General features: G+C 67.8%; 101 protein-coding genes, 2 tRNA genes and 7 pseudogenes (2 of these 110 cut by a window edge). 62 read left to right on the plus strand and 48 right to left on the minus strand.

The window, feature by feature from the left end:
- The 4 genes from sucC to ACWGJ2_RS00735 all read left to right on the plus strand — a co-directional run.
- Positions 1-245 carry the end of an ADP-forming succinate--CoA ligase subunit beta gene (gene sucC / locus ACWGJ2_RS00720; protein ID WP_453343719.1) on the plus strand. It extends 910 nt beyond the left edge of the window, so 245 of the gene's 1,155 nt are visible here — the last part of the coding sequence; its start codon lies off the left edge, out of view; its stop codon occupies positions 243-245.
- 14 nt (positions 246-259) lie between these two features.
- A complete protein-coding gene (gene sucD / locus ACWGJ2_RS00725; RefSeq protein WP_453343720.1) occupies positions 260-1,138 on the plus strand; it encodes a succinate--CoA ligase subunit alpha in 879 nt (292 codons plus the stop codon).
- 260 nt (positions 1,139-1,398) lie between these two features.
- On the plus strand, positions 1,399-3,057 hold the full coding sequence (locus tag ACWGJ2_RS00730; RefSeq protein ID WP_453343721.1) for an aldehyde dehydrogenase family protein: 1,659 nt from the start codon (positions 1,399-1,401) through the stop codon (positions 3,055-3,057).
- A gap of 219 nt (positions 3,058-3,276) precedes the next feature.
- Positions 3,277-3,361: transfer RNA gene (locus ACWGJ2_RS00735), tRNA-Leu, on the plus strand.
- 745 nt (positions 3,362-4,106) lie between these two features.
- Here the strand turns inward: ACWGJ2_RS00735 and ACWGJ2_RS00740 are convergent.
- Both ACWGJ2_RS00740 and ACWGJ2_RS00745 read right to left on the minus strand, forming a co-directional pair.
- Positions 4,107-5,237: pseudogene (locus ACWGJ2_RS00740) on the minus strand (recombinase family protein); the annotation flags it as partial.
- Positions 5,238-5,391: 154 nt separating this feature from the next.
- Positions 5,392-6,069, minus strand: a complete 678-nt coding sequence (locus ACWGJ2_RS00745; protein WP_453343722.1) for a TerD family protein — start codon at positions 6,067-6,069, stop codon at positions 5,392-5,394.
- 423 nt (positions 6,070-6,492) lie between these two features.
- Between ACWGJ2_RS00745 and ACWGJ2_RS00750 the strand changes: the two genes are divergently transcribed.
- Positions 6,493-6,717, plus strand: coding sequence for a hypothetical protein (locus tag ACWGJ2_RS00750; RefSeq protein ID WP_453343723.1), 225 nt, complete (start codon positions 6,493-6,495; stop codon positions 6,715-6,717).
- On the opposite strand, the pseudogene ACWGJ2_RS00755 reads toward ACWGJ2_RS00750, so the two are convergent.
- The 5 genes and pseudogenes from ACWGJ2_RS00755 to ACWGJ2_RS00775 form a co-directional block, all read right to left on the minus strand.
- Positions 6,676-7,200, minus strand: a pseudogene (locus tag ACWGJ2_RS00755) (transposase family protein); the annotation flags it as partial. The gene ACWGJ2_RS00750 and the pseudogene ACWGJ2_RS00755 sit on opposite strands and share 42 nt — an antisense overlap.
- Positions 7,201-7,402: 202 nt before the next feature.
- Positions 7,403-7,966 (minus strand): carboxymuconolactone decarboxylase family protein, encoded by a 564-nt coding sequence (locus ACWGJ2_RS00760; RefSeq protein ID WP_453343724.1) that lies wholly within the window; start codon positions 7,964-7,966, stop codon positions 7,403-7,405.
- A gap of 12 nt (positions 7,967-7,978) precedes the next feature.
- Complete coding sequence (locus ACWGJ2_RS00765) at positions 7,979-9,190, minus strand: amidohydrolase family protein (protein WP_453343725.1); 1,212 nt, start codon at positions 9,188-9,190, stop codon at positions 7,979-7,981.
- A gap of 63 nt (positions 9,191-9,253) precedes the next feature.
- Positions 9,254-10,601, minus strand: a pseudogene (locus ACWGJ2_RS00770) (L-serine ammonia-lyase).
- Positions 10,602-10,652: 51 nt separating this feature from the next.
- Positions 10,653-11,708: an Lrp/AsnC family transcriptional regulator gene (locus ACWGJ2_RS00775; RefSeq protein ID WP_453343726.1), complete on the minus strand. Its 1,056-nt coding sequence runs from the start codon at positions 11,706-11,708 to the stop codon at positions 10,653-10,655.
- A 332-nt stretch (positions 11,709-12,040) separates the two neighbouring features.
- On the opposite strand from ACWGJ2_RS00775, the gene ACWGJ2_RS00780 reads away from it, so the two are divergent.
- The gene (locus ACWGJ2_RS00780; RefSeq protein ID WP_453343947.1) at positions 12,041-12,886 is read left to right on the plus strand and encodes an enoyl-CoA hydratase/isomerase family protein; all 846 of its coding nucleotides are present in this window, start codon (positions 12,041-12,043) and stop codon (positions 12,884-12,886) included.
- 247 nt (positions 12,887-13,133) lie between these two features.
- On the opposite strand, the pseudogene ACWGJ2_RS00785 reads toward ACWGJ2_RS00780, so the two are convergent.
- A pseudogene (locus tag ACWGJ2_RS00785) lies at positions 13,134-13,535 on the minus strand (TetR-like C-terminal domain-containing protein); the annotation flags it as partial.
- A 40-nt stretch (positions 13,536-13,575) separates the two neighbouring features.
- On the opposite strand from ACWGJ2_RS00785, the gene ACWGJ2_RS00790 reads away from it, so the two are divergent.
- Positions 13,576-13,833 (plus strand): Thoeris anti-defense Tad2 family protein, encoded by a 258-nt coding sequence (locus ACWGJ2_RS00790; RefSeq protein WP_453343727.1) that lies wholly within the window; start codon positions 13,576-13,578, stop codon positions 13,831-13,833.
- A gap of 147 nt (positions 13,834-13,980) precedes the next feature.
- On the opposite strand, the gene ACWGJ2_RS00795 is transcribed toward ACWGJ2_RS00790, so the two are convergent.
- The gene (locus ACWGJ2_RS00795) at positions 13,981-15,219 is read right to left on the minus strand and encodes a helix-turn-helix domain-containing protein (protein WP_453343728.1); all 1,239 of its coding nucleotides are present in this window, start codon (positions 15,217-15,219) and stop codon (positions 13,981-13,983) included.
- A gap of 380 nt (positions 15,220-15,599) precedes the next feature.
- Between ACWGJ2_RS00795 and ACWGJ2_RS00800 the strand changes: the two genes are divergently transcribed.
- The 5 genes from ACWGJ2_RS00800 to ACWGJ2_RS00820 all read left to right on the plus strand — a co-directional run bounded on the left by ACWGJ2_RS00800 (position 15,600) and on the right by ACWGJ2_RS00820 (position 17,891).
- Complete coding sequence (locus tag ACWGJ2_RS00800) at positions 15,600-15,878, plus strand: hypothetical protein (protein WP_453343729.1); 279 nt, start codon at positions 15,600-15,602, stop codon at positions 15,876-15,878.
- A gap of 286 nt (positions 15,879-16,164) precedes the next feature.
- Positions 16,165-16,515, plus strand: a complete 351-nt coding sequence (locus ACWGJ2_RS00805; protein WP_453343730.1) for a hypothetical protein — start codon at positions 16,165-16,167, stop codon at positions 16,513-16,515.
- Positions 16,512-16,727 carry a hypothetical protein gene (locus tag ACWGJ2_RS00810; RefSeq protein WP_453343731.1) on the plus strand — a complete coding sequence of 72 codons (216 nt, stop codon included), beginning with the start codon at positions 16,512-16,514 and terminating at the stop codon, positions 16,725-16,727. Before ACWGJ2_RS00805 ends, ACWGJ2_RS00810 begins: the two co-directional genes overlap by 4 nt.
- 221 nt (positions 16,728-16,948) lie before the next feature.
- Complete coding sequence (locus ACWGJ2_RS00815; protein WP_453343732.1) at positions 16,949-17,149, plus strand: hypothetical protein; 201 nt, start codon at positions 16,949-16,951, stop codon at positions 17,147-17,149.
- A gap of 58 nt (positions 17,150-17,207) precedes the next feature.
- Positions 17,208-17,891: a hypothetical protein gene (locus tag ACWGJ2_RS00820; RefSeq protein WP_453343733.1), complete on the plus strand. Its 684-nt coding sequence runs from the start codon at positions 17,208-17,210 to the stop codon at positions 17,889-17,891.
- On the opposite strand, the gene ACWGJ2_RS00825 is transcribed toward ACWGJ2_RS00820, so the two are convergent.
- Complete coding sequence (locus ACWGJ2_RS00825; protein WP_453343734.1) at positions 17,863-19,302, minus strand: NF041680 family putative transposase; 1,440 nt, start codon at positions 19,300-19,302, stop codon at positions 17,863-17,865. The two genes, ACWGJ2_RS00820 and ACWGJ2_RS00825, sit on opposite strands and share 29 nt — an antisense overlap.
- Positions 19,303-19,595: 293 nt before the next feature.
- Here ACWGJ2_RS00825 and ACWGJ2_RS00830 point away from each other — a divergent pair, with 293 nt between their 5' ends.
- The 5 genes from ACWGJ2_RS00830 to ACWGJ2_RS00850 all read left to right on the plus strand — a co-directional run bounded on the left by ACWGJ2_RS00830 (position 19,596) and on the right by ACWGJ2_RS00850 (position 22,631).
- On the plus strand, positions 19,596-20,228 hold the full coding sequence (locus ACWGJ2_RS00830) for a hypothetical protein (RefSeq protein WP_453343735.1): 633 nt from the start codon (positions 19,596-19,598) through the stop codon (positions 20,226-20,228).
- A gap of 47 nt (positions 20,229-20,275) precedes the next feature.
- Complete coding sequence (locus tag ACWGJ2_RS00835; RefSeq protein ID WP_453343736.1) at positions 20,276-20,680, plus strand: peptidase inhibitor family I36 protein; 405 nt, start codon at positions 20,276-20,278, stop codon at positions 20,678-20,680.
- 40 nt (positions 20,681-20,720) lie between these two features.
- A complete protein-coding gene (locus ACWGJ2_RS00840; protein WP_453343737.1) occupies positions 20,721-20,942 on the plus strand; it encodes a hypothetical protein in 222 nt (73 codons plus the stop codon).
- A gap of 56 nt (positions 20,943-20,998) precedes the next feature.
- Entirely contained in the window at positions 20,999-21,373 is a 375-nt protein-coding gene (locus ACWGJ2_RS00845; protein WP_453343738.1) for a CPBP family glutamic-type intramembrane protease, read from the plus strand.
- Between the two features lie 190 nt (positions 21,374-21,563).
- Complete coding sequence (locus ACWGJ2_RS00850) at positions 21,564-22,631, plus strand: phosphotransferase (RefSeq protein ID WP_453343739.1); 1,068 nt, start codon at positions 21,564-21,566, stop codon at positions 22,629-22,631.
- 4 nt (positions 22,632-22,635) lie between these two features.
- On the opposite strand, the gene ACWGJ2_RS00855 is transcribed toward ACWGJ2_RS00850, so the two are convergent.
- The 5 genes from ACWGJ2_RS00855 to ACWGJ2_RS00875 form a co-directional block, all read right to left on the minus strand.
- Entirely contained in the window at positions 22,636-23,997 is a 1,362-nt protein-coding gene (locus ACWGJ2_RS00855; RefSeq protein ID WP_453343740.1) for a TfuA-like protein, read from the minus strand.
- Positions 23,994-25,169: a YcaO-like family protein gene (locus tag ACWGJ2_RS00860; RefSeq protein WP_453343741.1), complete on the minus strand. Its 1,176-nt coding sequence runs from the start codon at positions 25,167-25,169 to the stop codon at positions 23,994-23,996. The genes ACWGJ2_RS00855 and ACWGJ2_RS00860 overlap by 4 nt, the downstream gene beginning before the upstream one ends.
- 104 nt (positions 25,170-25,273) lie before the next feature.
- Positions 25,274-25,435, minus strand: coding sequence for a hypothetical protein (locus ACWGJ2_RS00865; RefSeq protein ID WP_453343742.1), 162 nt, complete (start codon positions 25,433-25,435; stop codon positions 25,274-25,276).
- Between the two features lie 25 nt (positions 25,436-25,460).
- Positions 25,461-26,093, minus strand: a complete 633-nt coding sequence (locus tag ACWGJ2_RS00870) for a hypothetical protein (RefSeq protein WP_453343743.1) — start codon at positions 26,091-26,093, stop codon at positions 25,461-25,463.
- Positions 26,094-26,103: 10 nt separating this feature from the next.
- The gene (locus tag ACWGJ2_RS00875) at positions 26,104-26,736 is read right to left on the minus strand and encodes a hypothetical protein (protein WP_453343744.1); all 633 of its coding nucleotides are present in this window, start codon (positions 26,734-26,736) and stop codon (positions 26,104-26,106) included.
- Positions 26,737-26,915: 179 nt separating this feature from the next.
- On the opposite strand from ACWGJ2_RS00875, the gene ACWGJ2_RS00880 reads away from it, so the two are divergent.
- On the plus strand, positions 26,916-28,277 hold the full coding sequence (locus tag ACWGJ2_RS00880; RefSeq protein WP_453343745.1) for a transcriptional regulator: 1,362 nt from the start codon (positions 26,916-26,918) through the stop codon (positions 28,275-28,277).
- 252 nt (positions 28,278-28,529) lie between these two features.
- On the opposite strand, the gene ACWGJ2_RS00885 is transcribed toward ACWGJ2_RS00880, so the two are convergent.
- Positions 28,530-29,318, minus strand: coding sequence for a calcium-binding protein (locus ACWGJ2_RS00885; RefSeq protein WP_453343746.1), 789 nt, complete (start codon positions 29,316-29,318; stop codon positions 28,530-28,532).
- A gap of 929 nt (positions 29,319-30,247) precedes the next feature.
- Here ACWGJ2_RS00885 and ACWGJ2_RS00890 point away from each other — a divergent pair.
- From ACWGJ2_RS00890 to ACWGJ2_RS00945, 12 genes are all read left to right on the plus strand, one after another.
- Entirely contained in the window at positions 30,248-30,628 is a 381-nt protein-coding gene (locus ACWGJ2_RS00890) for a hypothetical protein (protein WP_453343747.1), read from the plus strand.
- 449 nt (positions 30,629-31,077) lie between these two features.
- Complete coding sequence (locus ACWGJ2_RS00895) at positions 31,078-31,674, plus strand: hypothetical protein (RefSeq protein ID WP_453343748.1); 597 nt, start codon at positions 31,078-31,080, stop codon at positions 31,672-31,674.
- A gap of 227 nt (positions 31,675-31,901) precedes the next feature.
- Complete coding sequence (locus ACWGJ2_RS00900) at positions 31,902-32,507, plus strand: SAF domain-containing protein (protein ID WP_453343749.1); 606 nt, start codon at positions 31,902-31,904, stop codon at positions 32,505-32,507.
- Entirely contained in the window at positions 32,504-33,352 is an 849-nt protein-coding gene (locus tag ACWGJ2_RS00905) for a hypothetical protein (RefSeq protein ID WP_453343750.1), read from the plus strand. The genes ACWGJ2_RS00900 and ACWGJ2_RS00905 overlap by 4 nt, the downstream gene beginning before the upstream one ends.
- Entirely contained in the window at positions 33,349-34,803 is a 1,455-nt protein-coding gene (locus ACWGJ2_RS00910) for a CpaF family protein (protein WP_453343751.1), read from the plus strand. The genes ACWGJ2_RS00905 and ACWGJ2_RS00910 overlap by 4 nt, the downstream gene beginning before the upstream one ends.
- Positions 34,800-35,702 carry a type II secretion system F family protein gene (locus tag ACWGJ2_RS00915; RefSeq protein WP_453343752.1) on the plus strand — a complete coding sequence of 301 codons (903 nt, stop codon included), beginning with the start codon at positions 34,800-34,802 and terminating at the stop codon, positions 35,700-35,702. Before ACWGJ2_RS00910 ends, ACWGJ2_RS00915 begins: the two co-directional genes overlap by 4 nt.
- Positions 35,703-35,706: 4 nt before the next feature.
- Positions 35,707-36,600, plus strand: a complete 894-nt coding sequence (locus ACWGJ2_RS00920; RefSeq protein WP_453343753.1) for a type II secretion system F family protein — start codon at positions 35,707-35,709, stop codon at positions 36,598-36,600.
- 32 nt (positions 36,601-36,632) lie between these two features.
- Positions 36,633-36,827, plus strand: a complete 195-nt coding sequence (locus tag ACWGJ2_RS00925; RefSeq protein WP_453343754.1) for a hypothetical protein — start codon at positions 36,633-36,635, stop codon at positions 36,825-36,827.
- A gap of 8 nt (positions 36,828-36,835) precedes the next feature.
- On the plus strand, positions 36,836-37,315 hold the full coding sequence (locus tag ACWGJ2_RS00930; protein ID WP_453343755.1) for a TadE/TadG family type IV pilus assembly protein: 480 nt from the start codon (positions 36,836-36,838) through the stop codon (positions 37,313-37,315).
- A 74-nt stretch (positions 37,316-37,389) separates the two neighbouring features.
- A complete protein-coding gene (locus ACWGJ2_RS00935; protein WP_453343756.1) occupies positions 37,390-37,824 on the plus strand; it encodes a hypothetical protein in 435 nt (144 codons plus the stop codon).
- Complete coding sequence (locus ACWGJ2_RS00940) at positions 37,821-38,264, plus strand: TadE/TadG family type IV pilus assembly protein (protein ID WP_453343757.1); 444 nt, start codon at positions 37,821-37,823, stop codon at positions 38,262-38,264. Before ACWGJ2_RS00935 ends, ACWGJ2_RS00940 begins: the two co-directional genes overlap by 4 nt.
- Before the next feature lie 146 nt (positions 38,265-38,410).
- Complete coding sequence (locus ACWGJ2_RS00945; protein WP_453343758.1) at positions 38,411-41,158, plus strand: hypothetical protein; 2,748 nt, start codon at positions 38,411-38,413, stop codon at positions 41,156-41,158.
- Positions 41,159-41,298: 140 nt separating this feature from the next.
- Here the strand turns inward: ACWGJ2_RS00945 and ACWGJ2_RS00950 are convergent, their stop codons facing one another.
- On the minus strand, positions 41,299-41,790 hold the full coding sequence (locus ACWGJ2_RS00950) for a winged helix-turn-helix transcriptional regulator (protein WP_453343759.1): 492 nt from the start codon (positions 41,788-41,790) through the stop codon (positions 41,299-41,301).
- Positions 41,791-41,952: 162 nt separating this feature from the next.
- The gene (locus ACWGJ2_RS00955; RefSeq protein ID WP_453343760.1) at positions 41,953-42,720 is read right to left on the minus strand and encodes a GGDEF domain-containing protein; all 768 of its coding nucleotides are present in this window, start codon (positions 42,718-42,720) and stop codon (positions 41,953-41,955) included.
- A gap of 757 nt (positions 42,721-43,477) precedes the next feature.
- On the opposite strand from ACWGJ2_RS00955, the gene ACWGJ2_RS00960 reads away from it, so the two are divergent.
- The 14 genes from ACWGJ2_RS00960 (at position 43,478) to ACWGJ2_RS01025 (ending at position 53,530) form a co-directional block, all read left to right on the plus strand.
- The gene (locus tag ACWGJ2_RS00960) at positions 43,478-44,281 is read left to right on the plus strand and encodes a winged helix-turn-helix transcriptional regulator (protein WP_453343761.1); all 804 of its coding nucleotides are present in this window, start codon (positions 43,478-43,480) and stop codon (positions 44,279-44,281) included.
- 184 nt (positions 44,282-44,465) lie between these two features.
- Positions 44,466-45,566, plus strand: a complete 1,101-nt coding sequence (locus ACWGJ2_RS00965) for a cytochrome P450 (protein WP_453343762.1) — start codon at positions 44,466-44,468, stop codon at positions 45,564-45,566.
- A 573-nt stretch (positions 45,567-46,139) separates the two neighbouring features.
- The gene (locus ACWGJ2_RS00970; protein ID WP_453343763.1) at positions 46,140-46,940 is read left to right on the plus strand and encodes a hypothetical protein; all 801 of its coding nucleotides are present in this window, start codon (positions 46,140-46,142) and stop codon (positions 46,938-46,940) included.
- A gap of 384 nt (positions 46,941-47,324) precedes the next feature.
- Positions 47,325-47,543: a hypothetical protein gene (locus ACWGJ2_RS00975; RefSeq protein WP_453343764.1), complete on the plus strand. Its 219-nt coding sequence runs from the start codon at positions 47,325-47,327 to the stop codon at positions 47,541-47,543.
- A 121-nt stretch (positions 47,544-47,664) separates the two neighbouring features.
- A complete protein-coding gene (locus ACWGJ2_RS00980; protein WP_453343765.1) occupies positions 47,665-48,075 on the plus strand; it encodes a hypothetical protein in 411 nt (136 codons plus the stop codon).
- Between the two features lie 173 nt (positions 48,076-48,248).
- Positions 48,249-48,635, plus strand: coding sequence for a hypothetical protein (locus ACWGJ2_RS00985; RefSeq protein WP_453343766.1), 387 nt, complete (start codon positions 48,249-48,251; stop codon positions 48,633-48,635).
- A 111-nt stretch (positions 48,636-48,746) separates the two neighbouring features.
- The gene (locus tag ACWGJ2_RS00990) at positions 48,747-49,115 is read left to right on the plus strand and encodes a hypothetical protein (RefSeq protein ID WP_453343767.1); all 369 of its coding nucleotides are present in this window, start codon (positions 48,747-48,749) and stop codon (positions 49,113-49,115) included.
- Between the two features lie 464 nt (positions 49,116-49,579).
- Complete coding sequence (locus ACWGJ2_RS00995) at positions 49,580-50,194, plus strand: DUF7178 family protein (RefSeq protein ID WP_453343768.1); 615 nt, start codon at positions 49,580-49,582, stop codon at positions 50,192-50,194.
- A 302-nt stretch (positions 50,195-50,496) separates the two neighbouring features.
- Positions 50,497-50,571 (plus strand) — tRNA-Ile (locus ACWGJ2_RS01000).
- Positions 50,572-50,634: 63 nt separating this feature from the next.
- Positions 50,635-50,850 carry a hypothetical protein gene (locus ACWGJ2_RS01005; protein ID WP_453343769.1) on the plus strand — a complete coding sequence of 72 codons (216 nt, stop codon included), beginning with the start codon at positions 50,635-50,637 and terminating at the stop codon, positions 50,848-50,850.
- A gap of 91 nt (positions 50,851-50,941) precedes the next feature.
- The gene (locus ACWGJ2_RS01010; protein WP_453343770.1) at positions 50,942-52,126 is read left to right on the plus strand and encodes a DUF932 domain-containing protein; all 1,185 of its coding nucleotides are present in this window, start codon (positions 50,942-50,944) and stop codon (positions 52,124-52,126) included.
- Between the two features lie 26 nt (positions 52,127-52,152).
- Positions 52,153-52,587, plus strand: a complete 435-nt coding sequence (locus ACWGJ2_RS01015; RefSeq protein ID WP_453343771.1) for a DUF4262 domain-containing protein — start codon at positions 52,153-52,155, stop codon at positions 52,585-52,587.
- Between the two features lie 216 nt (positions 52,588-52,803).
- On the plus strand, positions 52,804-53,034 hold the full coding sequence (locus tag ACWGJ2_RS01020) for a hypothetical protein (RefSeq protein WP_453343772.1): 231 nt from the start codon (positions 52,804-52,806) through the stop codon (positions 53,032-53,034).
- Between the two features lie 7 nt (positions 53,035-53,041).
- The gene (locus ACWGJ2_RS01025) at positions 53,042-53,530 is read left to right on the plus strand and encodes a hypothetical protein (RefSeq protein WP_453343773.1); all 489 of its coding nucleotides are present in this window, start codon (positions 53,042-53,044) and stop codon (positions 53,528-53,530) included.
- A 12-nt stretch (positions 53,531-53,542) separates the two neighbouring features.
- Here the strand turns inward: ACWGJ2_RS01025 and ACWGJ2_RS01030 are convergent, their stop codons facing one another.
- The 3 genes from ACWGJ2_RS01030 to ACWGJ2_RS01040 all read right to left on the minus strand — a co-directional run bounded on the left by ACWGJ2_RS01030 (position 53,543) and on the right by ACWGJ2_RS01040 (position 57,974).
- Positions 53,543-54,463 (minus strand): C40 family peptidase, encoded by a 921-nt coding sequence (locus ACWGJ2_RS01030; protein WP_453343774.1) that lies wholly within the window; start codon positions 54,461-54,463, stop codon positions 53,543-53,545.
- A gap of 24 nt (positions 54,464-54,487) precedes the next feature.
- Complete coding sequence (locus tag ACWGJ2_RS01035; protein WP_453343775.1) at positions 54,488-55,525, minus strand: replication-relaxation family protein; 1,038 nt, start codon at positions 55,523-55,525, stop codon at positions 54,488-54,490.
- A 91-nt stretch (positions 55,526-55,616) separates the two neighbouring features.
- Complete coding sequence (locus ACWGJ2_RS01040; RefSeq protein ID WP_453343776.1) at positions 55,617-57,974, minus strand: type IV secretory system conjugative DNA transfer family protein; 2,358 nt, start codon at positions 57,972-57,974, stop codon at positions 55,617-55,619.
- A 1,067-nt stretch (positions 57,975-59,041) separates the two neighbouring features.
- Here ACWGJ2_RS01040 and ACWGJ2_RS01045 point away from each other — a divergent pair.
- Complete coding sequence (locus ACWGJ2_RS01045; protein ID WP_453343777.1) at positions 59,042-60,355, plus strand: DUF4365 domain-containing protein; 1,314 nt, start codon at positions 59,042-59,044, stop codon at positions 60,353-60,355.
- Positions 60,352-61,803, plus strand: a complete 1,452-nt coding sequence (locus ACWGJ2_RS01050) for an argonaute/piwi family protein (RefSeq protein ID WP_453343778.1) — start codon at positions 60,352-60,354, stop codon at positions 61,801-61,803. Before ACWGJ2_RS01045 ends, ACWGJ2_RS01050 begins: the two co-directional genes overlap by 4 nt.
- On the opposite strand, the gene ACWGJ2_RS01055 is transcribed toward ACWGJ2_RS01050, so the two are convergent.
- The 7 genes from ACWGJ2_RS01055 to ACWGJ2_RS01085 form a co-directional block, all read right to left on the minus strand.
- The gene (locus tag ACWGJ2_RS01055; protein ID WP_453343779.1) at positions 61,794-61,955 is read right to left on the minus strand and encodes a hypothetical protein; all 162 of its coding nucleotides are present in this window, start codon (positions 61,953-61,955) and stop codon (positions 61,794-61,796) included. The two genes, ACWGJ2_RS01050 and ACWGJ2_RS01055, sit on opposite strands and share 10 nt — an antisense overlap.
- Positions 61,956-62,235: 280 nt before the next feature.
- On the minus strand, positions 62,236-62,385 hold the full coding sequence (locus ACWGJ2_RS01060) for a transposase (protein ID WP_453343780.1): 150 nt from the start codon (positions 62,383-62,385) through the stop codon (positions 62,236-62,238).
- 260 nt (positions 62,386-62,645) lie between these two features.
- Complete coding sequence (locus ACWGJ2_RS01065; protein ID WP_453343781.1) at positions 62,646-63,809, minus strand: extracellular solute-binding protein; 1,164 nt, start codon at positions 63,807-63,809, stop codon at positions 62,646-62,648.
- A 41-nt stretch (positions 63,810-63,850) separates the two neighbouring features.
- Positions 63,851-64,786, minus strand: a complete 936-nt coding sequence (locus ACWGJ2_RS01070) for a hypothetical protein (protein ID WP_453343782.1) — start codon at positions 64,784-64,786, stop codon at positions 63,851-63,853.
- A complete protein-coding gene (locus tag ACWGJ2_RS01075) occupies positions 64,783-66,228 on the minus strand; it encodes a VWA domain-containing protein (RefSeq protein ID WP_453343783.1) in 1,446 nt (481 codons plus the stop codon). The genes ACWGJ2_RS01070 and ACWGJ2_RS01075 overlap by 4 nt, the downstream gene beginning before the upstream one ends.
- Entirely contained in the window at positions 66,228-68,567 is a 2,340-nt protein-coding gene (locus ACWGJ2_RS01080; protein ID WP_453343784.1) for a tetratricopeptide repeat protein, read from the minus strand. The genes ACWGJ2_RS01075 and ACWGJ2_RS01080 overlap by 1 nt, the downstream gene beginning before the upstream one ends.
- Before the next feature lie 2 nt (positions 68,568-68,569).
- Positions 68,570-70,252 (minus strand): trypsin-like serine peptidase, encoded by a 1,683-nt coding sequence (locus ACWGJ2_RS01085; RefSeq protein WP_453343785.1) that lies wholly within the window; start codon positions 70,250-70,252, stop codon positions 68,570-68,572.
- Positions 70,253-70,323: 71 nt separating this feature from the next.
- On the opposite strand from ACWGJ2_RS01085, the gene ACWGJ2_RS01090 reads away from it, so the two are divergent.
- From ACWGJ2_RS01090 to ACWGJ2_RS01100, 3 genes and pseudogenes are all read left to right on the plus strand, one after another.
- Entirely contained in the window at positions 70,324-70,644 is a 321-nt protein-coding gene (locus tag ACWGJ2_RS01090; RefSeq protein WP_453343786.1) for a trypco2 family protein, read from the plus strand.
- Between the two features lie 22 nt (positions 70,645-70,666).
- Positions 70,667-70,819 (plus strand): annotated as a pseudogene (locus ACWGJ2_RS01095) (transposase); the annotation flags it as partial.
- A gap of 56 nt (positions 70,820-70,875) precedes the next feature.
- Positions 70,876-71,037: pseudogene (locus ACWGJ2_RS01100) on the plus strand (transposase); the annotation flags it as partial.
- 217 nt (positions 71,038-71,254) lie between these two features.
- On the opposite strand, the gene ACWGJ2_RS01105 reads toward ACWGJ2_RS01100, so the two are convergent.
- The 5 genes from ACWGJ2_RS01105 to ACWGJ2_RS01125 all read right to left on the minus strand — a co-directional run bounded on the left by ACWGJ2_RS01105 (position 71,255) and on the right by ACWGJ2_RS01125 (position 77,558).
- Positions 71,255-73,147 (minus strand): VirB4 family type IV secretion system protein, encoded by a 1,893-nt coding sequence (locus ACWGJ2_RS01105; RefSeq protein WP_453343787.1) that lies wholly within the window; start codon positions 73,145-73,147, stop codon positions 71,255-71,257.
- 58 nt (positions 73,148-73,205) lie between these two features.
- Positions 73,206-74,267: a PrgI family protein gene (locus ACWGJ2_RS01110; RefSeq protein WP_453343788.1), complete on the minus strand. Its 1,062-nt coding sequence runs from the start codon at positions 74,265-74,267 to the stop codon at positions 73,206-73,208.
- Entirely contained in the window at positions 74,264-75,760 is a 1,497-nt protein-coding gene (locus ACWGJ2_RS01115) for a hypothetical protein (RefSeq protein WP_453343789.1), read from the minus strand. Before ACWGJ2_RS01115 ends, ACWGJ2_RS01110 begins: the two co-directional genes overlap by 4 nt.
- A 494-nt stretch (positions 75,761-76,254) precedes the next feature.
- On the minus strand, positions 76,255-76,557 hold the full coding sequence (locus tag ACWGJ2_RS01120) for a pilin (RefSeq protein WP_453343790.1): 303 nt from the start codon (positions 76,555-76,557) through the stop codon (positions 76,255-76,257).
- A 134-nt stretch (positions 76,558-76,691) separates the two neighbouring features.
- Positions 76,692-77,558 carry a hypothetical protein gene (locus tag ACWGJ2_RS01125; RefSeq protein WP_453343791.1) on the minus strand — a complete coding sequence of 289 codons (867 nt, stop codon included), beginning with the start codon at positions 77,556-77,558 and terminating at the stop codon, positions 76,692-76,694.
- Positions 77,559-78,578: 1,020 nt separating this feature from the next.
- Between ACWGJ2_RS01125 and ACWGJ2_RS01130 the strand changes: the two genes are divergently transcribed.
- Positions 78,579-78,824: a hypothetical protein gene (locus ACWGJ2_RS01130; RefSeq protein WP_453343792.1), complete on the plus strand. Its 246-nt coding sequence runs from the start codon at positions 78,579-78,581 to the stop codon at positions 78,822-78,824.
- A 407-nt stretch (positions 78,825-79,231) separates the two neighbouring features.
- Here ACWGJ2_RS01130 and ACWGJ2_RS01135 read toward each other — a convergent pair whose 3' ends face one another.
- From ACWGJ2_RS01135 to ACWGJ2_RS01190, 12 genes and pseudogenes are all read right to left on the minus strand, one after another.
- Positions 79,232-81,001: a hypothetical protein gene (locus tag ACWGJ2_RS01135; protein ID WP_453343793.1), complete on the minus strand. Its 1,770-nt coding sequence runs from the start codon at positions 80,999-81,001 to the stop codon at positions 79,232-79,234.
- Positions 81,002-81,130: 129 nt separating this feature from the next.
- Entirely contained in the window at positions 81,131-81,550 is a 420-nt protein-coding gene (locus ACWGJ2_RS01140) for a DUF2637 domain-containing protein (RefSeq protein WP_453343794.1), read from the minus strand.
- 235 nt (positions 81,551-81,785) lie between these two features.
- Positions 81,786-82,274, minus strand: a pseudogene (locus ACWGJ2_RS01145) (IS110 family transposase); the annotation flags it as partial.
- Positions 82,275-82,769: 495 nt separating this feature from the next.
- A complete protein-coding gene (locus ACWGJ2_RS01150; protein WP_453343795.1) occupies positions 82,770-83,669 on the minus strand; it encodes a TauD/TfdA family dioxygenase in 900 nt (299 codons plus the stop codon).
- 186 nt (positions 83,670-83,855) lie between these two features.
- Complete coding sequence (locus tag ACWGJ2_RS01155) at positions 83,856-85,526, minus strand: carbamoyltransferase N-terminal domain-containing protein (protein WP_453343796.1); 1,671 nt, start codon at positions 85,524-85,526, stop codon at positions 83,856-83,858.
- 70 nt (positions 85,527-85,596) lie between these two features.
- Positions 85,597-86,547: a Gfo/Idh/MocA family protein gene (locus ACWGJ2_RS01160; protein ID WP_453343797.1), complete on the minus strand. Its 951-nt coding sequence runs from the start codon at positions 86,545-86,547 to the stop codon at positions 85,597-85,599.
- A 12-nt stretch (positions 86,548-86,559) separates the two neighbouring features.
- The gene (cs1, locus tag ACWGJ2_RS01165; protein ID WP_453343798.1) at positions 86,560-87,549 is read right to left on the minus strand and encodes a clavaminate synthase Cs1; all 990 of its coding nucleotides are present in this window, start codon (positions 87,547-87,549) and stop codon (positions 86,560-86,562) included.
- 26 nt (positions 87,550-87,575) lie between these two features.
- Entirely contained in the window at positions 87,576-88,961 is a 1,386-nt protein-coding gene (locus ACWGJ2_RS01170) for an NDP-hexose 2,3-dehydratase family protein (protein WP_453343799.1), read from the minus strand.
- Between the two features lie 45 nt (positions 88,962-89,006).
- Positions 89,007-89,948, minus strand: coding sequence for an NAD-dependent epimerase/dehydratase family protein (locus ACWGJ2_RS01175; RefSeq protein ID WP_453343800.1), 942 nt, complete (start codon positions 89,946-89,948; stop codon positions 89,007-89,009).
- Complete coding sequence (locus tag ACWGJ2_RS01180; protein ID WP_453343801.1) at positions 89,945-91,090, minus strand: hypothetical protein; 1,146 nt, start codon at positions 91,088-91,090, stop codon at positions 89,945-89,947. Before ACWGJ2_RS01180 ends, ACWGJ2_RS01175 begins: the two co-directional genes overlap by 4 nt.
- Positions 91,091-91,136: 46 nt before the next feature.
- Complete coding sequence (locus ACWGJ2_RS01185; RefSeq protein ID WP_453343802.1) at positions 91,137-92,291, minus strand: hypothetical protein; 1,155 nt, start codon at positions 92,289-92,291, stop codon at positions 91,137-91,139.
- 40 nt (positions 92,292-92,331) lie between these two features.
- The gene (locus tag ACWGJ2_RS01190; RefSeq protein ID WP_453343803.1) at positions 92,332-93,570 is read right to left on the minus strand and encodes a hypothetical protein; all 1,239 of its coding nucleotides are present in this window, start codon (positions 93,568-93,570) and stop codon (positions 92,332-92,334) included.
- Positions 93,571-94,003: 433 nt separating this feature from the next.
- On the opposite strand from ACWGJ2_RS01190, the gene ACWGJ2_RS01195 reads away from it, so the two are divergent.
- The 7 genes from ACWGJ2_RS01195 (at position 94,004) to ACWGJ2_RS01225 (ending at position 103,016) form a co-directional block, all read left to right on the plus strand.
- A complete protein-coding gene (locus ACWGJ2_RS01195; protein ID WP_453343804.1) occupies positions 94,004-94,297 on the plus strand; it encodes a hypothetical protein in 294 nt (97 codons plus the stop codon).
- A gap of 27 nt (positions 94,298-94,324) precedes the next feature.
- Positions 94,325-96,658, plus strand: coding sequence for a xanthine dehydrogenase family protein molybdopterin-binding subunit (locus ACWGJ2_RS01200; RefSeq protein ID WP_453343805.1), 2,334 nt, complete (start codon positions 94,325-94,327; stop codon positions 96,656-96,658).
- 231 nt (positions 96,659-96,889) lie between these two features.
- Positions 96,890-97,513, plus strand: coding sequence for an FkbM family methyltransferase (locus ACWGJ2_RS01205; RefSeq protein ID WP_453343806.1), 624 nt, complete (start codon positions 96,890-96,892; stop codon positions 97,511-97,513).
- A 69-nt stretch (positions 97,514-97,582) separates the two neighbouring features.
- Positions 97,583-98,089 carry a (2Fe-2S)-binding protein gene (locus ACWGJ2_RS01210; RefSeq protein ID WP_453343807.1) on the plus strand — a complete coding sequence of 169 codons (507 nt, stop codon included), beginning with the start codon at positions 97,583-97,585 and terminating at the stop codon, positions 98,087-98,089.
- Between the two features lie 81 nt (positions 98,090-98,170).
- Positions 98,171-99,040, plus strand: coding sequence for an FAD binding domain-containing protein (locus ACWGJ2_RS01215; protein ID WP_453343808.1), 870 nt, complete (start codon positions 98,171-98,173; stop codon positions 99,038-99,040).
- Positions 99,040-101,049: an ABC transporter ATP-binding protein gene (locus tag ACWGJ2_RS01220; protein ID WP_453343809.1), complete on the plus strand. Its 2,010-nt coding sequence runs from the start codon at positions 99,040-99,042 to the stop codon at positions 101,047-101,049. Before ACWGJ2_RS01215 ends, ACWGJ2_RS01220 begins: the two co-directional genes overlap by 1 nt.
- Positions 101,046-103,016, plus strand: a complete 1,971-nt coding sequence (locus ACWGJ2_RS01225; protein WP_453343810.1) for an ABC transporter ATP-binding protein — start codon at positions 101,046-101,048, stop codon at positions 103,014-103,016. The genes ACWGJ2_RS01220 and ACWGJ2_RS01225 overlap by 4 nt, the downstream gene beginning before the upstream one ends.
- Before the next feature lie 101 nt (positions 103,017-103,117).
- Here ACWGJ2_RS01225 and ACWGJ2_RS01230 read toward each other — a convergent pair whose 3' ends face one another.
- From ACWGJ2_RS01230 to ACWGJ2_RS01240, 3 genes are all read right to left on the minus strand, one after another.
- Positions 103,118-104,029, minus strand: coding sequence for an aminoglycoside phosphotransferase family protein (locus ACWGJ2_RS01230; RefSeq protein ID WP_453343811.1), 912 nt, complete (start codon positions 104,027-104,029; stop codon positions 103,118-103,120).
- An 87-nt stretch (positions 104,030-104,116) separates the two neighbouring features.
- Positions 104,117-105,082 (minus strand): dTDP-glucose 4,6-dehydratase, encoded by a 966-nt coding sequence (rfbB, locus tag ACWGJ2_RS01235; RefSeq protein ID WP_453343812.1) that lies wholly within the window; start codon positions 105,080-105,082, stop codon positions 104,117-104,119.
- On the minus strand, positions 105,067-106,137 hold the full coding sequence (locus ACWGJ2_RS01240; RefSeq protein WP_453343813.1) for a glucose-1-phosphate thymidylyltransferase: 1,071 nt from the start codon (positions 106,135-106,137) through the stop codon (positions 105,067-105,069). The genes rfbB and ACWGJ2_RS01240 overlap by 16 nt, the downstream gene beginning before the upstream one ends.
- Before the next feature lie 593 nt (positions 106,138-106,730).
- Between ACWGJ2_RS01240 and ACWGJ2_RS01245 the strand changes: the two genes are divergently transcribed.
- From ACWGJ2_RS01245 to ACWGJ2_RS01265, 5 genes are all read left to right on the plus strand, one after another.
- Positions 106,731-107,510 carry a class I SAM-dependent methyltransferase gene (locus ACWGJ2_RS01245; protein ID WP_453343814.1) on the plus strand — a complete coding sequence of 260 codons (780 nt, stop codon included), beginning with the start codon at positions 106,731-106,733 and terminating at the stop codon, positions 107,508-107,510.
- A gap of 99 nt (positions 107,511-107,609) precedes the next feature.
- A complete protein-coding gene (locus ACWGJ2_RS01250; protein ID WP_453343815.1) occupies positions 107,610-109,547 on the plus strand; it encodes a KedN5 family methylcobalamin-dependent radical SAM C-methyltransferase in 1,938 nt (645 codons plus the stop codon).
- An 819-nt stretch (positions 109,548-110,366) separates the two neighbouring features.
- Positions 110,367-111,038 (plus strand): transposase, encoded by a 672-nt coding sequence (locus ACWGJ2_RS01255; protein ID WP_453343816.1) that lies wholly within the window; start codon positions 110,367-110,369, stop codon positions 111,036-111,038.
- A gap of 202 nt (positions 111,039-111,240) precedes the next feature.
- Positions 111,241-114,495: a non-ribosomal peptide synthetase gene (locus ACWGJ2_RS01260; RefSeq protein ID WP_453343817.1), complete on the plus strand. Its 3,255-nt coding sequence runs from the start codon at positions 111,241-111,243 to the stop codon at positions 114,493-114,495.
- Between the two features lie 14 nt (positions 114,496-114,509).
- Positions 114,510-114,832, plus strand: partial view of a condensation domain-containing protein gene (locus ACWGJ2_RS01265; protein WP_453343818.1) — the beginning only. It continues 1,087 nt past the right edge of the window; the window shows 323 of its 1,410 coding nt (coding positions 1-323); the start codon lies at positions 114,510-114,512; the stop codon falls past the right edge of the window.

Raw genomic sequence — 114,832 nt, forward strand, 5'->3', positions numbered from 1 at the left:
CCGTCCTGGTCAACGTCTTCGGCGGCATCACCGCCTGCGACGCCGTCGCCGAGGGCATCGTCCGCGCGCTGGACCAGGTGCGGCTGACGAAACCCCTCGTGGTGCGGCTCGACGGCAACAACGCGGCCCTCGGCCGCGCCGTCCTCGACGCGCACCCCCACCCGCTGCTCGACCAGCGGACCACCATGGACGGCGCCGCGCGCCGCGCCGCCGAACTGGCGGCCTCGGCCGCCGTCGTCGCGTAAGGGAGGCGGAGACCATGGCGGTCTACCTCACCAAGGAGAGCAGGATCCTCGTCCAGGGCATGACCGGCGCCGAGGGCATGAAGCACACCCGCAGGATGCTCGCGTCGGGCACGAACATCGTCGGCGGCGTCAACCCCCGCAAGGCGGGGCGCGAGGTGGACGTGGACGGGCGCTCCGTGCCTGTCTTCGGCACGGTCGCCGACGGCATGAAGGCCACGGGCGCCGACGTGTCCGTCCTCTTCGTCCCGCCGCCCTTCGCCCGCGCGGCGGTCGAGGAGGCGGCGGACGCGGGCATCGGCCTCGCGGTCGTCATCACCGAGGGCATCCCCGTCCACGACGCGGTCGCCTTCCACGCCCACGCGAAGGCGCGCGGCACCCGCGTCATCGGCCCCAACTGCCCGGGGCTCATCACCCCGGGCCACTGCGGCGCGGGCATCATCCCCGCCGACATCGCCCCCGGCCCCGGCCGCATCGGACTCGTCTCCAAGTCGGGCACGCTCACCTACCAGCTCATGTACGAGCTGCGCGACACCGGCTTCTCGACGTGCGTGGGCATCGGCGGCGACCCGGTCATCGGCACGACGCACATCGACTGCCTCGCCGCGTTCGAGGCGGACCCGGACACCGATCTGATCGTGCTGATCGGCGAGATCGGCGGCGACGCGGAGGAGCGGGCCGCGGACTTCATCAGGGAGAACGTGACGAAGCCGGTGGTCGGCTACGTCGCGGGCTTCACCGCTCCCGAGGGCAGGACGATGGGCCACGCGGGCGCCATCGTCTCCGGCTCGTCCGGTACGGCGCAGGCGAAGAAGGAGGCGCTGGAGGCCGCGGGCGTGGAGGTCGGCACGACGCCGACGGGGACGGCGGAGCTGGTGCTGGCGCGCCTGAAGTGAGCGCGGCGGGGGCTACGGGAGGGAGGGGGCCTTCCCGCGTCCCGTCCCGTCGGGAAGGGGGCCCGCCCTTCGGAAGGTCCTCCCGCCCCCCGCCTCGGCACGTGATCCTGCGCATATCCGTGCCAAGGCCCGTGCCAATACGTACCCGACTCACTACCGTCCGGTAGGAGTTCACGACCGGACGGGCCCGGACACGCCTCCCGTGCCTGGCCCCGCCCGCGCACCCGCCCCGTACGTGCAACGAGAGCGGAGAACCCCCGATGGCATCCACCACTCACACCCCCGCACCCACCCTCACCCTCAAGCCGGGCACGGCCTGGGCCGACGCGTGGCAGCGGTGCCGCGAGGTCGCCCCCGAGGCATTCGGCGACGCGGACACCGGCACCGACCACGGCATTGGCACCGGCGCTCACGGCACCGGCACGGCCGACCGTGCTCATGCCCGCGGCCGCGTCCGCAACCTGTGGCGCGGCACCTGGCACGCCGACGGCACCCCACTCCCCGCGACCAGCCCCGTGGACGGCACCCCCATCGCCGGACCGCCCCGGCTCGAAGCGCCCGCCGCCAGGGACGCGGTCCGCGCGTCGCTGGACCAGCACAGGGCGTGGCGCCACATCCCCCTCGCGGAGCGCAAGGCACGGGTGGCCGCCGCGCTCGACGCGCTGACCGAGCACCGCGAACTGCTCGCGCTGCTGCTCGTCTGGGAGATCGGCAAGCCGTGGAAGCTCGCGCAGGCCGACGTGGACCGGGCGATCGACGGCGTCCGCTGGTACGTGGAGCACGTCGACGGCATGATCGAGGGCCGCGGCCCGCTGCCGGGCCCGGTCAGCAACATCGCGAGCTGGAACTACCCCATGAGCGTCCTCGTCCACGCCATGCTCGTCCAGGCGCTCGCGGGCAACGCCGTGATCGCCAAGACCCCGACCGACGGCGGCCTCGCCTGCCTCACCCTCGCCTGCGCCCTCTCCGTACGGGAGGGGCTGCCGCTCACGCTGGTCAGCGGCAGCGGCGGCGAACTGAGCGAGGTGCTGGTCCGCTCCCCGGAGATCGGCTGCGTCTCCTTCGTCGGCGGCCGGGACACCGGGGCCCGCGTGGCCACGGCCGTCGCCGACCTCGGCAAGCGGCACATCCTGGAACAGGAGGGCCTGAACTGCTGGGGCGTGTGGAACTACTCCGACTGGGACTCCCTCGCGCCCCTCATCCGCAAGACCTTCGACTACGCGAAGCAGCGCTGCACGGCCTACCCCCGGTTCGTCGTCCAGCGCTCCCGCTTCGCCGACTTCCTCGCCACCTACCTTCCCGCCGTCGGCTCCCTGCGCTACGGCCACCCGCTGGCCGTGGCCGCGCCAGGGGACCCGCTGCCCGAGCTGGACTTCGGGCCGCTGATCAACGCGGCCAAGGCGAGGGAGCTGTCCGGGCTGACGGAGGAGGCCATCGACAGGGGAGCGGTTCCCCTGCACCGGGGCTCACTGTCCGACGGACTCTTCCTCCCCGGCCAGGACACCTCGGCCTACCTTCCGCCGACGACCCTGCTCTCGCCGCCCCCGTCCTCACCGCTGCACCACGCGGAGCCGTTCGGGCCCGTGGACAGCATCGTCCTCGTCGACACGGAGGCGGAGCTGCTGGCCGCGATGAACGCCAGCAACGGCGCGCTGGTCGCCACCCTCTCCACCGACGACCAGGAGGTCTACGACCGGCTGTCCCCGCAGATCCGCGCGTTCAAGGTCGGCCACGGCAAGCCGCGCTCGCGCGGCGACCGCGACGAGCTGTTCGGCGGCTTCGGCGCCTCGTGGCGCGGGGCCTTCGTGGGCGGTGAGCTGCTGGTCCGCGCGGTCACGGAGGGCCCGGCTGACGAGCGGCTGCCAGGAAACTTCCCCGACTACCGCCTCCAGCCGGAAGCCCAGCCCACGGCGGCCTGACCCGCCGCCCGCCCCACGCGCCCACCCCGGCCGGGGCGCCCTCGCAGCCCCGGCCGGACGGGGGCCGATGCCATTCGCCGCCGAATAACCGTCTGACATTCCCGGCAAATCGTCCATACCTGGACCTTGCACCGGATTATGCAGGTGAAGAGCACTCCCGGAAGTTGGTATGGTTGTCCACGTCGCCGCGGCCAAGAGCCACGAGCGACATCACACCTGGTCCGGGTGGCGGAATGGCAGACGCGCTAGCTTGAGGTGCTAGTGCCCTTTATCGGGCGTGGGGGTTCAAGTCCCCCCTCGGACACAAACACTATGCCCTCGGGTGGTTCTGGCCGTACTTCGGTCAGGGCCACCCGTTTTTCGTGGTCGAAGGTGACGCGGAGCCCGAGTTGCCGATAGACCTCTGTTTTGTCGTGGGGATCCGCTGCGCGGAGGGCGCTGAGCAGCCCGCCGAGTCCTTCGACGAGTGATCGGATCGCTTCGCGGTTCATCCGTATGCCGTCCCGCTGGGATGCGGAAGCGAGGCGGTCCAGGTTGTCCTGGGCGATGGCGCGTGTGGCTTGGGCCTCCCGGCTCCACTCGGCAATGAGTCGGGGGTCGGCCCCGGCCTCCAGCGCCGCACGGTGCCGGGCGAGCTTGTGGTTGCACTCCTGGATGACTCGTCGGGCGTGATCCGCTTGCGGGCTGGAATCCGGCTGGGCCGCCTCCAGCGCCAGCAGGGACTGCTCGATCTGGTCCGGGGCGAAGGCGCGGGCAAGCCAGGCGTCGAGAGGGCCTACGAGGTCGTCCTCGTTGAGGGAGACACTCAGCGGGTGGTCGAGTTTGTTGGCCAGCGCGTACTCCTCGGGGTAGCGGCAGCGGTAACGGGCTCGATCGCGTACCCAGTTGCCCTGCATGCGCCGACTGCAGGTCTGGTGGAGGACCATTCCTCTGAAGACGTAGGGGTGCCGCGTGCGTACGACTTGTCTGCCGGTGGAGGCGGGGGAGCGGGCGGCCATGCGATCTTGTACGCGCCGAAATGTGTCGCTGCTGGTCAACGCGGCGTGAGCGGGCTCGTCAGAGTGGATCCAGGCGTCTTCCAGATTCCAGGCGAGCTTCGTCTGGTGGCCGAGGGCGACGTTGTCGACGTCGATGAGGGATTCGTGCTTGCGCTGGCGGTTCCATACCTGGTGGCCGGTGTAGCGGGGGTTGGTGAGGATGGCGCGTACGGCGCTCTTGGACCAGGCGATGCCGCTGCGGTGCGGGTTGCGGGAGCGGTCGGCGGCTGAGGGGCACAGGACGCCGTCGGCGGTCAGGCGCTGGGCGATGGCGAAGATGCCGAATCCGGCCAGGTACTCGCGGAAGATCCGCTGTACCACCGGTGCGGTGGCCGGGTCGGGCTCCAGGCGGTGCAGGCGTTTGCCGTCGGCGGCCTTGCCGGGGTTGGGGTGCGGCCCGGCGTCGGCGAGCAGGTAGCCGTAGGGAGGGCGACCGCCCAGGAAGCGGCCCTCGATCTTGGCCTGGGCGCTCATGGCGGAGCGGACGCGGATCTTGATGCGGTTGCGTTCGGCCTTGCTCATGCCGCCGAAGACGGACATCACCAGGTCATGGGCTTCGGAGTCGGGGTCGATGCGTCCGCCGACCTCGGGGACCCAGAGCTGGACGCCGTAGTGGACGAAGACGGGGAAGGTGAGGCCGAACTGGTTGCCGTAGAAGGCGCGCTGCGGTTCCCCGATCACCACGGCGTCGAAGCCGCGGTCCGGTTGCTTGAGTGCGGAGAGCAGGGCGGCTGCTCGTGGTCTGCGGGGCCAGGGGAGGGAGCGCGAGCTGCCGATGTCGAAGTATTCGGCGACGATCTCGTCATCCGGGGCGAGGAGAGAGCGGGCCCGGCTCATCTGCCAGTTGTAGGAGGCGACGGGGTCTTGTTGGTCTTCCGTGGACACACGTCCTGCGAAGGCAAAGGACGTCATCACAGTGCCTTTCTGCCGCTGCTTGCGCATGCGCGGTGTGGAGTTGTGGGCCCGGCTCTGTCGCTGAGGCGGGCCTTCGGGGCTGTCGAGCGTACTCCTGCGCGGTTGCGATTCTCGATCCTTGAGAAGCCTCGTCGGAGGAAATGCTTCAGGCCAGTGGCTGCTGAGGTGGCTGATGGGCCGGAGGCGCCGCTTGCGTCCTCGGTGTGTGGGATCAGGATGACGCGGCATGCGCGAAGGCTGTGGACGAGATGGCGCGTGGTCTCGAAGGCGCCAGGCTAGCGGGCAGCCAACTCGATGGTTTCGTGACAGGTTGTTCGGCAACCTCACGTTGGGGGCGTTCGGGGCGAACTGATTGACGCGCTCGCCGTGCCGGGTTGCCGGTTCAGTCGGTGATGGCGACGCCGTAGCCGCGTGCGAGGTCGGCGAGGCCGTGGTCGTATCCCTGGCCGACGGCGCGGAAGCGCCATGCGGGGCCGCGTCGGTAGAGCTCGGCGAGCAGCAGGGTGCGTTCGCTGGTGGCCGCGTCGAGGGGCGCCTGTGTGAGCGCCGCGGCGCTGCTGCCTGGGGCGGTGGCCACCTGGACCGCGCCGATGTCTCCGAAGGCCGCGGTTCCGTCGATGGTGGCTGCGACGACGATCTTGTGCGTGGATGGCGGGAGCGAGGCGAGGTCGATGGCGATGGTCTGTTCGCCGGGGCCGCCGGTGAGGAGGCAGACCGTGCCGCTGGGGTTCTCGGGGGCTCCGTAGAACACGAAGTCCTCGTCGAAAACCACCTGTTCGTCCTCGTCGAGCACGAAGGCGACGACGTCGACCTCGCAGTGTTCCTCCGGCGCCCAGTTCGCCGTGACGTACCACTGGGGCATGGGCACACCGGACGCCGGTGCGGGGAGGTCGGCCACTTCGCCGCGCGGCAGCACTTGGGGAGCGTGGGAGCGGACGGCTGTGGCCGGCTCGTCGGGCTGCGCCATCGCTGCCGGGGTGGCCGGACCGGCGGGTGTCGCCGGGTCGGCGAGCCACTTCTCGTCGCGTACGAGGAGCCCCAGCTTGGCGAAGCGGGGCATCCGGCGGTCGTGCTCTCCACTGAAGAGGACGACGACGCCGGTGACGCTGCGCGACAGGTTGACGGCGGCTGAGCCGCCCAGTTCGACGATGCGGGTACGGGGGGCGACCGCCTCGGCGTGCGTGCCTCCCAGGACGAGGAGCCGCTGCCCTGCCAGGGGGCTGTTCGCCGGTCCGGCCGTCGTCCTGGCTGCTTGCCTGTCTGTCGGCCTGTTCGCCGGCTCGGCGGCCGATCCGGTGGGCCGGTTCCTGGTCGCGCCGCGTGCATGGTTCCTATATGCGCTTTCCCGGCGACTTGCCGGTGGTCGGCAGGCCCGTGGTGCTGGCTTTGCGGGTGCGGCGGTTTCTCTGTGCGGCCACCGAGTGTCCGCGTCGGACGTTCGTGGAACAGCTTGCGGGGCTGGCGCGTCGGCATGGCCGTTGGAGTGAGCGCCCTACGGTCGTTCCTCGGCACCCTGGGCGCGGACGTTGCCCAACTCGACGCCGACCAGCTCTCCTTCACTCGCAGCATCCGCCTCGCCCGCCGCCAGGTCACCACACAGGCGACCTTTTCCCTGGCCACCTGGCCACCTGGCCATCTGGCCACAGCCCCCGCCGAAGGAGATCTTTCAGCGTTGCCGCTCCAGGGCGAGGACGGCTGCGGCGATTGACGTCATTCGATTCGGGCTGCACCGGGATCGGCGGAAGATACGCCAGGACTTCAGGCGTGCGATGCCGCGCTCGACCGGGGCCCGTGCTCTCGACAGCGCGCGGTTGACGGTCTGTTGGGTGAGCGTCAGTTCGCCTCCTGCAGGCCGTCTGGCCGGTGTGGTCACCCATGGGCTGGCACCGATGTAAGCGCGATCGGCGAGGACCGGTACTCCTTGGCGCTCGCAGATCCTGATGATTCGGTGGGCGCGGGCCGCGGTCAGGTCGTGGCAGCGTCCCGGCAGGGCCGGAGACAGCCACAGCATCTCGCCATGGAGGTCGGTGACCACCTGCACGTTCACCCCGTGCCGGCGGTGCTTGGCCGAGTAGTCGGCGCGGCCGTCACCGTGGCGGTCGTACTCGGCCAGGGTGCCGTCCAGCAGGACGAACTCGGGGTCCGCCTCGCGCGGAGCGCGCAGCAGACCGGGCGCGCGGGCGGCCAGCAGGTTCCCGCCTCATCCGCCGCGATCCTGACGAAAGCACCAAACACGGCGGGCGCTTGAAGATCGCCGACGGCGTACAAGTCAGACGAAAAGCCCGGTGTGGCTGACACACTCCGGCGGAAATAGCGCCGGGGTGTGTCAGCCGCACCGGGCCAGGGAAGCGGCGGACACCCAGTCTGCCGTCCCAGGGCTCACTGACGCAGAGTCAGTCGGCGTCGGGCGGCAGTGGCACGTCGTATGCATTGAGGATCGCCGAGATGGCGGCATACTGCGCGAGGAGGAAGACGAGTTCAGCCACACCGGCGTCCCCGAAGGCGCGGACCCCGGCTCGGTAGAGTGCCCCCGGCAAGGGAGCGCCGCTGTGCAGCCGGGCAGCCACATCGTGAGCGACCGTCTCCTCGGCGGTCATACCTGCCGGGCGCTGCCCCGCGACCAGGCCCTCGATGACGTCCTCCGGCAGACCGACGGCGAGCGCAACCCGAGAGTGTGAGTACAGCTCGTAGGCCGCGGCATATCGCGACCCTGTGGTGAGAATCGCGACCTCGCGCACCCGTGCGGGCAGGGCAGAGGTGCCGGTGCCGGCCGTGAACCACTCCAGCAGCGGGCGGGCGAGCCCGGGGTTGCGGAGCATCACCGGGAACGGGCCGATCAGCGCGCCGTCGGGATCCGTCGAGGTGAACGGCACGGGTAACCCGGTCATGAGCTGCCGGACTTGACCGTCGAGCCGGCGCTGCTCGTCAGACAGTTCGCTGGGCTTGATTGAGGGCATTCGCACCACGCGTCACCGCACCTGCGTGCCGTCGAGCCACACCTGACGAACCCGGCCGCGAAGGTCGTCAAGGTCGGACAGACTGCCCGCGATGACGACCACATCCGCGAGCTTGCCGGGTGCCAACTTTCCGGCAGTATCGAATCGAAGCAGTTCGGCCGGGCTCGACGTCGTGGCGCGCCAGGCATCCAGCGCGGACATCGACGAGGAGTCCACCATCAGAGCGAGTTCTCTGAGGTTGCTCGCTGCCGGGCTCCAGTAGGGCGGGCTGTCGGTCCCCATGGCGAGCTTCACCCCCGCCTGCACGGCGAGTGCGAAGCTCGCCTGGTGAGCTTCGACGGCCTCACGGGCAAGGTTGGCGTTTTCTTCCGGGATCGGTATGCCGCTGTCAGCGGCGTCAATGATCGCGCGTGTCGCTGACAGCGTGGGAACGAGCCAGGCGTCACGCTCGAGCATGAGGTCGACTGCTTCGTCGTCCAGGTAGTAGCCGTGTTCGATGGAACGGACGCCGGCCCGCAAGGCTGCCTTGATTCCCTCGGTCCCCTGCGCGTGGGCGAATACGTAGGTGTCGGCCGCGGCGGCCTCGGCGACGATCACCGCTAGCTCGTCGGGGCGAAACTGGGCGTGGCGGGGATTGTCGCCTGGAGACATGACTCCGCCGGTGGTGGCGATCTTGATTGCGTCGGCGCCCGCGCGCAGTACTTCACGAACTCCTCGCCGTACTCCGTCCGGACCGTCGACGACCGGGTTGGGTCGTCCGGGGTGTGCCGTCATCATGGGGATCGATCGACTACCTCCCGAGGGGAGATGGACATCGCCGTGCCCGCCCGTCTGGGACAGCATCGAGATCGCGATCTGCAGCCGCGGTCCCTCGATGAGTTCCTGTGCGATCGCTTGCTTCACCCCCAGGTCCGCGCCTGCGGCATCTCGGGCTGAGGTGATGCCTTGGTCGAGCAGGAGCGAGAGGTTGCGCTTTGCTTCGTAGTATTGCAGGGAGAAGGCTTGTTGTTCGGCACGAGCGAGGTTGAAGTCTCTGGTCATCACGTGCACGTGGCAGTCGAACAGCCCGGGAAGGACCGACTTCCCTGAGCAGTCCACAGCATGATCACCGTCCAGATCGGTTCCGACATCGACGACGTGGCGGCCTTCGATGACGAGGTCGGCCATGCCTGCTGCGGTTCCGTCGAAGACGGTCCCATTCTTGAAGACCGTGCGGATTGCCATTGCTCCTCATTTCGTGATTGATCGACCGCTCCAGGTCGAGCGCGGGGCATGTTTGACGCGGCTTCAGCACTCGACAACGTTGACGGCCAATCCGCCCAGCGCCGTCTCCTTGTATTTATGGCTCATGTCCGCGCCGGTCTCACGCATGGTGGCGATGACCTGGTCCAGTGACACGTGATGGTTGCCGTCACCCCAGAGCGCCATTCGCGCGGCGTTGATCGCTTTTCACTGCAGCGATCACGTTGCGTTCGATGCAAGGCACCTGTACGAGGCCGGCAACGGGATCACAGGTCAGCCCGAGATTGTGCTCCAGCGCGATCTCGACGGCGTTCTCCACCTGACGTGGTGTACCGCCGAGGATCGCGGTCAGTCCGGCCGCAGCCATCGCCGATGCAGAGCCGACCTCGCCTTGACAACCCACCTTGGCACCGGAGATCGAGGCGTTGGCCTTGCAGAGGCTGCCCACCGCCGTGGCGGTGAGCAGAAACCTCTCGACGATGTCGTTGCGTGAGTCCTCGTCGGCGCCCTTGCCGGCAGCCGTGTAGTCCAATGCGTAATACAGCACGGCCGGGATGATGCCGGCGGCACCGTTGGTCGGTGCGGTCACGGCGCGACCACCGCTGGCGTTCTCCTCATTCACCGCCAACGCGATGAAGTTGACACGCTCTTGCCAGTACCGCTCACTGTGCTCGGGGTCCTCGCGGTCCAATCGTGACGCCCATGCACCGGCTCGCCGACGGACATCGAGGCCGTCCCACAGTTCGCGCAATCCCTGGCTGAGGTCGACGTGCGAGCGCTCTGCGAGTTCGTTGTCGCGTATCACGTCGCAGATGCGGGAACCTGTCTGGTCGCAGACAGCGAGCAGCTCCGCCGCCGTGCGGAATGGGTGTGGAATCGACGTCGATTGCGCGCCGCCGGGGCGCTCCTCGTCGCCGTCGCGGACAACGAACCCGCCCCCGACGGAGTAGTACGTATCCGATCGAACAGCAGCGTCGGCATGGTCGTATGCCGTGAACGTCAAGGCGTTCGGGTGGCGCGGACGGACGGTCAACGGTCGCAGTACGAAGTCCTCGATCCGGCAGGGGATTCGTTGCCCTGCGTCCAGGCTCACCGTGCCGGATGCCGTGATGTCTGCCAGCCTTCGTTCAACTTCGCCGGAGTCGATCCTGGCTGATTGCGCACCATCCAAGCCCAGAAGAACTGCGGTGAACGTGCCGTGTCCGTGCCCGGTCGCGGCGAGCGAGCCGAAGATCTCCACTCGCACTGACTCGACGCTGTCCGCCGCGCCCGATCGCCGCAGGTCCTTCGCAAAGGCGGCTGCCTTCATCGGCCCGACTGTGTGCGAACTCGAGGGCCCAATCCCAATAGTGAACAGATCGAAGACACCGACAGGAGCTGTCGAAGTGGTCATGGGGCAGGACGGTAGTCCGCACACGTAATGGTCCCGGCCTGGTGCAGGATTTCACTCGAAACGCGGGGTTGGCTGAGGCATATTGGTCAGCAGAGGGCTGAATTCGCCGGTGGCGTGCCCACGGGCATCGAGGCGGTGTCCTTCCTTCTTGACCGTGCGCAGCACGACGGAACGGTCGGCGATACTGACGCCGGGAAGTTTCTCCTCCAGGATGACCTCGAGCCGCTGCACGTCACCCAGCGTGGGCAACCACACGGCGAGGATGAGGTTGTACTGTCCAACAGTTGAAACCGCGAGGCGGATCTCGCCGATACGCGTGAGCACAGCCCCGACGCGTTGTACGAGCGCGGCAGGGACCCGGAGGAAGTACCACGCATGGACCGGCCGGCCTGATTGCGCTTTTGCCATATCCAGGCGGGTGTCCAATCGGTCTTGTGCCGTCATGGCGGCAACCGCATCCCGCACTCGACGCTGGCCCACGCCGAGGGTCCTCGCCAGGAAAGCCACTGTCGCCCTGCCATCCGGTCCCAGCAGGCGAAGGAGTTGGTCCTCCAGCTGAGAGTCGACGCGGCTGCTCGGGGATCGCGAGACCTCGACGCTCCGCTCCACCGCAGCGATCTCCTCGGCAGACAGGGAGCGAAGGCGCCACTGTCCTCCGTCCACGAACGGCGACGAGAACAAGTGGGCCCGGGTCGCCCGAATCCCGTCGAGTGCCGGTACGCGCATCATCAAATATTCGGTCAGCGCATTCATGCTGGATGTGGCCACCAGCACGAGCATCTCGCGTCCTCCGGCAGTGAGGTCCACCGTGAATGCTTCACTGTCCGCCGCGATCTCCTGTGCGAGACGGAGCGTGGCGGCAGGGTGGGCTTCAATCTCCAGTATTGCCGACGGCCCTCTCATCTCCGGGCCGGGATGTCCGGACACCCAGGCGATGCCGGCCTCGACGATCCGTTCCCAGCGCCGGGCGAGGGTGACCGCGTCGACCCCGATAATCGGCGCCAGCGCAGCCCAGCGTGCTCGCGGGTTGATCTGGAGGGCATGGATGAGCCGCCGATCAAGCTCATCGAGGTCGTAGTCCTGCCGACTCTCGTCCGAATCACTCATAAAAATTGACTCTATGGTAAGAGAAAGCTCGCTGTTTCAGCGGGCATGCGGCTGTTCACGTGCCGTGCGCCGAAACATCCTGCCGTGGCACCGTACGACGGCTCCAGGCGACGCAACTCACGATGCCCTTTGAGTGCCAGTGCGGAGCTCGTGACACCCGGCCGAATTGCGGCAAAAGGGCATGACTGCTGGACGTAAAACTTCACCGCGGCCGGCTTCTGGGGATTTTTCCTGCGTTGCCGATCATGACGCTTCCTCGCGGAGTAATGATCTTCACGTCAGCGAGAGCGCCGGTATCCCGGCGCTGACGAAGGAGGACGACCTTGGCGACCATGTCAGACCCCCGGTGGGAAGGCCACGTTCCACCGACCGCATTTGAGGAGTACTCCGAGAAGTACGCCGCCTTCTTCAAGATGCGCAGGGAGAACGGGATCATCGAGCTTCGGCTCCACACCGACGGCGGTCCGTACATCCACAACTGGGCTGCCCACAACGCGTGGAACCGGGTGTGGCAGGACGTGGGCAACGACCCCGACAACCATGTCCTCATCCTGACCGGCACCGGCGAGACCTGGTTCCGAGGCGACCCGGGGGAGACGTGGCCGCGGCCCGTCGTCGAGGAGGACCCCGATTACATCTTCCAGCAGACCATCGATGCGTGGAAGCTGATCGAGAACTTCGTCAACAACCTCGACATCCCGACGATCGCAGCGGTAAACGGTCCCGGAATTCACACCGAGTTCGCACTACTGTGCGACATCACTCTGGCCGCCGAAGACGCAGACTTCATGGATCCGCACTTCATGGCGGGCACCGCGCCGGGAGACGGACTCTCGCTCGCCCTGCAGCACCTGATGGGCACGAAGCGGGCGGCCTACGACATCTACAGTGGCCGCTCCATCCCTGCGCGGAAAGCACTCGACTACGGACTCGTCAGCGACGTACTTCCGCGTGAGGAACTCCTGCCGAAGGCATGGGCGATCGCGGGCGACATCATGAAGCGCCCGCGGTTCGCTCGCTGGGCAACCCACAACATCGTGTCTCGCCCCTGGCGCAAGCTCGTTGCCGAAGACTTCGGTTTCCACTTCTCGCAACAGATGCTCGCCACCGTCGCTGCCAAGCGACAGGTTCCCGACCCCGACCTGGTCGTCGAGGCACGCTCACGCAAAGTGTGGTGAGAACCTGAGGGACGAAGCAGGTTGCCGGCCGCCGCCGTCACGGGCGGCGGCCGACACTTGTCTAGAGGTGTCTAGGGCGCGTATCGGATCGCGATCAATGAGCACCGAAGCTTCTGGGGCGAGTGCCCGCGCCGGGGTACACCGGCGATCTGCGGCTGTGCCGTGTGGGCGCGAGTGACCGGAAGCGATGCCGCGGGCAGGCAGCGGGGCCCGAGGACCCCGGCTGCCTGCCATCCGAGACGGTGCGTCAGAGCATGGCGAGACGGTCCACCAGGAGCTCTACCCTCTGCTCGACGTACTCCGGCGGCAGCCTTCCCGCCCGGGTCAGGGTCGCGATCCCGTGCAGGGCCGCCCAGAACAGCTCGGTGAACAGCCCCGGGTGGACGTCGTCCCCGGCGACCTCGCTGAGGCTTTCCAGCAGGGCGGCGAAGGCGTCCTTCAGCGGCTCCGGGGTGTCCTCCTGCGCGAAGGCCAGGCCGCCGTCGAGCTGGAACATGGCGTCGTAGAGCGCCGGGTTGCGTTCGGCGAAGTCGAGGTAGGCGCGGACGAGGGCCGTGACCCGGGCGCGCGGACCGGTCGCGGCGGAGGTCGCGGCCCGCACCGCCGCGGCCATCTCGGCGGCGCCCTCGAGAGCGACGGCGCCGATGACCGCTCCGTTCGTTGAAGCGAGGGGAGTTACGGTGATGGTCATGGACTACTCGGACGCTCTGCGAGTAATCAAGGCCGGTGGCCGGGTCGCTCGGCGAAGCTGGGTCGAGCCCGGCAAGTACATCTTCTGGACCCCAGCGGCGACTGTGGAAACCCCGGACGGCAAGTGCGTTGAGCGCGTTGGGCACGCTCTGTTCTTCCGCCCCTTTAAAGGCGAGAACGGGCAGGTCGAACCCTGGCTGCCCAGTTTTGACGCGCAGGCAGGCGAGGACTGGTACGACGTGAGCACGGAAGGCTGAGTCGTCGACCATGACGTGGGCCGCCGGTATTTCACCACCGTGAGGCTTGAAGACACGAAGGCGCGAAGCTGCGAAGGACGGCCGATCGGGGCCTGGAGGAGCAGGACACGGGTGGTTCCGCTTTCAGCCCCGCCCCTCCACGGTCCGTCAGGCTGCACCGATGTGGAGGGCGAAGGGCCGTAGGCCCGGAAGGGCAGGGCTCGTGGCGAGCAGTTCAGAGATCATGCGGCGGACGCTGGAGCGTCGGACATCTTGCGGCGTGATCGTTTCCTGCTTGCGCAGCAGCCGTAGCGCTGACTGAAGGTCTCCGAGGTCCCGGTAGAGCTTGGCGCTGTCGTGCCGTACGCGGGCTGCGCGTTCGGCGGTGGGTACGGCGTCCGGATCGATCGCGGTCATGTGGTTGATCGCGCGGCGGGTGTTGCCCAGCAGGTGCTGGATGCACAGTCCGTACCGTTCGACTTGGTCTGTCGTCATCGGCCCGGGGTGGTCGATCCAGGCGGCTACGGCGGGGCCCCGGGCCACGAGTGAACGAGCGTGCTCCCACAGCGTGATGGCGTCAGCCTGCTGGTTGGTCTGAGCGGCTCCGTACGCGGTCTCCAGGAGCAGGTGAGCGACGACGGGCCGGGCCCTTTCCTCTCCTTCGAGCTCTGCCACGGTCCGGTCCGCGAGCTGTCGGGCCCAGCGATGATGGCCACGTTGCCGGAAGACGCCGACCTGTGCTCGTGCGGCCATGGCGTGTGCGAGAGGGTGCTGTGCACGCCGGGCTGCTTGGACCGCGCGGTCCGCCGTGATCCAGGACTCGTCGCGCCGCTCCTTGACGCTGACGGCTGTGCTGAGGACGTACGTGCGGGTGAGCAGTTCGAGACTGCGTCGCCCACCGTTGCGGGCATTCGCCTCGGCGGCGGCTATCAAGCGCGGAACGGAAGCTTCTGCCTCGGCGTAGTGTGCAGCGCTGATCTGTCGAGCAAGCCCGTCGAGACCAGCCTGCAACTGCGATGTGTTCATCGTCGGCTTGGCTTCTTGGAAAAGGGCGGTTTCCCATCCTGGTGCCGTGGACTTCTGTGCTGCCGCTGGTGCGGCGGGTATCACCGCTGCACCAACACCGAACCCCGCTGCCGTCAGCAGTTGCCGCCTGCGCATCTCGTCCTCGCTCTCACCACCGGTCCGCAGGACGACACCTGTTGTCGCCCTGCTCACTCCCAAGTCAGCGGGTTCCATTCCCAACTCGTGTGCAATCGCCTCACGTTCGGAAGCAGTGGGAACGTCAATGCCGCACTCGATCCGCGAAATCCGAGCACGGCTCATGTTGCAAGCCGTTCCCAGCTCCGCCTGTTTCATCCCCGCAAGGGCGCGACCTGCCTTGATCCGCTGGCCCAGGGTTGTCATAACCACGACGGTACGCCGCTCGGTGAGCATGCTGCTCGGATTCTGAGCACGGTGCTCGGAACTGATGCTTCTGCGTATCCGACTGCTTACGGCGGATGTTCACTGCTCGTCAGTGGTGCTGTCTCGTCCCGCAGTTCACGGTGGCACCGAATCGCTGCACGGGAGTGCGTCCGATGGCAATTGACCAAGCTGATTGTGCAGGCAGGCGGTATACGGAGTCGTTGACGATCACGGGTAATGCCCCTTGGGCTGATATCGCTCCCTGGGTTCCGTCCGATCGTCCGGAGTTGCTTGCCGCTGGGGTGTGGTGGGATGCCGTGCGGATGCCCGCATATCTCGGGGACCGTGTGCTCCCCCGGCTTGGGGAAGCGACGGGGGCGGTGATCCGTGACCCGTACGCGCACCGCCTGTACTGGCTCGTCATGCCGGGGACGGCGGATGCCTGGGTCGCGGCGGTCCCGGACACCAGCTTCGTCCAGGTCCTCGGCAAGGGCTGTTGGCTCACGGTTCCGCCCCGCGACCGGTCACGGGGCGCGGGCCCGTACTGGCAGGTGCCCCTCACCGACGGGCACGCGCTGACGGCCGTGGACCTGCTGCACGGCGCGTTGGAGCTGGTTCTCGCTCAAGCGCCCGGTCCGAAGCGGAAGCCGGTGTCATGAAGAGCCGCTGCACCGAGGCGCGCTGCGGGCGGGAATCCGAGTGCGCCGACACGGTGATCGTCACCCTCGCGGACCGGCCGGAAGCGACCCCGACCGGTGACGGGTACGGCGAGGTGGTCATGTGCCCCGAGTGCCGCCACGCCTACACCACCGCTCCGTTTCTGACTCTCGACCACCGTGCCCGCATCCGAGCCTCAGCCACCGGAGAACCCGTCGCCCAGGCTGCTGCCGCGCTTGAGCGAGGGTGGGCTCGGAAGGGCCGAGCATGATGTCCCTCGCAGGAGGCTTGTACCCCGAATACCAGCGGACCGGCTGGGAGTGGGACGTGATCCGCATGCGTGCCCCCCTCGGATATCGCGTGCTCGACCAGCTCGGGGACGCGACGGGACGCGTATGCCGCGACGAGGAAGGGCTGTACCTGTTCTTCGTCCCCGTCGACCAGGCGCCCGAGGTGGGGGTAGGGGGAGCCGAGATCCTCCGCGGCGGGACGTGGCTCTGCCTGCCTCCACCCGAGCGGGAACGCGGGGAGGGGCCCCGCTGGCTTCGCCCGTACGGCCGCGGACTGTGCGACCCGGAGCGGCTCGCCGCAGCGCTGGAGGCGGCTCTCACCGACGAGTGCAGCCGGAGATCGTCATGACGATCACCCGCTGCTTCCGCTGCCGAACCCCCGGCGAGTGCATTCTCGTGCGCACCCTCGAAGTGGCCTCGGGCCCGGGGTACCCGGTGTACGCCTGTACGTCCCACGCCCGCTCCGAGGCCGCGAAGGCAGGCGCGCCCGGCTGGCTGCGCCGCGCCGTGTACGAGCGGGTCGTGCAGGCGCCCGTGCCACGGGCGGTGACCGAGTCATGAGGGATCGCACCGGTGCGGGAGCGGGGGAGTACATGGTGACCTCGCTCGTCCCCCAGCTATGCCCACGGTGCATGGACGCCGACTGCGCCCGCTGCGATGCCCCCGACCCGGTACTCGCCCGCGAGGCGGGTCTCCCACCATGCCCGTGTTCCCACGCACTCGCGCCACCCCGGCAGGCCCGTGCACTGCTCACCGCAAGCCCCGGCACCATCCTGGCCCCGGTGTACCTGACCGCCCGCAGCATCCTCTGCCGCGATCTCATCCTCCACGACGGGCTCGCCCGCGTCGTACGGGACATGCGCGTCGTGAAGCCCGGTGTGCGCCGACTGCTCCTTCCGCGTGGCCGGACCTGCGACATCGGCATGACGCCCCGGCCCGGCTACCGGCCCCGTGCCATTCCCGGCATTCAGAGCAACCGCTGAACTCACCTGGTCACCGCTCACTGATTCCGCGGTTCTCCCTGTCGACCCAAGGACCAAGATGACCAAGCGCCGCCTGATCCGCCCCGAAGAGAAGAAGGCACTGCTCCGCCTGACGGTGCCCTTCTCTTCTCCTCGGCCGTCGTTCCCGCCTCGCCATCGCTGCTTGAACTACGCGTCCGTGGCCGGGCTCTGGCTGGTCACCGCAGGTGGGCAGACCTGGGCCGGTGTCGCCGCAGCTGAACACCGGTCCGCCGTGAGCGAGTCCTCAGCCGCCGAAAGCATCGGTCAGGCGCTGACGGTGACGGCGGTGATCGCCGCATGGGTGTGGCTCGCGGTTCTCCTGCGCTCCGCGACCGGGCCCGCGCGATGGTGGCCGCTGACGGTCACCACCCTCTGCTTCGCCCTCTACCTCGCCGACGCTGGGGGACTCGTCGTAGGCGGGCCGAGCCCGGTCGTACGGGACCTGTCCAGCGGCGTGGTGCTGGTGGGTCTCACGCTTGCTGTCACCGCGCGCTGCGGCACTTCCCTGTGCTCGGCACCGCGTGGTGCGAAGACGGGGAGCGGGCTGCTGACTGGCCTGATCGCCTTCCTGGCGCTGCTCCTGGTGCCCGTGTTCGCCGACGGGGCCGCGCTGCTGCCCGGCCCTCACCTCACCGGCAGTCAGACGAGCGCCCTTGCCCCGCATACTCCGGCACAGGCCCTCATCTTGTTCCTTATCGTCGGCTGTCACGCAGAGCGATGAGTGTCTCGGGGCGTTTGACGGTCTTGCCGACGTCGTAGCGGGTGGCTGGGTGCCGGTTCCTCACTCCGGGTGGTCGTCCTGGCCCCGGCCGTGTGGGTTTGGGTGCACGGGCCGGACTACCCAGGTGCGGGCGTATGTGCCGGAACCCGCGGCGGACGCGAGTTGGTGTGAGTAGTTCGCCGGGGCGAGTCCTCTTCTCCCAGGGCTTGTGCTGGTCGACGGCGAGCGGGATGGCGAGGCGGAGTTGGGTGTACGCGGCGATCACCAGCCACGTCCAACGATCTGCTGCCAGCGGGCTCCGCAGTCGCGGCCGTGTCCAGCCCAGTGACTGCTTGAACAGGCGAAACGTGTGCTCCAGATCGAATCTGCGCAGGTAGCACGACCAGACGAAGTCGACGTCGGCCGGGGCGGCGCCGGTGGCCGAGGACCACAGCCAAACCGGCGGTGCGTCACGGTCGCCGGGCAGGTGATCCACGTTGAGGCGGATCAACGTGCCCTCGATGAGAGGCAGTTCGCTGTCGTGCTCGATCCATGCGGAACGCTGCTGCAGTCTGGGGTGTAGTCGGTCCCAGGCGCGGGCTTCGGCCTTGCCGTAGCGGGGTGTGTCGTTCACCGTGACCACGCACGGCTCCGGCCACGACTCGGGCCTGGCCAAGCTGAACTCCTTGCCGTGCTTGGGCGGCCGGCCGCCCTTGGGGTCGTAGACGCGCGGCGGCTTCGGCAGCCGCAGGACACGGTCCGAGCGCAGACGGCCGACCAGATCGACGGGAAGATCGCGCAGCACCCAGGCCAGGCGCATCACGTCGTAGCCCGCGTCCATCACCACCAGAATGTCTCTGTCGCCGTCGTGCCACTGGCTGGCCGCGATCAGCCGCTCGACCACCTGACGGATCTGATGGGAGGTGACGGCCGCGGCATCGTCGGTGGGCCCGAGCCGGACCGCGTCCAGGACCTGTGTCCATGAAGTGCGGTCCGGCGTCAGCGCGGCGACGAAGGAGTACGGCCAGCCCGGGATGATCTGCGCGGCCTCACGAGAACGGCCATGGACGTGGCAGAACAGACGCTCCGGCGAACAGGCCGCGTCCGAGCGCAGCCACGGGGAGACGTCCACGGTCAGCACGATCCGCCCCTCGAAGCGCGGAAGCGGCAGCGATACCAGTAGGTCACGCAGGGCCTCCGTGTCGAGCCGACCGTGGTTCAAGGCGCCGTACAGCGAGCCGTAGCCGCGCTGGTGCTCGGCGAGCAGCGACAACTCGACCGGCGTCTTCACTGGCCCGTCCGCGCACAGCAGCGCGTCGGTGAGCTCGAAGAACGCATCGGCCCGCGCGGAAAGGCACCCGTAGAAGGCCGTCCGAAAGCGTGACAGCTCCGCGAACGCATCCTGTTCGCTGGCCCGTTGCAGCACCCTCATCCCCACGGCCTTCCTGGTGAACTCCTGTGTCTCGTCGCAGAGTTCAGGATCACGAGGAAGGCCGCCCTCATGTCCTGCGATCACTCCAAAGAGTGACCAAAGGTACAAGCTTACGAGCGAACCGCCAGCCCGCTCAACGACCCCACCGCGCTGAAGAATCGAGGTCAGTCAAGGAATTCGGGCCTGCCCGAAACATGTGGACCGGGTCCGCGACGCGCGATGCAATGAAGACGTCACACCGCAGGACGTCGCTTCGCATCGGAGCGTATCGGCCGCAGAGGAGAAATCGAGAAATGAGCGACCACAGGGGGTACGCCCGATCGGCAGGAGTGGCCACCGGATTGATCATCCTGCTTTCCGGCTGTACGGCGCATACGGCACAGCACACGCAGTTGTCCGACGCGGAATTGGTCGAGCACGCCCAAGAGGTACTGACCGCACGGTGTATGCGAGAGCAGGGGTTCGAGTACCACGTCGCGCCGCCTTCCGGTGACGGATCGGCGCAAGCCACGTCGGATCGGAACACCCAGTACGCAAGAGGGCTGCCCGCGGCCGAGCAGCGGCGGTACACCGCCACGTACTCGGGTGATCCACGTAAGCACAACATCGAGACCCAGGTGGAAGGCATCACGGTGGGAATGTCCACCACTGGATGTCTGGCAGCGGCGAAGAAGGAACTCTTCGGCAGCCTGGGTGCGTGGTTCCGCCCTCATGTCATCGAGCGAAATCTGGGCGCCTTGGCACATCGCCGAGTGGTGCGGGACAGTCGATTTTCGCGCGCGAGCAAGAGTGCCGGTGCCACACGTGAGTTGACGGCGGAACACACATCCGCGGTGCGTGAGAAATACCGGAGAGAACTCGATGCGCTCAAGGCCATCGATGCCAGAGCGGTGCAGCGGGCACGGGAGATCGCGCGTTCCACATAGCCAAGAAAAAGAAACAGAGATAAACACAGAGAAGGGTGAAACACATCATGAGCCGAAAGCTCAAGTCCATCGCGGGCCTACTCGCGGCCGCCGGGGTCGCCCTCGGCGCCGCCACCCTCACCATGCCGACCGCCCAGGCCGACGGTGCGGGGGTCAGCGGCTTCTACGACTGCCCGACCAGTCAGGTCTGCGCATGGAAACACCCGGACTACCGGGGATACATGGGCCACGCCGAGGGCAACGACAGGAACTGGAACAACAAGATCGAGAACGAAGACTCCTCCTGGTACAACAACGGCACCGGCACCGGAAACACATCCGTGCGGATCTTCACCAAGCACAACTACAAGGGCGGCTGGTTCTGCCTGGACAAGGGCGAGTACGACAACTACGACCTCGGCCCGAACGACAAGGGCTCCTCACACAAGTGGGTCAACCCCAGCGATTGCTGACAGCCCCATAGGCAAGGGTGTGCCGCACCACGCTTCAGTGGTGCGGCACACCCTTGCCCACCGCCACCGCCACGAAGCCTGTGGCCGCCCGTTGCCCGACACCAGGATCGGCTGGTCGCATCACGACGAACTCCAACTGCTCCTCTCCTACGAGGAACTCGTCGAACTGGCCGACGCCGCCGCGTACGCGTGGCAGGAGTGCCTGCAGGACGCCGAAACCGCGCCGATGCCTGCCTCATCTCGGTCGTCATCGCAGCCGTGACCACATGACCCAGCCAGACGTTAAGGATCAAGCTCATCCATGCCGGGTGGGTCGCCGTGGCGGAGGAACTGATTCTCACTGCGGCCCCACTGGCGTTGCTGCGGGCCGCGCGGTGCCCGGTGTGGCAGTGCGTGACGGTGGTCGCGCTGTTACGGCTGGCTCCGCACACCTACATGGGCGTGGCCGCGCTGCCTGAACTGTGGGCCGCGGGCGCCTGCGCCGCCCTCTACCTGGCCTCGCGCCGGGTCCTGCCACTGATCTGCGCGCACGCCGTCTACGACCTGCTCGCACCCTGGCTGCCCTCACCTCGTGCCATGACGCTGTCCTACCTGGCCATCGTGTTCCTCGTCGGCTTCGTCGCGGTCACCACGCTGGTCATGACCGCGGAGTGGTCACGGCGCCCGGACGTGCGCGAGAGGGGGGTTGTGTGACCGCTGCCCCGGATCGGGTCGGCCTTCGCTCGGGTGAGCGCGGCGACGTCGGGTGCGGTGACACGCCAGATCGTGGTGACGGTCGGGCTCCTCTCGCTGGATGAGGTGGAAGGTTCCCGGATGCCTCCGGAGGTGGCTGCGGCGCCGGTAGGGTGGCGGGCCTGTTGTGGCCGTCGTGCAGGGAGTGGCCGTGTCCGATACACCGTCGTCGCCGTCGCCCGGCGAGGTCTCCGCTGAGCAGATCGCCGAGGTGCTCGCCGCCCGCTATAGGCTGCCCGGTGCCCGGGTGGAGATCATTCCGCTGGGGGTGGAGACGGACAACGCCGTCGCCGATACCTCGCGGGGCCGGGTGTTCGTCAAGGCGTACCCGGTCCGTGCGGACCTTGAGGTGATGGCGGGCCGGATCGAGCTGATGCGGCGCGGCCGGGCGGCGGGCAGCCCCATCCCGGCAGCGCACCCGGACGTTGACGGCGCGCTGATCACCCGACACGAGGGGGTGGCGCTGTCGGTGTGGGACTGGGTGGACGCCGCCTCGCTGGAGAAGCCGTTCACCGCCGCGCACGGCCGCCAGATCGGCACCGCGCTCGGCCGACTGCACACCGCGCTGGCCGACTGCCCCACCGGCCGCTACAAGGCGAACAAGAACCGCTGGTGGGAGGCGTCGGGGGAAGCTCTGGCCGCGCGCGGGCACGAGCTGCTGGCGCTGATCGAGCAGGTCGCGGAACCCACCGAGGAGGATCTGCGGCGGCGCGAGCAGGTCGTGACGCGCATCGCCCAGGTCAAGGACGTCGCCGCCCTTCAGGCGCCGCTGCCGCCCGCGCCGCGCGAGCAGGTGGTCCACTTCGACTTCACCGGCGCCAATCTCTTGTGGGACGCGAAGGGGGACGGGGAGGTCCTGGCTGCCGTCATCGACCTCCAGGCCCGGACCGCGTTCCCCACGTGGGAACTGGGCCGCATCCTGTACGAGCCGCACACCGTCGTCGAGTCGGACGCCTGGCGCCGGACGGCCGTCGAGGGAGTGCTGGCGTACGCGGCCGAGGTGCCGCGCGAGGCCCGTGCGGAGCTTCCGTTCGCGGCACGGATGGCGCTGCTGCACAACCTCACCTCTTTCTTCGGCATCGACGCCCTGTACGAGAAGCACTGGCCGGGTGCCGGGATCTACGCCCGGTTCTGGGACCTGCGCGCGCGGGCGGCCGAGCGCATGCTGCCGGTGCTGGAGGAGATCGAGGCGGAGCTGGCCGAAGCTCTGGGCGGGTAGCCGTTCAGCGGGCAGCGGTGGCCGTGGGCTCGGGGCGCTCGGTCAGGTAGAAGGTGCGGGCCACCTCGACGGCCGCGGCGAACGAGCGCAGGCCCCGGTCCCGCGCCGCCGCATCACGCACCTGCTCGTCGGCGCCTGCGGGCAGGCTCCAGCGCGCGGCAAGGTGCTGGCCGATGCGGGCGGGGTCGAGACGGTCGACGGTGTGGCGGGGATCGGCCTCTGCCACGGCGGCGTTGCGCCGCAGGCAGGTGGTGACCGCCTCGACACATTCGTCAGTGTCGTCCAGCAGGCCGGTGGCTTCGCCAGGAGTAGTTGGCCACACGTCCCAGGCGCCGTCCCAGCAGGCCGAGCGCACCAGGATGCGTACCGTCTGCTCGCGTTCGTCTAACGTGCGCACCTCGGTGTCGGTGAGCCAGAAGACGCGCTGAGCGTCAGTGAGTGCCTCGGTGCGCAGGCCCCGCACGACGGCGGCCGTGACGGCGGCCTCCTCCAGGCCGACGGTGTGCCCGGGGGCGTCACCGGGCACGTCGGCGATGGCCGCCAGCACCCGGGCCTGCCAGTGGGCGGGGAAGCGGTCGTCGTAGAGCTGCTGGTGCTGGAGCAGCGCGAGCAGCGGCGGCTGCCCGCAGCCGGTGGGGGTGAAAGCGCTGGCCCAGTACCGGGTGAAGCTGGTCCGCCACGTCTCGCCCAGCCACGCGCCCGTTCCCGGCCGGTGAGCGGCCAAGGCGGTGGCCCAGTGCAGGGCGCGTTCGGCGTCCTCGCGCTTCAGGTCCCAGGGGTTCACGCGGCGCCAGGCGTCCAGCCGGGCGAAGGCGTCCTCCAGCCCCGCGGCGCGGGCGGCGCGAGCGAGAGCGGGCCAGGTGCGGCGGGTGTAGGGAAGATCGGCGGCGATCGCTTCCAGCCCGACGGCTTCCTGCCCGGATAGCCGCCCGTCGCCGTGGGCGCGGCGGGCAGCGGTGCGCAGGTTGACCAGCGCCTCCGTGACCCCCTCGCCCTCGGGAGTATGGAGCACGGCGACTTCGTCGTCCCGCTCCAGACTGCCGTCGAGGAAGGCGTGGTAGACGGTGCCAGCGCCGAGCATCCCGTACGCGGTCAGCTCGGCGGCGCGCAGCGCGCCCATGCTGGCGGCGCCGAGCACTGTGACGCCGTCGGCGAGCAGCATCAGGATCTCCTTGTGCCGCACCGGGGCGGCCTGGTGCCACAGCCCGTCGAGGAGCACGACCACGTCCCCCTCGGCGGCGTCGAGCCGCAGCAGGTCCCCGTGCCGCACGGGCGGATGGACCACGGCCTGCGGCACAAGGCCGCGGGCACGGGCGGCGGGGAGGGTGGGGCCGGTGAAGACGTGCAGTGTTCGGGTTGCCGTCATGCCGCTGACTCCCTTGCGGCGGTGCGCGGGTGGGGGATGACGTGCCGGGCGGCGTAGCGCAGGTGCGGGGCGAGCACCTTGACCACGGCCAGGTTCTCGCGCTGCCATGGCCCGTGGGTCAGCTCGACCGTCAGCGGGGCCGCGCCGATGCGGGCGGCCACGACGCGCGCCAGATGCCGGGCCTCCTGTTCGTCGCTGGGGAAGCCGTCGCGGTAGCGGGCGGTGGCCTGTGCCCAGGTGACGGCCTCGGCGTCGGTGTGCCGGGGGCGCACGGCGCCCGCGACGGGCCGGTACGCGGCCGGGTGGATGTCCTCGCGGCTACCGGTGATGTGGGTCAGCCGCGTCTGCGCGGCCTCGGTGACCGCGCGGGCGAGCGCCACGCCCGCGTCCAGGTGCGCGCCGGACCCGGCGACTTGCAGCGCGGGCTGATCCTCCCGCCACAGGTAGCAGCACATCACCGGCACGCCGAAGCGGTTCGGTAGGTGCCACAGCTCGTACCAGCAGCCCGCGCGCTCCAGCCGCTCGATCAGCCAGGCCAGTGACGGTTCGTCGATGCTCGCGGGATCGAGCCGCTGTGCGGCCCCTCCGGCGGCCAGGTCGCTGACGGTCTCGCGCTCGATCAGCTCGCACAGGGCGTGCACCATGGCCTCGGCACGGGTGTTGCCGGAGGCGAGCCCGTTGGTGGAGGCGGAAGGCAGGTGCAGGCGCCAGGCGGAGTGTTCCCCGCGGCCGAGCCGGACCGAGGCGGCGGGGACCGGCACCCGGCGGCCGTCGGCGAGCGAGGTGGCGGTGATCCACTCCAGCACCGTGTGGTCGGTGACCAGGCTGCCCGGGTGCGGCTCCAGTGCCGCCACCGGATACGGCAAGTCCAGGTCGGACGCGGGCGCGTGGGCGACCGGCGCGGGAAGCGCCTGTTCGGCGTGCCAGACCTCGATGGCCTCCATCGCGCCGGAGACCCGCGCCGCGTCCAGGGTCAGCCCCTTGCCCTGGGCGACCGACAGCGTACGGCTCAGGGGGCGGACGGCCATGGTCACCGGGATGCCGAGGTCGTCCAGACCGGTCACGTCCGCGACGCGGGTGATGCCGTACGAGGGCAGCAGTGAGCGGATCACCTCCCAGGTCTCAGCCGGGGTGCGGGTGCGGTGGGTGCCGGTGAAGTACGTCTTGCGCAACGCGCTCTCCTTCCTCCCTCGCGGCGACGGCCCGGTCACCCGCGGCCCGTACGGGAATTCGCGGGTGGCCGGGCCGTCAGGGCACGACCGGCAGGCTCCGCGGATCAGGCGGCGGGCTGCTGGTAGACGTGGTGGGTCGGGAAGGCGGAGTCCGGCACCGACGGGTCGCCGCCGGCGTTCTGCGGCAGGTTGCCTGCCTGGTGCAGGTCGGTGACGAAGTCGGCCGGGTCGACGGACGCCGGAGCAGTGTGCTCGATGGTGGGCATGAGTGCCTCCTCTTGAAGGGTTGGGTTACGGCTTCACCGACAGGTCGGAGAAGCAGATGGTGATCAGTACCTCGCGCGACTCGGCGTCGAGCGGGGCACGCCAGTGGGGGATGCGACGCCCGTCGAACCCCGACAGGTGCTTCGCGAGGATCGGGAAGTCCTCGCCGTCGTCCGGGTACGGGGTCCGACCGAGCCGGGCTGCGACCTCGACGGTGGACAGGTGGCGCATCCGCGGCAGCCACCTCATCGGACCCAGGGCCGGTGTCAGCCCGCAGGAGAAGGTGAGGTCGCACTTCCCGTCGTCCCGGTGGACGTGCATGAAGTCGCCCGGGGAGTAGAACTTGTAGCCGTAGCGGACCGGCGTCATCCGCCCCGCCCCGGTGGCCTCCGCGGCGATGTCCGCCAGCGCCTTGGAGCGGGCGAGTGCGTTGAGCGCCTCGCCGCCGGGGTGCACACGGCACCGCTGCGGGGAGGTGATCGACCCGTCCCGCATCACCAGCAGTCCCAGCCGCTGGTTGTGCCGCACCACGGCAACCGGCTCACACCGATCGGCCTCGGCCTCGATCTCCTCCCACAGGCCCGCCCCCACCGCGTCCGCCGGGACGTCCGCGCGGCCCTCGGCCAGCCACCGCTGCCGCAGTGTCATCTCGCCACTCATCGCGCGCTCCCTACAGGTCCATGTAGGAGAAGGTGGCCAGCAGCCCCAGCTCGCCGGGGAACGGGCTGCGCCAGTGCGGGATGCGGTATCCGGCGAACGCCCGAACACCGCCGTCGTGCGGGTGCGCGAGCTGCTCGAACTCCTCGCCCTCGGGGAAGATCCCCCGCTCGGCGATGACCTTGGCCTGCTCGTTGGGGAAGGCGTCGCGCAGGTGCGGCGCCCAGCCCATGGGCGGCAGGTCGTCGCTCAGCGCGACAGCGGCGGTGACGGTGGCCTTGACCGTGTCGGTGTGCAGGCCCTGGAAGTCGCCGCGACGGTAGACGACCACCACCCCGCCGCGCGGCACCAGCCGCGGCAGCCCCGTCGCCTCCCGCAGCGCGTGCAGCAGGCCCTTGTCGAACGCCAGCTCCTCCAGCCGCGGGGTGGCCGGCAGGAACGCGCAGTGCACCGCGGAGGCCAGAGAGCCGTCCCGGCGGGAGCTGACCTCGTCCCGGCTGTACGGCGAGGCCATCTCCAGACGGTCGTGGACCTCGTCTCCCACCGCCCGGACCCGGGCGGGAGTGAGGACGTCCGGCAGCACCACGGTGCCCTTCTCCTGCCAGCCGGGGTGCGCGGGAGGCCGGTCGACGTGAGGGATCTCCATGAAGTCCTCCTCAGCAAGGGCGCGTTGGCCGATGTCGCTACCGTCCCCGCTCGCCCGATGGTGGAGAACCGTGTGCGCGTGCCCAGGCGTGCCCACGGCGTACCCAGGCGTACCCACCGCCGGTGCTCGCCGCGCCGCGCCCGTATTCACCGCGCCCGGCGGCGGGCAGCATGACGAGTGTGGAGATTGACGAGCACCCGCTGGCCTACCTGCTCCACCACCACGGCTGGACGGCCACCACCTACCTCGCGCGGCTGAGCGCCGCGCACCAGCAGCTCGGCCACGGCCCGCTCGATGTGCACCAGCGCAAGCGGGTCTCCCGCTGGATCTGCGAACGCGTCACCCCCGAGGTCACCGTCCAGCAGGCCATGGCCCGGCTCCACGGCATCGCCCCGCGTGAGATCACCGCCCGTCCCTGGCCGGAGTGGCTGAAACTGGCCTGCATTCGCGAGCAGCGGCTTGTTGACGCCGAGTGGAGTGCTGCCACCACCATCGAGTTACTGGACCACGTCGCCTCCACGGGAGGGCCTATGGACCGCAGGGGATTCCTCGCCGTGACGGGGGTCGCCCCCGTCCTCGCCGGGGCGGCCACCGCCCAGCCTGCCGCTGCCAGCGACAGCGGCAGACGGGTCGGCGCCGCCACCCCGCGCCTGTTCGAGCAGGCCCTCGCCGTCCTGCGCCGCCAGGACGACCAGCTCGGGTCCGGTCAAGTACACGCTTCCGCCCGCGCCCAACTCCGTCTGATCAGCCAGACCCTCAAGACTGCCTCCTACAACGAGGAAACCGGCCGCGAGCTGTACGCCGCGGCGGCCGAGGCCGCCCGCATCTGCGCGTGGACCGCATACGACAGTGGCTACCTCGGCCTCGCGGAGGACTACTACATCGCGGCCCTCCGCTCGGCGGCCTCCGCGAACGAGGACACCGTGGCCGCGAACACCCTCTCCTTCTGGGCGATCCTGCGTTACTCGAACGGCGACCCGACGGGGGCGGCGGACCTGGCCACTGACGCGCTCGGCCGCGCCCGTCGTATCGGCTCACCCCGAATGGAGGCCATGCTGCACGCCCGCCTCTCGCGCGCCCACGCCCGCGCCGGCGACGAACGCGCCTGCCACCGCGCCCAAGGCGCCGCCTTCGACGCCTACGACCGCGCCCGCGACCGCTCCCCGGACCAGGACCCGCCGTGCGTGTACTGGGTGGACCTGGGCGAGCTGCACAGTTGGGCGGCCAGCAACGCCATGAACCTGAACCACCCCCGCAAGGCCCTGACCCACTACGAGTCCATCCCCGCTGCCCACCGCTCCGAGGGCTACGACAGCCAGGCGTACCCGCGCGCCGCCGCCCTCCGCCTCACCCGCACCGCCGAAGCCCACATCGCCGTGGGCGACCTCGACGGCGCGCTGGAGAGCGCCCACCAGGCCGTGGACCACCTCGGCGGAGTCACCTCAGCCCGGGGCACCTCCACCCTCACCGGTCTGCGTACCCAACTCGCCGCCCACCGGTCGGTGCCCACCGTTCGCGAGTTCCTGGCCCGCACAGCATGAGCGTGCTGGTGCTGGTGTTGCGGACGCCGCGACGGAGGTGGACGTCCCGGGGCCTGCTTTCGGATGGCTGCGGTGCCGCTAGCGGTCTCGGGGAACGCCGAGATCGTCGATCAACTTGCAGTGCGCGAAGGGATGCGGCGGCTGACGGCATGGTGGCCGGGAGACAGCCTGGGGCTCAGGAGAGCCCAGGCCGATGGGTCTTTCGGCCTGGGCCTTCTGCGCTGGTTGGAGGATTGATGACCCTCCCGGGGGTTACTTCACGTCGACGTGGTCCGCCGTGGAGGCGACCGCTGGGGTGGTGGACGTGCCTGCGAAGGAGTACCGGAAGTAGCCGTCCGCCGTGGCCTTCGTCATCGTTCTCAGATTGCCCTTGCTGTCCGTCGTGGCGGTCTTGAGGGTCTTGTAGGTGCTGGTGCCCTTCTTCTTGAACTGGAGCTTCACCGGCTGCTTGGTGTAGCCCGCGTACTTGTAGGTCTCCCAGTTGGCGCGGGTCAGGGCGCCCGTGACGGTGACCGTCTTGTTCTTCTTCACCGGTTCCGGCGAGGCGTTGACCGTCAGCCTGGAGTTGCGCAGGACCCTCGCCTTGGCGGCGGCATCCTTGGTGAAGTAGTCACCGTCGTTGGCCAGGACGTGGGCCCTCACGGTCCAGGTTCCGGCCGTGGTGTTGTCCTGGGGGTGGATGCGCGGGTTCATTCTCAGCGTGTGGGTGCAGGTGGTCGTGGTGTTGCTCTGCCGCACGCACTTGCCCGCGATGTCGTCGGGGAGCGCGAGACCGTAGTAGTCGCCGTTCGGGAGGGGCGTGTGCCACATGACCGGGAAGGTGTTTCCGGTCTCGATACCCGAGTCGTCCGTGGCGGTCACCGCGATGGTGAATGTCTTCACGTCCGTGGTCCCCAGGACGATGTCCTTGCCTCCGTTGACGACCACCTTCGTGATCCTGATGTCGCCCGAGAAGTCATCCGCCTGGGCGGTCGCCGGAATCGTGAGCGCGGACAGGGCGAGGGCCCCGGCGAAGCCTGCCACGGCGGTGCGGTGATGCATGAAGACGTTTCCCCTGTGTTCCCGAGCCGCGGGGACGTCCCGAGGCGGAGTTGACCATGCCCACCCGGTACGCGGGTGGCACGGACATGACCATCAGGTCGCAGGGATGGTTGCCCACCGATCACACGGCTGCCAGGACGAGCGCGGGGCTCACACCATCTTCCGGCTCTGGAGCGTCCGGCCCCGGTTGGAGCATCGGTACAGCAATTGGTGCTGAGGGAGGTCTTGTCCGGCCGGTTACCGGGCGGTGGTCCTCGTCGCGAGCGCCGACGAGATTGTCCGGTGCTTCCCTCTTCGTGGGCGTCGGGCCAGCGGTCGAACGGCCCAGTGCTGCCGGGCCCGGGGACCTCAGTACGTCGGCCTTTTGTACGGTGCGGCGACGGGATCGCTCGCCGTCCCCTCGGCTGCGGGCCTGCATCAGCAGATCCGTCACGATGTCCTTCGTCGCGTCCTCGGCCTGTCGGGCAAGCGTGCAAGCACTTCGTCGTCGGCCGAGTCGAGGACCCGCCGGAGGAGGCGTTCTCACAGGCCCTGCGAGGCTGAGACCTCGGAACTGATTCGGGGCAATCTGCATGGGCTGTCGTCCGCACTTTGAAGTTCCTCCCGGAGGTGGCGCGTGTGCACCTTGCAGTGGGAGCGGGTGGGCGCGGTACACGTGGTCTGTCCGTGTGCTGGCAGTGAGTTCTGTTCGTGGGCGGGGTGGTGTGGCGGTGACGCGTGAAGTGACATACAGACCCAGTGGATGCCGGTCCGGTGCAGCGGTCTGCGCGGCCGTGGGGGTGTTGCTCCTGGCCGCGTGTGATTCGGGTGAGGCAACCGGCGGTGGCTCGTCGAAGATGTCGTCCGCGACGTCCACCGCGTCGGCCTCGTCTCCGCCGTCGCGCGGGTCGCTGCTGGAGGTGGCACGTCAGCGGGCCACGGAGGCGTACTTGGGGATGTGGCGGGATACCGCCGAGGCGGGCAGGACCTCGGACTGGCGCTCTCCGAAGTTGTCACGGCATGCGAAGGGCGACGCGCTCGCGGCGATATCCCGTGGGATGTATGCGGACCACCGTAACGGGCTCGTCTCCAAAGGGAAGCCGAAGAACTCGCCGGAAGTGACCTCCGTCGCCCCGAAGAGCGATCCCACCACGGTGATGATCTCTGACTGCGGCGATTCCACACACTGGCTGAAGTACCGGACCGACAACGGTGAGCTCGCGGACGATGAGTCCGGCGGGCGACGCGCGATCACCGCGGAGGTCAAGAAGCAGCCTGATGGCAGGTGGAAGGTCACCCGCTTCGCTGTCGAGGGGGTCGGCTCATGCTGAAGCGCGAGGCGGTCCTGGCAGGTCTCGTACTGATCGCCGTTATCGGGAGCGCGGGACCCGCCCTGGCTGACGACGGGTGGGGCTCGGTCGACTGCACCCAGAATCCGCACCCGGGATGCGAGTTGGGCGCTGGGAAGAAGGGGGACCAGGGTGCTGGCCCGTCCGCCGGAGGAAGCGGCGGTTCCCAGGGAGGAGGGGGCGGAAGCCGCAGTGGTGGCGGACAGCGCGGTGGTGAGGACTCGGAGAGCTCCAACCCTGATGCGCGCCGGGCGAACTGTTCCTACCAGCGCAGTGACTACGAGCCACCTTCGGATCTGCAACCCGCCGCTTACGGCGTACCACGAGGGCCACGATTCCCGACGGCGCAGGCTGCGGTTGCCCACTCGAAGGGGCAGGGATCGGCAGCACTGCCTGCTGCTCCCGAGCCGAGCACGGAGGGGGCCTGGTACGTGTACAAGTGCGAGGTGAACGGGGTGCGCGACGCGTACTACCGGCCGCCGATCTGGCTCCCCGACGCTCCGCAGGGCGACGGGGCCGGTCCCCAGGTCTCTCCCGCAGCGCTGGCGGAGCAGGCGCGCGATCAGTTGAGGTTGCCGTCGCCGACTATCAAGGCGAGCCCTGCCGAGGAGCAGTTGGTGAGCCTTCCGACGTGGCTGTGGCTGGGACGGGACGCCTGGCACTCGCAGTCGTCGACGGCATCGGTGCCGGGGGTGTCGGTGACCGCCGTGGCCCGGCCCACGTCCGTGGAGTGGTCGATGGGCGACGGCAGCACGATCACCTGCAAGGGCCCGGGCACGCCCTACCGGCCGGCCACGAAGACCAAGAATGCGGCGAACCCGAAGAGCGCGTCACCGGACTGCGGCCACACATACCGCTCCTCCTCCGCCGGGCAGCCGCACGACGCCTACCGAGTGTCGGCAACGGTGCACTGGTCGGTCACCTGGTCCGGAGCCGGCGAGTCGGGGGCCTTTCCGGGGCTGACGACGGACACGACGACCGCCTTCCGCGTCGCGGAGAGCCAGGCGCTCAACACCGGCGGCAGTTGAGCACCGTCTCTCTCCCGACGACGGAAGAGAGACGACAACCCGACCTTGATTCTGACCACCGCGCCTTCGCGCACGGTGGCGAGAACTCCTGCGCCAGGAGGTGGCTGTTGAAGAGAACCCGTGCCTCCACGCACGCCGACCCCACCCCGTTATCGAGCGGATTGCCGCCGCCGAGGGGCCGTCGGACGGGGCGTGGGGAAGACGAGCCGCCCTCGCGGTTGACGGCGATGCGTCGACGCCGACAACTGCCCTACTTGGCGCTCGGAGCCATGCTGGTGCTGAGCTGTGCGACTGCCGGAGTGGTGGTCGGAGCGCACTTGGACGACCGGGAAGCGGTCCTGGTGGTGGCGCGCGCTGTCAGCGTCGGCCAGGAGGTGACCGCGCGGGACGTGCGCCAGGTGAGCGTCTCGACCGACAGCGGTCTGGAGCCGATCGTCGCCAGTTCCCTTCCGGAAGTGGAGGGGCGTCGATTCGCCTACTCCCTCCCGGCAGGTGCGGTCCTGACCAAGGGCGCCGTCGGTGACGCCCGTATACCTCCCGCAGGGCGGGCGGTGGCTGCCGTGGGGCTGAAGCCGGGGCAGTTCCCCTCCGGCCTGGAGCGGGGAAGCCGGGTGGTGGTCGTGGTCGCCGCGAGCGAGGGCTCGTCGACGGGTGACTCCTCCACCGCCTCGTCCTCCCTGTCGTGGAGCGCGACCGTCAGCGACATCCAGTTGAAGGACAATGGACAGACCACGGTGGTCTCCTTGCAGACGGGGACCGACGACGCCAGGCACATAGCGGCTGTGCCCGAGGGGCAGCTCCGCGTGGTCACGGTCTCCGGTGGTGGGGCATGACGCTGGTGGCGGTGTGCAGCGTGAAGGGCTCGCCGGGAGTGACCACCGCGTGCGTGGCACTGGGCGCGCGCTGGCCCGAGGCAGAGCATCCCGTCGTGGTCGAGGTCGACCCGGCCGGGGGCGACCTCCTGGCCCGCTGGCGACTGGCCATGTCCCCGGGGCTGGTGAGCCTGGCGGCTGCGTCGCGGCGCACGACAGAGCCGGGCCTGGTGTGGCAGCACACGCAGCGGCTTCCCGGGGGACTGCCGGTGGTCGCGGGGCCGGTCGGCGCCGCCCAGGCGCGAGCGGCGCTGGGCACACTGGCCGGGGCTCAGGTGCCGGTGCTTCGCGAGGCCGCGAACCGGGTCGGCACGGTGGTGATCGCGGACTGTGGCCGAGCCGACCCGGACTCGGCGGCACTGCCGGTGATGCGGGCAGCGGACGTCACGCTGCTCCTGGCTCGTGCGTGTGACGACTCCTTGTCGCATATCGCTGTCCGGCTGGAGGAAGCCGCGCGCTGGTCCCGGAGAACACGCTTCGTCCTGGTCGGCGACGGCTACCCGACAGCGGAGGTGGCCCGGGAACTGGGCACCGAGGTGCTGGGGCGCATTCCCGAGGATGCCAAGGGGGCCGCGGCGTGCAACGGGCGGCCCGGCCGGAGCACGGCTCCGGTGCGCTCGTCCGTGGGGCGGGCGATGGCCGACCTGGCCGCTCTCGTGAGTTGGCATGCTCGGGGTGAGCCCGACGCTCATCGTGGGCCGCACGCGTACCGGCTCGCACCTCCCGCCACCGGCATCGACCCGCCGGTGTGGTGGAGAGATGCACCCGCCTCAGCGCCGACGTCCCGGAGCGGGGTGGAGCGGTGAGCCACCCCAAGAAGTACACGCCACTGCCCGCCTTCGGCGTCATCGGCGAACAGGATCACGACACCGCGCGGCGGCAAAGACCGCAGCCGGGGCTGCCCGGACCCGCCGACCTGACCGGTGCCGGCTTGCCGACGGACTCCCCGGCAGAGCAACTGCGGCGTCGGCTACGGCAGATGCTCTCGACCCGCCTGGCGGAGATGGCCCGGGCGGATGACGCAGCAGGACGGCCACCCGCGACGGCAGGTGAGCGCCGCACCCGAGCCGAAGCGGTCTTGATGGAGGCCGCCGAGGACCATGCCCGGTCCCAGATGACCCACGGCGGAGGAGTCGTCGCTCCCGAGACCGAGCAGCACGTCATCACCCAGGTCCTGGACGAGCTGTTCGGTATGGCAGGGCTGGAGCCGCTGCTGCGCAACCCGCAGATCGAGAACATCAATGTGAACGGCACAGCGGTCTTCGTCCGCTACGCGGACGGCCGCCGTGAGCAGCTTCCCGCGGTGACCGCCTCGGACGCCGAACTCATCGAGCTCATCCGCGGCCTGGCCGCCCGCTCCGGGATGGAGGAGCGCCGCTTCGACCGGGGCACCCCCGGGGTGTCCTTCCACCTACCCGGCGGGGAGCGGGCCTTCGCCGTGATGGCGGTCACCGCCCGCCCATCGCTCTCGATTCGCCGGCACCGTTTCGAGAAGGTCCGCCTCGCCGAACTGCGCCAGATGGAAACGATCGACCAAGGGCTGGAAACCTTCCTCCGGGCTGCGGTCCGCGCGCGGAAGAACATCCTGATCACCGGCGGGACAGCTATCGGGAAGACCACGATGCTCCGTGCCCTGGCCAGCGAGATCCCTCCGTGGGAACGGCTGGTCACCATCGAGGACACCTTCGAACTCGGGCTCGACGCCGACCGGGCGGCACACCCCGACGCGGTGGCGATGCAGGCCCGCGAGGCCAACGTCGAGGGCCGAGGAGCCGTCAGCCAGGCAGAGCTGGTGCGCTGGGCGCTGCGGATGTCCCCGGACCGGGTGATCGTCGGCGAGGTGCGCGGGCCCGAGGTGATCCCGATGTGCAACGCCATGAGCCAGGGCAACGACGGCTCGATGGGCACCCTGCACAGCAGCAGTAGCCGCAGCGCGTTCACCAAGCTGGCCGCGTACGCCGTCCAGGGCGTGGAGCGACTTCCGCTGGAAGCCACCAACCTCCTGGTCGCCTCCGCACTGGACTTCGTCGTGCACCTCGACACGAGGCGAGGGGGCGAGGGCCGGGTCGTCTCCTCGATCCGCGAGGTGATCGACGCAGACGACAAACAGGTCGTCTCCAACGAGGTCTTCCGACCCGGCCCGGACGCCCGCGCGGTACCCGGCGTCCCGTTGCGCACCCAGACCGCGGAGGACCTCGTCGACGCGGGCTTCGACCCCGAGGCCCTGACGCCCCCGGGATGGCGGTGGGCCACGTGAACGGCTACGCGGCCGTACTGGGATTGTGCGGGCTCGGCGTGGGCACCGGGCTTGCCGTACTAGTGCGAGCCTGGCGCGGCAGGTTCACCGCCGTGCCGGGACCGATGCGCCGACTGATCCGTCGCACCGCACATCGTCCGCCGTACGCACGGCGCCGACTGGCCGCGTCCGTCACCGCCGGGGTCCTGATGGGGGTCGTCACCGGCTGGGTGACCGGGGCCTTACTGGCGGCCATGGCGACCTGGAGCCTGCCACGCGTGCTGGAAGCGGCCACTGCCGATCAGCAGGAGACGGCCCGGATCGAAGGAATCGCGGGATGGACCGAAACGCTCCGGGACACGCTGGCCGCCGCAGCCGGTCTTGAGCAGGCCATCATGGCCACCGCGCACACGGCGCCGAAAGCGGTCCGCCCCTACACGTTGGGCCTGGCCGCGCGCATGGCCGGGGGCGAGCGTTTGTCGGCCGGTCTGCGGCGGTTGCAGGCCGACCTCGCCGACCCGACGGCGGACCTGGTGATCGCCGCTCTGACGCTGGCTGCACAGTACGAAGCGCGTCACCTCGGCCCGTTGCTCGGGGAACTCGCCGCGACCGCACGGGCCCAGGTGCAGATGCGCCAACGCGTCGAGGCCGGCCGCGCTCGCATGCGGACGACCGTGCGCGTGGTCGTGGCCACGACCCTCACGTTCGCCGGGGGCCTGATGGTGCTCAACCCGGACTTCCTGAGCCCGTACGACTCCGCCGTCGGACAACTGATGCTGCTGGGCATCGGGGCCATCTTCACGGCCGCCTTCACGTGGATCCGCCGGATCGCCCGGATCGAGAGCCCCCAACGGTTCTTCGGCGACGACACCTTCAGCAGCGCCCCGCCGACATCCACGACACCGCGACCGGAGGGGTGAGCCCGTGATCGCGCTTCTGCTGCTCGCGGCCGGTGTGGGGCTGGGGCTGTGGGCTCTGGTGGTCTGGCTGGTGCCGCCCCCACCGCCCTTGACCACGCTCATCGCCCGCCTGCGCAGCGAATCGGCCCCGCCCCCGCTCGTCCCCACCAGCGACGCGGGGTGGGCGCAGCACCTGGGACGGCCCTTCGTCGGTATCCAGCGAGCCCTGGGACTCCCGAGCCGGGCTCTGGCCCGGGACCTGGCGATCACCGAGCGGTCAGCCGAGGTCCATCTGGCCGAGAAGGCAGCGCTGGCGCTCACCGGGCTGCTGCTGCCTGCCGCGTTCGAGCTGGTGCTCGCCCTCGACGACCGGCCGCTGCCCTGGATGATGCCCCTGGCCGGGTCGCTGCTCCTCGCCACGGGCGGCTTTCTCCTGCCGGACGCCACGGTGCGGACCAAAGCCGCCAAGCGCCGGAGAGCCTTCCGCCACGCCCTGGGCGCCTACCTCAACCTGGTCCACCTCCTCCTCGCTGGGGGCGCGGGCGTGGACGGGGCACTGAACGACGCGGCCCGTGTCGGGCACGGCTGGGCCTTCCAGCAGATCAGCCACGCCCTGGACATCGCCCGGCTCACCCGCACTTCCCCCTGGGAGACCCTGGGACGGCTCGGCGACGAACTGGAGATCAGCGAGCTGTCCGAACTCGCCGCCGCGCTGTCCCTGGCCGGCACCGAAGGCGCACGGATACGCGCCTCCCTTGCCGCGAAGGCCGTGGCGCTACGACATCAAGACGGCAGCGAAGCCGAAGCGGAAGCGAACGCGGCGACCGAGCGGATGGCGGTGCCGGCCGCGCTGATGGCCGTCGGATTCCTCCTCTTCGTCTTCTATCCCGCTCTGACCCACGTCACCACCTCCCTATGAACCGGTCACCAACACCCGTGAGGAGGCCCGCCGTGCCTTCACTGTCACTGTTCGCTTCGATCATTCCGCGTGCCGTTTCCTGGCTGCGTACCTCGGCCCGCGAGGACCGCGGGTATACCTCCGAGGTCGTGATCTGGACCGCGACCCTGACGGGCCTCGCGATGTCCATCGTGGCCATATGGGGCCCAGAGATCCTGGACGCGGCTCGCAGCGCCCTGTGGAAGTAGGCAACGTGATGACGTCCACCGCGACCGCTGCATCTGCTCGGCCCTGCCCCGCCGGCGCAGGACGCGCCCGCCTGCCGTGGGTCCGCCGAACCGACGGGCGCTCCCGTGAAGACCGCGGGGCGGCCACCACGGAAATCGTGATCATCTTTCCGCCGCTGTTCGCACTGATCCTGACGATCGCCCAGGTTGCTGTGTGGGGCCATGGCCTCCACGTGGCGCAGGCCGTTGCCTCCCATGCCCTGGCCGCCACTCGTGTGGAGGGCGGCACCGCCCAGGCCGGCCGGGCCGACGCGCAGCACGTGCTGGACCAGCTCGGTCACGGACCGCTGCGCGACGTACATGTCGACGTGGACCGTGGACCGGAGAACGCTTCGGTCCGCGTCGACGGACGCACCAGCAGCGTCGTGCCGTTCCTGTACGTGCCGGTCCATGCCGAAGCCGCTGGCCCCCTGGAGAAATTCCGGCCAGCCGATCAGGCGGCGCCATGAACGAGGGCCCGCTTCCCGCCGTAGACGGAACGCCGCGCGGAGCTGTCGGGGGGATCCGCGTCGACGGGGGAGGGGTGACGGCCGAGGTGGTGGTGCTCACCCCGGTGCTGATCCTGATGCTGTGGTTCCTCGTGTACTGCATACGGCTGCCCGACGCGCTGATACGTATCGAGGACGCGGCCCACCAGGCCACCCGCGCGGCAAGCCAGGCCCGCACCCCGACAACAGCCGACACCCGGGCGCGCTCCACCGCCTCCGCGGCACTGGACCAGGCCGGGATCACCTGCCAGTCCCTCGCGGTGGACACCCACGGCAGCCTGCGGCCCGGCTCCACGGTGAGGGTCACCCTCGTCTGCACGGTCGGCCTCCAGGACCTCGCGCTGCTACGCCTCCCGGGCACGACCACCGTCCACGCCGACTTCGCCGCCCCGGTCGATGTCTACCGCGGCACAGCGCTCGGCCCCACACCATCCTCCGTCGCCCACTCCGGACAGGGGAGCGCCACATGAACCGGCACGCCGCCCGTCGACGAGGTTCGGTTGGTGATGACCGTGGGCAGGTCACCGCATTCCTCGTCGCCCTCGCCGGAGTCGTGGTGCTCTTCGCCGGACTGGCCGTCGACGGTGGCCTGGCGCTCGCAGCGAAGGTCCGCGCACTGAGCGAGGCACAGGAAGCCGCCCGCGCCGGCGCCCAGGCGGTCGACCTGGAGGCGTACCGGGCCACCAACGTTCTGCGCTTGCGACCAGACCAGGCCCGCGACCTGGCACAACGCTATCTGGCGGACACCGGCGACTCCGGCACCGCGATCGCGACCGAGCAATCGGTGACGGTCACGGTCACCGCGCGGCAGCCCACCCGGCTCCTCCGCCTCGCCGGACTTCGCACGCTGACCGTGACCGGCTCCGGAACCGCCCACCCTCGCCACGGCGTCAGCGATTCCGTCCCATGAGAGGCCCAGCCACGTCGGCTCGTTCTCACCACAGGCTGGCGACGCGTCTTCGACGAGGACGGCGTCACCAAGTCGGCCGACTCCTTCGTGCCCTCCCGGCCGCAGGTCTTCTCCTGGCCCTGGTAGTCGGCATCCCCTGGGGGCTGGTGACGTACGTCGGCTGGCCTCTGCCGGAACAGTTGCCCACCTGGTCCGAGATCCAGGCGGCACTGCTCACCCCGTTGAGCACACCCCTACTGCTCGACGTCCTGGCCTGCTTGCTGTGGGCAACGTGGACCATGTTCGTCCTCGACCTCGCCCGAACCGTCGGCGACCTCCTACGGACGACCCCGTGGCCCACCGCGCGACCCGCCGGACCGCTGCGGGCTCTGACCGCCGCGTTGCTGGGCACCATCGTCCTGGCGCTGCTCAACAGCCGACCCACCCCACCCGGAGTGCCAACGTACGCCTCCGCCAGCGTTGACCACTCCCCAACCAACACGATCAGCCCGCCCCCACATCAGCCGTTCCTCACGCCAGATGCCACCGCCCGCTTGGAACCGTCGTCGGAGCGGCCCGCACGAGTGCCGCGACCTGGCTCGGAGACGGCCGTGGTGCGTCCGCCTGAACACGGCATCCACGACAGCCTGTGGCGCATCGCCGCCAGGGAACTGGGCGACGGCAGCCGATGGCCGGAGATCTACGCACTCAACCGCGGTCGGGCACAACTCAATGGCGAAACCCTGACCACGCCCAACTTGATCCGTCCCGGCTGGGTCCTTCGCCTTCCCGACGAGCCTCGCCCTGAGCCCCCCGACCGCGAAGACCGCCACCCCCCTGACGGCCCGAAGCCGCCTTCTCCCGGCCCCGACGCCGAGGAACCGAGCACCCGCCCCACGCCGACGCCGGACAGCCCTCCACCCACTCCCGGCGACCGTGCTCACGAAACCCGCCCGAGCCCCGGTATATCCCTGCCGACCGGGGCGTTCGTCAGCGTGGGGCTGGCTGCCCTGATCGCCGCCGCGTGGCTGTCCAGGAAACGATGGCACCGTGTGCACTACCGCCCCGGCAGCGGACAACGCGACGACTTGGCCAGCGCTCCGGTCGTCCGTGCCCTCCGCTTGGCCCACGACCAAACGAGTCCGACGACCACCAGCGGCAGCCGCATCGACGACACGTCAGGCGAGCACAAGAACGGGGACATACAGGCTGAAGGACCGAGCGAGGCCGCCACACCGAGACGCACGCACGTCCTCGCCACCAAGAACGGTCAGGACCTCGCCCTGAACCTGGCTCGAACTCGCGGGCTGGGACTGGTCGGACCAGGAGCTCTTGACGCCACCCGAGCTCTGGTAACCACTCTGCTCGCCGAGCGCCACCACCCCGAAGGGCCCCACAGCGCCCTCCTCATGCCCGCCCACGACGCCGAGCTCCTCCTCGGCGACAACATCGTCTCCCGGCCCCACCTGGCCAAACTGCGCATCGTCGCCGACCTGGAAGCGGCCTTGGACCACCTGGAGGCCGAACTTCTCACCCGCATGCGCACCGCCGTCGACCGTGAGGCTGACCCCGCAGCCGACGCGGAGACCACCGAGGAACTGGTACTCGTGGCCACACCCGACCCAGGCGCCGAACAGCGCCTGCAAGCCATCCTCGACAACGGTTCCGTTCTCGGCCTGGCGGGTGTCATCGTCGGACAGTGGCCTCCAGGCGCCACTGCTCGCGTCATGTCGGACGGCACTGTCTCCGCCATGAGCACCATCCTCGCCCACACCCTCGTGGGAAGCCGACTGTTCACACTTCCACGCCCGGACACCGAGGCTCTGCTCGACCTGCTTCGCGACGCCGACGTCACCGTCGAACCTCCCAGCCCCCACACCTCGGGCCCTCTCCCGGCAACTGACTCCAGCCCCCAGCAGTCGGACAGTGACCCGAGGCTCGAAACCGCTTCACGCACACACCAGTCGGTCACCGGGACGGGGCGCGCTCGCGAAACCCCTCCCGGGCCCGGCGAAGCCGCGACACGTTCTGACCCCAGAGCCACCCGAACCACCACGGAGCCCGAGCAAGCCAGCAACCACGCATCGGCTGGACCACCGGACGAGCTGGCAGACGACCGCGCTGAACCGGAGACACCTCTGACGATGGCGCTCCTGGGCCGCTTCCAGATGGTGCTTCACCACGGCGATCAGCAGCAGGACCTCACCAGCGCTCTCGCACCCCGCCAGCGTGAAGTCCTGATCTTCCTCGCGCTGCATCCGGACGGAGCGCGAAGGGGAGCTCTGGCGACAGCGATCTGGCCCGAGGCCCCTACGGACCGTCCGTACAACGCACTCCACGCCACACTCAGCCAGCTCCGCCGTGCCCTCCGCACGGTGACCGACGGTGCGGTGAGCGACCTCATCCTCCACGATGGCGGGCGCTACGTACTCGACGAGGCGCAGGTCAGCGTCGACGCCTGGCGGCTGCAACGGGTACTGACCGCCTTGCGGCACAGCCCCGGAGCCGATGAGGCTGCCGCCGTTCAGCAGATCGACGCTCTCTACCGAGGCGACCTGGCAGAAGACGTCGCTGCCGAGTGGCTGGAAGCCCCGCGAGAAGCTCTGCGTCGTGACGTGCTCGACAGCATCACCGGCCTTGCCCGCTCCGTGGGCGAGGCCCGGCCGGAGTGCGCCCTCCTCCTGCTCGAACGTGCCCGAGCCCTCGACCCCTACAACGAGGCCCTCTACCGAGACATCGCCCGGTGCCAAGCCCGTCTCGGTCACCACGACGCCATCCCCAGGACCCTCGCGCTGCTGACCACTGCGCTTGCCGAACTCGACGAGCGTCCCAGCCAAGAGACCGAGTCCGTGTGTGCATCGCTGCAACGGTTCGGGGCCGGCGACCCGGGCATCCTCGGCGACACTGCGGAGTGACCTTCGCGGGTGGAAGGACGCTATTTTCCTGTTCACCGCCGAACGGGCGGCATAAGACGATCCCTCCGAAGGCCGAGTGGCTACCAGCGGGGATCACGCGGGCATTTGTGCGGCCGTCGGAAGAGAGGGTCGGGAACCTGCTACTCGGGGCGTCGTCTGGGGTGCTGTTGTGCGCGCACTACCAGCTCGGCGTTCTCGCTGCACCATGCAGAAACCGCCGGCGCCATCAGGTGGAGGAGCCTGTCGGCGGCTGAGGTGAGCCGATAGGAAACACGGTAGGGGAACTCGGAGTCTCTTCTGCGCTGAATGAGTTCGGTCTGCTCCATGCGCCGTAAAGTACGGTTCAGTACGCTCTCCTGGAGGTAACGATGATGCTTGTCCGACCAGCCGTCGTCGCAAGTGTTGGCGCGAACGGAATACAGGAGATCGGTATACAGTTTGGGGCCGTTCTTGAGTGTCACCAGAACGTCAGGGATCCATTCTCCATTCATGAAATGGAGAACGTCGCGGAAGTTCTGCGTCAGTAGGTCCAGTTGTGCACTCTTCGGCGATTCGGCTACCTCGCTGTCCTTCACGAGTGGTTGAGGTAAGTTTCCTGTGTGCCAGGGGGGTTGGTCGCTCTCGGTAGGCATTTCTCTCACTCCTTCCGTGACGGTTCTCCGCGCGAATGCCGATCTTCCTGCCCACTCGCATCACGTTCACCTGTCTACGGTGGCGCAGCTCAACTAAAGCCACTGGACCTGGCCACGAGAGCAAACTCTGCTTGGAAGGAACGCTGGGACAGGTGCAAGGTCTCATCGAGTAGTGAACAGATCTGACAGTGCTCGCAGGAGGTTTCTAGCTGCGTCTGTTGAAACGATGAGTTGATGTGCGTCGAGAGGTGCAGTGTGAAGGCACGGGTCGAACGCGATGCAGATCTCCCCGCTGTCGAGCTGTTGCGCGTCAACCAGATGGGTCTGCGGGGCAGCAGGTTGAACTTCCGCCATCTCGGAATCACCACGGCATATCTGATTGCCTCCTCGATCTTTGGCCTTGCATAGAGCCGTATCACAGTTCAAGAGCAGTTCGGACAAGTCTCCGGGAGTCAGATTGGTATGGGCGACTACTCCCATGGAGACGGTCTGCCCTGTGATGGGCACCGTCGTATTCCGTCCTGTCCGAACATTGACGGAGAGGCTGCAGATCCCGCGCTGGATGTCTCGGGCGATCGCCAGTGCGCTGTCGAGATCTGTGTCCGGCAGCAAGATAAGGAACTCGTCGCCGGCACATCCGCCGTAACGGCCGACGAGTCCCTGGCCACCACCACTGCGCCGCAGCACGGAAGCTGCGGCACGCAACACCGCGTCACCGGCGAGGTGCCCAAAGTTATCGTTCACGGCCTTGAAGCGATCGAGGTCCGCGAGGATCAGCGCGAGCGAGCGACGGCCGTGACGGGTGTGAGCCAGGGCCTGTGAGGCGCCGCGATCCCAAGCTCGCCGGTCCAGCAGTCCGGTGAGTTCGTCCGTGGGAGAAGCTCCACAGGCCGGACAGCAAGGTGGCTCTGCCTGTTCGAAGATCTCCACCTCGGGGGTGGCGAACGCGTCCTGCGGATGGTTGTCAGCACGATGCCTCGTGCTCTCACTCGTATTTGCGTATCCGAGGCCCCTGTTCGTCTCATGGCGCAAGGGGATGATGAGGCCGTCGGCGGATGTCGGAGGGGTAGACACCGTCCTTCTCTCCCTCACACCGGAATTCGATATTCACGGGGCGCCGCTCCTCTGGGAAGCGAGACCCTGGCAATTCCTTGATCGGACAGCGAAGGTTGTCGGGTGGCGCTCATGTAGCTCGGTGCATGACTGTGATCACCTGACGAATGGTGTATTCCGTATATGGTCGAGCGCCCCGGGGTGCCCCGCACCCAAGATCTCGGTAGCGGCTCCCGGGGTCGCTACTGTTGCTGCTGCTCTACTGGTTTACACCAACCGCCCTATCTAACTTCAAGGTAAGTCTCGCCGGGAGACAAGTCTGGCGGGCCGGTTTTTGAGTGAGGGCATCGGATGATGTTCACCATTGGTGAGGGGCCATGGATCGGCGACCTTGCATGGAATTGGAGGGCAGCCATGCTGAAGCAGTCATACGTGGGAAGTGGAGAACGCGCAGGCGCGCGCTAAACTTCACAACCCCACGGTCGAGATCAGGGCTTGGTGTCAGTCGGCTGAAGTGGGGATGGGCCCGTTGTCGCGCTTGTCACTCGCCTACGTCTCGCCATCTTCAGCTCCCCGGAGGGCGTGTCATCCAGTGGATATAGAAGCCGAACGCAGATGCCTCCGTCACATCGGCATGACCATCGAGCTACTGCGCAATCTTTGGACGTTCCCCGTGTTGGTGGCCATCCGGGAAGCCGCCATGCGGCCGACTGAAATCCTTCATCACATCAACGAAGGCAACGCTCGGAACGCGGACCTGACTACCCGAGTGCTGCACGAGAAGACTCTCCACGCCACCCTGAGCCGGATGGAGAGAGAAAAGATGATCAGGCGTCACCCCTGGCCGGCCGCGGCGAACATCGCAGCTCCATGGGCGTCGACTCAAATGAGCACGGAGTTGCTGTGTGCCCTGGACTCTGTCGGCGGCTGGGCTGATCAGCATCGCGATCAGCTCGTTCGTCAACTGATGCGGCATCGCGGCACCGCTCCCCGCGAACCTGAGTTCACGATGATCAATCAGCGCAACCGTGAGCAGGAGTACTGGCGGGGGATCGGTGTGGCTCTGGAAATTCTACGATTACGCTGGTCCTTCTCGATCATTGCGGCTCTGCGTCACGGTCCTCAGCGCCCGTCTGATCTCGTTGCGGAGATCAACGGGGGAATCAAGCGGAACCGGGACATCACCGGCGGCCGGACGTTGTCCGAGAAGATGTTGTGGGACACGCTGCACCGCTTGGTCGACGGGGGCTTGATCCTTCACGAGTCCCGGACACCCCAGTTCGCCTCCTCGGCTCGGTCCACTCTGACCTCGACGGGGAGCGACCTGTTCTCCGCTCTCGCCCCGGTGGGCGAATGGGGCGGGCGTTACCAGCGCCACCTGGCCGAAGTCATTCGCATCCGTCGGTCGTTGACCCCGCCCCATGAGTCAGACCTCTAGAAATAGCTGACTTGACGTCAGACACTGTGCGGTGCATGCCTGTTCATCGACGATGAGGAGTGCTCCCGTGTCGACGGCAAGCGAAAATCACGGCAGAGCAGATGCCTTCCCATTCCCGCCGGGAGAACACGGCAGTCCGCCCCAGGCATATACAGGCCAGCGAGGGAGCTGTCCCCTCAACCCCGTGCGGCTTCCCAGCGGCGATACGGTTCTGCTGGCGACCGCGTACGACGACATCCGCGAAGTCCACGCCGATCCGCGCTTCACCCGCAACCTGCGCTACCGCGGCGCGCCCCGCATGCTCGGCGATCGTGACATCTCCGACGACCCGCATGCCCTGGTCAACATGGACCCACCGGAGCACACCCGTCTGCGGCGCATCGTACAGGCGGCCTTCACTCCTCGGCGTGCTGAAGCGTGGCGCCCGCAGGTTCAGCGGATGGCCGACAACCTCCTCGACGCTCTCACCGCCCAGGCGCCGCCCGTCGACCTGCTGGACGCCTTCGCCTTTCCATTGCCGATCAACGTCATCTGCGAACTTCTGGGCGTTCCTGCGCAGGACAGCCCCCGCTTCCGAGCGTGGTCGGACGTATTCCTCTCCACCAGCGCCGCCGCCGCAACTGAGCGGGCCCGGGCCGGAGCCGAGTTCGTCGCCTACGTCGACCAGCTCATCGATGAACACCGGCGTCACCCCGGCACAGACCTTCTCGACGACCTCATTACCGCCCATGACGCCGAGGACCGGCTGAGTGCAGACGAACTCGGCCGCATGGTGCGCGGACTGATCGTCGCCGGGCACGAGACCACCGGGAACGTCATCGGCCGTGGTGTCCTCGCCCTGCTGCGCCATCCCGACCAGCTCGCGGCACTCCGCGACGACCCAGAGCTGCTGCCCAACGCCGTCGAAGAGATCCTGCGGGCGGAAGTGCCCGGCCACGGCGGCTTGCTGCGTGTGGCCACCGAAGGTCTGTCACTGCCGTCCGGCTGCCCGGTCGGCCAAGGGGAGGCCGTCCTCGCCCCTGTCGCCGCGGCAAACTACGATCCTCAGCACTTCCCGGAGCCAGAGGCATTCGACATCCGGCGACAGAACAACAAGCACGTTGCCTTCGGGCACGGCCCTCATTACTGCCTGGGGGCCAACCTCGCGCGCGTGGAGCTGCAAGTCGCCATCGGGTCGGTCATCGGGCGTTTCCCCAACCTTGCTCTCGCCTGTCGCCTCCAAGACCTGCCATGGACCAGCGGAAGCCGGATCTGTAGCCTCAGCGAGCTGCCCGTGACCTGGTAGCCGTGCCTCTCCTGAGGGGCTCGAACGTCCTCTGGTTCTCAGTTCCGGAACGGGACAAGCAGGTGATTCTCCTGTCGCCGTCCCGGTTCTTCAGGAGGGATCCCTCAATTGCCTGGCGGGATTCCTACTTCCTTACCTATGAACCTTCTTTTCTGATTTCCTGTTAGAGCGGTACCCCTTGTCTTGGGGGTCTGCGCAGGTGATTCCCTCCTTGCCCCCTTCCAGTCGATGCCGCGACTCAGTACTGCGTGGGTACCTGAACAGACTGTTCGCGGGTGTGAGAGAGAGGGCGTGTATTAGATTAGATCGCGATATTTTCCAATCACTGTTATCTTGCAAGTGAAATTCCTTTGCGCATCTTAATTCACCCCTCTCTTTCTTGGGGTAAATATTTTCTCCCGTACTTATGCTGCATTCCTTCAGGGGGGTTTCGAAGTTTCTCCCTGTGTGGGTAGCTGAAAAGAATCAACAGATTTTATTGCGTGCAGCCTTGCTGTGCCCATGAATTGCGAGATAATTGGGCTATCGAGACGTAGTACATCGGGTACACGTCGAGAGCGATCGGAGACGATCGTGGCCGATTCAGGTTACCGCCGGTCGGGGGATGCTACGGCGGAAGACATGGAGCGCGTAACGTGGGAAGATTTCATCGACCTGCAAAAGATCGCGCGGGGGTATTGCCGAACCGTCGATTCTACGCGTTCACGGAAGCGGATGGATGGCAGTGCGAGCGTTCTTCGAAATGGGAGTGCGCTGTACGGGACGGACGACGTGAGCGACGACGTCACCCAAGATGCCGTTTTGATCTTCGCGAAGCGACTGCGCGAGATCATCACTACCTGCGAGGTTGCTGCTGTCTGGGTTGCGACTCGCGAACCTTCCGCGTGGCAGTACGTCCGACGCGACGGGGAAACGATCATCGTCACTCGTAAGACGCTTCGGTACTGGGCAGTCCGGGATTCCGCCGCGCGGAACGGATACCGGCTGGACGTCAAGCCGGAAGAAATCGACTCCATGCCCGGAGATAAGATTACCCGTGGAATTCCGCATGCGGACAAGCTTTCCACGCTAGCCGTAACCCCCTACCTGTCAGGGAACAGCGAAGCGATTTTCCGTTCCGTGTGGGGTGACGGAAGTGAGTACCCGACGTTACGTCGCGTGCTGCGCATCGCGAGTCAAGTGGATGATCTCGGACGTGCCCCTGTGATGGGGAAAACGGCGCAAGAGGTGTACGGGGGGCCGCTCAACTCGTCCTCGAAGGTGCAGCGTGCGCGGGACGTCGCAGTGAAGGAATACCGCTCCTTGGCAGCGTCGCTTGACGCTGCCCGGGAAGAGCTGGTCTATCGCAGCGCGGAACGGCAGAAAGGCGACTAGTCGCGGCTCAGTGGGTACTGGTGCCCCGAACCTCATGGTTCGGGGCACCTTTGCTGTCTCGGGTGGCCGTAAGGAGATTTTCGGTGATCGGTATTCGGGTGTCTCTGCGCGCCGTATTTATGTGAGAACGCAAGTCCGCGATCCAGACTCGGAGAGGCGTTCCGCTGTTGGCGTTCTGGGGGTTCCCGAAGATTCTTGCGTGTGATCGGTAATCGGGTGGTTCGGGGCGCCGTATTTATGTGAGGGCTCGTTGCTTCTCGTGACGATGCCTTCGGTTGAGTTATCGGCGGCTGAGGGTGATGAGCGGCCTGCCGGTTTCCATTGTCTTTTCGTCCCTCGCGGATACCAGTATGAGGGGCGTACATGATCGGTAGGAGAGGGATCATGGCTCGTTCAATAGAGTACGCGTTCGGATCAAACGGTGCCGATGTGCGTCGGTTGGTCATGGCCGCACGCTACGGCGAGACGTACGACGTCGATTGGGATCCGAACGAGGGTTCTTGGGGCGTGATCAACGGTCGGGGCACGTTCGTTCAGCACACCGCCACGCGTGAGGCGGCTCGCGCCGCAGCCCAACGCGGCGGAATTCCTGAGAAGCGTTGACCCGGATCGCGGTGGCCGACGGGCCATGTGCGTTCTGTTGAGCCCCACTTCAGCGCACGTCTCGAACGTGCGCTGTCTGGGGGCGCTCATGCGGGAGCGCCTGTGACACAGGAGAAGAATCATGGAAACCGCTAGCGCGATCGAGCTGATCCAGGACGTGATCTACAAGCCGGGGTGGAGTTTCACGGCGCGCGATCACACACAGCGGTTCGAGGACACCGTCGTTGTTCGCGTGGATTATCCGGCGCGCAACAGCAACCGGGACCAAGCGAAGGCCGGGTACCCGCAGACGATCACCACGTATGCGGAATTCCCGCTCGTGGTCAAGAACTTCACCAACGAGGACCTGTACGCCTCCCTCCTGAAAACGATCATTTCCATCGAGGAGCACGAGGCGCGGGAGTTTCTGCGTGTGCTGCCTACGGACTGGGCGCCGTTCCACCCCCACCGTGTGGATGGAATGCGCCGTTGGGCCGCGCGCAACGGCGAAGGGGGTGACGTACTGGCCGACCTTCAGTTCGGTATCGCCTGATGCCCCCTCGCGTCATGGCGCATCAGAAACGTGGAGCGGCATGACGGTGACCATCCGGGCTCCGTCGTTTCCGGACTGCACTGATGAGACGTCTGCCGCGTGGCATGGGTGCGGCACCCCTGATGGGGTGCCGTCGCCCGTCCGTTCCAGGCACATGATCGAGGAGAGGGATCATGGACCTCATCAATGACGCCACAGCGACCCCCGTCGAGCCGGGCGACACGATCCACATGGTCTCCGGCCCCAACGCTGGGCAGGCGTGGCGGTTCGAGAAGGTCATCGAGCACGCGACCGACGGGCACCGTGTGCACGTCACTCGGTTGCACCCGAAGTTCGGTCGGGTCCACAGGGAGTACCACCCCAGCCTGTTCGGCTGCTCTGTAGCGATCGATGTTCAGTGGTTCGCGGACAAGCGGCGCCTTTTGCAGGGTCTATATGTCGTTGCCTCGCAGTCGGTGCTGCTGACGGTGGGCGGAATCATCGCTTGGCTGATCGCCGAGTACGGCAACGCGGAGTGGAGCGGCCTCCTTGCTCTGCTCGGTGTACACGCTGGGTCCTGAGGCTCAGCCACGAGGGCGCACGTCCATGCCGGGCGTGCGCCCTCTTCGCTTCGCAGACACAGGTTCCCCGCCATGCCGGGCGGGACGTGATCAGCATGGAGAGGACTGATCATGGACACTCTGACCACCCTTGCCGTGGCCTCCTTGTACGACGCGCTCTTTCTGTCCGGCGGGTTCACCGTCATGACTCGTCCGAATGGGAGTGCCTACGTACCCACCGAGGGCTACGCGGTGAGTCTCACCCCCACCCAGCACACCATCACAGCCCTCGCGCCGTTCGACGCGTTCGCGGAACTCGTCGGCGACGTCACGGCGCGGTACGGCGCCGCGACTGGCTTAGGAGGGTGGCTGGCCGACGGGGTGATCTACGTAGATCCGGTCGAGATCATCGCCGACCGACAGGAAGCCATTTCAGCGGGGAGGAAACGTGAGCAGCAGGCGATCTTCGACCTGGCAACAGGAACGGAGATCATGCTCTGACCCCGGCTGATGCCTCCGTGGAAGGAGAGTTCGGGGAACTCCTCCCGGGTTCAGCCACCTGCCTCATGAGCGAGAGCTCCAAGTGTCGCCAACGGGGATGCCGCCCCGTTGCGCCTTCTCGGGCTTGGTGCCCGGTGCCTTGGAGCTCTCGCGGTCCCGATCTTTGGAGAGGCGGGACCTAAGAGCGAGGTTGCCACGCGTCAGCGGCCAGCGCGAGAGACGGCTCCACACGGGATAGCGGCATGAGGAGATGTAGTCCGGGGCCGCCTCACAGTTCTGGACGCCCGCGGACGGTCAGCGGCGCAGCCCCGTCGAGGCGCTCCCTTCTCAGCTCAAGCGCGCAGGGGGTGCCTCCTTTCGCGCCGGCGGATCACCGTCGCGAAGCCGGAGCCGCCGTCGGACGGGATCCGCCGGGCTCCGTTGAAGACAGCCGTCCGACCTCTCACAGCGGAGGGAGGCACGTCGTGATCCCCGTCAATGCATCTGAAGAAAGACGCGAGCACTACGTACGCAACATCATCGCGATGTGGCGTTCCGCCAGCCCGGAACAGAAACAGCGCGGACGCACCTGGTACCAAACTGCCCACGACCTCGCAGCGCTGATCGCTGACGGCGACTTCCGGAGAGGAGCAGGGGTGCTCGCCGCTCTCTCCGCGAACAAGTCGTGGTCGGAGAATCGTCGCTTAGCGCAGTACGCCTACGAGAGCGGCGTGCCGTCAGGTCACGTGCAGGACGCGCTGACCAAGGTCTCGAAGATCATGGCAGGGGCAGACCCCACGGAGGTGCTGCCCATGGACCGAAAGACCGGCATGTTCTACCGCTGTATCGCTGATCCGTCCGACCCGGACGCGGTGGTGATCGACCGCCACGCGCACGATGTCGCGGTAGGTGAGATTTACGGGCAGCGTGACCGAGGGCTGGGCAGCGCAGCCCGGTACAAGCTCTTGGCGGACTGCTACCGCGAGGCGGCGCAGCGACTTCACGAGTTGCCCAGCACCGTGCAGTCGGTCACCTGGGTCGTCCACACCGAACGTGTCGCGGGCACAGGGACGCGGAGCGGACGCGTGCCACGCGTATGAAGTCTCGCGTGCTAAGGCGCCCCGTCCTCGGGCGGGTACCGCATGTGCGTCAAACAATTCCGCGGAGATCGGTAATTGGGAAGTTTCCCGTGCCGTATCTAAGTAGTTACTCCAGTAGCGGAAACTGCCACATCCCGGAGTTCCTACCCGGACTCGTGTCCAGCTGTTCGTGCTGGACCGTCAAAGCCCCCGGGCACCCTCAGCCCCCGCCCTCTCTCCTGGGGGTGCTCGGGCCTCCTCTATCTGAGGGGTAGTCGTGACGCGATCTTCTCTCTCGGCGCCCCGGCGCAAGGCCCCCCTTGGGTTGCGTAGCTCAGTTGGTAGAGCGCCGGTCTTATAAGCCGATGCGGTCGCGGGTTCGAGTCCCGCCGCAACCACTCTCAATGACATCTAACCACCCAGGCGCATCCGCTGACGCTGCTGGAATGCGGGGAGGAGCTTTGGCTGTAGAGGTCACATATGTTGAGCGTCCGACGGCTCCGCAGGCTCTCTTGCCTTTCCTCGGACTGTATGTGGTCGCGTTATCAGACGGTCATCCGGTGTGGGATGGTCAACTCATCGCGATCAGCGACAGGGTGCACATCCGAAAATACAGCGGTGAGATCGCTGAATTCATCCTCAGTGAAACAATTTTCAAGTGTGTTCGGGAGAAGTGACCCGTGCGTGCGTCAGCTCGCATCCCGGTCTACGGGGCATGGCCTCGAATTTTCTCTCTAATGGGAAATTCTCAGACGAAGGAAGTTCCTCATGTCCAACAGCGTCAACGAAGAATTCGCAACCGAGCGTGCCGGTCAGTTAGAAGCTGCCCGCAACTGGGCGGAGTCGCTGGAGGCCCGAGTGGCCGACGGAAGCGTGGAACGCCTGGCTGACGGGCGCTACCGAGTGCTCTCCGGCTGGGACGCTGGGGAGATCCTCAGCTCCCGCGGCGTCCCGCAACACGGTCTTGACCTGTCGCGGGGAACCGCCGCCCTGTATTCGGCGGTCCCGGCCTGGCACAGCCTCGGCAACGTCATCCCTGGCGGTACCGACGATATCGACAAGGTCCTGGAACTCGCCGGAATCGACTACGAGGTCGCGACGGTTCCAGCTACGTACTGCTGGGAGGGCGAGTCCCGCGAGCACCAGGGCCTCTTCCACACGGTGCGCGCCGATACCGGAGCTTCTCTCGGCGTCGTAGGCCGGGGCTACGAGGTCATCCAGAACCGACGTTCCTTCGAGTTCCTCCAGGAACTGGTCGGCGACTCCGGCGTGACCTGGGAATCAGCCGGAGCCCTGCGCGGTGGCAAGAAGGTCTTCGTCACCCTGCGCCTGCCCCACCACGTAACCGTCGACGCCCAGGGCATCAACGACCGGATCATTCCGTTCATCGTGGCGATCAACAGCCACGACGGACGCTCGCCGTACCAGGTTGTGGCAACCCCCTGGCGACCGGTCTGCGGAAACACCGAGCGCCTCGCAGTGCAGGACGCGCTCACCCGCTGGAGCATCCGGCACACCCGCAGCGCGGTCGACCGGATCCGGGAAGCCCGCCGAACTCTCGGCCTGTCCCTCAAGTACTACGACCGGTGGGCGGACGAGGAGACCGCGCTGGCCCGCACGAACCTCGCGATCGACGAGTTCAACGAACTGATCGACACGCTGTGGCCTGCGGACGACACCGCTACCGCACGTTCGACGCGAACCCGTGAAGCACGTCGTGAGCGACTCCACAGCCTGTTCGCGGACGAGGCGGAGCGAACCGGTCGCACGGCCTATGCCGGTGAAAGAGCCGTCACTGAATACATGGATCACTACGCGCCGATCCGTCCGAGCGCGGCCTCGGGCGTGAAGGACAACGCACCGGCCGCCCGGGGCCTGCGGCTGCTCGAAGGTGCCGACGACGAAGTGAAATCCCAGGCTCACCGGCACCTGACGCTCCTCCGTCGGAGCTGACCCCCTGCTGCCCGAAAGGAAGGAAGATGACCAACGACAACGCTCACCTTCGCCGCGTGGCGGAAGCGGTCGATCGCTATGGCCATGCTGTGCAGTACGTAGGGGATGGTCGCGCTCCCTACGCCTACACGGTCGGCCTGCACACCGGCCCCGATCGTGGCTACGAGCTCGCGCTCTCGGGGCTGGACGTCGAGATATCGCACAACGTGCTCAACTCCTTCGCCGTCATGCTCGCCGACTCCGGTCTCGACCCCTTCGACCGGCTGGAAGTCAAGGGCCTCTTACGGCGCGGGCTCGCGCTGAGGTTACGGCCGGTGAGCCGTCCGGAGGACTTCGCGATCGTCCATGCTCTCTACGGGGTCACTCCTCCGGCCTGGCAGATCCTCTGGCCGGACCAGCGCAACCAGTTTCCCGGCGATGCCCACTGCCTCTTGTCCGAGGACGCGCAACCACTTCTGTGACGCGTCAATGCTGATGCGGTATGCGCCCTCGGCCGGGCAGTTCAGCTCGTCATGGCGATCCTGCGCGGCGCAGCCGAGAGGGCTAACCTCCTAGTCCAGCAGCTTTCGGACTGCGCCGCGGTCAGGGATCCTCCGGGCCACGGCAGGTGACCCGCCGCACTGAGGGGCCCTCGGGCTCCCGGGCGGGAGGCTGCCGACGAGCCTGGAGGTGGGCCTATGGAGATCGACCTGAGCACAGCGCGGGAGACCGTCAAGAGACTGGCCGACGCGCTGGAAGAGCTCGACGGCACGGTGGTGGACGAAGCGCCCACCCGCGCCGGCCAGCGGCAGCGCACCGAAGTGAGCCGCACGTTGCAGTACCTGGCGCACCTCGGCGACAGGTCCTCCGTAGAGATCATGGATGCCTACTACGCCTTCAAGCGTCGGGACGAGTCGACGGGGGAGTGAGGGCTCGGTGAACCACGAGACCGAGTCCCTGCTTCGCGACGTCACAGAACGGCTGGAGCGTGCCATCCATGACCGTGAATGCCCGGCTCTGGCCGCGCTGCAAGGCGACCGGACTCTCGTGCTCTCGGACTACGACTACCTGCGTGACGAGGCGACGGCCACCGCTTTCGAGAGCCGGGCCGCCGCGTGGGCGCGAGAGATCCACACGGTCCGCTTCGTTTTCGCCGTCCCCCAGGTCTGGCTCGTCAGCGTGGACATGGTGGAAGCCCGCGCGGTCTCCAACCTCCCGTTGCGTGAGGGTGAGCACGAGGTCATCGCCTGGTTGAGCTTCGACGCGGGCGACGGCGTGGACTACGGCCTGGTGCCGTACACGCGTCGCCCGAGCGGGGAGCCGGTCTTCGCGGACGCCGAGGTGTTCACCGTTCCAGTTCAGCCCTACGACGAGGCCCCGGGACGAATCCTGCTCCGCGCTCTGACGGCCGAGCCCGATGCGTGATGCGTCTCGGCCTCATCCCTGGCCTGGTCTGGTCGCGCCGGCGAAGTCGTCGCCCCGGTATCGATAGGGCTCGATCCTGATGGACTTCCCCGGCTTGGGAGCGTCGATCATCTGCTCGCCTCCCACGTAGAGACCGACGTGGTGGATCCCGCCGTTCGGGTTGCCGTAGAAGACGAGATCGCCGGGCTTGAGGGCGCTCCCCGAGGGCACGTGCGGTCCCGCGTCGAACTGTGCCTGAGCGGTGCGCGGCAAGGTGATGCCCGCGGCGGCGTAGGCGGCCTTGGCGAGACCGGAGCAGTCGAAGCCCGCATCTCCCGAGCCGGGGCCGTTTCCGCCCCACTGGTACGGCAGACCGAGCTGGCCTTCGGCGTAGTCGACCGCTTCCAGCGCGGCCGAGGTCGGGGCGGTGTCCGCGCCGAACCCCTCACTGCTTTCGTACGCCTGCGCTTGGGCGAGGACGTCGGCGACGTACCAGTCGGCGTGGTTGTACGCCCAGATCGCGCCGGAGATGTCCTTGCCGTTGCGGGCGCCGGAGTCGCACAGGTACGCGGCGGCGGCGTAGACGGCGTCGTGAGGGTCGTAGGGGGAGGGCGGGCTGTTCCCGCCCTCCGGCGGCGGGTGCTCGGCGACGACTTGCCGGAAGGTGGGGAGCAAGAACTGCATGGGCCCGCGTGCCCCTGCGGAGTTGGTGCCGTTGTGGACTCCAGGGAGAGCTGAGCGCCCGTGGTCGGATTCGATCTTTCCGACGGCGGCCAGGAGGGACCAGTCCAGGCCGGGGCAGGTGGCGGCGGCCTCCATGTACAGGTCGAGGAAGTCAGGCGGAATGTCCGTGATCGCGCTGGCGCTGGGCTGGGTTCTACCGTTGCCCGCCAGCAGTCCGCCGATCCCGGCCGCGCTGAGGACGACGGCGAGGACCAGGGCGCCAAGGAGCACGGCGGCAGATTTGCCCACTCCGGGTCATCGCCCTGGTCGTCGGGACTGTGGAGTGGGGGAGAGCGGGGACGGCGACAGCAACTCGTCGGCGGTGGAGGCGCCGTTCGTCGCGGTCGTCGCCGACGAGGAACTCGGGGGCGAAAGGTGTGGCCAGGCACGTCCGAGTTCGGCGAGGCGAACGCGCCGCACCGGCGGCGACCCGGGGAGTAACGGCTGCCATGGGGCCGATGACGGGTCGGCAGCCTGATCGTCGAGGGAAGCGGCGTTGGAAGTGGCCACCGGCACCAGCGACGGGTCATCAAGGGCCGAGAGCGCCGCCGTGAGGGCGCGACGAACGCTGCTCTCCCGGCGGGGCGTGGGCACCCAGATCAGGACGGGAGTGGTGATCCCGGTCGTCGCGGCGAGCCTGGCGTAGGCGGGCAGCTTGGCGCCGACACGGTCCGGGCGCTCGGTGCCGAAGTCGAATTCGAGGAACCACTCGAACTCGATGCCCTGCTCATGCCAGCGGCCGTAACCGTCGGGCCGGACGATGTCGCCGAAGTGCCTGCCGCACCGGGCCTCCGACCACCAGGCGGTGAGCCGGCCTGGAGGCTGGACCTGGCGGGAGCGGGCGATGAGGGCGGTGAAGAAGCCGTTGGTGCCGACGGTGTGGGCTAGGCGGAGCGAGTGGGCGATGCCGATCGTGCGGTCGTGCCGGTATCCCAGATCGCGAAGCTCCAGGCCGTTCTCGCGAGCCAGGACCGTGGCGCCGGCGACGTCGAGGACGTAGTGCATCGGGGCGGCACCCGAGGTGACGAACGGCTGGAAGCGGTCCAGCAGCCGCCACTTGTAGAGGTTGAGGAGCCGCAGGTTCGCCGCGCGGACGGAGGGCCAGGCCATCTCGGTGATCTGGTGGGTGGTGAGGACCTTGTGCTCGTAGAGCATGCGGGCCAGCCAGCGGTCGCGGCCGGTGAGCCGGGTGGCGAGCTGGGCCACGTATGCGCCGCTGGCCGCTGCGCGGTGGTTGGTGCGCTGGGGACGGTGGCCTCGGAGCGCGCGTTGCGGTGTGGGATTGGTGATCATGTGTCGTTCTCACCTCCGGTGAGACGGGCGAGAGAGAGCCGTGCGTGTGCTTGCGGTGGTGCCAGGAGGGAACGGTCGTACGTCCCGGTGCTCACCTCGCGCGACGCGGGTCTTCGACCGGCTGCTCGCGGCGTTTCCCGGATTTCGGGACCGGTTTGGGGCGGGCGTTGTAGCGGGCGGCCGTACGGATCCGCCGGGCCCGGCCGGGGACAGGCGGAGGCAGTTGCTCGGTGACCGCGGTGAAGGCGGGGGCTTCGGCCCCGCCGGTGACCGGGCGGACCGCGGCGTGGAAGGCGTCGAGGTGGGAGAGGTCGTGCTCGGTGAGGCGTGGCTGGGTGTGCCGGGCCAGGTGGCGGGCGTCTTCGGGCGAGGAGTTGAAGAAGATCTTGGTTCGCGCGTTGGTACTGGTGCCCTCCTCGACCTCCCTGGGGAGCTGTCGGAGGTACTGGTGGGCGAGCGTCATCGAGAGCCGGTAGCTGCGGGCTTCGGCGAGCATGTCCTCCAGCGGGTAGGGGAGGGTGAGGAAGTTGTGCGCCTCATCCAGGTACAGGCCCGCGTCCCGGCGCTGGCTCTGGGCGGTGCTGGCGCGCCGGGTGGTCGCCTGCCAGGTGCGGGCGACGACGAGGGAGCCCATCAGCCGGGCGGTCTCGGTGCCCAGCGCGTCTTTGGCGATGCGCACCAGACAGATTCCGCCATCCAGCACTTGGTCCATGTCGACGGTGGAGGCCCCGTCGGCCAGGGCCGCGCGCACGAACGGACGCAGCAGGAAGCCGCGGAGCTTGTTCATCAGTGGCGCTGTGACCTGGCTTCGGGCAGGTCCCGACAGGTCGTCGTACCAGGTCCAGAAGCCTCGGAGCACGTCGTCGTGGATCTGGCACACCGCGCGTTGCCGGAACGCGGGGAGGGACAAGAGCTTGGGCAGGTCGGTGAGGACGGGCGTGCCCGGCAGCGCGCGCAGGGTGAGCAGCCCGGCGCGCAGGATGTCGTCGGTACGCGGTCCCCAGGAGGAGGCGTACACGCGCGAGAAGACCGACACCAGGTTGTCCACCGTGCGTGCGGCGTCAGCACCTTCGAGGGGGTTGAGGATGGGCGGACGGCTCTTGCTGTCGGCGTCGAAGAGCACCACCTTCTCGCCGAGTTCTTCGGGGAGGCGCATGAGCACGTCGGTGACGAGGTCGCCCTTGGGGTCGACGACGACCAGACCCCGCCCGGCCTCGGCGTCGGCGAGGATCATCCGGGCCATGAGTTCGGACTTGCCCGAGCCGGTGGCGCCGAGGATGTGCAGATGGTGACGGGCGTCGGGCACGCGCAGACCGACGGGGCGGGGGCGGCCGGCGTCACTGAGGCCGATCGGCCGGACAGCCGGGCCGGTGGTGACGACGCCGGGCGGAGGGGGCACAGCCCGTGCACCGGCACGCTGCAAGGCGGGGACCGCCTCGTCCCACGGCAGGTGCGCGAGCGAGGCCAGCTCGGGGATCGACAGCAGGTCGCCGTCATCGAGGCGGCGTTCGGTCACGTGGCGCAGCGGGCGACGGAGACGGGCACGTCGGTAGTAGTTGTGCTCGGTGTAGGCGGCGAACGCGGAGGCGATGGCATGCCCTCGGCCTCGTAGCCGGTCACGCGTGGCGGCGCGCCCTTCGTCGCCCTGGCCCTCGGGCACGGGTGCGGTGATGACGTAGCGGATGCGTGTCTCGTACGAAGCACCGCGCTGCTTGGCCACGATCACCCGGTCTTCGGAGGTGGCTTCCAGCGCGGCCTGCCGGTTCACCGCCGACGTTGCTGGGATCACCGGGCGGTGGCTGGGGTGAAGGCCCGGGGTGATCAGGTCGAGCAGACGGCCGACGGGCCGGGTGGAGTGGCCGGTGCGCATGCGCCGGGCGGCTCGCCGGGCCTTCTTCACCCGGCGCCCCGTCACCGGGCGGGCCAGGATCTGGACGACGACCTCCTCGTGGGGGCCGAGACCGCTGGGTGCCCCGAGGAGCGCGCGAATCGGATCGGAGGGGAAGTCCGTACGGATGGGCAAGGCTTCTTCGCGAGCTAACCGCAGCTCGCCTCCCACGGCTTCTCTCTCCCCCTTCGAGCCGTGGGCTACCGGGGGAGGGGCCGGTGCGGTACGGGTGTGGGCTCCGGGCCATGCCGCCTCGATCGCCCGTTCCACCATCCCGGGCGGGACGAGGCCGGGCACCCACACGCGGATACGGATGGTCTCGCGGTCGAAGACGTACTCCCAGGCCACATGAGGCTGGCTGGCCAGGCGACGGCGCCAGGCCGGACGTAACAGGCCCAGGAGGTTGGCCCACAGCGCGCCGGCACCGGTGGGGTCGGCTGTGGGCGGGGTGAGTACGGAGACGAGACGGGTGTTGGCGTGCATCTGGTGGCGGCAGCGACGCCGCCACCACCAGCGCATCCACGCCAGTGCGACGGAGATGGCCGCCAGGGCTGATACCACGACCGGAGCCCAGGTGGTGAACAGCTCTGTCGCGTGGCCGAAGAAAGTATGCAGGGCGGCTGCTGGGTCTCGCAGGTAGGTCTGTAGAGGGCCAGGTACAGGTGAGGTGTCGCTTGACGTCGAAGCGAGGGCGTGGCGGATGGGCATGACCGAGGACCTCCGGAATGGTGGAGGAAGGAGCCGTACGGCGGAGGACGGGGCCGTATCGGCGAGGTGGGCGATGTCACCCGAAGCACGCTGCGAGCGCTTTGGCTCGATGAGCACGCCCGTCGACGCGCTTGCCGCTCCGGCCGATGTTGAGAGCAACTTGAACGTCGGCGGCTACCCAGATCACGGGTGCGCTGGACTCTAAGGTCCGGAGGGCCGGAGGCTAGAGAACGAAGGAATTGCGGTATCAACCACGCAGGGTTGACCTGGCGCCCCGTGCCCCACACATGATCCGACCCGATTGCTCAGAAGGCTGACGCTGCTCCTCGTGCGGGTCGCCTGCTCCCGGTCGACGGTCGCGTGACGCCGGGAAGGCGCGGGGCGTTAATGCTCTCGACGCGCAATCCGATCTGAACGTTGACCCGTTGGTGCCTCATCCGGACGCAGTGGAGGTTATCAACGGTCGCCATACCCGTAGGGATCAGATTAGCTACGCCGTCCCCCCCCGAAGGTCTCCAACTCCAGCGGCGCATCCGCCGATACCACGCGGACCACGGCATCTAGCACGGCGACATCATCGTCACAGCACTCGACGCATTCCTTCGCGCTAAGGGCTACCTCCTGACCTCGCCCCGCTCAAGACCGAAGAACAGTGATCACCCCCCCGGCTCCCCCGATGCCCTGGGCTTTGGGCGAGTCAGTGAAGTCCTCGAAATGTCCAGGTACCCAGCCTCCGAGTCGCCTTCCGCGTCCGCGCACCGGTCGCTGTCAGTGGTCCCTCCTATCCTGAGTTGACCTGGAACAGGCGTGAAGGACGGAGGATCACTCCATGGGGTGGGACAACAACGCGTGGCCTCGGCCTCGCAGATCCGGCCAGACTACGGCGGGCACTCCGGTGTCCTTCGTGGAGCATTGATCAGATGCCGCAGCGCAGCGTCCAGCAGCGGGCTGGGTTCCGGGGCGAGGCGTTCGTAGACAAGGCTGTCTCCGACGCTGGCCATGTATGGAACAACACCAAACGTGACTTCGCCATCGACGGGCAGATCGAGTTCGTGGACGCTGATCGGGAAGTCACCGGTGTTGCCGTCCCGACCCAGGTGAAGAGCACTGAAGTCGGGTTTCGGGGCGTGACCGAGAACGAATTCAAGTTCACGTGCAAGGCCGACCACATCGCCTACTGGCTTCGGTTGGGCCGTCCGGTCGTGCTCATCTGCGTGGACCTGCGCGTCCAGCAGGCGTGGTGGAAGCGCGTCGACACCTGGTTCGCCGACCCTGAACGCAAGGCACGGAGAATCGTTCAGTTCGACAAGGCCGCGGACCGCTTCGACCTCGATGCCTTCAGCCGACTGTCGGCCCTCGGCGTGCCTGCCGGAGAGCCGCTGCCACGGCTTGAAGGAAGCGAACAGCTGGTCTCGAACCTCCTCACGGTGGAGGGCTTCGCACCGCTCATCTATGAGGCATCCACGCCGTGTCGTGACCGGGGTGATGCCTGGGAGCGGATGCGCTCGAACGGCAACCAGTTCGAGAGCGGCTTCGTCCTGGCCGCTGGGCGGATCTTCTCGCTGTGCCGACTGGACGAGGGCCCGCTCGCCGTGCTGTGTGACGGGCCGGTCACCTCCATCCCGACGCAGAACTGGTCAACCGCCGAGGATCCCGACTTGCAGCGGCGCTTCGTTTCCCTGTTGAACTTCACCCTGCGCTCTGCCCACCATCCGGAGCTGGTGTGGCATCCCACGAAGAAGATCGTCTACATGCAGGCCCCGCCGGACCGATCCCGTCGGAAGATCAGAGGCCGCTACCGGGGCAGTCGCGGGCGAGCCTTCTTCACTCCGTACTTCGGCAAGGATGACAAGGCCAAGATCAGCTTCTGTCGTCACTACGCTGCCAGCCTGTATTTTCGCCGCTGGAGCGAACAGTGGTTCCTGGAGATCAACCCCACCTATCACTTCACCATCGACGGCCGACGCGACTCGCTGTACGACGCCGAGTACGTCCAGAAGATGAAGCGGCTGGAGCGCAACAACGCCGTCTACCAGCTCGTACGTGCCTGGGCCGATTACCTGCAGGGTGATGACACCCTGTTCGGAAGCCGTGATGAGCGCATCCGATTCGGCCAGCTCCTGCAGCTCGACTGCGATGCCGCCATCGACGAAAGTGTCTGGATCGCACCAGAACCAGCGCCGAAACCGAGCGTGGACGGGCTGGCCGAGGGACTGTGGGAGCTGCCGCGATGAAAGCGTCAGTGCTGCACGAGCCGGAGTTGGAGTTCCGCGCAGGAAACCGCCACATCGACCCCCGCTACGGCATCAGCGTGTTCGGCCCCGTCGACGCCGACTCCCCCACCGGACCACACCGGATCCCCATCGCCCTGGTCGGCCCCGCCCATGCGGTCGACGGCATCCGAAAATGGCTCCAGCACTGCAAGAACTACATCGAGGCCAAGGACACCAAACCGGGCCAGGAGAACCTGCACCAGCCGTTCCCCGGCTTCAGCACCGACTCGCCCTTCGGTGCCGAACTCGTCTTCGACGATGCCCTCGTCCGTGAAATCCCCGAACGCCAACTGCGTCGCTTTGCCCGCGCCGACACAGCCTCCGCCACCAAAGAAGCAGTCGCTCTCTACGCCGACGCCGCCCGGGCCCTGGCCGAGACCGGACGCTGCCGCGTCGTGGTCTGCGCCCGTCCAGAGGAACTCCAGGATCGCGAAGAGCACCCGTCGTCGGAGGAGACCGCAGCCGACCCGGAAGAGGACCAGGACAAGCGGGAAACCGGACGCGACTTCCACGACCTGCTCAAAGCCACCGCGCTCACATTGCCGGCACCTCTGCAGCTGATGCGCAAGGAAACCTGGACTGGGATCCCCAGCAGGATCAACGGTCAAAAGGTCCGCCCCCTGCAGGACGAGGCCACCCGGGCCTGGAACCTGCACACCGCCCTGTATTACAAGGCCGGAGGGACCCCGTGGCGCATGCAGCGTCACAACTCCGACCTGGCCACCTGCTATGTCGGCGTTAGCTTCTACCGCAGCGCAAGCGGAAACGAGCTGCACACTGCCATCGCCCAGGTGTTCAACGAACGCGGCGACGGCGTCGTCGTCCGCGGTGGCACCGCGAAGATCTCCAAGAGCGATCGCCAGCCCCACCTGACGCACTCCGATGCCCGGCAGTTGTTGCTGGACGCGCTGACCGAGTACCGCACCACCCACGGCCACCAGCCCGCGCGCCTCGTCGTACACAAGACCTCGAACTTCACCGCCGGTGAAATCGACGGCTTCCACGAGGCTGCTGACCTACGCGACATCGACCACGTCGACCTGCTGTGGATCCAGCGACGCGGCGCCCCGCACCTGTACCGCACCGGGCAACTCCCACCACTACGAGGCACCAGCGTCCAACTGGGCCCGCGTTCCTTGCTCCTGTACACCCGCGGCTCAGTACCGTACTTCCGGACCTACCCCGGCCTGTACGTCCCCCAGCCCTTGCTGATCCGACCCGCAACGCACAGCACAGATCTGCTGACCGCCGGCACCGACATCCTCGCTCTGTCCAAGATGAACTGGAACAACGCCCAGCTCGACGAGCGCGATCCCCTCACCCTGCGCACCGCCTACCGGGTCGGTTCCATCCTCAAACATGTCCCGGCCGAATCTCGAATCGCGACCCGCTACGCCTACTACATGTAGCGCTCATGAGCACCGCCCTCAGATGCGATGAGCAGGCCGAGCCCATCGGTGGCGATACCCCGCTCGCGGCCCCGGCTCTTCTTCCCCGGATCCAGCTCGGCCGTCTCCTTCGGTGCGTTGAGCGAGGTGTGCACGGTCTGGCTGTCCATCACGATCGCGGACGGTACCTCGCTCCGGCTGCGGTCCTCGCGGGCCTGTCAGCGAGACAGGTCATGGATCGCCTGGCCGGTGCCGTCGTCCCGCCACTGGGCCGCCTCGACGAGCCTGCCGGTGCGAGCCGTCGATCACCGCCCGTGACCAGCCCAGATGCCCCGCCCGGTGCAGTTCGGTCAGCAACACCTCGTGCAAGGCATCCCACACCCCGGCCTGGTGCCAGTCCCGCAGCCGCCGTCAGCAGGTCATGCCGGAGTCGAAGCCCAGTTCCTGCGGCAGTCAATCCCACTGGATGCCGGTGTGCAGTACGAACAGGATGCCCTGCAGGCACCGCCGGTCATCCAGCGGCAGGCGACCCGGATGGAACCGCCGACGTTGCCGCACCGGCAACAACGGCTCCACCTGCTCCCACAACTCATCCGAGACCACCCACGGCGGTGCCTTCCCCATACCGCACCCAACAGCAGGCAACTGAGGCCGACACGGACACACCGACACCATCAGCCCCTTGCGTCAACTCCTCTTAACGGGAGGAGTCGACGACGCAGCAGAAGCAGCCCCAGCCGCGAGGCCGCGTCGGGCTCGGCCAGCAGGACTTCGTGGAGTCGCTCATCCGCGCAAGCCGAAGGTGCGTGGGGCAATGCCGGGCCATCGGCAGGGTCCGCTTGGTCAGGATGAGGGCGTAGTAGTCAGTTGCGGCTGCATACCGGCAGGGATTGCTCCGTACTCAGCTCTTGAAGTTCTTTCAGTTGAACATCGAGTGCCTTCGGCTCAACGAGATATTCCAGCACCGCCTGGTGGAAGGCATCCCGCATGGCACGGGGCATCGCGTCGGAGGCGTCCCAGCAGCGAGGGCGTTCCTGCTCGCCGCGCAGGATGTCGCCGATCTCCTCTCGTGCCCCGTTCTGGCCGCTGTTCGGCGCCGTTTCCTTGTTCGCCGTGTAGTCGGGCAGCGCGGTGCCCGGGTCGGCCAGATAGCGGATTAGCTGGCGCGCCTCCTCGGTCGGGTTCAGCAGGGCGGCGAGGTCACCGGAGACTTCCCAGGCCCCGGCGTCCGGGCCGGCATCGGGAACGATCTCGGAGAAGTGGAGGTAGCCGCCGCCCTGCTGCCGCCAGTGGTCGGCGCGGAAGGACCCCTGGTGTTCCAGGCGCCGGACCGCGCAGTCCTCCCCGAAACCGGTCGTCAGTGCCTGGTCGTCCAAGCCTTCGCCCGCGCCCACCATTTTGCCCCAGGTCGTCCATGCCTTCCGTACGGTGGGGTGAGTCCACTTCAGCTTGCCGTTGGCCCATTTTTCGTACGCTCGGGGTCCGGATTGCTGGAGCAGGATGTCCTCCACCCAGTCAGTGCCGGGCCACCCGGAGGTCGCGCCGGACTCCATGCCCAGGCACCACCGTTCCGGGGCGATAGTCGACCCTGCGGTGGGCCGGTCGCCCGCATACCACACCAAGCTCTTCAGGCCTGTCTTGACCGGCAGCCAGTACGTGTGGCGGCCCTCCCTCTTCGGAACCGCCACCTTGGGGACCCAGATCCCGTCGTAGTGCCGGGTGTCGAACACGCCGTCCAGCGGGTGGAGCCGACCGTCGATGGCGTATGACAGCAGTTCGCCCGGGCCGGGCAGCACTGCCACGTCCGGGGAGCCGCCGACCGCCGTGTCGGCGGCCAGTACCTGGCTGAGCGCGGAGCTGCCCTGGTAGACGACATCGATCCGGTAATTCTCCTCGAACGGCTCGATGACGTTTTCCTCGAACTGCTCGCGCTCCGTGCCGCTCCAGTTGGCGAGCAGAGTCACCGATCCCTTCCATGCCTGTGCCCAGCGCACCCCGACGAGCACTCCGGCGCCGAGCAGGACCATGCAGACGCAGAGAATGCCGAGAGTGCGGGGCCGTGGTCGTCTCACCGGGCAGCTCCCAACCGGTACTCGGCGATGCGCGGCCACAGTCCCCACACCGTCAGTGCCATCACCAGGACCCCTCCCAGTAACAGCCAGCCGGACAGTGACACCCAGAACCCTGCATTTGCCAGCGCGTCCTGTATCTGGTCGGTTGCCTGGGAAATCTCTTCAGGATCCTTCTTCGGTATGCGGATCGCCTCGACGCCTTCGGTCATCGCGCGCTGTGCGGTACGCGTGATCCAGCCCAGCACCGGCACCCCGAGCGCGCACACCACGATGGCGGCGAGCAGCCACACCTGCACGGGGCGTCGGAAGCGCCGCCGCAGGAACCGCTGGGCATCCAGCAGTGCCAGCAGCAACACGACGGAGAGCGCCGCGACCATGCTCCACCCGAGCCACAACTGCCAGGGGAAGTCCGCCTGCCGCTCGGCCACCTTGAGCTGCTTGTCGCGCAGGATTTCAAGGCGGCTCATGATGTCCCCCTCGGTTCCGGGTGAGGATCGGAGGCCGAGTACCTCTTCCGCGTAGTACAGGTAGGCGTCGTTCAGTGTCTTGCGGTCCTCTTGGCCCCACCGCTGCACCCAGGCCGAGTAGACGGCGATCAGCCCGGTGATCGTCTGCAGGTCATGGCGGCCTTCCACGCCGATGACGTTTTTCGAGGCGGCCAAGGCGAGGCTTTGGTGTGCGACCGAGATCTGAGTGTGGAACTCGCCGCTCATGTCGCCTTCCGGCCCGCTGTCGCGGACCACCTGGTGTGCTGCGCGGAGCGCGTTATGAGTGGTGTCGACGGCGAGGATTCCCGGTGTGCTCGACGAGGACAATGGCACGGTGTCGTCGTGCACGCCGCGGTAGGCGAGGAACAGGACGAGGGTGGTCGCGACCACGAGCGTCAGCAGCAGCCAGAGTCTTCGGGCCAGCTCCTGGCCGGTGGTGCTCACGGCTGCCCCGCGAAGTGGTGGCGGCAGGTGGGGCAGAACCGTGCGGTTGCCGGTGCCTGGTGGAGGCACTTCGGGCACTGCACGGTGGCTGTGCTCCCTGGCCCCGTGGCGCCGGTGGTGCTGCTGGGACCAGGGCCGTAGGTGCTGTGGCTGCTCGCGGCGATCAAGTGCTCGAAGTCGACGGCTGTCACCCTGGAACGCAGTCTGACCTGACCGGCCGGTGCGTCGTCGATCGCCACCAGCCTGGCCAGCCTCTCAAGGATCTGGTCGGCCCCCATGGCGTGGGCGATCTGCACGGCCCTGCCGAGGTGCTGCTCCGCCAGGTCGCGCTTACCACGGCGGTACGCGTCGGTCGCAGCCGCGACGATCTCGCCGAGCCGCTGGTGCTGCTCGAAGTGCTCGACCTGAGCGTCGGTCTGCGCGGACAGTGCGAGATCGTCGGTCCAGTGCACCACGCAGGGCTTCGGTGGCGGCAACCGCGCCTCGGTGCTGCCGGGTATGTCGAGGGCGATCACGGCGAGCTGGAGGTCCTCACGGCGTGGGCGGCCAGCCGGGTCGACGGACAGGCACAGGTGGTAGCGGCGGGTCTCATCTCCCCATCCGCGGGTGACGAACCGCTGGGTCGAGCCCTCGGGGGACAGTTCGGCCTCGGCCGGATAGACCTGCTTGAGATAGCGCACGATGGTCCCGGCCATCGGGGTGACAGAAATCGCCAGTTCCGGCACGGTCTTGGCGAGCAGACGGCCGATCAGCTTCTCGTACTCCGCCACAAGGGTCTCCTCCTCGCGCACTGCGGAGGCGCTGCCGTGCAGTTGGCGGGTGATGTCCAGTAGCTCCCGGGCATCCCAGCCCTCGCCGATGCCCCACGCGTCACAGACGAAGCGTCTCGCGCAGGTCTCCAGGACCCCCGCCAGCGGCATCCGCTTGTCGTGCTGGTTCTTGCCGTCGGTGAGCAGCAGCACGTGCCCGAAAGGCGCGTGCTGCTGCTCCAGAAGCTGACGGGACAGGTCCAGCCAGGCGCCGATGCAGGTGCCGCCGGCCGCGACCAGATGGCTCACGGCCTGATTGGCCGCCGCCCGGCTATGGTCATCGGCCGGGACCATCTCCGGGGTTTCGGGGTAGATCATGGTTGCCTTCTCGGTGCCCCCGACCACCGCGAAGGGGGTTCCGTCGGGCAGGATCCGGATCGCCGCCATGGCCGCCTGCCGGGCGGCGTGCAGCTTCTGCTCCGGGTAGGCCATCGAGCTGGAGCAGTCCAGGGCGAGGACCTGCGCGAGGACAGGGCCGTGGCCGCCCGCCTCGGTGCCGCTGACCTGGATGCTGAGGATGGCGTGCATCTGCGGGTCGCTCGCCTTGCTGGTCAGGTACTTCGACTGGCTGATCTGCAGCTCAACGGTGATCTGTCCGGGCGACTTGCCTGCCATGGGCTTTGCTGTGTCCACTATGTCGGTGCTCCTCGCCATCGTCGTCGCCCCCTCATGCGCCGCCGTCCGGGCAGCAGGTCCCGAAGCCCGGGAGGTTCAGGGAGTACCGCGTAGGCCCGGTCCAGCAGATCGCCGCGCTCGCCGGCGTTGCCCGCCTGGTCCGCGAGCCGCTTCAGCGACCGGGACAACAGCGTGGCCAGTTCCTTGGGGGCCTCCTCGGGGCCGAACAGCTCACCGGCGGGAAAGCCGGTTCCCCATCCGTCCGGTGGACGGCAGGCGAGGGCGTGTTCCCGCAATTCGGTGGCCAGCCGGTCCCAGGATTCGCTGCCCTCCCAATGCAGCCCGGCCAGCCGCGTGGCTGCCTGGTCCAGGTCGGAGGCAGCGGGTCCGGGCCCACCGGGCAGTCGGCCGACCAGCAGCCGGACCACGGCGACGCGCGCGGCGTCGTAGTGCCGTGAGGTCGTCGGCACCTCGTCGAGCACGGCGACGGCGCGGCCCCGCTCGCCTCGGCGCAGGTGGATGCGGGCCAGTCCGAAGGCGGCACTGCCCTGGGTGGGGTCCCGCCGCCGGACGGCCTCGTAGTACTCGGCTGCAGGGCCCTCACCGTCCTGCTCCATCGCGCTCTGCGCCGAGTCCTGGTACTCCGTGCAGTACCCGAGGGCCAGCTTTGGTGCGGACTCGCCCGGGAGTGCGTAGTAGACAGCCGCGAACTCGCCATCTGCCTCGTGCACCTCGCCACGCATCAGGTGGACCAGGCCCCGGTGCCAGGAGATCCGCCAGTCGTAGGCGTGGCTGAGCTTCTTCGCTGCCTGCAACCGCTCGTCGGCCTGGTCCGTCTCCCCGGCTTCCAGATATGCGCGACACAGCCACAGGGCGGCCTCCACGGTGCGCAGGTTCGGGTCCAGTTCTGTCCGCTTGGCGATGCGGTCCGGGGTGTCGGCGGCGAGTCTGTCGAGCAGTACGGTGGCCTCGTCCTCAGTGTCAGGGATCGGGACGGGCAGGGCCAGGGCCGCCTCGCGGGGGTCCGGGGGGCTGGTCGGCAACTCCGGGGCCTCGGTTCCGGAGCGGCGGGTCCAGTGCGTCAGTTGCGGGACCGTGCCGAGCTCGGCGCCGAAGACTGCGGCGGTCGGTTCGAACCGAGTGGACCGCTCCGGATACGGCTCGTGCCCGCTGAGCGCTTGGTGCTCGCGCAGCACCTCCCACAGTTGGCGGGACATCTCGGCCGCCGAGCCGAACCGGGCATCCGGATCCGAATGGGTGGCGCGGCGGATCAGCGCGTCGAATGAGCGGGCGGCGAGTCCGACGGGCTTGGTGGCGCATTGGGCAAGGGGCCCCAGGGTCCGGCCGACGGTGAACAGGTCGCTGTCGATGTGGAAGCCTCGCTCGTCGAGTTCCTTCTTGCCGGGTGAGAAATCGTGCGTGTAGGTCAGGGTGGAGGTCCGGTCACCGATCGGGCGGATGGCCCCGAGGTCGATGACTTTGATCCGGCTCCCGTAGTGAATGACGTTCTCGGGTTTCATGTCGCAGTACAGCAGGCCCTGGTTGTGCAGGTACTCCAGGGCGCCGAGGATCATGCAGCCGTAGGTGATCACATGCCCGAACTCAAGAGGGCCACCGAGCAGGTGGGGCAGCTTCTCATCCTGGGCGCCCCGGATCCAGGCGAGCGAGCGACCGCCGACGTACTCCATCACGATGTAGCCCGTCGGTTCGGGGTCTCCGGGCGCCTGGTGCTGGACGTAGGTGATGATGCGGACGATGTCCGGGTGGTGCAGTGTGGTGAGCGAGCGGCGCTCCTCGACGGCCTTCCGCCGGGCCGCAGCATCACCGGCGTTGATCAGCCCTTTGAGGGCGACGTGGAGATCCGGCACCCGGGTGTCCTCGGCCAGGTAGATCCAGCCGTGGCCGCCCGCCGCGAGATAGCCGAGCACCCTGTAGTGGTCGTCGACCAGGTCGCCGGGGTGCAGCTTCGGCCGGAACGAATATTCCGTACCGCACTGTGGGCAGAAACCCTGGTCGGGGGCGGGGCTCTCGCCGTCGTAGGAAATCCCAATGACGCCGGTGCAGTTGTCCACGCCGCAGCGCCGGCGGCCGCTGAGCGGCCAGGCGGTGGTGCTGGCGGCTTCCGAGGGGTCTGGGGAGGGGAGATACGGCAGCACCGGCAAGCCGTCGCGGTCCAGCTCGCCACCATCCGGGGCGGAGGAGCAGCGTGCGGACCCGGTTTCCTTGGTCGCAGGCTGATCCGGAGCTGGAGCGGACGGAGGCTCGGGGACGGGGCGGCGCAAGCAGGTGTCGCAGAAGCCGGTCACCATGATGTGTCCGCCCTGGCAGCCGGGCCTGACGCATACCTTGGCGGTCATGTTTATGACCGCCCTTGGTGGCCGCGCCGCCGCCCGTCGCGATCGTCGACCTCGCGCGTGTAGGCGTCCACCGCCGCCTCGGCCGTCCGCACATGGCAGGGCCTGGTCTGGAGCAGAGCGTGCGCCTCCAGGTAGAGCGCGTCCAAGAACGGGTCTTCTTCGCCTTGGGTCAAGTACTGGTGCAGGAGCTGGTAGCCACGCAGGCGTCCAATGAGTTCGTCGCGCCGGTCCCGGAGCCGGCCAAGGTGCTCGATGTACTTGGCCAGCCGGGAGGCGGCCCGTTCGGCCAGCCGCTCGTAGCGGTCCAGGTGCGGGCCCTGCCCCGGGGTTCCCTCCGTGCTGGTGAGGTCGGTGAGGGCGGCATAGGCACGCGTCAGGTCTGGGGGCTGGGCGTCGTCGGGCACCACCACACGCCGGAGTTCGCGCAGGGCCTCGGCGAGCGGCCCGGTGATCTCCTTCAGCCGTTCGACGAGCTGTGCGCGGCGCGCGGGCTGGGCCAGCAGTTCGTAGCAGGCGCGGTCGTACAGATCACCGGTCGCACGAAAAACGAGCAGTAACCGGCTGCCCCTGGCGCACAGCACGCCCAGCAGATCGAGGAGAACAGGCGGGTCTACAGCTCGGTCGACACCGACGACCACGAGCTTGAGGCCGACCTTGGCGGCCCGAATCCGATCGGCTGCGGAGTCCGTCGGGTGCGGCCACAGCCCCATCCGCTCTGCGATCCGTTCGGAGATCTGGGCGCAGGTGAGCCCTTCCGCATCCACCGCCAGATCGTGGCCGCCAGCCAAGGGGACCGTGCCCGGTGGGTCATTCGAGGTGCGGCCCAGAGACGCGCGGGTGCGTAACTCCCGGTCGGCGAGGGTGATGGCACGGCGCAGCGTGGCAGCCCGGGCGCCGTCGCCAGGCAGGACGACACTGATCTTCACCTGCGGCCCGTCGCCCCGCATCCAGGCGGCGAGGCGCTGGGCGAACGGTTCGTCAAGCAGGCACTCGGAGGCGTCATCGTCGGTGGTTCTGAGCCGGTCGTCGACGGCGGTCCGGCCCACCGTGAACGCGTGGACATCGGGAAGGTGGCGGACGATGGTTTCGGCCGAGGCCATGAAAGAGTTCAGGGGCTCGCCGGACTCCTGCTTGTTCAGCACTATGCCGAAGACCTTGCCGGTCTGGCTGTCGGCGACACCGGCGCCGCTGCACCCGTAGCTGGGCAGCTCGCCGGGGCTGGCCGGGAAGAGCTGTCCCTGTCCGTCGCGACCGCAGCAGCCGACAGCGGTGGCCCGGAGCCAGATGCCGCCGTTGTGGTCCCTGGGAAAACCGTACATCTGCACTTCACGGTTGAGTACGGAGAGCCGATGCAGCCGCACCGCGTCCTCGGGGGGCCGCGGGTGTTCCAGCCTCAGCAGCGCGACGTCCCCGCTAGGGTCGTTATCGGCGTCCAGGTCCTCCGGCACATAGGCACTCGTGATCACTCGGGCGGTCACCGAGGGAACCCTGGGATTGGCGGCTCCGACGAACTCCGCAGTGATCCGTTGCCCCGCATCGTCCACCACGTGAGCGCAGGTGAGAACCCGATCAGGGCTCAGCAGAACGCCAGCCCCCACGATTTGCCCGTCCGTCCCCCGGATCCGCACGGCCCACTTCGGCGTCTCCATCGACGAGGCGGCTCGGGCGCCCTCGTCCACAGCCATATCGGAACTATACGGCGCCTGCCGTCGCATACTGCTAAGTCAAGAAAATAAGGGGCCTCCAGGGGGGCGAGTTGTCAAACGAGCCGGAGTTTGTAGGACTGACTGAGGTGATCCGTCAGATCCGGGGCGAGCTGGAAGAAGCCCGTGCGGAAGCCCAGGACCGAGAGGTCGGCTTCACCGTGGAGAACGTCAACCTCACCTTCACCGTCCAGGTCCACCGCACCGGCACCGGTCGCGGCGGCGTCCGTATCGGCGTAGTGACCGCCGAATTCGGCGGCACGGTGGATCGCCAAACAACGCACCAGGTCCAGGTCGACTTGAAACCGGAAACGGCCACGGGCGGGCGCGTAAAGGTGAGCCGTACGGGCGGAACACGCGGCACGAATGACTAAGAGGAGCTGACACAAGGGGCTGATGGTGTCGGTGTGCCCGTGTCGGCCTCAGCGGCTGGAGCCGTTGTTGCCGGTGCGGCAACGTCGGCGGTTCCATCCGGGTCGCCTGCCGCTGGATGACCGGCGGTGCCTGCAGGGCATCCTGTTCGTACTGCACACTGGCATCCAGTGGGATTGACTGCCGCAGGAACTGGGCTTCGACTCCGGCATGACCTGCTGGCTGCGGTTCCGGGCTCCGGCACCGTGCGCTGGGTGGTCGAGCGCACGAACACCTGGATCCATGGCTTTCGCCGCCTGCGCATCCGCTTCCAGGGCCGCGACGACATCCACGAAGCACTCCTCAAACTCGCCTGCTGCGTGATCACCTACAGACGCGTCCAAGCTTTGTGTTAACTCCTCTAAGCGGTTGATCACCGATGGAATCTCCGTGCGCTGAAGGAGCCGAGCCTTCGCCGCGCGGAGATCTTCGTGTCACCGTGGTGGCTGGCTGACCGTTTACGAGGACGGCTGATCGCCTGCGGGCTTCAACCACTTCTTCCGGCCGCTTCCAAAGGGGAACTGCAAGGGCGCGTTGTGGCCCGAGTGGCAAAGCTGCACCCCTCGTTGGCGGTCATCTGTCGGTCCTGAAGCCGCTTGTGAAGTCGACTGCTTCGAGTTCCAGGTAGGGCTCGTCGGTATCATGAGGGGTCTCACGCTTGGAGTAGGAGGCGAGCTCTTCCGGGTCGGTGGTGACCAGTCGGTGCTCCGTGGGTGAGGCGATCGCTTCGAACGCCACTCGCTGCGTGCCAGCGCACAGAAGGCCCTGGCCGCGGTCGGCCGAGAGCAGGAACTGCCGTTCGCCGTCAGACAGGTCGAAGGTGCGGGTGATCTCATCGATGGCTTGTGGGGCTTGGCGAAGCAGGATTTGCGTGGCGGCGTTGGCCACGACGGCCTTGCCGAGGTCTGATCCGAAGAGGTCGGCGGTGTCCTGCGTCGCGACGGTCAACCCGGCCCAGCGTTTGCGGGAGGCTTTGGCCATCCGGAAGAGGAAGTCCGCTCCGGCGCGCTCCCGCATGAGCAGCCAGGCTTCGTCGACGACGACCAGGCGACGGCGGCGCATGGCGGGGTTGGATACCCGTCGCCAGGTCGCGTCGAGCGTCAGCAAGGTGCCGATCGGTTTGAGTTCGTCGGGCAGATCCCGCAGGGAGAAGGCGACCAGGTGGCCTTCGGGCCGGGTGGTGGTGGGTCCGGAGAACAGTCCGGAGAAGGCGCCGCTCACGTAGGGGGCCAGCCGGGCGGCGAGGCGGGTCGCCTCATGGTTCTCCGAGCGCTCCAAGGCGGCTGCCAGGTCGGCGAGCAACGGGGCCGGGCGGGACCAGGTGCGTGGGTCGGCGGTGATTCCCGCGTGCTGGTAGGTGGCGGTGATCGCCTGGTCCAGCAGGGCCCGCTCGGTCGGTGTCAGCTCGGTTCCCAGCAGGACACCGATGACGGTGTGCAGGAAGAGGGCTCGTCGGATCAGAGCGTCTTTCGGCGCGCTGCGGCGGCCGTCCGGGCGGGTGTGCACGGGCAGGTCGAAGGGGTTGAGCCGGACCTGCTCGGCGCCGAGGTGGACGTAGGTACCGCCGACCGCCCGGGTGAGGCGGGCGTATTCGTCTTCGGGGTCGATGACGTGGATTTCGACGCCGCGGTACAGCGAGCGCAGCAGTTCCAGTTTGACCAGGTAGGACTTGCCCGCTCCGGAGTGGCCGAGGACGACGCTGTTGTGGTTGTCCAGCGCGAAGCGGTCCCAGTGGACCAGGCCCTGGCTGCCGATGTTGTACCCGTACAGAACCCCGGAGGGGGCGGAGGCCGAGGTGGGGTCGGGCGGTGGCAGGTCGGGGCTGGTGAACGGGAAGGCCGCCGACAACGCGGCGGTGTCGAACGTGCGGCGCATCCGTACCAAGTCCAGGCCCAGCGGCAGGCAGGTGATCCAGCCTTGCAGGCTGCGGTAGCTGGTGGGCTTCGCGTCCAGCAGCAGGCTCGCTGCCAGCGAGCGGACCGCGGCCACCTCGTCGGCCAGTTCCTCGGTGCTGACCGCGTGTACGGTCAGGTAGAGGCCCAGGCGGTAGAGCTTGCCCTCGCCACGGGCGATGCGGGCCGAGAGGTCGTAGGCGTCTTCGGTAGCGGCCTCCACGTGGGGGTCGAGCAGGCGCCCCTTCTCTTCGGCGTAGCGTCGGCCGGATTCGAGTTTGGCGAGTTGCCGTTTGAGGCGGTTGGCGGCGGTGACCGGGTCGATCGGCTCGATGTGCACGCTGACGTCCACCCGCCCCGGGTAGGTCAGCAGAGGTTGCAGCCAGCCGGGCTGCACTTCTCGGGGAAAGTCGGTGACGGCGAAGGACGCCACCTGGTCGCTTCCGACCTCCAGGTGACGGGGGTGGACGGCCAGCGAGTCGGGGGCGAAGGTTCCTGTGCCTCGCGACGGCGTGCCCGGGCCAGGCGTCTTGTGCTGGGAGACCGGTGAGGAGCGAGCGCGTCGGCGGAGCACGGAGACACCTCCTTTCGCGGACGTTTCTGCGCCGGGGCGAGGGCCTGGAGTCGGCGTGTCAGGGATCGGCCCGGGCGGTGGTAATGACCTCATCCGTTCCTGCGAGACCACTGGACAGCGGTACGAGGCTGTCGGGGTTGCAGGCGGAGGTCAGCAAGGCAGTGGCCAGTCCGGCGTCCAGCGGAGTGACGAGGATCCCGGCCGGGCGCAGCAGGTCGGCGGTTTCCATGAGCCGACGGACCAGACGAGTCTCCGCTGCTCGTCGGGCTGCCTGCGCCGAAGAGCGCTCGGGGCTGCGTGGTCGGGAGCGTCCTGTGAATATGGCGAGGGGAGAGGCGCCGCCGAGCCCGTCGACTGGACGGTCCGGGCCGGACAGCGCTTCGCGCAGGACCAGAACCACCTGACGGTGCAGCAGTTCGGTCTGGGCGCTGAGCTGGACGAGGTAGTCCGCGTGCTCGCGGGCGGCTTCTGCCAGCGCTGGGTGGGGCAACTGGGCGGACTGGGCGCGCAGCTCGCTGATCTGAGAGGAGAGGTCCAGTCGTTCGGCCCGCACCAGAATCTGGACAGGGGCGGTGAGGGAATGCAGGTAGCGGCCGAAGACGCCCACCAGCGACTGCTGCTCAGAGGGGGTGCGCAGGGAGAAGTTGACGGTGCTGCATACCGCGAGAACCGCGACTCCCTCCGGGCCGAGGTCCACCACCCCGGCTTCCGTGACGCCTTCGGCCGGCAACCCCAGCGCGGCCGACGAGGTGCTGCTGGCGACCGGGGCGTCCTGACCGTCCTGGACGATGCGGTCTGCCAACCAGGTGGGAGCCGGAAGGATGCCTTCGGGGGCGACTACCCGGTAGCGGGGCGTCATGCGCTGACGTACAGCGGCCAGGGCCAGCCGGTCCAGCGAGATGCCGTCGCGGCGCCCCAGGGCCAGGATCGCCGCGGTCGCACCGACAGGTACGGCCACGGCCAGGAACACCGCCAGTGGCAGGAAGGAGCGGGCGGCTGACCATGTCCCGTACAGCACGATGCCGGTGACCACCAGGAGGAGCAGTTGGCGAGCGGTGAGGTTGGCCAGGACGGTGTCTTCGCGATCGACATCAGCGGGGATGCGTACCGACTGGCTCATCGACGGTCACCTCCGGCGCTCCGCCCTGGGCGCTGACGGGTTGGGGGAGTGCGCGCGGGAGGTGGGGAGCGGAACGTCGGGGGAGGGGGCGCGCTGGTGCGCCTCCGCGACGGTGGGGCATCGGGCTCGGGCACCGGCGGACGGAAGGCGCTCGGTGGGGGTGGACCGCTGGCTCGCCTGGGTGGGGTGGGGGCGTGCCGGGTGGGCGGGCGGAAGTGTGGTCGTCCAGGGGCCTCGGCCGGACCTGTGTGCCGCGCGGGAGGGGACGTGGTGGGGCCGGGCTGCCGGAAGGTGGGCGGACCGGGCGGCTCCGTCGGCCGAGGCGACGGAGGCGAGGACGAGGCGGACGAGCCCTCGCCGGGTGACGTGGCGGGCGGACGGAAGACGGGCATGTCGGGTGGGCCGATCGCAGGGCCGAACCGGGGCGCTGCCCCGGGAACTGGCTCGCGGAACAGAGCCGGTCCAGGCGGACGTCGCCCGACCCGCCCAGCATGGCGAGGAGCACCCGGTGCCGTGGTGCTCGTGTTGCTCTGGGCGGAGCCGGAAGAGGGGGCGGAAGCGTTGTTCCGCCAGGCACGAGTGCGTGGTGCCGCGCCAGCAGCGGTGGATCTGGTCATGCCGCGGAGCACTCCGAAGGTCTTGGCGGCGACGTAGGTGCGGGCGAGGCTCCCGGCGAAGGAACGGCGGTGGCTGGAGCGGAGGGAGCCCAGGAGCCAGAATGGGATCTTGAACAGGATGTACATCAGCGCGAGGCAGACGATCAGGTTGACCAGGCCGGTCCTGTTCGAGCCGATCAGGATGAAGCCGTCCGGGTCGAGGAAGAGGCGTAGCGCGGTGATGAGGACCAGCGACTGGGCGATCTGAATCGCGAGCAGGCTGCCGAAGCACTTCCACCACCAGCGGGCGATGCCGTCCGTCTGCGGGAGGGCGTGGCACATGAGCGCCAGCGGCGCTCCGGCGATCAGGGTGACGGTGAGAGCGACCCGCACCGCGTAGGTGATCAGGACGGCCAGCAGCATCACAGCGGTGAGCACGCCCAGGAGGATCACGAATATGCCGTCGTTGATCGCATCCATGATCAGTTCTTCCAGGACGAGAGCGGCGTCCTCTTCATCCACGCCCTGCCCGAGCAGGGCCCGGCTCAGCGCGTTGGCGAGGGCGATGGCCTCGTTGGCGACGAACAGGGACAGGGCCGAGGCGAGGAAGCCGAGGATGATGCGGGGAGCGGCTTCCTTGGCGGAGAAGTGAGCTTGGACGGACTGATGGGCCATCACCACGACACCGGCGATCATGATCAGGATGCCGTAGCAAGCGAGCATGATCTGCCAAGAGTTCGTCCACAGTTCTCCCACTCGCGGGAGCTGCTCCAGCGTCGGGGTGGACAGCAGTGTTTTGCCGAGCAGTTCCAGTAACGGGTTGAGGGCCTCGGTGACCAGCCCCTTGAAGAAGCCCGTGATGGCGCTGTTGACGCCGTCGACGATCCAGCCGACCACACCACCTGGGTCTTCTCCACTGCCGTCGTCGCCCCCACTGCCTCCGCCCGGCGCGGGAACGGAGGTGGAGGCGTCGCTGCTCGGCTGGGGTATGCAGCGCGAGGGCGACTGACCGTCGGACGGAGATTCGCAAGGATCTTCCAGCGTTGCTGTGGCATCAGCACCGTTCGGAGAGGAGCTCCCGGAGGACGGGCGTGGCGCGGGGGTGCTGGGAGGGGTCGACGCGGTGCTGGACGGCTGAGGAGAGGGGGCCTCGGGCACGGCTTGCGCGCTGGGCGCCAGCAGCCCTCCCACCACCATCACGGCGAGCACTGCGCCTGCCCCCGCCGCCAGGACGCGCTTTCGGGCCCAGGCCGAGCGGGTCTCCCCGGCGCGGCGCGAACGATCGAGAGGCGAGGCGGACGGCTCGGTGGAACCCAAGGCGGAGGTGACGCCGGGGGCGAGCGCGACGGACGGGTGGGGGCCGCGCGAGCGGTGCAGCCGTACGACGGCCATCACGCACCCACGATCCCTTTGAGGATCTCCACGACCAGCGGGGCCAGCGCGGCGAGACCGTAGCCCCAGCCGGCGCTCTTGAAGGAGGTCTTCGCCTTCTCGACCTCGCCGGGATCGCCCGCGGCCATGACGTAGCGCACTCCGCCGACGGACAGGAACACCGTGGCCAGACCAGCCAGAATGCCCATGATCCAGTTACGGATGTTGTCCAGGACCTCGTCCACCGACTTGGCCAGGGCCAGCACGTGCGCCGAATCGGCCTGCACCGCCGAGGCGGACAGGGCCACCGACGTGACCGTCATCAGGGCGACAAACAGCAGGTACTGAAGGGCCCGTCGGCACCCGCTCGGCGCTGTAGAGCCCCGGCAGCCGCTGCCTTCCTGTCCGGATGCCTGACCCGGTTGGCTATGACGCGGCAGCGATGCTCTCGGGCACATCAGGGAACCTCCGAAGACGACATGGGCGCGATGGAGGGCGAACTCCCTCCGCGCCCGAGAAGGCCGCCCTTCGCCCGCTTCTTGGACACCGCCTCCGATGCCGATTGCGTCGCGCTACCCGGGCCACCCTCCGGCTGACCGGTCACAGCACGTGATGGGTGCGAGGAGCGTTGCCGGACGGAGGGCGCGGGGACAGCCAGCACGCTGGAGGCGACAGGGTCTGCCGGGTCCGTGTCGTGACTTCGTTCGCGTAGGAAGGCGACGAGCCGACCCTCGGCACGCTGACGGGCCTTGTAGGCGGCATCGACGGTGGTCTGCTGGGCGGTTGCCCAGTCGGTGATGGAGGACTTGTCCAACCGCGTGGCGCCGATCAGATCGGCTTCGGTCCGGGTCAGGACTGACTGACGGACCGCCTCGGCTAGAACGAGGTCCGGGTGCCCCCACGGCGGCCGAGGCGGCGAGGAGCGGAAGCCTGGAGCCACCGGTGTCGGCGCGTCCAGGGCTTCGGTGAGCGCGGCGTAACCGGCGCGATAAGCGGCCCAGCGCAGTCGTACCAGCACCCGCGGGCGGTGCAGGTCGATGCGCGCCAGACCGTCGAGGAAGCCGGAGAGAACTTCGGCGTGCACGTCGAACGCGTCGCCTGGATAGCGAGTGGCCAGCCACCGAGCGGTACTGGCCAGCGCGGGCAGCGCCATTCCGGCGCACGCCAGCGTCCAGGTGGCGCCCTCGTCCCGTGAGCGCTGCACCAAGTAGGCCCAGACGGTGTCCCGGGTGCGACGCGGGCAGCGCCGCCTCAGCATCCGGTGTCGCAACTCGTCCAGTGGCACGAGCCGGTTGGGCAGCCCCGGGAAGTCTCGGCCGTTCACAGACAGCGGGACCGGTTCGGACACCAGCCAGGAAAAGCATTGCCGGGCGGTATCGAGTGGCAACTGTGGCTCGCGCCGTTGAACCGGGTGAGGGGGGTGAGACCTGCCAGCCATGAAGAGCCTCCTTCATCTAGATGGAGAACGAGGCTTCATGAAATTCATGCCGCTGAAAAGGTAAGACCAGGAAAGAAATAAGATGGCGGACATCCATTCTTCTGTGGTGCCAAGCGTCGCTTAAATTCGAATTAATGCAGGCCATGTCGAATCAGGGGGCAGCCCTAGGGAAAGGGCGTCTTCAGCTCCTGGTTATGCCCCTGAGCTGCTGACTTGTCGTGCACTAGGCGCACTGTGGCAGTGAGTAGAGCCTCTTGACTAAGAGATTTAGGAGACACGGGTGCTTTTGGCTCCCGTCTCTTGATGACTCGGTTGCGAACCGTTGGGCCGTGAGATCCAGACCATATGTGAAGGGGAGGTGCAACGAGCCCCGCGTGACATGTCCAAATTCAGCCCGAAACCCGGTCTTTATTGGCGTGCATGCGGTACGACAATCTCAGAGGAGCCGGCATGACAACCCATCGAGGCATCAAGCTGGCCAAGGAAGAAGGCAGCCATCGTAGGAATCTGACTGGCGCACTGAGAACTGGTGGCATCGGCGCTGTCGGGCACCGGCACACCCGTTCACGTGCGAAGGCGTCCGAGCTCGGTCTGGCCTGTCGCCCTGGAGGAAAATCACCCGGATACGAGGGCGATTCTGGGGCGGGTGCTGGACGCCTCATCAAGCTGGCGCCTGCCCCGCATTCCCCCGAGTCTGTGTACGGTCTCCCGGCCGGACATATGGGCGCTGCCCAGACCGCCGCACGACTCGGTCGGCCCCTCCAGGTACGAAGGGCCCCACCCCGGCGGGGTCCAGGACCAGGGGCTGGGCCCACTCCAGAGTCCGCATGCGGACCTTGGAGACACGCGACCGACTCGCCCAGGGACGTGAAGTCGACCACCATCGGTCCTGGTCCCTTCGGTACCGTGATCATTTTCGTTGCGTCGGGGCACTCCGACCGCGTCCGCGTCACCGAGAGCCACTGGGACGAGTTCCAGAAGCCGGGCGGTACTCTCGTTGTCATCACCCACAGTGACTACATGCGAGGGCGGTTGATCGGTCCTTGCGCGGTGCTGAGCTGGTGCCTGCTGCAAGCCGGGGAGGGCGGCGTGAGTCTGGCCATCGTGCCGGTCTCTGGCTACGCACGGGTGTGGGAAGCAGGACGTCCATGACTCGCCCCCATGATCCACGTCAGCCCGACCCTTCTGCTGGCGGGAACGTGGGGTGGGCCCAGCCAGATGTTGCGGTGGATGCTGCCCCTGGCCAAGAAGGTTTGCCCGAGGTGACTGTCGTCGTCCCCGCTGAGCCTCCAGAGTTGACTCCGCCGGCCGCGGAGGCGCTACTGCGTCTGCTGCGCAGAGCCCATCGGCGACGTACTCACAGCTCGGATGCGGCCCACACCGACGCATCTGACCAAGATTATGATTCGGGAAGTAAGGAATAGGGGGCGTCATGACGATGAGCTTCGCTCCCGCGGGCTGCGCATCAGTTCAGCGCATCAACTGCCGGGTCTGCAAAGGGGAGTCGCCGGGCGCTGGGCGGGGCCACCCCGGGCGTGCAGGTTCGCGGTGAGCACTGTCTATGAGGTCGGGGTCTGCTCTTCCAGGCTGTCCAGAAGCTCGCCGAAGGTGATGTCTTTGGTGCCGGGGTCGAAGCCGACACCAGTGAGCAGGGCGTTCCACCGACGGGGGACGGTGCCGCACCGGGCGAGGAGGAGTGACGCGATCTCGGTCGTGCCCCAGGTGAGAACCGTGTCGGCAGGAATCTGTCGCAGGTGGTCGATCGAATGGTGGCGGGAGCGCAGGACGGTGTCGTGCACTTCGTCCCGTGATAGGAGGCTGTCGGTCTTGCACGCGTCGAGCCAGGACTGCAGGACGGCGGCGGGGCCGGGGCGGCGGTCGAGTTCGTCGTCGGTGAGCAGACGCAGGATCCCGTCCCCTTGTTGGGCTGGGGCGGCCTTGGCGGCGGCTTCGCGCAGCCATTTGGGAGCGTTGTCCTGGTCTCCGATCCAGGCGAGTTCGGCCGGGTGCAGATCGGAGAGTGCCTCCGTGAGCGCTGTGCGTGGGGTATGCGGGTTGCCGGCCAGCGCGGTGAGGGCTTCGGCCCGGCGGTGCTGGAAGTTGTGTTGCAGCAGCCGTACGGGGGTGTTGAAGTCGAAGCCTTCGCCGATGCGGGCCAGGCGCGGGCTTGGCGGGGTGGCGACGAGACGGGGTTGCTCCAGCCCGCCGAGCAGAACGCAGGACTTGGCCAGGTGCGTGGGGTTGGTGCTGAGCAGGGCCAAATCCTCGGCCAGAGTGAAGTTCTTGTAGCCGTGGTCCTCCTTGACTGTGCGGGGCGGGCTGAGCAAGTGGCCACGGCGTACGCATTCGTCGGCGGTCGCGTGCAACTGTTCGCCCGCGATGTCGGCGAGGCGTGGGTTGTGGCGCAGCCGTTCGGCGATGCGGTGGAGACGGACGCGGGCGGTCACGCTGGGTTTGGGAAGAGCGGCCATCTCCGTCAGGCACAGGGCAGGCAGACATGCCTGGAGCATGTCGGTGGTGAGCGCCGGCTCCGGTTGCTCGGACGGCTTCTCTTCTGTGCCATGACCGGAGCAGGAGCCGCCGGACGTGGACGGGCGGTGGTGGTGTGCCTCTGTTTCGGCGTGGTCGAGAAGGAGGTGCTGCACGGCGGTGCCGAGCGCGGGGTGTTGGACCAGCGCGGGCCAGCGTTCGGGACAGGCGGTGAGGATGCGCCACGCGGGCCCCTCCCCGAAGTCCAGGGGCATGCCCGACATGGAACGTTCGCAGGTCTTCCAGCCCTCGTGCTGCCCGGGGTGTTCCAGGAGGTGGACGAGCGGGGCGAGGGCGTATTCCAGTACCGCGTCAACGAGCGCCGGGGGCACAGGAGGGAACGGCTCGGCGTTCGGGCGGTAGCGGTGCGGGTTCCAGTCGGTGACGACGTGCTCAAGGTCGATGTCGTGCAGGTGGGAAAGCAGCCCGATCGCGTGGTCGAGCTGGTCGGCGTGCCGGGCCACACCAATGATCAGCCCTGGTGTCGGGCGGTGGGTGCGCAGGATCGCCGACAGGTCGGCGGCCGTGACCACGCCCTGCCCGGCGAGGTCGGCAAGCTGCTTGTCGTGGCACTGCGCCAGCAGCCGCCGACGCTGCTCCGGCGCGGTGGCCCGGCTCAGCAGAGACGGCAGCGCCTTTTCGAGAGCCCTCTTGCGCCATTCCTCTCCGCGGTCGTCGACGCCGTACCACGAGCGGGAGGTCGCACACAGCGCCTCGACCACCGCGGGCAGCGCCTCATCCGGCAGATCCTCGCTCATCGCCAGGTGCTCCCACAGCCCGTACGTCCGCACACTCACCATGTCTTTCCCCTACACACGTTCTGACTGGGCGTCACGTTGTGATCACACTCTTTCGGGGGGAGCGTAGGGGGCGGGCGGAAGGCGGCGGATCGGTTCGGGAAAACCGGTGCGCTCCTCCCGGGCGTACTGCTAGAAGCAGCCTCGATGTGGGTTTCCCACCGAGATGGGGCGCTGGCGCAGCGAGCGGTGCCGTAGATCCCTCTCGACAGCTTCGGGTAGCAGCGGATCACCGGTACTGTGCGAGGCGTCCTCGCTGCCCGAAGCCGCTCTTGAGCCAGGTGTCTCCTCGGCTTGTATGGGAACTCGATGGGCCAGCAGCTCGATGGACAGCAGGGCCACCGGTGGCCAGCCCGCCCCCAGTACTGGTTGCCACTCCAGGGAGGGTGCCGCGGCGATGTTGGCCGCCAGTGACACGGCGACGCCCAGGAGGAACGCCGTCCACACGACCCACCGTCTGGGCGTCGGTGCGGGGCCTGATTGCTTCAGCAGCCCGATCGTTGCCAGGAGGAGCAGCCCGTCGACGGACAACGGCCACAGTGCCGCGCTCACGCGGTCGGCTCCGCCGAGCAACGTGAATTCCCGCTGGTGCCCTAGGAGGCATACACCCCTACCCTCGCCACCAGCAGAGCACCGGTACGCCCCACCCCCACCTCGAACCGTGTCTCCGGCCTGCGGGAGGGGGCCGGTCTCTGCGCGATCTTCGTCTCAGGGCTGGTCCTCGTGGCGTTGATGGCCCGGGAGAAGAGGCGGCTCGGTCGTCGCATCACCCCACCTCCAGCCGCGTCGAGCGGGCCAGGGAGAGGATCGCGATATCGAGGGTGCCGGTGCCCGGGACCGTGACGGTCCGCTCGTCCAATGCCTCGAAGACGCCACCGATCAGTCGTGTGGCCATGCGCGGGGTCCTGGGACGGATCCGTCTCGATGAGTCGGCGGCGGCCAGCCTTTCGTAGAGCGGCCGGGAATCCGTAGCGTTCGAGGAACCAGGCGACAGTCTGGTGATCCAGACGGGGCCCGTAGACGCGTTCCAGGGGCGGGTGGAACTGGTTGAGCGGGCCGCGGATGCGGTTGGAGGTGCGGGTGGCCTCGGAGACGAGGCCCTGGTCGAAGCTGACGAGGAGGGTCAATTCGGCGATGATTGCGTCGGTGAGTTCCTGCGAGTGCAGGTTGTGCGGCCTGGTCCGGGCGGCGTCCGCCATCACGGCCGCGTCGCGGGCATCGGTCTTCGTCTCGCCGGGTAGAGGTCGGCGAGACGCCGCATCGACAGGCTCGGCAGGATCACGCTCGTCCCCGACGACGGTGGCAGGACAGCCCACGCGCGGCGGACCGCCGACCGCATCCAGGACGCGCTCGACTGGGGGACGCGCACCGTCGGTGGGCGCATCCGGCGAGGACTGACCGCCGCCGGGCCCGTCGAAGTCGCGGTCGAGCCATACCTGCGTGGCCTCAACACCACGTTGCTGGAGGGGATCTGCTCCCGCCTCGGTGCGATCCGCCTCTCGTCGAGCCGGGCCTGCGCCGGTTCAATCGGGTGCTTCTCCATGGGCTCAGCGACCTCGACGCGACCAACATCCCGGTTCTCCCGTACGTCCGGAGGCTCAAGGCCCGTCTGCGCCTCGCGCTGCGCGGAGTAGAAGTCAGCGTCGGGGTCACCCCGAATCTCAACGGGTTCGACCCGGCTGAACGAGCTAACCTGAATCCCCGTCAATTCGCCCCTACCAGCTGGTCAGCACCTCCCATGCTCCGGGTTGTAACTGAGTTCGGAATCCAGCTATTGGGCGCGCGATGTTGGGAGTCCCCTACCAATCTCGCATGCATGATAGCTGGGGACCTCTGAGTACAATGCTCTGATCAGGTGGCGGCGGGCGTCTGGTTTGTCCTCGTAGGGATGCCGACCGTGGGAGAGACGGTCGTTGCGGAAGATCAGGGCTTCGTCGGCAGCAAGGCGTATTGCCATTCGGTATCGTGGATTGTTGGTTGCCGTGCGGAGAAAGGCCAGTGCTCTGTGTAGGCCGCCGCGTGGGCCGACTGAAAAGTCCCACGTGCAGGTGTCGTTGTCCGTGTAGCGGGTGAGGAGGTTACCCGCTTCGTCCACCGCGAACACCGGGCCTGTGGAGCTGACGTCCATGGCAGGGAGAGTGGAGCGACGGTTGAGCGCATTGGGAGAGAGGAGTGATTCCGCAGCTGCCGGGTCCGAATCGCGGAGTTCGGCGAAGGCGGCCAGCGAGTTGAAGAGGAGAGTCTCACCACCCCGGTGAGCGGCGCGGACACAGTAGAGGATGGTGGTCCTGATGTCGCCGATGTCGTCGAGGAGACCGTCTACGTGCCAGGCTTGACCTGCTGTGGTGCTGAACCCGGGGTGCTGGTCCTTCGTGTCACTGCGTATGTGGCTGTAGGAACCGGAGTATTCCTTCGTCTCCGTGTAGCGGTAGAGAGCTGGAATGTAGGGATTTCCGAGTCGCAGTGCCGCGGCCAGTGAAGTGAGTTTGTCGTCGGGCGGCCCTGGTTCGGTCATCCTGACTACGGCGAAACCGCGTTCTTCGATGATGTTCACGATTTGATTCGGGGCGTCGCGCTTCGCGAAGTCCACGGGCTGGGCGCACCGTGGATCGCTGAAGTCGGCTTGCAGCTGTTGCACGCTGTCACCTTCCGAGGGCTCGTTCCAGCGCATGCCTCTCACTGTTCATTGCATGGCTGGTCGGGGCGGTCAAGGGATTTTGCCTACCGGAGCGGCGGGCGCCCCGGATGAACGGGTCTGCCGCGTGGCTCGTCAAGGAGCCCGCCGGTCTTCCGTGCCTTTCGGTTATGGCGCATGCCGCACATCGACATCCGGCCCACTTCGATACGTCCGCGTCCGTCAGTTTGCTGCGGAATTGGTGTACAGCATGCCTTCTGACCATATGTGACGCGTCCCTCCCCATCGGGCGGCGGATGCCACGTCGGGAAAGAAGCCTCGCCCCTCGAAGTTCGCGCTGGTGTTGCAGAGCACCGGAATGCCGCTGATTTCCTCGTACGCGGCAAGAATGCGGGCAGCAGCCGTGCGGCTGTGCTCGGGGACGGTCTGAAGCCTGGCGGTACCGTCCAGGTGGACGACTGCCGGAACGCGCTCGGCCCAACCAGGCCGCATTTGATGCTCGAACAGCATGTAGGGGTCTGGGGTGCCCGGCGTGAATACCTCGGGTGCGCGGGACTCCAGACAGATCGGAGCCACCGGCCGGTAGCCGGCTCGATTCTTGATCGCGTTGAGCTGGTCCTTCGTCCCGGGATCGATGGCAGGGGCCAGGATGCTCCGATTCCCCAAGGCGCGCGGGCCCAACTCGGCACGGCCCGATAGAACGACCACCGGTTCGCCCTCGGTGTGGAGCAGCTGCGCGAGCTGCACCTCGTCGCAAGGTCGTGTCTGCCACCCGTCGGGGGCCGGGCCAGCGATGAGCGAGGGTCCGCTGTAGACATCCCATTCCAGCGAGAGGTTTCCGCGGTGGAACGACTCGCATACCGCTGTGCCGATGGCCGCTCCGGCGTCGTTCGGAAACGGCGGGGCGAACACCGACCGGAAAAGGCCGCTCGCGCGCATCAACGTGTTCCACTTGATATTGAGCGCGCAGCCGCCGCCGAGTACCAGGTGGGGGTGCTGGTTGGGGAACCTGCTGTGCACTACCGCGGCGAGCCGGTCCAGTAGACGCGTGCCCAGGTAGTCCTGGAACGTGGCGATGATGTCCGCATCGGACATGCCCGGCATCAACTCGTCCCGGTTCGAAGCGACCTTCGCCCCCATAACCCGCGCGTTCTCCATCTGGGCGCTGGGGAAACTGGCGATGAGGTCATCGAGGATAGGGAAGGCGTCCGGCTCCGGTGTGCCCAGCGCAGCGTATGCCATCGCCTTGCCCGCGATGGATAGGCGATGGCGGAGTACCTCGTCCCGCGTCAGGCCGCTGAGGTCGGCCGCGTAGGGGGCGAACTGCCCGCTGAAGTTCGCGAAGCTGTTTCCGGTGATGGGCAGCAGAACGGACACCAACGTCACCTCGCGGGTGGCGGCCCGCACGTGGTACAGACGAGGCTCGATGCCTCCGTCCCACACCAGGGCGAGCGCGTCCTCGCCGCGTGCGGCGCAGGGGCTCGAGCAGTAGGCGCCAAGAAGGTGGTTGGTCACGTGATTGAAGCTGGCATAGCCAAAGCCACCCTCGAAGCCGTCACTGTTGAAATGATGCCGCCGTAGTGGCCCTTCTTCGTCGGAGCTTTCCAAGTAGGGAGCAACAGCGAGTTCCACCGGCAGATCGCCGTTCTTGAGGGCGATGGCGTGGTCGCCATTCGCCCCTGTTGTGTACCAGCCGTCGATCACGAACTGGTCGACATCGTCCGGTGACAGTCCCTCGATTGCAAGAAGGTCGAGCACGCGACGCAGGTCTCCCAGTGTGCTGTATCGGGCGCCGTTGTCTATCTTTTCGGCCTCGATACTGAACCGGAGGCGACCGTCCTCGATGACCGCAACCGCGCCATCATGCGTCAACTTGATACCACAGATGATCATTAACGCCCCTCTAGGCACTTTGACGTCGCGCCGAAGTTCTGGCGCGTAAGAGAGAAATGAGAACTCCGGGCTACGGGGCCGCTGTCGCCTGCGTGAGACGAGCAAGGGCCCGGGCGTCGCTGAGGAGGGGGACAGCGAAACCTTGTGCCCCCTTCTCCGCCGCCGCGAGGACCTCGGACAGGAACAGCCGCATGCTGTCGGCGGGCTCCACGGTGTGCACATACCTCTGGTTCCCGGCCTGAATCCGCAGGTCGACCGTCGCCTCCGGCAGCGCGGAGAAGGGCCGTTCGATCTCGATCGTGATCCCCTTTCCCATCAGCCGGACCGTGTTCTGGTAGCGGGTCGTGAAACCGAACTGGCCGACGACGGTCCGACCGCCGGGGTAGCACGCGAGCATGCTGTACGACGTCTCCAGCCCGTCGGCGGTGCGATCGCCCACGACGGCGTCAATCCGCTCGGGTTCGGTCCCCCACAGCACACGGCCTAGGGACACCGCGTAGGGACCGGTGTCCGGCAGCGCTCCGCCGCCCCGCGCCCGGTCGTACCGCCAGTCGGTTGCCGGAACCGGGGGAGTGAACATCGCCAACGCCTGGGTGACTTCGGCGTCGAGGTCCGCGAGGACGGATTCGACCGCCGCGAACAAGGGATGGAAGGTGTAGCAGGTGGCCTCCGCGATGACGAGCGATGACGACCGGGCCAGCGACACCAATTCCTCAGCGGTGTGCGGGTCCGGCAGGGCTGGCTTGTCGACCACCACGTGATGCCCGTGGTCGAGAGTGGAGCGCACCACGCGTGCATGGTCGCCGTTGACCAGCGAGACGTAGACCAAGCTGGGGCGGGCGACGGCCAGCGCCTCGTTCCAGTCTGTGTACACCGTGCCGAGCTTCGGCACGCGCGCGAGCGTGGCGGCGTCCGCGTGCGCGGTGACGACATTGACCGTCTCGATCTCGGGGAGGGACGCGGCGGCTGGCAGCACGCGCCGCCGGGCGAACCGCGACATGCCGATCAGCAGGAGTTCCATGACGCGACGGGGTCAACGACGGGCGGTGAAGGGCACGATATCGCCCGCCCGCTCGCCGCCCGACAGCTGGCCGTTGCGGTCGGTGCGGACGTACGCCCGGTGCAGCCAGCGGTCCTTGCCGTCCCAGCGCGCGGTGAACGGGGCCCGTCCGTGGGCGGTCCGGAAGTTGTCGATGATCAGCAGGTCACCCCGGGTCAGCAGCACCGCCTCGGTGACCTCGGTCAGGGCTGCGGAGAGCACGTCGAGGGCGACGATGTCCTCGGGGGTTTCCGCGGTCAGGAACGACCGGTTGAAGCTGACGTATGGGTCGTCCTTGTCGCCGTACAGCGGCTTGACGCGGGCGATGGCCTCAGGGTCCGCGGCGTCGAAGCGCCGCGTGAACACCCTGTCGAACAGGTGGTTACGCATCTCTTCGCTAAGGAGCGGCAGTGCCTTGCGGATCGAGCCGACGAGGGTAGCGGCCTTGCCCTCGTGGTCGCCGCGCGAACAAGAGAGGAGGATGTAGTTCGGCTGGCGTGCGTGATGCGAGAGGTCCGTGTGGAATTCGAGCTGCGTCTCGGAGGTTCCCCCCGAGAGGTGGTGGGCCTCAGGCGTCGGGTACAGCTCGTGGAGGACCGTGATGGAGCGGCGGTTCCCGTAACCCTGGTCGTACGCGGTGAGGAGCCCCAGCCTGCCGCCGACGATGCAGAGCATGGCCTCCATGTTGAGCAGGCGCCGGTCCTCCGGCGGCGGGCTGGAGGTGGGCGTGGTCGGCAGCTCATCGTCCGGCTCGGCGGGAAGGCCCCGCAGGAGCAGGTAGCCGTCCCGGTTTCCGCTGGCGTTGAACTCGTCCAGGCCGTCGCGCAGTTCCCGCGGCAGCCGCTTGGCCAGCCGCATCGCGTCCTCGAAGAACGCGTACAGGTCCGCCCGTGGTACCTCCGGCAGAGTGGAGGCGAGGTCGAGCAGTTCTTCCCGGTACGGAGCACAGTCGATGGTCGAGGAAGACGTGGTCGAGGAAGACACGGAACGGCTCTCCTTTCGGTGTGGGGTCAGAGGAGGCAGGCGAGGAGGCTGCGTGCCTCGACGTTGACGTAATAGCCGGTGTGGATCAGGCGATTGAGCAGGCCCAGGGGCATCCACCGGTAGTTGTCCGGGGCGTCGACCGTGTGCCCCTCCGGGACGTCGACGATGACGTGCGTCGTGTCCGCGTGGGAGAAGCGACCGCCGTCCTCCGACTGCACGGTCTTGAGGCGGATCCAGGACTCCGGTGCGTCGAGGTACTCCGCGAGCGGGGGGACCTCTTGCGGACCGCGGTAGCTTCCCGGGGTTAGCTGCACCGTCGCGGCGAGCTCCATCCGGTCCGTGAGGCCGGGCTGGACCATGGCCTGGACGAGGAAGTGCAGCACTCCTTCACGGCGCTGGCAGATCAGGGCCACGACGTTGCCGCCCGTCGGTTCGAGCATCGGCTGCCACCACGTGCCGACCTCCCGGCTCGTCGCCGCGACCGAAAGCCCGATAATCTGGAAGTAGCGGCCCTCGCGGTGACGGATGCTGTCCTCGCCGCACACCCACTCGTCCATGTCGCGCAGGCTGGTCCGCCTCACGTCCAGGCTGTACTTTGCCTTCTGGTCGATGAGCCAGGTGGTCGCTGCCATGACGTCGGCGTTCGTGCGGCCCGCAGCGTGTGACTCGACCGCGTGACGGTGAAAGGTGTCCTGGATGTCACCATAGGACTCTGGGTCGCCCTCCGCGGCGTACGAGATGCCGGACAGCACCGTGCGGGCGTTCATGTTCACGCGGTTGCCTTGTGCGAGCTGGTGACGAAGCTGACCAAGCGTCAGCCATGTGTAGTCGTCGGCCAGCTCGACGTCTTCGTCCTCGGAAAGCTCGACGATCATGTTGCGGTTGCGCTTGTGCAGGTACCAGGACGCGTGCTCCGAGAGGAGCTGGTCGAAGACGATGCGCCGTCCGGCGTGTTCCTGGAAGTACTCCAGGTACGGGGTGGACCGGCCGCCGTGCACCCGCTGGTAGTTGCTGGGCGTCGCCTGCACCGTCGCGGCGTACTGCACCAGATTGCTGTTGCCTGGCTCCATCTTCGCCTGCATCAGGAAGTGGTGAACACCGTTGATGCGCTTGACGAGAATTCCGAGGATGCCTATCTCCGGCTGAACGATGATCGGCTGACGCCACTGGGCAACCGGCCCGAAATTCGTGCGTATGGTCAGCCCCTCCACCGAGAAGAACCGGCCCGACGCGTGCTGGAGACGGTCGTCGAGCCGCCAGTCGGGAAGCGCGGTCAACGGAACCTGTTCGACGCTGAAGCTGGAAAACGCGGATCGCTTCTCCAGGAAGGCGTCGGAGTCCTGGGTCTCCGCGGTGCTCAGGGTCGTGGACGAGGAGAGGAATCCATTCGTAAGACTCACCTTGGTGGGCATGAAGCAGCTCTCCTCCAAGCTACGTCGATGGAGTGCGACGAGGGGTCACAGAGTCTGGAGGGCACCGTCGGCGGCGATGTCGCGTGCCATGAGGTCGATACCGGCATCGAGGCTGCGCGGTGCGAAGTCAATGAGGCTGCGCAGCACCGACAGGTCGACCGCCAGGTTGCCGGTGTCGGTGTGGGCGTCGGGGCCGCGCGTGGTGGCGATCGGGGAGCCCGTGGCGGTGCTCACCGCGTGGAGCACGTCGGCGATGGATCTGCCCGTGCCGGTACCGATGTTGACCGTCCCGGGAAGGTCCCGGCCGCAGTCGATGAGGTCGAGCGTCGCCGTGACGAAGTCGTCGACATGGATGAAGTCCCGGGTTTGCCGCCCGTCGCCGTGGAGCGTAAAGGGAGCCCCGGTCAGGGCGCTCCAGAATGCCGCCGACACCACACCCTGCCCCCGCGACTGCGGCAGGAGACGGCCGTAGACATTCACGCAGCGCAGGGAAAGGGTGGACAAGCTGTGCACGCGCCGGTAGTAAGCCATGTACTCCTCGCCCATCCGCCGCGACATCCCGTACGGCGAGGTGGGCTGCCCGGGGTCCGACTCGCGCTTCGGCTCGTCGGCGGGCGCATACACGGCACCGGCGGAGGAGAGGAAGACGATCCTCGTGCCGGGGCTGAGCGAGCGGACTTTCTCGCAGAGCTCGATCACCAGCGAGAGTGTCCCGATGGCGTCGGCCGCGGGCGCCGCCGCCGAGGGCAGCGGAAACCGGCCTCCCGCGGCGATCACGATGGCGTCCACGCCCTGCTCCAGGGCCTGCGGCAGACGGTCGGCGCCCTCGCCGGAGAGCAGGCGGATCTCACCCGGCCCGGGATCCGCGTCCCGGGTGGCGAAGGGGTCGGAACGGCTGATCACGGTGGCGTTCCAGCCGCGCCGCGCCGCGCCGCGGGCCAGCGCGCTGCCCAGGAATCCCGCGCCGATCATCGTGAGCCGTGTCATCGTGCGGCCTTCCTGCCGGTCGGTGTGTCACTGCGGTCCAACAGCAGTGCCTCCAGCCGTCGTACGACCGACTCCTCGCCGTCGGGGCTGAGCGCGCGCGGGTCGACCTCCAGATGGCCCAGATGCAGCTTGAAGTCCCGCAGATAGATGGACGGAACGCCTGCCTTCATCTCTTCGGCGAGGGTGACGGCGCTGCGCCCCGCCGCGGCGGGGTCGACCGTCAGCAGGACTCGGTAGATCGTGCGCCCGGAGTCGTCCTGGACGGTGCGAGCGGAGAGACCGGGGAGGGCGTCCAGCCGGGCCGCGAGCTTGGTCATCCGTTCGAGCTGCTCCGCGGCCCGCTGTTCCTCCGAGACGGCGGTGTACTCCCGGACGGCCTGGAGCAGCCCCAGCAGGTTCTCCTTGCCGACCTTCATGGGACGGGCGATACCGGAGTACTGCGCCCGGCACGCCGTGACCAGTTCGCTGCGCCCGCAGATGAACCCCGAGGTGGGCGCTCCCAGCATCTTGGGTCCGCTGTAGATCACCAGGTCGGCGCCGCTCCCCGCCCAGCGCCGCAGATCCCCTTCGCCTGCGGCGTCGACGATCACCGGGACGCCGTGCTCGCGGCCAATGGCGACCAGCTCGTCGAGCGGGACTCCCTTGCGGTGGACCGCGTGGGTGCGGGAGGTGACGTACACCAGGGCTGCGGTCCGTGGAGTGATGGCATTGGCGACGTGGCTTCGGGGCGTCTCGTTGACGGCGCCCACCTCGACGGCCCGGCCGCCGCCCAGCGCGATCATCTGGGCGAGGGGCGCGCCTCCGTAGCTGATGGCGTGGCCCTTCTGCAGCACGATCTCGTTGGGCCGGTCCCCGGGGTCGGGCAGACGTTGGACGCGCAGGCCGTCCGTCCCGGCGACACAGGCGGCCACAGCGATCGCCATGCCGGCGGCTGCCCCGATGACCGGGCAGGCATCCTCGCTGGCGGTCACCTCGGCGAGGTAGCTGCCCGCGGTCCGCCAGAGCTGGTCCATGTCGACGTGGAACCGTGCGGCGTTGCTCATGGCCTCGATGACACCGTCGCTGAGAGTGCAGCCACCCAGCGGGGTTGAGTTGGCCTGTGCGCTGACGACGGGTGCGACGCCGAGATCCTGGTACTCCATGATGTGGCTCCCAGTTCGTCGGTCGGCATTCGGAGGGAATTCCAACTCATTCACCGCGCAATTCCTTGTCCAGCCAGGTGATGAAGGGGACCATGCTCTTCTCGTAGAGCCGCTCCATGCGTCGTGCGGGTTTGCCCACGGCGCCGGACTTCACCTGCTGCAGCGCGTCGGCCAAGCTCTTGGCACTGGGCTCGTGCAGGACGACTCCCAGGTTTTCGCGAGCGACCAGATCGCCCGAGATCCCGTGGGGGTCGATGATGGTGGGGATACCGTGCAGCCAGGTGTCGCGCAGCCGCAGCCGGGTGCCGGTCTCGTTCTCGGCGCCCGGTTTGGCTATGCAGACGTACGCCTGGGCGGCCTTCACGTACTGGTCGCGCTGGGACAAGGCGAGGGGCTGCGTGTGCAGGTGGACTCGGTCGCCGAGTTCGAGACCGTGGATCGCCCTGCGCACCTCGGCGATGGTGGAGCCAGTGTCCTCGGTGGGTGCCGCGTGCAGGAAGGCGGCGCTGGCGTCCACGTCCCGGTCCCGGAGTATCGCCATCGCCTCCACCAGCATGAGCGGCTCGAAGAAGGCCCAGATGCCGCCGGTCCACAGGAAATCGGCCATGTGGACCGGCTCGGTGGCGTCCGCCGACTCCAGGCCGCGCCGGCTGAACCCGACCGGCACGGTGCTGATCAGGTGGTCCAGCGTCGCGGACCGCGCGATGTCGTCGGGCGTTGTCCGGCCGAACGCGCACAGCGTCGACAGGAGCGCCGCCCGCTCGACCTGGGAGCGGCACAGGAAGTGGTGCGTCACCTGTAGCAGGCGCCGGTACGTGCCGAGGAACCGCTGGTGCTCGCCGGTCGGGTCGGCGCACGCGAGCACCGACGGAAAGCTCATGTGCTCGATGGGTGCCCGGCACTCGCCGATGATCAGCTTGTGGTGGGCGACGGCGAGTTCGATCCGGCCCCGGTCCGGGGTGTCGAAGAACATGACGGCGTGGGCCGTCGCGATGGCCCGTGCCGCGTCCTCTCCCAGCGCCACCTGTTCCGCGGCGGCGAGGTCGACGGTATCGGCGGCAGGCCGGGTGAGGACGCGTACCCGGTAGTGCCGGCTGAGGACTTGGGCGATCTCCGCAAGGCGCTGGCCGGTACCGGCGATGGAGGTCTCGGACAAGGAGTACGAACCTGCGTCGATGACGACGATGGGTTGGTCGGTCATTGCTCTTCGAGCACCATCCAGTCAGGAGAACGACGACGTGTCAGGAGAACTCAGCGAAGTAGTAGGGGGGGCCGTACTGTTCGTGAACCCGTCGGCTGCCTTGGCCGTCCCGGAGGACGCCGGCCCGCGCATGGCCGAACTCCTCGGCCAGTGCGTGGACGGCGGCCTCGCGTCCGCCGAGGAAGGTGAGTTCGTTGACCCCGAGACGAAGCACCGGGCCGGGCAGGCCGGGCAGGTCCACTTGGACGTTGACCCGGATGCCGTGGTCGTATAGGGACTCTGAGAAGCGGTCGGTCTGTTCCGCGTCCCCGATCGTCACCCAGAGCTGGTGGGTGCTGGTGGCGTGGCCGTTCTCGTCGGTGGTGACGTCGAAGCCGTCCGCCGCGAGGAGCTTGCTGAACAGCCGCGCGTTCGCAATCACTTGTTCCGCGTATGCCTGGCCGAAGTGACGGAACTCCGCAGCGGCCAGCCCCAGGGCGAGCGTCTCGCCGAAGTGGTGACTGCTGAGCATTGTGAACTGGGCGTCCTTGACCCGCTGGTGGAGATCGGGGCTTCGGGTGAACAGGACACCCTTGTGCGGCCCGGGAAAGGTCTTGTGCGTGGAACCGCCCATGGTGTGGGCCCCGGCGTCGAGCGGGTTGCTCAGGGCGGAACCGAGGACCAGACCCATCGTGTGGCTGCAGTCGACGTGCAGGAGCGTACGCGGAGAGTGTGCCTCGATGAGCTCGGCGACGCGGAACACCTCCAGCTCGTGGCGGCTGTTCTGCAGATCCAGATAGACCAGTTCGGGTGCGCGCTCGCGAAGGACCTGCCCAAGTCGCTGCTCGTCGACCCGGCCGCAGGAGACGGGAACGGTGGCCGACTCGAAGCCGAGCCGACGCGCCATGTCGGCGGTGGCGTAGTGCCCGCCGGAAGCGGCGTCGACGGAGACGACCGTTCCGCCCGGTTTCCCGCCGAGCCCCGCCATGGCCATCATCATGGCCGAAAGTCCTGATATGGGCCGTTCGTTGACGTACGGAGCGCGGGCGAGCTGGCTCAGGTGGCCGCGTGCCAGCTCCGTCTCGATCTCGGCAACTTCCTGGCCACCGCGGAACTGCCAGAAGCCAGGGTCCAGCTGGTCATTGAAGAAGTACCGGTTGTAGTAGTCGGTGCTGAGCGGCATTTGAGCCAGCGGCGACAGCTTATTCTCACTCGGCACGAGATTGACGGCTTCCGCTGCCTTCCGTTCCTGGGCGCGGAACCGTTCGACAACCTTGCGGAGCTCCCTGATGTCAGTCATCTCATGGTTCCCGAAAGTGCGTCTATTGCGGTATTCGAAGTCAATGGGCTACGTCTCTCGTTCGGCTCCGGAAAGGGGTGGCACGGTGTGACCGGCAGGCCATCGCCGCCGCGCCTCATCACGCTCGAAGACTCGATTTTCCACCGGGGTGCCTCGTTGAGGTCCTGATTGTGTACGCCGCATTTAACGTACGTGCTTTTCTGGTGCAATCTCTAGTCTGCTGAGGTGTATCGCGACTCGTCTACCGACTCTTCGTCATTGGCGGATCGTCCCGGCCCGCATGGCCGCTCGTCTTCGGGCTGGCGCCCTGCCACCGGTCCGCAGTCGATCCGCTGTCCGGGAAGACGTTAGAGGGCTGGCCGATCCCCCGTGGCCGAAGGGCCACTAGGCAAGGTGACGGCTCGGGCGGGACGATTGGTCCGCATTCCAATGAGTGAGCGCGCTCGACCGCTGGGAGCAATGCATGGACCTCAGTTCGCTGCAGCGACTCGTCTGGGAGAACAAGGTACGAAAGGGCTACAACACCACCGATACGCCCCTGGAGTTTTGCATGCTCCAGGAAAACGCGGCCACGGCCTTCACTGCGTGGAGGAAGCGGGAAGAGCTCCTCGGGGAGGAACTCGCCGATGTCGTGCTCTACGCGACGAGCATTGCCGAAATGGCTGGCCTCGACCTGCAGCACGAAGTGAAGAAGAAGGTCGACAAGAATGCGGCACGCCCTGACTGAGAGCCGGGTGCTGAGAAAGTGAGGGACATGGCTGGCAGCGGAAAGCACGCACCGTCCATTGGCGAGCTGACCGACGCCTGCGTATTCGGCACCCGAGTAAACCGAGTGGAGGACCCGCGGCTGCTCACCTCGGGCGGCGTCTATGTCGACGACCTGCGGGTCCCCGAACTCATGGGGGCGGCGTACGTGACCTTCGTGCGTTCCCCCGTTGCGCATGCAGTCATCACCGGCATCGACACATCTCGCGCGGAGGCCCACCCCGGCGTGACGGCCGTCTACACGGCCGCGGACCTGAACGACCTGCCCGCACCGCAGCCGTTCCGGCAGTCGGAGAACGGCAACGGGCTCTTCGCCGAGCCCCTGCTCGCCGGGGAGAAGGTCCGGTTCGTGGGGGAGCCGGTCGCGGTCGTGCTCACCCACTCGCAGTACGACGGCCAGGACGCCGCGGATCTCGTCGACGTGGACTACGAGCAGATCCCCGCCGTCGTAGGCCCCGCTCAGGCGATGCGCGACGACTCGCCGCTCCTGTACGAAGAGGCCGGGACGAACATCGTCGATCAGCGTGACCGCGATGGCTATGACGACGCGATCTTTGCCGAAGCGGACGTGGTCGTCGATCGAGAGATCGTGAACCACCGGGTGGCCTGCGTCCCGATGGAGTGCCGTGCCACTGCGGCGGTATTCGACGGTACGCGGCTTACGGTCTGGCACAGCAGCCAGAACGCCCAGCGTTGTCGGAGCACCCTCACCGCGTCCCTCGGCATCCCGCCCGAGGCGATCCGGGTGATCGTCCCCGATGTCGGCGGCGGCTTCGGTGCGAAGATCGGCATCGACCGGGATGCCATCGTCGTCGCCTGGACCGCTTGGAAGTCGAGAACCCCGGTGCGATGGGCGGAGAGCCGCGCCGAGAACCTCGTTGCCATGACGCAGGGCCGTGCCCAGCTCAATCGCGTCAAGCTCGGCGGCACACGTGATGGCACGATCACGGCGTACCGTCTCGACGTCGTCCAGGACGCGGGCGCCTATGCGCGGACCAGCACCCTCGCTCCCGTCACCTGCACGATGGCACCTGGTGTGTACGACATTGCGCACGTGCAGAGCGGATACCGCGTTGTCGTCACCAACACCACCCCGGTCAACAAGTACCGCGGCGCGGGCCGACCGGAGGCCACGGCCGCCATCGAGCGCGCGGTGGACCTGTTCGCCGCCGAGATCGGCATGGATCCGGCCGAGGTCCGCCGCCGCAATGTCATCGCGGCGGACGCCTTCCCGTTCCGCACCGCAACGGGGGTCCGCTACGACTCCGGTGCGTATGAGGCGGCCCTTAACAAGGTCCTCGGGGCCGCCGACTACCCCCGGCTCAGAGCGGAGCAGGCTGCCCGCAGGGACAGCGGGTGCGTGAACGTGCTCGGCATCGGTCTCTGCGTGTACGTGGAGATGACTGGCGGCGGTGGTGAGACCGCCAAGGTGATCGTGGACGGCAAAGGGCAGGCCACGGTCCTGACCGGCAGCTCGGCGCAGGGGCAGGGGCACCACACCGCCTGGGCGGTCCTGGTCGAGGCCGAGCTCGGTATCCCGTTGGACATGATCACCGTTGTACACGGGGACACCGACCTCATCCCGAAGGCCGTCGGCACCTACTCAAGCCGGTCCCTGCAGCTCGGCGGTTCCGCGGTCCTCAAGGCCGCCTCCGACGTGAGGAGCCAGGCCCGGCGGTACGCTGCCGAACTCCTCGGGGTCCGGATGTCCGACGTCACGTTCGAGGCCAGCTCCGGCACCTGGCACGCGGCAGGCAGCCCGGGCCGCGCCCTCACCTGGGCCCAGATGGTCAAGCACGCCGAGACCGTGATCAGCGCCGAGGCCGAATTCGACTCGAACGGACCGACGTTTCCGTTCGGCGCGCACCTCTCGGTCGTCGAGGTCGACACCGAGACGGGGAGGACCACACTGCTCCGCCACGTCACCGTGGACGATGCGGGGCCGGTCCTCACCCCGGCCCTCGCCGAAGGGCAGCGCCAGGGCGGCATCGCGCAAGGCGTCGCCCAGGCGCTGTTCGAGGAGGTGCGCTACGCCGAAGACGGCATCCCGCTCAACGCGACGCTCGGGGACTACGGGGTCGTCGCTGCCTGTGATCTGCCTGACTTCGAGTTGGAGGCCGGCGAGACCCCCACGGACGTGAACCCCCTCGGCGTCAAGGGAATCGGCGAAGCGGGGACGATCGGTTCCACTCCCGCGGTGCAGAACGCGGTTGTCGACGCGCTCGCTCACCTCGGCGTCCGGCACATCGACATGCCGCTGACGCCGGACCGCGTCTGGGCGGCGATCAGGGAAGCGGGCGACGCGTGCCGGTCTCGGCGATGACGGCCTGTGGCCAGGAGAGCGCTTCCGGCCCTCGGCGCCGGGCCGGAGTCCAGCCCCGCTCGGCACGTCATTCCCCTGGTGTCCACGGGCCGCGACCCCACCCACCCTCATGCTGAGAGCGAGGCCGTCATGACACGTCCAGCACCACGCGAGGTACGGGACCTCCCGCCGCAGACCACTAACTTGATGACATCTCAGAAACGGCGGTGCCTTCTTCTCCAGGACATCGACGTGGTGATCGACGGTGGTGCGAACGGCGGTCAGTACGCGAAGTGGATGCGTCAGTGTGGTTTCCGGGGGGAGATCCACTCGTTTGAGCCGGCGTCCGAGACATTTGGTGTCCTGGTCGAAGCCGCCCGGTCGGACGACGACTGGCACTGCCACAACGTGGCACTGGGGCCCAAGGACGGCGAAATCCCGTTGCACCTGACCCGTACGTCGCTCGGCTCGTCGGTCTTCCGGCGGACCGAGCTGCACTCCCGCGTGTGGCCCAAGGACGTCGCGGCCGGTACGGAGCTGGTTCCGATGCGGTCGCTCCGCTCGCTCTGGCACGAACTGGGCTGCGACGGGCGCCGGGTGTACCTGAAGCTGGACGTGGAAGGCGCCGAACTGTCCGCCCTGGAGGGCGCGGGGACAGTCCTCTCCCGCATCGCACTGCTCGAAGTTGAACTGTCGTTGGTAGACATGCACCACGGCGCACCGACGTTCCGTGAGGTGCTCAACTTCCTCAACGACCACGGCTTTTCAGCGGTCGCCCTGGAGCAGAACCACAGCGGCGACGACACGACCGGCCAGATGTTGATGATCGACGGCATCTTTCGGGCCCCGGTCGCTGAAGCCCACAGCGACAGCTGAAGCCAGCGCACGCCGCCCCCCTCGGCCGCATTCCATCGGCGCCGCTCGTCCTTCCTTGAGGGAGATCAGATGAACCGCATCTCGGTGCACGTGGATGGCACCACGTACGAGGATGAGGTGGAGCCCCGGCTCCTCCTCGTCCACTACCTGCGGGACAGGCTGGGCCTCACCGCCACGTCGAGCGGCTGCGACACCGGGAACTGCGGGGCGTGCACCGTCGATCTGGACGGGGCGAGCGTCAAGAGCTGCTCGGTCCTGGCGGTGCAGGCGGACGGCGGTGAAGTGACCACCGTGCAAGGGCTCGCACGGGACGGCGAGTGGCATCCGCTGCAGCGGTCCTTCCACGAGCACCACGCCCTGCAGTGCGGCTACTGCACCCCCGGAATGATCATGGCGGCCCGTGATCTGCTGCGGCACAACCCCGAGCCCGGTCCAGAGGAGGTCCGGCGTGCGCTGAAAGGTAACCTCTGCCGTTGCACCGGCTATCAGAACATCGTCAAGGCCGTGCTCGCTGTGGCTGCTGAGCAGAGAGCCCCGGCGGAACCGACCACGCGTGGGGACGAGGCGTGCGCATGACCACCCCGGCCCCCGCCCCGGTGACCGCGGGTCGGCCGTGCCTTCTGGGCGCCCGGAAGTCCAGTGGAAAGGTAGGGCAGCATGATCCCTGCGGCATTCGACTACGCATGCCCGGAGAGCGTTGAGACGGCCGTCCGTATGCTCGCGGAGCGCAGCGGGGAGGCGAAGGTGTTGGCCGGCGGCCAGAGCCTGCTGCCGATGCTGCGGTTACGGCGTGCCTCCACGCGGTTGGTGGTCGACATCAACCGACTGCCGCAGCTACGCGGCGTCCAAGAGACGGCGGACGCGCTCGTCATCGGCGCCATGACCACTCACCATGACATCCTCCACGACGAGCTGGTCAGGCACCACGTCCCGCTGCTGGCCGCTGCGACGAAGATGGTCGGTGACCCGGCCGTTCGCCACCGCGGCACCCTCGGCGGCTCCGTCGCGCACGCCGATACGGTCGGCGACCTGCCGCCGGTGGTCCTGGCACTGAACGGCGAGTTGGTCGCGCAGGGCCCGCGCGGGCGGCGCACCATCCCATCCGCCGAGTTCTTCATCGACCATCTGACGACCGCACTGGAGCCCGACGAACTGCTTGTCGAAATCCATGTACCCAAGCTGGGAGAGGGCTGGGGCTGCCACTACGAGAAGTTCCATCTCTCCGCGCAGACGGCCACGCTTGTCGGCGTGGCCGTGGCGGTACGCCGCGAGGGCGGCCGTATCGCTGAGGCGCGTATCGCGTTGGCCAACATGGGCGTCACCCCGCTGCGGGCGTCCGCCGCCGAGGCGGCCCTGGCTGGCGCGGACGCCACGGCGCAGGCCGTGGGCCGGGCCGCTGAGACGGCGGTCGAGTGCACCGCGCCGCTGTCAGCGGGGCCAGACCATCGGTCGGCCTACCGGGCCCACTTGGCCCGGGTGCTGACGCGCCGCGCCATCCTCACCGCAGCCGGAACGGAGTGCTCTTGATGACCGGTACGCCCGCCGAGGCCGCCTCGACTCAACGGCCCGTACAAAGCCTGTTGCGTCTATGGCCGTACGTCCGTCCGGTGCGCGGACGGCTGTTCACATCGGTGGCCGTGGCATTGCTCGCCTCCTGCGCCGCGCTGGTCATCCCCCTGGTGCTCAAGTGGATGGTGGACGGGCCTGTCGCCGAGGCCGACCCGGGCGGTGTCTGGCTGGGTGGCGTCTTCCTACTGGTGCTCGGGGTGGCCGAGGCCGGGCTGTCCGGGCTGCGACGTTGGCTGGTGGCACGCCCGCTGGCCGGAGTCGAGGCGTCGCTGCGCGGCGCCCTGTACTGGCGCGTTCAGCGGCTTCCGATGTCCTTCCACGACCACTGGTCCTCGGGCCAGATGCTGTCCCGTGGCACGACCGACCTCAACGTCATCCGGATGTTCCTGACCTTCCCGCTGGCCTACCTGGTGGTGAACGGTCTGACCATCCTCATCGGCTTCATGATCCTGCTGGGGCAGCGCTGGACCCTGGGGCTGGTGCTGCTGACCCCGGTGGTGCCGCTGGTGGTGCTGTGCTCCGTCTTCGAGGCGCGCTATCTGGTCGCCTCACGCCAGGCCCAGGACCAAGTGGGTGATCTGACCACGGTGGTGGAGGAGTCGGTTCTGGGCATCCGGATCGTCAAGGGCTTCGGCCGCCACCATAGCCAGGCTCGCGCCTTTGCGTCGCTAGCCCGGAAGGTGCGTACGAGCGAGCTGCGCAAGGCGCGGCTGATGGCCGCGCTCTGGGCAGTCATGACTGTGCTCCCGGAACTCGCCATCGGCGCGACGCTGGTGCTCGGCACGGTGCAGGTGGCCGATGGCGGGCTCTCGGCGGGCACGCTGGTTGCGTTTCTGTCCACGGTCCTCGCGCTGCGCTGGCCGACGGAGTCGATCGGTTTCCTGCTGGCCATGAGCAACGAGGCGGCAGCGGCCACCGAGCGTTACTTCGAAGTCATGAACGAGCCCACGGAACGGGAAGGAGCGGGAGCGGTCACGGCGGCAGAAGCGGTACACCGGGCGCCGAAGGAGCCTGCCACAACGTCGGCAACGGCAGGAGCGGCAACGCAGGTGGCGGTACGCGGCGCGGAAGAGACGCGCGGCCGAGCGGTCGAAGCAGGGACGCCCGGAGCGGGGGAAGACATCCCGGCAGGGCTCGGTGAACTAGCCTTCGAAGACGTGGAGTTCCGTTACCCGGACGCCCCGCGCGCCGCCCCGGCCACCCTGCGCGGTGTCGACCTGCGGGTCCGACCCGGTGAGACCATGGCCCTGGTCGGCGCAACGGGTAGCGGCAAGACGGCGCTCACCGCGCTGGTGCCGCGCCTGTACGAGCCCACCGGTGGCCGGATTCTGCTCGACGGCCGGGACATCACGTCGTTGACGCGGGAGGAGCTGCGGACGCTGGTCAGCGTCGCTTTCGAGGAAGCGACGCTTTTCTCCACGACCGTGGCCGAGAACGTCCTGATGGGCGGGGACAGGCTGACGGACACGGACCTGCTGCGGGCTCTGGAGGTCGCCCAGGCCGACGAGTTCGTGTCCGCGCTCCCGCACGGCCCCCGGACCCAGGTCGGAGAGCAGGGGCTGAGCCTTTCGGGCGGCCAGCGGCAGCGGCTGGCGCTCGCCCGCGCAGTCGTCGCCCAGCCGCGCTATCTGATCCTGGACGATCCCCTCTCTGCGCTGGACATCCGGACCGAGGCCATGGTCGAGGCGGCGCTGCGGCGTGTTCTTGCGGACACCACCGCCCTGGTCGTGGCGCACCGCCCGTCCACGGTCCTGCTCGCCGACCGGGTGGCGCTGCTCTCCGGTGGGCGGATCGCCGCAATCGGCACCCATCACGAACTGCTGCGGGACAGCGCGGAGTACGCGGCCCTGATGTCGGGCGGCCCAGCGTGGCCCGCGCCCTCCGCGGCCGTCAGCACCGTGACTGCGTCGACCGGCCCAGAGGTCCGTACCAGCGTGCGAGGCAAGAAGAAGGACGGCATCCGATGAGCACGAGCGCGACCACCGGACAGGCGGACGGGCGGGACGGCCCGCAGCGTCGCGGCACGGGGACCGAGCCCGTAGGCACCGCAACCACCGCCGACACCTCTGCTGCCGCCGAAGCCTCGACCGACGCCACGCGCATGGTCGACGCCACCCCTGACTCTGGGCCCGGTTCTGACGACCCTTTCGACCGAGACACGCTGCCCACGCCCAAGGGTGCCTCCCGGGCCCTGTTGGGCTCACTGCTGCGCCCGCATGCCCGCCAGGTGGGGGCGGCAGCCCTCTTGATCCTGTTGCAGCAGGCAGCCGTGCAGGCGGGCCCGCTGCTGGTCGCGTTCGCCATCGACCGGGCCGTACCCGCTCTCCGGCGCGACGACACGGGTCCGCTGCTGGTCGTGGCGACGGCGTATCTGCTGTGCGCCGCGGTCACCGGTGTGCTGCAGTACGGCTTCATCCAGCTCTCCGGGCGCCTCGGCCAGGACGCTCTCCTGGAGCTGCGCACCCGCATCTTCCGGCATTCGCAGGCCCTGAGCCTGGACTTCCACGAGCGCTACACCTCGGGCCGCCTAATCTCCCGCGCTACCGCCGACGTCGAGAACCTGCGCATGCTGCTCAACAACGGTAACGGCCTGCAGGAACTGACCGCGATCGGCCTGTCCACGGTCTATATCGGGGCGATGTTGCTGTACCTGGACTGGGGTCTGGGTGCCGCCGCACTCCTCTCCGCGCCGCTACTCGCCCTCCTGGTGCGATCCCTGCAGCAACGCTCGATGCGCGCCTATCGCAGGAAGTCCACGGCCACCGCGGCCGTCGTCGTGAAGTTTTCCGAAACCCTCAACGGCATCCGCCCGGTGCGGGCCTTCCGTCGCGAACACGCCAACGACGTGGAGTTCGCCGGGCTGAACAGGCGACAGGAACAAGTCAGCGGTGATGCGTCCCTGGAGATGGCACGCTACGTGGCCTCCTCCCGTCTGGTGGCCAACACCGCTGTGGCTGTGCTGATGCTGTGGAGCGCCTACCGGGTGGCCTCCGGCGCCCTTGCGCTGGGGACGTTGGTCGGGGCCGCGCTGTATCTGCGGCGGCTGTACGACCCCATCGACCGGCTGGGCGTACTGCTGAACAGCTATCAGGCGGCGGCTGCGTCCCTGGAGAAGATCGCCGGACTGCTCGCCCAGCGCCCCGGGGTCCCCGAGGCACAGGCGCCCGTCGCGCTGCCTCCGCTTCGCGGGGAGGGCCCCGGCCGCGCGTTGGTGCTCGATTCCGTACGCTTCGCCTATCGCACCGGTGGCGAGGTCCTGCCACGCTTCAGCCTGACGCTGGAGGCGGGGCGTACCGTGGCCGTCGTCGGTCCCACCGGCGCGGGCAAGTCCACCCTCGCGAAACTGCTGGCCCGCTTCTACGACCCCACCAGTGGCCGGGTCCTGCTCGACGGGGTGGACCTGCGCGAACTGTCCGGCGCCGATCTGCGCCGAGGCGTGGTCATGGTCACCCAGGAGGCGTTCCTCTTCTCCGGCACGGTCGCGGAGAACATCGCAATCGGCCGTCCGGACGCCGGCCGGGAGGAGATCGAGCGCGTCGCGAAGGCGATCGGCGCGCATGATTTCATCGCGGCGCTACCGGCCGGGTACGACACGGACGTACGCAAGCGGGGTGGCCGGATCTCGGCGGGCCAGCGCCAGTTGGTCAGTCTCGCGCGCGCCCTGCTGGCCGACCCGGGCGTACTGATCCTGGACGAGGCGACGAGTTCGCTGGACATTCCCGGTGAGCGGGCTGTGCAGCAGGCCATGCGGACCGTACTGCACGGCCGTACCGCGGTGGTCATTGCGCACCGCCTGTCCACGGTGGAGATCGCCGACCGGGTGCTGGTGATGGCCGACGGCCGCGTTGTCGAGGACGGCTCTCCCGCGGACCTCGCCGCCGGGCGGGGCCGCTTCGCCGAGCTGCACCGGGCGTGGCGGGACAGCGTGGCCTGAAGACGGCGGGCCTGGCGCCGTGAGTCGCGGGGCCGGTCAGGGGAGCGACTTGCTGAACTCCTCGTGACCGACACTCGCGACGCCGGCGCGACTACCTCACCTCAGGAATGGGCCGCGGTGAGGCGCTGCAGGGCTGCGTCCGCCGGTGGCCCCCACGTGGCTTTGCCGCCCGTGCGGCCATGGACACCATTGTCGCCGATGAGCAGGCACGCGAGTGCCTTGAGCACGGCCCACCCGGCAGCGCGGCGCAGGGTCGCGTCAGCAGCCGACGCGTAACTCTGATGGAAACGGTCGATGGCCCCGTTCGGCAGTACGTGCCAGCCGGCCGCCAGGTCACATGCCGGGTCTCCGGCGCACAGATCGCCGAAGTCGACCACGCCGCAGAAGGTGCCGTCTCGTGTCAGAAGATTGGCCGGGTGCAAGTCCGCGTGCAGCCACATGGACGGACCTGACCAGGCAGGTGCGGCGAGCGCGTCTTTCCAGATCTCGCGCACGGTATCCGGTTGGGGAATCAACCCGCGATTCGTCGTCTCTTTGAGGAAATACTCAAAGCCGTCGTCAGCGTCGGCCAGCGGTCCTCCTCGATTACGGCCAACGGGCGCGTTGTCGGGCGCGGGCTGATGCAGGGCCTTGAGGAAAGCGGCCAAGGCGTCGGCTGCCTCGTCGCCGCGCGTCGCGGGAGCGCGGTCGGCCGGTGTGCCGGGGACCCAGGTGGTGACGATCCAAGGGCGCGGGAATCGTTCGGAAGGCTGGCCCAGACGTTGCGGAACCGGCACCTGCAAGGGGAGTTGGGACGCCATGCCCGGCAGATGGGCGTATTCCTTGAGGAGCAGTTCGTCTGCGTCCTCCGTGGCCCAGGGCAGCCGGACCGCGAGGTCGTCGCCGAGCCTCCACAACTGGTTGTCCCAGCCGCGGGCGCCGAGCGTCAGCGGCAAGCCGGCCAGGTCGGGGTGTTGTTCGCGCAGCAACTCTGCAATCAGATCTGCGGTGATGTCATTTTCGGTGTCGGTCACGGCCGCAACTATAGTGCTGTGACGCAAGTGCGTCCGTAGTGCACTTGAGTGCGTCCGTAGTGCACTTGGCCGGATTGTGAGGGGTACTCAGCACGGTCCCGCCTTACGCCACCAGGCGGCATTCTCGGCATACCAGCGGACGGTTTCAGCCAGTCCTTTCTCGAAAGAGACCCGGGGCGCGTAGCCGAGGGTTCGCAGTTTCGTGTCGGTCAGGGAATAGCGGCGGTCGTGGCCGGGCCGGTCCGGCACCTTCTCCACCCTGTCCCAGCCCGCTCCGCAGGCGGTCAAGAGCCGGTCGGTCAGTTCGTTGTTGGTCAGCTCGTGGGTTCCGGCAATGTGGTACACCTCGCCGGCCGAACCCCGTTCGGCGGCGATCTGGATTCCCCGGCAGTGGTCGGTGACGTGAACCCAGTCGCGCACGTTCGTGCCGTCCCCGTAGAGCGGTACCGTCCCACCGGTGAGCAGCCGGGTCACGAAACGCGGTATAGCCTTTTCCGGATGCTGGTAGGGCCCGTAGTTGTTGCCGCACCGGGTGATGATCACGGGCAGCCCGTGAGTGATGTGGTAAGAACGCGCGAGCAGGTCGCTGCTGGCCTTTGACGCGGCGTAGGGAGAGTTGGGGGCCAGGGGCGCGGTCTCGTCCCAGGATCCGCAGCCGATGGAGCCGTACACCTCGTCAGTGGAGATGTGCACGACGCGTCCGACCGCGGCCTCCAGACAAGCGTCGAAGAGCCTCTGCATGCCGAGCACGTTGGTCTGTACGAAGTCGGCGGCTCCTTCGATCGATCGGTCCACATGGGACTCGGCGGCGAAGCTCACCACTACATCGTGCCCCGGCACCACCTTCTCCAGCAGGGCGCGATCGCCGATATTGCCGTGTACGAAGGTGAACCGGTTGTCCACCGGTGCCAGATTCGCGAGGTTGCCCGCGTACGTGAGCAGGTCGAGCACGGTCACTTCGGCGTCCCGCCAGCCCGGGTAGGCTCCGGAGAGCAGCTCGCGCACGTAGGCCGATCCGATGAAGCCGGCGCCGCCGGTTACGAGTACGCGCATATCTGCACCTTGCTGTGATCGCCGAGGACAAGACGGTGCGCCCGTGGCGTCCGAGGAGCCGGGGTCACCTCCACCTCGTGGCCGATGAGGGATGCCTCGATGCGCCGCACCCCGCGGATGGCGGCTCCGCGCAGGACGACGGAGTACTCCAGTTCACTGTCGATGATCTGGCAGCCTTCGGCGACCGAGGTGAACGGCCCCAGATAGGAGTCCTGCACCACGCTGCCGTGTCCGACGACGGCCGGACCGACGATGCGGGAGTTGCGCACCACGGCACCGGGCGCCACCGTGACCCGGCCGATCAGCTCCGAATCCCGTACCGCGCCGGCGAGGTCGGGTTCCATTGCCTCTAGGACGAGCCGGTTCACCTCCAGCATGTCGGCGACGTTGCCGGTGTCCTTCCAGTAGCCCTCGGTGATCGTCGTGGCCACTGGGTGACCGGTGTCGATCAGCCCGGAGATGGCCTGGCTGATCTCCAGCTCGCCGCGGCCCGACGGGGTCAGGCCCGCCACGATCGGGTGCACCGCGGCGGTGAAGAGGAAGACCCCGACCAGTGCCAGGTCGCTCTTGGGCTCGGCGGGCTTCTCCTCGAGGCTGATTAGCCGTCCCTCGGCGTCCAGCTCCGCCACGCCGAACGCACGGGGATCGGCGACCTTGGTCAGCATGATCTGGGCCGCGGGGCGCTCCCTGCGGAACCGCTCCACCAGGTCCGAGATGCCGCCGATCAGGAAGTTGTCTCCGAGGTACATGACGAAGTCGTCCTCGCCCAGGTACTCGTGGGCGATCAGTACCGCGTGCGCCAGGCCGAGCGGCGCTGCCTGGGGCAGGTAGGTGACGTTCAGGCCAAAGGCCGATCCGTCCCCGACAGCGCGCTGGATCTCTTGCGCGGTGTCGCCCACCACGATGCCGACGTCGGTGATCCCGGCCTCGGCGATAGCCTCCAGGCCGTAGAAGAGGACAGGTTTGTTCGCCACCGGCACCAGTTGCTTGGCCGAAGTGTGCGTTATCGGCCGCAGCCGGGTTCCGGAACCTCCGGCGAGGACCAAGGCTTTCACTTCATCTCTCCCTTTCCGCTTTCCTGGGCTGACTCTCACTTCGCCACCGGCCGGGGCGCTCACCGTTGTCGAACGGCAGGATGGTGGAGTTCAAACGGAACAGTGACTCGGGCGCTACGTCACCTTCGGATAGGGCGGCATCCGGCGGTGCGCCTCAGTGTAGGACAGCCTGGCCCGATGGGGATCTGAGTTGTGTCCGAAATTGTGGGCAGGCGCCCGGAAAAAGCTGTCCAGAGACACTTGAGACTCCCTCCTTTAGGACGCTGACCAGCAGTGACGTGCTGAATAGTCACGAACCCCTTGAGTTTCCGCCAAAAAGTTTCATGCGCTCATTCTTGACCTTTCGAGCGAAAGATGCATCGGTCGAGTGGCGGCGGCGAGTCCCCCTTGGCGGAAGAGCCAGTAGGCAAGGCAGTGACTCGACGTGGAGTATTGATCTGGTGGCAACGGTCAATTCTCAGGCAATGAACAGAAGTCGCATTCTTGTGCATCTCAAGGAAAGTCGCCGCAAAGGAAGCCGGAACGGCCGTCTTAGCTCTCGACGCATGTCGACAAGCGAGTGAGGAAACAGGAAAGGGGCCAGAGGAGTGAACGTGTCTCCGGAGCGCGTGACCAGAGGACTGTTCTTCGGCGAGATCGTCGAGCGTTACGACCGATTCCGACACGGACTGCCCGAGGCAGCGGTGGACTGGCTCGTCCCGGACGGCTGCAAGACGGTGGTCGACCTCGCAGCCGGCACAGGTGCGCTGACCCGAAGCCTGTTCGATCGCGTGGAACACGTGATCGCGGTAGAACCCGATCCGCGGATGCGGGAGACTCTTGGCCGCAACTGCCCGGACGCGAGGCTCCTGTCGGGAACCGGCGAGCAGATTCCGCTGCCGGACGGCCAGGCTGACGCGGTGCTGATCTCCATGGCCTGGCACTGGCTGGATCCGCAACGGGCCGTCCCGGAGATCGCGCGGGTGCTCCGCGACGGCGGGACGTTCGGAGTGGCGTGGAACCACCGGGACCTCTCCGTGCCCTGGGTGGCCGAACTCGACCGCTTCACGCGCGACCTGCGTGCCCGTGCTGCCGCGGAGGGGCCGGCGGGTATTGGTGCGGCGCCCACCAGGGAGGCGACGGATCCGCCCACCGGGTCGCTGTTCTCCGCACTCACCGAAATGCGCATGGTCTGGTCGAAGCCGGTGACTGCGGAGGAGATCGTCGGGCTCCTTGGCACCGACGCCAGCGCGATCGCACTGCCGGCCGACGCCCGGAGCGCCGTGGACGAACAGGTGGCTGCGTACGTACGCGAAGAGCTGGGTCTGTCGGGGGGCAGAACGATCGATCTGCCGGTGGCCTGCCGATGCCTGCGCGCCACCAAGAACGCCTGAGCGGCCTCCGTCCTGCCACAGCGGGAGACACCCCGGATGCAGAGGTCGCCCGGGTGCCGCGATACATCTCATGAACTTCAGCTATGGAGGCAACTGCACATGCTCAAGATCGCCTTGGTGCAGCAGAGCGCCTGGGACCTTCCCGTTGATTCAATGCCCCTCGCGGCCGGCTATCTCAAAGCGGTGCTTGACGCCGATCCCGACATCAGCCCCGAAGTCGATGTACGCATCCACAACATGCGCGGTGGCTGGCCCGTCAACGAGATGACGCGGGCCATCTTCAACGAGGAAGTCCCGGACGTGCTGGCGTTCTCCGTGGTGGGCTGGAACTACCGGAACTTCTCCCTTCTGGCAGACGTGCACAAGCAGCTCAAGCCCGATGGACTGACAGTCTTCGGCGGGAACCACGTGAGCCACCAGGCGCAGAAGGTGTTCCGGGAATGCCCGGACGTGGACATCGTGGTGAACGGCGAGGGCGAACTGACCTTCCGTGAACTGATCGCGGCCGTCCTCGCCCACCGGCGCGCCCCCGCTCTCGCGGCCGTCTCCGGACTCTCGTACCGCACATCCGGCCAGGACTTCTCCACCACGCCCGAACGGGCCAGGATCGACGATCTCGACATCATCCCCTCGCCGTTCCTCACCGGTGCGATACCCCTGCTCGACGAGAAGGGCACCTTCCCCTATGAGTTCGCCTTGATGGAAACCAACCGCGGCTGCCCCTACCGCTGTTCCTTCTGCTACTGGGGCGGGGCGACCGGCCAGCGGGTTCGTTCCTTCTCTCGTGACCGTCTGGCCGCCGAGCTTGATTTGTTCGGATACCACCAGGTCCCCACCGTGTTTCTGTGTGACGCGAACTTCGGGATGCTCGAAGCCGACGAGGAGTTCACCGAGGATCTCCTGAAGATCCACGAGAAGTACGGCTTTCCCACCTCACTGGAGGCCAACTGGGCCAAGAACAAGTCCCAGCGCTTCCACCGGATCGTGCGCACCCTGAAGCAGAACGGCTTCAAGAGTTCCTTCACGCTCGCCCTGCAGACCCTTTCTGACGAGGCGCTGACCGACATGCGGCGGCGAAACATGAAGCTCAACCAGTGGCAGGACCTCGCCCAATGGCTGGCCGACGAAGGCATGGATTCCTTCGTCGAGTTGATCTGGGGAGCGCCTGGTGAGACCGTCGAGTCGTTCCTCGACGGCTACGACCGTATCGCCGAGAAGGTGCCCCGCATCGCGGTCTATCCGCTGCTCCTGCTGCCCAACACGGACTACAGCGACCAGCGGGATCTGCACGGCTTCGTCACCGTGCGCGGTGAGTCGGACGACTTCGAGTACGTGCTCGCCAGCCGCAGTGCGAACCTCGCCGAGAACTTCGCGATGCAACGCTTCATGTTCCTGGCCCGCATCCTGGGGGAGAACCAGTACTTCAAGCGGCTGTGGCACCCGGCCAGGCTGCTTGCCGGGATGACGCAGTCGCAGGTCATCAACTCCTTGCTGGAGTGGATCGACGACTCCGAGCATCCTTCCGTCGTGGCGTTCCGTGAAGCGTTCCCCGTGCTGGCCGAGTCGCCGGCCGTTGCCGCCGGTCATCGGATGCTGTACTCCGATCCGGATCTCGACGCCGAAGTCGAGCGCTGGTGGATCGAGCGCGTCGTTCCGCGATTGCCCGCTGCCTGGGCTGAGTTCGGGCCCCACCTGTACCGCTTCGAACGCCTCGCCCGGCCCGTCTACCAGCCGCCGGGGACGAACATGCCGGCAGGCTGGTGCTTGGACGAGAGCGGTGACGCTTACGTGAGCGAGGAGCTGTCGAGGTTTCCGTTCGATGTGGTCGCCGCCTATGAGCAGCTTGCCGCAGGCGTGTTGACACCTCCTGAGCCGAACCCCACCGCGTACGAGTTCCGCTCGCGGCGCGGCTTCTACCTGCACCTCGACAACCATGAGACCGGGGCGCACTACTTCGCGACGGCCACACCACTGGCACTGGAGTCCCCGGCTCCCGCGGCACCGGAACCCCTGGATCTTGTACCGGAGGCATCCTGACGAGTTCAGGGTCCGATTCGGCCAGACCTTCGCCTGCTGCAGTGGCGTGATCACGCTCCAACGTCAAACCGTTGCCGCTCCAGCAAGCCCCATTCGGTGGCCGCTGGGGTGGACGTCGACTCACGTTGTTATATGCATAACACATTCATGACCAGCGGGAGCATAGGGTCGTCTCCCCCCGCTGCGGTGGTGCCGCTGCAGTGCCGATCCCCGTGTGGCACCCCGTGCTTCGATCCCCGTAAACCGCTTCATGCAGCCCGTCCGGCCATGACTGAGAATTAGCCATCCGCCCTCCTAAATACATACCCGGGGTTGCCCAAGGACATATGACTGCGTAGAGTCGATCAACGTCAAGTTGGTGAATCGTCAGGAGAGTAGTGTTCGTGAGCTAGGAATCTCTGAATGAGGTCTTCGATCCCTCGTCCGTCGTGGCGGCTGGAGAATTCACAGAAGAAGCCCTCGACTGGAGTTCCGGTGATGCGGATCTCGCTGCGAGTGCTTGAATTCAGTCAGGAAACACCTCGTGGTGAGAGTGTCTTGCGGTTGTGCAGAATACCCGAAGGTGTTGAACGGCACTGCCGCGTGAGCCGAAGACGCATCGCGCGCCGCGCTTGATGGCGTGGTCACTGCCCTGGTGGGCGGCGTTTGCGGTCTCTCAGGACGTACGGCCTCGATCCGACCCCACTGCTGCCCGAAGGGCAGCGAGGCCCCCTGTCCGACTAAATTTGTAACGCTTTCATGATTGCTTGCAGCCAGTGCGTACAAATGGGCCGCGGCGCAAGAAGCGGTCGACGACTGTCCCTAGCGAGAGGGGAAAGAATGCATGACGCTGTCACGATGTGTGAACTCAAGCCGTGTGGCGAGGTCGTTGAACTGCGACGCGGGATATCCTCCTTGAGTGCGCGTGAGATGGAGGTTCTCCAGCTGGTCGCTACTGGTAAGACCAACTGCAGTATTGGCATGGAGTTGGGAATATCAGAGAGGACGGCGCGCGAACATGTTGCGCGTATCATGCTCAAGCTCGGTGTGGGGTCCCGGGTCGAAATAGCCGTGATCGCCACCAAATGGAGGCTCGAGAGCGCCTTACCTGGTCGCGTGGAGTGGCAGGACGACGGGATCGTCCAGTTATCGCAGCGGTTGGTGCCGGACGAGTTATGGATGCTGGCGGAGCCGATAATCCCGCGGCTGCGGGATCTTCCGCGGTCAGGAGGGACGTCCCCCGCTGAGGACCGGGCAGTGTTCACCGCCATTGTGTACGTGGTGACCAGCGGATGCGCTTGGCAGGACTTACCACCGACGTTCGGGGTGGCCTTTCATGCGGCACAACGCCGCTTCGGCCAGTGGACCGAGGCTGGCGTGTGGCCGCGATTGCAATGCGCGCTGCTCGACGAGCTGGACACCGAGGTGCAGAGCGACTGGTCCCAGGCTGTGGTCGATGCCGCGATGATGCGGGCGAAAAGGGAGGACGAGGCTCGGTCCCACTCCGGTTGATCGAGGCCAACGTGGCCCGGAGACCCACGTCGTGGCTGGCCACGGCAGGCTGCTGCCCGGCCATGACGGTCTCCGTGGCCGATGCTGCTGACCGGCGACAGTGTGCCGGCCCCGGAAAGCTCCGAGCCAGCAACGGCTACACGGCTTGGTCGCCCCACGCCACTGAATGCGCCACCGTGAGATCACCTTCAGGAGGTATGCGTTGTCGAACCTGTCCGAGAAAGTGGCCGGTCTGTCTCCTGAGAGGCGAAAGCTTCTTGCGGCGCACCTCCGCGGCAACGTCTCTGAGGTGCCACCCGTGACGGCCGCGCCTCCCGGACAGCCACGCTGGTCCGCACAGCAAGAACAGATGTGGTTCCGGGAACAGATGGGGGTCGACCCGTCCGAGCACAACCTTGTTCACCGGTTCGCCCTGCACGGCCAAGTCGACGACGACCGGCTGGTCGCGGCACTGCGAGCAACCGTCAGCAGGCAGTCCGCGCTCGCTGCGCTGCAACTGCGGAATGACACCGGGCGGCGCAGTGATGTCAGCGTGCGCATTGTCGACGCCACCGGTTCGGCACCGGACAGTGTACTGAGCGAGGTCCTTCGCGCTGAATCCGCACATCCTCTGACGCTGGAGGACCAGCTCCTCGCGCGCGCGACGCTCGTGCATTGCTCGGAAGACGAGCATCTGCTCGTCTGGACAATTCACCAAGCTGCCTGGGACACCCGGTCCGTCCCCATTTTCATGCGCGAGGTAGCCGCCTCCTACCAGTCGACGACGGCGGGGAGGGAGCTTGAACTGTCTTACTCCGACTTCAGTCACTGGCAGTGCGAGATGCTCGGCCGACGCGGCGACACTCTCAGGAAGTGGTGGTCGGCGAACCATTACAGCGGCGTGTCGCTACCGCTCGACCACCCTCGGCGAGACAGGGAGAACGATGGTCGGCTCCGCCGTCTCCCCCCTGCCCGGATCAGCGCTGACGTAGCCAGCAGCAGCGTGACGTCCGCACTCGGGGACATCGGGCGTGCGGTGGGCGCCGATGTGCCGACAGCCGTCTTCGGACTCCTCGCGTTACTGGTGTCCCGCTGGAACCAGCAGGACGAAGTCACTATCGGCTGGACCGGCGATACCCGGCCGGGGAAGCAGTTCGATGATGTCATCGGCGCCTTCTCGAACGTTCTCCCCGTCTCGCTCAGCATCGACCCTGCCGCGGAGGTGCCAGCGTTTCTCTCGACCGTACGCACGCGTGTCTCCCGGGCAGTCGAGCACGGCGACCTTCCGTTCTCGCAGATCGCGAGCGCCATGAACCCCCGTGCGCCCGGGGCCAGCCCCATCTTCAGGCTCAAGTATGGGTACGAGAACAGCGAGATGGCCCTGCCCGCTGTTGATCTCGGGGAATGTCGGATGGCCATGGAAGAGGTGTATCCCAGCGCCATGGACGTGGATGTTTCCTTCGTAGTGCGAGAACGCGAGGGCGGCTTGGACCTCATCGCGTCCTACCGCGACGACCTGTTTGACCGAGCGAGCCTGGAGCGCTTCATCGACTCGCTGCGCGAACTGCTCCGCTCTGCCGCCCAGGACGACGGAACACCGCTCGACCGCCTCAGCATTGTGACCGACCGCCAGAGCAACACGCTGGCCCGCCTCGCAAGCGGAGGAAACTCAACCAGGAGCACCGCCGCGACAGTCCTTGAGGCGGTCTATCAGCACGCTACGAGCAGGCCGGGCAGTGAGGCGGTCCGCTACGGCGGGCACAGTTACACCTACCAAGAGGTCCTCGACGACGCACGATCGATCGCCGATGCCCTGGTGGCCCACGGCGTGGGCCAGGGCGCGCGTGTGCTGCTTCTGAGCAGCCAAAGCCCGGTGGCTGTGAGCGCCGTACTCGCGACGTCCATGGTGGGCGCCGCCTACGTTCCGCTCGACATCGAAGCACCGGCGGCACGGCTCGCCTCAATCGTTCAGAAGACCAATGCCGCCGCCCTGGTGATGGGCACGGACGCGAGCTGTGAACTGTCTCGCGAGCTGGTCGGTGACTCCCTTCCGGTCATTGAGCCTCGAGCCGAGCAGCGTGCTCCGCGCGTGGGCGTGGGCTGGGCCCAGCAGACGCTTCCCACCCCCGATGACTGCGCTTACGTCATCTTCACCTCCGGCAGCACAGGGGTGCCGAAGGGGGTGGCGGTGAGCCAGCATGCGTGCTTGCACTTCTGCCACGAGTTCGGCACCGCTTTCAAGACGCGGCCCGACGATCGGGTCCTGGCCTTCGCCCGGCCGAGCTTCGACGTCTCTGTGTTCGAAGTTCTCGCGACCCTGTACGCGGGGGCCACGATCTGTATCGCTACCGTTGAACAGCGGCGGGACCCGGAACTTCTGGCGGACTTCATGCGGCAGGAAAAGGTGTCAATCGCGGAGTTGCCTCCTGCCCTCATGCCGCGGCTCGGGGGAGAGTACCCCGACCTGCGTATCGTCTCCGTCGGAGGCGAAGCTTTCCCTGGTTCCCTCGTCGAGGAGTGGACACGGAACGGCCGGGAATTCTGGAATGGTTACGGCCCGACCGAGACGGCTGTCGGAGTTACCCTAATGCGGTGCAAGGGGCGGTGGGACACCTCGCCGCCCATCGGACGGCCCATACCCGGCCTGCGCGCCTACATCTTGGACGCTCACGACCAACTGCTGCCACCCGCAGCCATCGGCGAACTCTGCATCGCGGGCCCCAGTCTCGCTGACGGCTATCTCGGAGAACCGGCCTTTACTGCCCGCAGCTTCCGCTCCGTACCGGCCGTAGGCGAACGCGTCTACAAGACCGGTGACCTTGTGCGCTGGCGCCCGGACGGAAATCTCGACTTCTACGGTCGGAACGACCGCCAGGTCCAGGTCAATGGGTTCCGCGTCGAGCTGTCCGAGATCGAGCAGGTCCTGAGCGCCATCGACGGCGTCGAGCGGGTGTGCGTGGAGTTTCTCGACCACCCCGCGCTAGGTCGGAGCCTGATTGCCTACGTCGTCCCTGCCGCAGAAGGGACAGGGCCGGATGCGGTGGCGTTACGGAAAGAGGCTGCGAACCGGCTTCCTGGCTACTCCATCCCGCGGAGGTTCATTCCTCTTGCCGACGTGCCTCTGACGCCGAACGGGAAGGTCGACCGATCGGCTCTGGAAGAAGTCCTCGCCGACCAGGAGGCCGACGACTTCAGTGAGGCCGAGTACGCCTTGTCGTCCACTGAGAGGCGCCTTGCCGAAGAGCTCATCGGACCCGCCCTCGGGATCCGTAACCCTGACCCCGATGCCGGATTCTTCGAGCTCGGCGGAAACTCCCTGCAGGCCGCTCAAATCGTCGGAGGGGTGGTGGAGAAGTTCTCCGTACCGCTGACGATCGTCGACTTCTTCCAGAACCCGACGATTCGCGGCCTCGCAGTCAAGGTGGAGCAGTTCGCTGACTCGCTCATCTCGCCGTCTGATGTCGACTCCTCGTCCTGACTAGGAGAAGAATCGTGCCCGGACCGCAGGATGCGCGCGACATTGATCACGATTCCGATGAAGAGATTGAGGACATTCTCAAGGGGCTCTCTGAGCAAGAAGAACAGAATTTGCTAGACGTTCTGACGCAGGACGGAGAATGCGAGCAGAACGAGTGGCTTCCGACCATCGCGTTCCAGGAAGAAATTCTTGAGGTAGCGCGTGCCCACCCGCACAGCCGCTGTGCGGGAATCCACCAGCTCTTCGTACTCGAGGGGTTCGTGGACCCGGCGCGCCTACGCACCGCATGGCGCAAGCTGCAGTACAGGCATGACGCTCTCCGTACAGTCTTCAGCGA

The sequence above is a fragment of the Streptomyces sp. NPDC054796 genome (genome assembly GCF_053611545.1).

Excerpts from the sequence above, each read along its gene's own strand:
- sucD (WP_453343720.1), top strand. The coding sequence starts at position 260 with ATGGCGGTCTACCTCACCAAGGAGAGCAGGATCCTCGTCCAGGGCATG.
- ACWGJ2_RS00730 (WP_453343721.1), top strand. The coding sequence starts at position 1,399 with ATGGCATCCACCACTCACACCCCCGCACCCACCCTCACCCTCAAGCCG.
- ACWGJ2_RS00745 (WP_453343722.1), bottom strand. The coding sequence starts at position 6,069 with ATGCCCCGCTTCGCCAAGCTGGGGCTCCTCGTACGCGACGAGAAGTGG.
- ACWGJ2_RS00760 (WP_453343724.1), bottom strand. The coding sequence starts at position 7,966 with ATGCCCTCAATCAAGCCCAGCGAACTGTCTGACGAGCAGCGCCGGCTC.
- ACWGJ2_RS00765 (WP_453343725.1), bottom strand. The coding sequence starts at position 9,190 with ATGGCAATCCGCACGGTCTTCAAGAATGGGACCGTCTTCGACGGAACC.
- ACWGJ2_RS00775 (WP_453343726.1), bottom strand. The coding sequence starts at position 11,708 with ATGAGTGATTCGGACGAGAGTCGGCAGGACTACGACCTCGATGAGCTT.
- ACWGJ2_RS00780 (WP_453343947.1), top strand. The coding sequence starts at position 12,041 with ATGTCAGACCCCCGGTGGGAAGGCCACGTTCCACCGACCGCATTTGAG.
- ACWGJ2_RS00790 (WP_453343727.1), top strand. The coding sequence starts at position 13,576 with ATGGACTACTCGGACGCTCTGCGAGTAATCAAGGCCGGTGGCCGGGTC.
- ACWGJ2_RS00795 (WP_453343728.1), bottom strand. The coding sequence starts at position 15,219 with ATGACAACCCTGGGCCAGCGGATCAAGGCAGGTCGCGCCCTTGCGGGG.
- ACWGJ2_RS00810 (WP_453343731.1), top strand. The coding sequence starts at position 16,512 with ATGACGATCACCCGCTGCTTCCGCTGCCGAACCCCCGGCGAGTGCATT.
- ACWGJ2_RS00820 (WP_453343733.1), top strand. The coding sequence starts at position 17,208 with ATGACCAAGCGCCGCCTGATCCGCCCCGAAGAGAAGAAGGCACTGCTC.
- ACWGJ2_RS00825 (WP_453343734.1), bottom strand. The coding sequence starts at position 19,302 with ATGAGGGTGCTGCAACGGGCCAGCGAACAGGATGCGTTCGCGGAGCTG.
- ACWGJ2_RS00830 (WP_453343735.1), top strand. The coding sequence starts at position 19,596 with ATGAGCGACCACAGGGGGTACGCCCGATCGGCAGGAGTGGCCACCGGA.
- ACWGJ2_RS00835 (WP_453343736.1), top strand. The coding sequence starts at position 20,276 with ATGAGCCGAAAGCTCAAGTCCATCGCGGGCCTACTCGCGGCCGCCGGG.
- ACWGJ2_RS00855 (WP_453343740.1), bottom strand. The coding sequence starts at position 23,997 with ATGACGGCAACCCGAACACTGCACGTCTTCACCGGCCCCACCCTCCCC.
- ACWGJ2_RS00865 (WP_453343742.1), bottom strand. The coding sequence starts at position 25,435 with ATGCCCACCATCGAGCACACTGCTCCGGCGTCCGTCGACCCGGCCGAC.
- ACWGJ2_RS00870 (WP_453343743.1), bottom strand. The coding sequence starts at position 26,093 with ATGAGTGGCGAGATGACACTGCGGCAGCGGTGGCTGGCCGAGGGCCGC.
- ACWGJ2_RS00875 (WP_453343744.1), bottom strand. The coding sequence starts at position 26,736 with ATGGAGATCCCTCACGTCGACCGGCCTCCCGCGCACCCCGGCTGGCAG.
- ACWGJ2_RS00885 (WP_453343746.1), bottom strand. The coding sequence starts at position 29,318 with ATGCATCACCGCACCGCCGTGGCAGGCTTCGCCGGGGCCCTCGCCCTG.
- ACWGJ2_RS00900 (WP_453343749.1), top strand. The coding sequence starts at position 31,902 with ATGCGTCGACGCCGACAACTGCCCTACTTGGCGCTCGGAGCCATGCTG.
- ACWGJ2_RS00905 (WP_453343750.1), top strand. The coding sequence starts at position 32,504 with ATGACGCTGGTGGCGGTGTGCAGCGTGAAGGGCTCGCCGGGAGTGACC.
- ACWGJ2_RS00930 (WP_453343755.1), top strand. The coding sequence starts at position 36,836 with ATGACGTCCACCGCGACCGCTGCATCTGCTCGGCCCTGCCCCGCCGGC.
- ACWGJ2_RS00940 (WP_453343757.1), top strand. The coding sequence starts at position 37,821 with ATGAACCGGCACGCCGCCCGTCGACGAGGTTCGGTTGGTGATGACCGT.
- ACWGJ2_RS00950 (WP_453343759.1), bottom strand. The coding sequence starts at position 41,790 with ATGCCTACCGAGAGCGACCAACCCCCCTGGCACACAGGAAACTTACCT.
- ACWGJ2_RS00960 (WP_453343761.1), top strand. The coding sequence starts at position 43,478 with ATGACCATCGAGCTACTGCGCAATCTTTGGACGTTCCCCGTGTTGGTG.
- ACWGJ2_RS00975 (WP_453343764.1), top strand. The coding sequence starts at position 47,325 with ATGGCTCGTTCAATAGAGTACGCGTTCGGATCAAACGGTGCCGATGTG.
- ACWGJ2_RS00980 (WP_453343765.1), top strand. The coding sequence starts at position 47,665 with ATGGAAACCGCTAGCGCGATCGAGCTGATCCAGGACGTGATCTACAAG.
- ACWGJ2_RS00985 (WP_453343766.1), top strand. The coding sequence starts at position 48,249 with ATGGACCTCATCAATGACGCCACAGCGACCCCCGTCGAGCCGGGCGAC.
- ACWGJ2_RS00990 (WP_453343767.1), top strand. The coding sequence starts at position 48,747 with ATGGACACTCTGACCACCCTTGCCGTGGCCTCCTTGTACGACGCGCTC.
- ACWGJ2_RS01010 (WP_453343770.1), top strand. The coding sequence starts at position 50,942 with ATGTCCAACAGCGTCAACGAAGAATTCGCAACCGAGCGTGCCGGTCAG.
- ACWGJ2_RS01015 (WP_453343771.1), top strand. The coding sequence starts at position 52,153 with ATGACCAACGACAACGCTCACCTTCGCCGCGTGGCGGAAGCGGTCGAT.
- ACWGJ2_RS01020 (WP_453343772.1), top strand. The coding sequence starts at position 52,804 with ATGGAGATCGACCTGAGCACAGCGCGGGAGACCGTCAAGAGACTGGCC.
- ACWGJ2_RS01035 (WP_453343775.1), bottom strand. The coding sequence starts at position 55,525 with ATGATCACCAATCCCACACCGCAACGCGCGCTCCGAGGCCACCGTCCC.
- ACWGJ2_RS01045 (WP_453343777.1), top strand. The coding sequence starts at position 59,042 with ATGCCGCAGCGCAGCGTCCAGCAGCGGGCTGGGTTCCGGGGCGAGGCG.
- ACWGJ2_RS01050 (WP_453343778.1), top strand. The coding sequence starts at position 60,352 with ATGAAAGCGTCAGTGCTGCACGAGCCGGAGTTGGAGTTCCGCGCAGGA.
- ACWGJ2_RS01065 (WP_453343781.1), bottom strand. The coding sequence starts at position 63,809 with ATGGTCCTGCTCGGCGCCGGAGTGCTCGTCGGGGTGCGCTGGGCACAG.
- ACWGJ2_RS01080 (WP_453343784.1), bottom strand. The coding sequence starts at position 68,567 with ATGACCGCCAAGGTATGCGTCAGGCCCGGCTGCCAGGGCGGACACATC.
- ACWGJ2_RS01085 (WP_453343785.1), bottom strand. The coding sequence starts at position 70,252 with ATGGCTGTGGACGAGGGCGCCCGAGCCGCCTCGTCGATGGAGACGCCG.
- ACWGJ2_RS01110 (WP_453343788.1), bottom strand. The coding sequence starts at position 74,267 with ATGAGCCAGTCGGTACGCATCCCCGCTGATGTCGATCGCGAAGACACC.
- ACWGJ2_RS01120 (WP_453343790.1), bottom strand. The coding sequence starts at position 76,557 with ATGACGGTCACGTCGGTGGCCCTGTCCGCCTCGGCGGTGCAGGCCGAT.
- ACWGJ2_RS01135 (WP_453343793.1), bottom strand. The coding sequence starts at position 81,001 with ATGGTGAGTGTGCGGACGTACGGGCTGTGGGAGCACCTGGCGATGAGC.
- ACWGJ2_RS01150 (WP_453343795.1), bottom strand. The coding sequence starts at position 83,669 with ATGCGCTGGAACGAGCCCTCGGAAGGTGACAGCGTGCAACAGCTGCAA.
- ACWGJ2_RS01155 (WP_453343796.1), bottom strand. The coding sequence starts at position 85,526 with ATGATCATCTGTGGTATCAAGTTGACGCATGATGGCGCGGTTGCGGTC.
- ACWGJ2_RS01160 (WP_453343797.1), bottom strand. The coding sequence starts at position 86,547 with ATGGAACTCCTGCTGATCGGCATGTCGCGGTTCGCCCGGCGGCGCGTG.
- ACWGJ2_RS01170 (WP_453343799.1), bottom strand. The coding sequence starts at position 88,961 with ATGCCCACCAAGGTGAGTCTTACGAATGGATTCCTCTCCTCGTCCACG.
- ACWGJ2_RS01175 (WP_453343800.1), bottom strand. The coding sequence starts at position 89,948 with ATGACACGGCTCACGATGATCGGCGCGGGATTCCTGGGCAGCGCGCTG.
- ACWGJ2_RS01180 (WP_453343801.1), bottom strand. The coding sequence starts at position 91,090 with ATGGAGTACCAGGATCTCGGCGTCGCACCCGTCGTCAGCGCACAGGCC.
- ACWGJ2_RS01185 (WP_453343802.1), bottom strand. The coding sequence starts at position 92,291 with ATGACCGACCAACCCATCGTCGTCATCGACGCAGGTTCGTACTCCTTG.
- ACWGJ2_RS01190 (WP_453343803.1), bottom strand. The coding sequence starts at position 93,570 with ATGACTGACATCAGGGAGCTCCGCAAGGTTGTCGAACGGTTCCGCGCC.
- ACWGJ2_RS01200 (WP_453343805.1), top strand. The coding sequence starts at position 94,325 with ATGGCTGGCAGCGGAAAGCACGCACCGTCCATTGGCGAGCTGACCGAC.
- ACWGJ2_RS01210 (WP_453343807.1), top strand. The coding sequence starts at position 97,583 with ATGAACCGCATCTCGGTGCACGTGGATGGCACCACGTACGAGGATGAG.
- ACWGJ2_RS01215 (WP_453343808.1), top strand. The coding sequence starts at position 98,171 with ATGATCCCTGCGGCATTCGACTACGCATGCCCGGAGAGCGTTGAGACG.
- ACWGJ2_RS01220 (WP_453343809.1), top strand. The coding sequence starts at position 99,040 with ATGACCGGTACGCCCGCCGAGGCCGCCTCGACTCAACGGCCCGTACAA.
- ACWGJ2_RS01225 (WP_453343810.1), top strand. The coding sequence starts at position 101,046 with ATGAGCACGAGCGCGACCACCGGACAGGCGGACGGGCGGGACGGCCCG.
- rfbB (WP_453343812.1), bottom strand. The coding sequence starts at position 105,082 with ATGCGCGTACTCGTAACCGGCGGCGCCGGCTTCATCGGATCGGCCTAC.
- ACWGJ2_RS01250 (WP_453343815.1), top strand. The coding sequence starts at position 107,610 with ATGCTCAAGATCGCCTTGGTGCAGCAGAGCGCCTGGGACCTTCCCGTT.
- ACWGJ2_RS01255 (WP_453343816.1), top strand. The coding sequence starts at position 110,367 with ATGCATGACGCTGTCACGATGTGTGAACTCAAGCCGTGTGGCGAGGTC.